110 protein-coding genes and 1 tRNA gene (1 of these 111 cut by a window edge) are annotated in these 113167 nt (G+C 66.9%); 57 read left to right on the forward strand and 54 right to left on the reverse strand.

Going from position 1 to position 113167, the window contains the following annotated elements; genetic code table 11:
* Positions 1-632: 632 nt before the first annotated feature.
* The 5 genes from tig (at position 633) to C5B85_RS10600 (ending at position 5901) form a co-directional block, all read left to right on the forward strand.
* Positions 633-2012, forward strand: a complete 1380-nt coding sequence (tig, locus tag C5B85_RS10580; RefSeq protein WP_104286004.1) for a trigger factor — start codon at positions 633-635, stop codon at positions 2010-2012.
* Between the two features lie 159 nt (positions 2013-2171).
* On the forward strand, positions 2172-2786 hold the full coding sequence (locus C5B85_RS10585; RefSeq protein ID WP_104286005.1) for an ATP-dependent Clp protease proteolytic subunit: 615 nt from the start codon (positions 2172-2174) through the stop codon (positions 2784-2786).
* A 14-nt stretch (positions 2787-2800) separates the two neighbouring features.
* Positions 2801-3472: an ATP-dependent Clp protease proteolytic subunit gene (locus C5B85_RS10590; RefSeq protein ID WP_104286006.1), complete on the forward strand. Its 672-nt coding sequence runs from the start codon at positions 2801-2803 to the stop codon at positions 3470-3472.
* Between the two features lie 126 nt (positions 3473-3598).
* Entirely contained in the window at positions 3599-4876 is a 1278-nt protein-coding gene (gene clpX, locus C5B85_RS10595; protein ID WP_104286007.1) for an ATP-dependent Clp protease ATP-binding subunit ClpX, read from the forward strand.
* Positions 4877-5061: 185 nt separating this feature from the next.
* Positions 5062-5901, forward strand: coding sequence for a 4'-phosphopantetheinyl transferase superfamily protein (locus C5B85_RS10600; protein ID WP_146077928.1), 840 nt, complete (start codon positions 5062-5064; stop codon positions 5899-5901).
* Positions 5902-5920: 19 nt separating this feature from the next.
* On the opposite strand, the gene C5B85_RS10605 is transcribed toward C5B85_RS10600, so the two are convergent.
* Together C5B85_RS10605 and C5B85_RS10610 are read right to left on the reverse strand one after the other, a co-directional pair.
* A complete protein-coding gene (locus C5B85_RS10605; protein ID WP_104286009.1) occupies positions 5921-7279 on the reverse strand; it encodes a M1 family metallopeptidase in 1359 nt (452 codons plus the stop codon).
* Positions 7276-11214 (reverse strand): Pls/PosA family non-ribosomal peptide synthetase, encoded by a 3939-nt coding sequence (locus C5B85_RS10610; RefSeq protein ID WP_104286010.1) that lies wholly within the window; start codon positions 11212-11214, stop codon positions 7276-7278. The genes C5B85_RS10605 and C5B85_RS10610 overlap by 4 nt, the downstream gene beginning before the upstream one ends.
* Positions 11215-11474: 260 nt before the next feature.
* On the opposite strand from C5B85_RS10610, the gene C5B85_RS10615 reads away from it, so the two are divergent.
* The 7 genes from C5B85_RS10615 to C5B85_RS10645 all read left to right on the forward strand — a co-directional run bounded on the left by C5B85_RS10615 (position 11475) and on the right by C5B85_RS10645 (position 21855).
* Positions 11475-12881, forward strand: coding sequence for an HtaA domain-containing protein (locus C5B85_RS10615; RefSeq protein ID WP_104286011.1), 1407 nt, complete (start codon positions 11475-11477; stop codon positions 12879-12881).
* Between the two features lie 145 nt (positions 12882-13026).
* Positions 13027-14478: a hypothetical protein gene (locus C5B85_RS10620; protein ID WP_104286012.1), complete on the forward strand. Its 1452-nt coding sequence runs from the start codon at positions 13027-13029 to the stop codon at positions 14476-14478.
* 58 nt (positions 14479-14536) lie between these two features.
* Positions 14537-15781 carry a hemin ABC transporter substrate-binding protein gene (locus C5B85_RS10625; RefSeq protein ID WP_104286013.1) on the forward strand — a complete coding sequence of 415 codons (1245 nt, stop codon included), beginning with the start codon at positions 14537-14539 and terminating at the stop codon, positions 15779-15781.
* A gap of 14 nt (positions 15782-15795) precedes the next feature.
* Complete coding sequence (locus C5B85_RS10630; protein WP_374953095.1) at positions 15796-16986, forward strand: FecCD family ABC transporter permease; 1191 nt, start codon at positions 15796-15798, stop codon at positions 16984-16986.
* Positions 16983-17852 carry a heme ABC transporter ATP-binding protein gene (locus C5B85_RS10635; RefSeq protein ID WP_104286177.1) on the forward strand — a complete coding sequence of 290 codons (870 nt, stop codon included), beginning with the start codon at positions 16983-16985 and terminating at the stop codon, positions 17850-17852. Before C5B85_RS10630 ends, C5B85_RS10635 begins: the two co-directional genes overlap by 4 nt.
* Complete coding sequence (locus C5B85_RS10640; RefSeq protein WP_104286015.1) at positions 17849-19114, forward strand: hypothetical protein; 1266 nt, start codon at positions 17849-17851, stop codon at positions 19112-19114. The genes C5B85_RS10635 and C5B85_RS10640 overlap by 4 nt, the downstream gene beginning before the upstream one ends.
* Positions 19111-21855 (forward strand): fibronectin type III domain-containing protein, encoded by a 2745-nt coding sequence (locus C5B85_RS10645; protein ID WP_104286016.1) that lies wholly within the window; start codon positions 19111-19113, stop codon positions 21853-21855. The genes C5B85_RS10640 and C5B85_RS10645 overlap by 4 nt, the downstream gene beginning before the upstream one ends.
* 440 nt (positions 21856-22295) lie before the next feature.
* Here C5B85_RS10645 and C5B85_RS10650 read toward each other — a convergent pair whose 3' ends face one another.
* The 3 genes from C5B85_RS10650 to C5B85_RS10660 form a co-directional block, all read right to left on the reverse strand.
* On the reverse strand, positions 22296-22943 hold the full coding sequence (locus C5B85_RS10650; protein ID WP_104286017.1) for a heme oxygenase (biliverdin-producing): 648 nt from the start codon (positions 22941-22943) through the stop codon (positions 22296-22298).
* Positions 22944-23060: 117 nt separating this feature from the next.
* A complete protein-coding gene (locus tag C5B85_RS10655) occupies positions 23061-23990 on the reverse strand; it encodes a patatin-like phospholipase family protein (RefSeq protein ID WP_104286018.1) in 930 nt (309 codons plus the stop codon).
* 196 nt (positions 23991-24186) lie between these two features.
* Positions 24187-24471 carry a hypothetical protein gene (locus C5B85_RS10660; protein ID WP_104286019.1) on the reverse strand — a complete coding sequence of 95 codons (285 nt, stop codon included), beginning with the start codon at positions 24469-24471 and terminating at the stop codon, positions 24187-24189.
* Positions 24472-24523: 52 nt separating this feature from the next.
* On the opposite strand from C5B85_RS10660, the gene C5B85_RS10665 reads away from it, so the two are divergent.
* Positions 24524-25030: a hypothetical protein gene (locus C5B85_RS10665; RefSeq protein WP_146077929.1), complete on the forward strand. Its 507-nt coding sequence runs from the start codon at positions 24524-24526 to the stop codon at positions 25028-25030.
* A 38-nt stretch (positions 25031-25068) separates the two neighbouring features.
* Here C5B85_RS10665 and C5B85_RS10670 read toward each other — a convergent pair whose 3' ends face one another.
* The gene (locus C5B85_RS10670) at positions 25069-25383 is read right to left on the reverse strand and encodes a hypothetical protein (protein ID WP_104286021.1); all 315 of its coding nucleotides are present in this window, start codon (positions 25381-25383) and stop codon (positions 25069-25071) included.
* Between the two features lie 113 nt (positions 25384-25496).
* Positions 25497-25739 carry a hypothetical protein gene (locus C5B85_RS10675; protein WP_104286022.1) on the reverse strand — a complete coding sequence of 81 codons (243 nt, stop codon included), beginning with the start codon at positions 25737-25739 and terminating at the stop codon, positions 25497-25499.
* A gap of 271 nt (positions 25740-26010) precedes the next feature.
* Between C5B85_RS10675 and C5B85_RS10685 the strand changes: the two genes are divergently transcribed.
* Positions 26011-26703, forward strand: a complete 693-nt coding sequence (locus C5B85_RS10685) for a nucleotidyltransferase domain-containing protein (RefSeq protein ID WP_104286024.1) — start codon at positions 26011-26013, stop codon at positions 26701-26703.
* A 13-nt stretch (positions 26704-26716) separates the two neighbouring features.
* On the opposite strand, the gene C5B85_RS10690 is transcribed toward C5B85_RS10685, so the two are convergent.
* The gene (locus C5B85_RS10690) at positions 26717-27064 is read right to left on the reverse strand and encodes a hypothetical protein (RefSeq protein WP_104286025.1); all 348 of its coding nucleotides are present in this window, start codon (positions 27062-27064) and stop codon (positions 26717-26719) included.
* Positions 27065-27266: 202 nt separating this feature from the next.
* Here C5B85_RS10690 and C5B85_RS10695 point away from each other — a divergent pair, with 202 nt between their 5' ends.
* Positions 27267-27962 (forward strand): class I SAM-dependent methyltransferase, encoded by a 696-nt coding sequence (locus C5B85_RS10695; protein ID WP_104286026.1) that lies wholly within the window; start codon positions 27267-27269, stop codon positions 27960-27962.
* Between the two features lie 38 nt (positions 27963-28000).
* On the opposite strand, the gene C5B85_RS10700 is transcribed toward C5B85_RS10695, so the two are convergent.
* The 4 genes from C5B85_RS10700 to C5B85_RS10715 all read right to left on the reverse strand — a co-directional run bounded on the left by C5B85_RS10700 (position 28001) and on the right by C5B85_RS10715 (position 30901).
* A complete protein-coding gene (locus C5B85_RS10700) occupies positions 28001-28852 on the reverse strand; it encodes a phosphotransferase family protein (protein ID WP_104286027.1) in 852 nt (283 codons plus the stop codon).
* Between the two features lie 31 nt (positions 28853-28883).
* Positions 28884-29171 (reverse strand): M3 family metallopeptidase, encoded by a 288-nt coding sequence (locus C5B85_RS10705; protein ID WP_258070723.1) that lies wholly within the window; start codon positions 29169-29171, stop codon positions 28884-28886.
* A gap of 204 nt (positions 29172-29375) precedes the next feature.
* Positions 29376-30689 (reverse strand): tyrosine-type recombinase/integrase, encoded by a 1314-nt coding sequence (locus C5B85_RS10710; protein ID WP_104286029.1) that lies wholly within the window; start codon positions 30687-30689, stop codon positions 29376-29378.
* Entirely contained in the window at positions 30689-30901 is a 213-nt protein-coding gene (locus tag C5B85_RS10715) for a helix-turn-helix domain-containing protein (RefSeq protein ID WP_181064389.1), read from the reverse strand. Before C5B85_RS10715 ends, C5B85_RS10710 begins: the two co-directional genes overlap by 1 nt.
* 116 nt (positions 30902-31017) lie before the next feature.
* Between C5B85_RS10715 and C5B85_RS10720 the strand changes: the two genes are divergently transcribed.
* Together C5B85_RS10720 and C5B85_RS10725 are read left to right on the forward strand one after the other, a co-directional pair.
* Entirely contained in the window at positions 31018-31410 is a 393-nt protein-coding gene (locus C5B85_RS10720) for a hypothetical protein (protein WP_104286031.1), read from the forward strand.
* A gap of 83 nt (positions 31411-31493) precedes the next feature.
* Entirely contained in the window at positions 31494-32879 is a 1386-nt protein-coding gene (locus C5B85_RS10725) for a cytochrome c (RefSeq protein WP_146077930.1), read from the forward strand.
* Positions 32880-32919: 40 nt separating this feature from the next.
* Here C5B85_RS10725 and C5B85_RS10730 read toward each other — a convergent pair whose 3' ends face one another.
* The 4 genes from C5B85_RS10730 to C5B85_RS10745 form a co-directional block, all read right to left on the reverse strand.
* Positions 32920-33273 carry a hypothetical protein gene (locus C5B85_RS10730; RefSeq protein WP_104286033.1) on the reverse strand — a complete coding sequence of 118 codons (354 nt, stop codon included), beginning with the start codon at positions 33271-33273 and terminating at the stop codon, positions 32920-32922.
* Positions 33273-33755, reverse strand: coding sequence for a hypothetical protein (locus C5B85_RS10735; RefSeq protein ID WP_104286034.1), 483 nt, complete (start codon positions 33753-33755; stop codon positions 33273-33275). Before C5B85_RS10735 ends, C5B85_RS10730 begins: the two co-directional genes overlap by 1 nt.
* Positions 33752-34168: a hypothetical protein gene (locus tag C5B85_RS10740; RefSeq protein ID WP_104286035.1), complete on the reverse strand. Its 417-nt coding sequence runs from the start codon at positions 34166-34168 to the stop codon at positions 33752-33754. Before C5B85_RS10740 ends, C5B85_RS10735 begins: the two co-directional genes overlap by 4 nt.
* A 117-nt stretch (positions 34169-34285) precedes the next feature.
* A complete protein-coding gene (locus tag C5B85_RS10745; protein WP_104286036.1) occupies positions 34286-35917 on the reverse strand; it encodes a DNA methyltransferase in 1632 nt (543 codons plus the stop codon).
* A gap of 202 nt (positions 35918-36119) precedes the next feature.
* Here C5B85_RS10745 and C5B85_RS10750 point away from each other — a divergent pair, with 202 nt between their 5' ends.
* Positions 36120-37496 carry a hypothetical protein gene (locus tag C5B85_RS10750; protein ID WP_146077931.1) on the forward strand — a complete coding sequence of 459 codons (1377 nt, stop codon included), beginning with the start codon at positions 36120-36122 and terminating at the stop codon, positions 37494-37496.
* Positions 37497-37731: 235 nt separating this feature from the next.
* Here the strand turns inward: C5B85_RS10750 and C5B85_RS10755 are convergent, their stop codons facing one another.
* Genes C5B85_RS10755 through C5B85_RS19195 form a run of 6 tightly spaced genes read right to left on the reverse strand, consistent with a single transcriptional unit; the run spans position 37732 to position 42678 of the window.
* Positions 37732-38046 carry a glutaredoxin domain-containing protein gene (locus tag C5B85_RS10755; RefSeq protein WP_104286038.1) on the reverse strand — a complete coding sequence of 105 codons (315 nt, stop codon included), beginning with the start codon at positions 38044-38046 and terminating at the stop codon, positions 37732-37734.
* Positions 38047-38078: 32 nt separating this feature from the next.
* The gene (locus C5B85_RS10760) at positions 38079-38528 is read right to left on the reverse strand and encodes a hypothetical protein (protein WP_104286039.1); all 450 of its coding nucleotides are present in this window, start codon (positions 38526-38528) and stop codon (positions 38079-38081) included.
* Positions 38525-38752 (reverse strand): hypothetical protein, encoded by a 228-nt coding sequence (locus tag C5B85_RS10765; RefSeq protein WP_104286040.1) that lies wholly within the window; start codon positions 38750-38752, stop codon positions 38525-38527. The genes C5B85_RS10760 and C5B85_RS10765 overlap by 4 nt, the downstream gene beginning before the upstream one ends.
* A 14-nt stretch (positions 38753-38766) precedes the next feature.
* Positions 38767-41511 (reverse strand): hypothetical protein, encoded by a 2745-nt coding sequence (locus C5B85_RS10770; RefSeq protein ID WP_104286041.1) that lies wholly within the window; start codon positions 41509-41511, stop codon positions 38767-38769.
* Positions 41512-41563: 52 nt separating this feature from the next.
* The gene (locus C5B85_RS10775; RefSeq protein WP_104286042.1) at positions 41564-42520 is read right to left on the reverse strand and encodes a DUF3854 domain-containing protein; all 957 of its coding nucleotides are present in this window, start codon (positions 42518-42520) and stop codon (positions 41564-41566) included.
* Positions 42521-42525: 5 nt separating this feature from the next.
* Positions 42526-42678 carry a hypothetical protein gene (locus tag C5B85_RS19195; protein ID WP_181064390.1) on the reverse strand — a complete coding sequence of 51 codons (153 nt, stop codon included), beginning with the start codon at positions 42676-42678 and terminating at the stop codon, positions 42526-42528.
* A gap of 195 nt (positions 42679-42873) precedes the next feature.
* Here C5B85_RS19195 and C5B85_RS10785 point away from each other — a divergent pair, with 195 nt between their 5' ends.
* From C5B85_RS10785 to C5B85_RS10810, 6 genes are all read left to right on the forward strand, one after another.
* A complete protein-coding gene (locus C5B85_RS10785; protein ID WP_104286044.1) occupies positions 42874-43323 on the forward strand; it encodes a helix-turn-helix domain-containing protein in 450 nt (149 codons plus the stop codon).
* Between the two features lie 592 nt (positions 43324-43915).
* Positions 43916-44275 (forward strand): hypothetical protein, encoded by a 360-nt coding sequence (locus tag C5B85_RS10790; protein WP_104286045.1) that lies wholly within the window; start codon positions 43916-43918, stop codon positions 44273-44275.
* A gap of 4 nt (positions 44276-44279) precedes the next feature.
* Entirely contained in the window at positions 44280-44636 is a 357-nt protein-coding gene (locus tag C5B85_RS10795; RefSeq protein WP_104286046.1) for a hypothetical protein, read from the forward strand.
* 199 nt (positions 44637-44835) lie between these two features.
* A complete protein-coding gene (locus C5B85_RS10800) occupies positions 44836-46092 on the forward strand; it encodes a tyrosine-type recombinase/integrase (RefSeq protein WP_104286047.1) in 1257 nt (418 codons plus the stop codon).
* Positions 46093-46280: 188 nt separating this feature from the next.
* A complete protein-coding gene (locus C5B85_RS10805; RefSeq protein WP_146077932.1) occupies positions 46281-47021 on the forward strand; it encodes a hypothetical protein in 741 nt (246 codons plus the stop codon).
* A 181-nt stretch (positions 47022-47202) separates the two neighbouring features.
* Entirely contained in the window at positions 47203-47616 is a 414-nt protein-coding gene (locus C5B85_RS10810; protein WP_104286049.1) for a hypothetical protein, read from the forward strand.
* Between the two features lie 112 nt (positions 47617-47728).
* On the opposite strand, the gene C5B85_RS10815 is transcribed toward C5B85_RS10810, so the two are convergent.
* The 8 genes from C5B85_RS10815 to C5B85_RS10850 form a co-directional block, all read right to left on the reverse strand.
* The gene (locus C5B85_RS10815; RefSeq protein WP_181064391.1) at positions 47729-48565 is read right to left on the reverse strand and encodes a pentapeptide repeat-containing protein; all 837 of its coding nucleotides are present in this window, start codon (positions 48563-48565) and stop codon (positions 47729-47731) included.
* A gap of 248 nt (positions 48566-48813) precedes the next feature.
* Positions 48814-49683 (reverse strand): hypothetical protein, encoded by an 870-nt coding sequence (locus C5B85_RS10820; protein ID WP_146077934.1) that lies wholly within the window; start codon positions 49681-49683, stop codon positions 48814-48816.
* Positions 49684-49908: 225 nt separating this feature from the next.
* The gene (locus C5B85_RS10825; RefSeq protein ID WP_104286052.1) at positions 49909-51195 is read right to left on the reverse strand and encodes a hypothetical protein; all 1287 of its coding nucleotides are present in this window, start codon (positions 51193-51195) and stop codon (positions 49909-49911) included.
* Between the two features lie 43 nt (positions 51196-51238).
* A complete protein-coding gene (locus tag C5B85_RS10830) occupies positions 51239-51733 on the reverse strand; it encodes a hypothetical protein (RefSeq protein WP_104286053.1) in 495 nt (164 codons plus the stop codon).
* 83 nt (positions 51734-51816) lie between these two features.
* Positions 51817-53130 carry a hypothetical protein gene (locus C5B85_RS10835; RefSeq protein ID WP_104286054.1) on the reverse strand — a complete coding sequence of 438 codons (1314 nt, stop codon included), beginning with the start codon at positions 53128-53130 and terminating at the stop codon, positions 51817-51819.
* Between the two features lie 562 nt (positions 53131-53692).
* Positions 53693-54673 (reverse strand): helix-turn-helix domain-containing protein, encoded by a 981-nt coding sequence (locus tag C5B85_RS10840; protein WP_104286055.1) that lies wholly within the window; start codon positions 54671-54673, stop codon positions 53693-53695.
* A 64-nt stretch (positions 54674-54737) separates the two neighbouring features.
* Positions 54738-55568, reverse strand: coding sequence for a hypothetical protein (locus C5B85_RS10845; protein ID WP_104286056.1), 831 nt, complete (start codon positions 55566-55568; stop codon positions 54738-54740).
* Between the two features lie 71 nt (positions 55569-55639).
* Positions 55640-56035 (reverse strand): hypothetical protein, encoded by a 396-nt coding sequence (locus tag C5B85_RS10850; RefSeq protein ID WP_104286057.1) that lies wholly within the window; start codon positions 56033-56035, stop codon positions 55640-55642.
* A gap of 114 nt (positions 56036-56149) precedes the next feature.
* Between C5B85_RS10850 and C5B85_RS10855 the strand changes: the two genes are divergently transcribed.
* Entirely contained in the window at positions 56150-56713 is a 564-nt protein-coding gene (locus C5B85_RS10855; protein ID WP_104286058.1) for a sigma factor-like helix-turn-helix DNA-binding protein, read from the forward strand.
* A 120-nt stretch (positions 56714-56833) separates the two neighbouring features.
* Here the strand turns inward: C5B85_RS10855 and C5B85_RS10860 are convergent, their stop codons facing one another.
* Positions 56834-57679, reverse strand: a complete 846-nt coding sequence (locus C5B85_RS10860; protein WP_104286059.1) for a GIY-YIG nuclease family protein — start codon at positions 57677-57679, stop codon at positions 56834-56836.
* 94 nt (positions 57680-57773) lie between these two features.
* On the opposite strand from C5B85_RS10860, the gene C5B85_RS10865 reads away from it, so the two are divergent.
* The 8 genes from C5B85_RS10865 to C5B85_RS10900 all read left to right on the forward strand — a co-directional run bounded on the left by C5B85_RS10865 (position 57774) and on the right by C5B85_RS10900 (position 63336).
* Positions 57774-58580, forward strand: coding sequence for a hypothetical protein (locus C5B85_RS10865; protein ID WP_146077935.1), 807 nt, complete (start codon positions 57774-57776; stop codon positions 58578-58580).
* 50 nt (positions 58581-58630) lie between these two features.
* Positions 58631-59386 carry a hypothetical protein gene (locus tag C5B85_RS19200; RefSeq protein WP_181064392.1) on the forward strand — a complete coding sequence of 252 codons (756 nt, stop codon included), beginning with the start codon at positions 58631-58633 and terminating at the stop codon, positions 59384-59386.
* Positions 59386-60030, forward strand: a complete 645-nt coding sequence (locus tag C5B85_RS10875) for a M23 family metallopeptidase (protein WP_181064393.1) — start codon at positions 59386-59388, stop codon at positions 60028-60030. The genes C5B85_RS19200 and C5B85_RS10875 overlap by 1 nt, the downstream gene beginning before the upstream one ends.
* A gap of 66 nt (positions 60031-60096) precedes the next feature.
* The gene (locus tag C5B85_RS10880) at positions 60097-61182 is read left to right on the forward strand and encodes a hypothetical protein (RefSeq protein ID WP_104286063.1); all 1086 of its coding nucleotides are present in this window, start codon (positions 60097-60099) and stop codon (positions 61180-61182) included.
* 44 nt (positions 61183-61226) lie between these two features.
* On the forward strand, positions 61227-61526 hold the full coding sequence (locus tag C5B85_RS10885; protein ID WP_104286064.1) for a hypothetical protein: 300 nt from the start codon (positions 61227-61229) through the stop codon (positions 61524-61526).
* Positions 61527-61677: 151 nt separating this feature from the next.
* Complete coding sequence (locus C5B85_RS10890) at positions 61678-62373, forward strand: hypothetical protein (RefSeq protein ID WP_104286065.1); 696 nt, start codon at positions 61678-61680, stop codon at positions 62371-62373.
* 212 nt (positions 62374-62585) lie between these two features.
* Positions 62586-62858 carry a hypothetical protein gene (locus tag C5B85_RS10895; RefSeq protein ID WP_104286066.1) on the forward strand — a complete coding sequence of 91 codons (273 nt, stop codon included), beginning with the start codon at positions 62586-62588 and terminating at the stop codon, positions 62856-62858.
* Between the two features lie 55 nt (positions 62859-62913).
* The gene (locus C5B85_RS10900; protein ID WP_104286067.1) at positions 62914-63336 is read left to right on the forward strand and encodes a hypothetical protein; all 423 of its coding nucleotides are present in this window, start codon (positions 62914-62916) and stop codon (positions 63334-63336) included.
* Between the two features lie 152 nt (positions 63337-63488).
* Here C5B85_RS10900 and C5B85_RS10905 read toward each other — a convergent pair whose 3' ends face one another.
* The 6 genes from C5B85_RS10905 to C5B85_RS10925 form a co-directional block, all read right to left on the reverse strand.
* Entirely contained in the window at positions 63489-64358 is an 870-nt protein-coding gene (locus C5B85_RS10905; RefSeq protein ID WP_104286068.1) for a L,D-transpeptidase family protein, read from the reverse strand.
* Between the two features lie 78 nt (positions 64359-64436).
* Positions 64437-65576: a hypothetical protein gene (locus C5B85_RS10910; protein ID WP_104286069.1), complete on the reverse strand. Its 1140-nt coding sequence runs from the start codon at positions 65574-65576 to the stop codon at positions 64437-64439.
* Between the two features lie 46 nt (positions 65577-65622).
* Positions 65623-66009 (reverse strand): hypothetical protein, encoded by a 387-nt coding sequence (locus C5B85_RS10915; protein ID WP_104286070.1) that lies wholly within the window; start codon positions 66007-66009, stop codon positions 65623-65625.
* Between the two features lie 17 nt (positions 66010-66026).
* Positions 66027-68327, reverse strand: a complete 2301-nt coding sequence (locus C5B85_RS10920) for an FtsK/SpoIIIE domain-containing protein (protein WP_181064395.1) — start codon at positions 68325-68327, stop codon at positions 66027-66029.
* Positions 68328-68340: 13 nt separating this feature from the next.
* Positions 68341-68667, reverse strand: a complete 327-nt coding sequence (locus C5B85_RS19205; protein ID WP_181064396.1) for a hypothetical protein — start codon at positions 68665-68667, stop codon at positions 68341-68343.
* On the reverse strand, positions 68664-68876 hold the full coding sequence (locus C5B85_RS10925) for a helix-turn-helix domain-containing protein (protein ID WP_104286072.1): 213 nt from the start codon (positions 68874-68876) through the stop codon (positions 68664-68666). Before C5B85_RS10925 ends, C5B85_RS19205 begins: the two co-directional genes overlap by 4 nt.
* A gap of 156 nt (positions 68877-69032) precedes the next feature.
* On the opposite strand from C5B85_RS10925, the gene C5B85_RS10930 reads away from it, so the two are divergent.
* Positions 69033-69533, forward strand: a complete 501-nt coding sequence (locus C5B85_RS10930) for a helix-turn-helix domain-containing protein (RefSeq protein ID WP_181064397.1) — start codon at positions 69033-69035, stop codon at positions 69531-69533.
* Positions 69534-69685: 152 nt separating this feature from the next.
* Here the strand turns inward: C5B85_RS10930 and C5B85_RS10935 are convergent, their stop codons facing one another.
* The 5 genes from C5B85_RS10935 to C5B85_RS10955 all read right to left on the reverse strand — a co-directional run bounded on the left by C5B85_RS10935 (position 69686) and on the right by C5B85_RS10955 (position 77589).
* Positions 69686-71761, reverse strand: a complete 2076-nt coding sequence (locus C5B85_RS10935) for a M3 family metallopeptidase (RefSeq protein ID WP_104286074.1) — start codon at positions 71759-71761, stop codon at positions 69686-69688.
* 98 nt (positions 71762-71859) lie between these two features.
* Positions 71860-72210 (reverse strand): hypothetical protein, encoded by a 351-nt coding sequence (locus C5B85_RS10940; RefSeq protein ID WP_104286075.1) that lies wholly within the window; start codon positions 72208-72210, stop codon positions 71860-71862.
* Positions 72211-72212: 2 nt separating this feature from the next.
* Positions 72213-72740: a hypothetical protein gene (locus tag C5B85_RS10945; protein ID WP_104286076.1), complete on the reverse strand. Its 528-nt coding sequence runs from the start codon at positions 72738-72740 to the stop codon at positions 72213-72215.
* A gap of 67 nt (positions 72741-72807) precedes the next feature.
* Positions 72808-75435: a valine--tRNA ligase gene (gene valS / locus C5B85_RS10950; RefSeq protein WP_104286077.1), complete on the reverse strand. Its 2628-nt coding sequence runs from the start codon at positions 75433-75435 to the stop codon at positions 72808-72810.
* 279 nt (positions 75436-75714) lie between these two features.
* Complete coding sequence (locus C5B85_RS10955) at positions 75715-77589, reverse strand: phosphoenolpyruvate carboxykinase (GTP) (RefSeq protein ID WP_258070729.1); 1875 nt, start codon at positions 77587-77589, stop codon at positions 75715-75717.
* 231 nt (positions 77590-77820) lie between these two features.
* Between C5B85_RS10955 and C5B85_RS10960 the strand changes: the two genes are divergently transcribed.
* Positions 77821-79272: a helix-turn-helix transcriptional regulator gene (locus tag C5B85_RS10960; RefSeq protein ID WP_258070730.1), complete on the forward strand. Its 1452-nt coding sequence runs from the start codon at positions 77821-77823 to the stop codon at positions 79270-79272.
* Here C5B85_RS10960 and C5B85_RS10965 read toward each other — a convergent pair.
* Complete coding sequence (locus tag C5B85_RS10965; RefSeq protein WP_104286080.1) at positions 79269-79790, reverse strand: metallophosphoesterase; 522 nt, start codon at positions 79788-79790, stop codon at positions 79269-79271. The two genes, C5B85_RS10960 and C5B85_RS10965, sit on opposite strands and share 4 nt — an antisense overlap.
* A gap of 106 nt (positions 79791-79896) precedes the next feature.
* Between C5B85_RS10965 and C5B85_RS10970 the strand changes: the two genes are divergently transcribed.
* From C5B85_RS10970 to C5B85_RS10980, 3 genes are read left to right on the forward strand one after another with little or no spacing between them, the layout of a single operon-like run.
* Positions 79897-81126, forward strand: a complete 1230-nt coding sequence (locus C5B85_RS10970; RefSeq protein WP_104286081.1) for a sensor histidine kinase — start codon at positions 79897-79899, stop codon at positions 81124-81126.
* Positions 81114-81842 (forward strand): response regulator transcription factor, encoded by a 729-nt coding sequence (locus tag C5B85_RS10975; protein WP_104286082.1) that lies wholly within the window; start codon positions 81114-81116, stop codon positions 81840-81842. The genes C5B85_RS10970 and C5B85_RS10975 overlap by 13 nt, the downstream gene beginning before the upstream one ends.
* Complete coding sequence (locus tag C5B85_RS10980; protein WP_104286083.1) at positions 81839-82675, forward strand: DUF4097 family beta strand repeat-containing protein; 837 nt, start codon at positions 81839-81841, stop codon at positions 82673-82675. The genes C5B85_RS10975 and C5B85_RS10980 overlap by 4 nt, the downstream gene beginning before the upstream one ends.
* Positions 82676-82718: 43 nt before the next feature.
* On the opposite strand, the gene nikE is transcribed toward C5B85_RS10980, so the two are convergent.
* The 4 genes from nikE to C5B85_RS11000 are packed head-to-tail and all read right to left on the reverse strand — an operon-like array spanning position 82719 to position 87907.
* Positions 82719-84338: an ABC transporter ATP-binding protein gene (gene nikE, locus C5B85_RS10985; RefSeq protein ID WP_104286084.1), complete on the reverse strand. Its 1620-nt coding sequence runs from the start codon at positions 84336-84338 to the stop codon at positions 82719-82721.
* Positions 84335-85219: an ABC transporter permease gene (locus C5B85_RS10990; RefSeq protein ID WP_308471334.1), complete on the reverse strand. Its 885-nt coding sequence runs from the start codon at positions 85217-85219 to the stop codon at positions 84335-84337. The genes nikE and C5B85_RS10990 overlap by 4 nt, the downstream gene beginning before the upstream one ends.
* Positions 85216-86217: an ABC transporter permease gene (locus tag C5B85_RS10995; protein ID WP_181064398.1), complete on the reverse strand. Its 1002-nt coding sequence runs from the start codon at positions 86215-86217 to the stop codon at positions 85216-85218. The genes C5B85_RS10990 and C5B85_RS10995 overlap by 4 nt, the downstream gene beginning before the upstream one ends.
* 40 nt (positions 86218-86257) lie before the next feature.
* On the reverse strand, positions 86258-87907 hold the full coding sequence (locus C5B85_RS11000) for an ABC transporter substrate-binding protein (protein ID WP_104286085.1): 1650 nt from the start codon (positions 87905-87907) through the stop codon (positions 86258-86260).
* A gap of 49 nt (positions 87908-87956) precedes the next feature.
* Here C5B85_RS11000 and C5B85_RS11005 point away from each other — a divergent pair, with 49 nt between their 5' ends.
* On the forward strand, positions 87957-88619 hold the full coding sequence (locus tag C5B85_RS11005; protein WP_104286086.1) for a helix-turn-helix domain-containing protein: 663 nt from the start codon (positions 87957-87959) through the stop codon (positions 88617-88619).
* 66 nt (positions 88620-88685) lie between these two features.
* Here C5B85_RS11005 and C5B85_RS11010 read toward each other — a convergent pair whose 3' ends face one another.
* The gene (locus C5B85_RS11010) at positions 88686-89096 is read right to left on the reverse strand and encodes a VOC family protein (protein WP_104286087.1); all 411 of its coding nucleotides are present in this window, start codon (positions 89094-89096) and stop codon (positions 88686-88688) included.
* A gap of 312 nt (positions 89097-89408) precedes the next feature.
* On the opposite strand from C5B85_RS11010, the gene C5B85_RS11015 reads away from it, so the two are divergent.
* The gene (locus C5B85_RS11015) at positions 89409-90827 is read left to right on the forward strand and encodes an HNH endonuclease signature motif containing protein (RefSeq protein ID WP_181064399.1); all 1419 of its coding nucleotides are present in this window, start codon (positions 89409-89411) and stop codon (positions 90825-90827) included.
* 46 nt (positions 90828-90873) lie between these two features.
* Here the strand turns inward: C5B85_RS11015 and C5B85_RS11020 are convergent, their stop codons facing one another.
* On the reverse strand, positions 90874-91359 hold the full coding sequence (locus C5B85_RS11020) for a hypothetical protein (protein ID WP_104286089.1): 486 nt from the start codon (positions 91357-91359) through the stop codon (positions 90874-90876).
* A gap of 393 nt (positions 91360-91752) precedes the next feature.
* Here C5B85_RS11020 and ileS point away from each other — a divergent pair, with 393 nt between their 5' ends.
* The 16 genes from ileS (at position 91753) to C5B85_RS11100 (ending at position 108591) form a co-directional block, all read left to right on the forward strand.
* Entirely contained in the window at positions 91753-95091 is a 3339-nt protein-coding gene (gene ileS / locus C5B85_RS11025; RefSeq protein ID WP_104286090.1) for an isoleucine--tRNA ligase, read from the forward strand.
* A 239-nt stretch (positions 95092-95330) separates the two neighbouring features.
* Positions 95331-96659, forward strand: coding sequence for a folylpolyglutamate synthase/dihydrofolate synthase family protein (locus C5B85_RS11030; RefSeq protein ID WP_258070743.1), 1329 nt, complete (start codon positions 95331-95333; stop codon positions 96657-96659).
* Positions 96656-97105, forward strand: a complete 450-nt coding sequence (locus tag C5B85_RS11035) for a DUF4233 domain-containing protein (protein ID WP_258070731.1) — start codon at positions 96656-96658, stop codon at positions 97103-97105. The genes C5B85_RS11030 and C5B85_RS11035 overlap by 4 nt, the downstream gene beginning before the upstream one ends.
* 61 nt (positions 97106-97166) lie before the next feature.
* Positions 97167-97589 (forward strand): nucleoside-diphosphate kinase, encoded by a 423-nt coding sequence (gene ndk, locus C5B85_RS11040; RefSeq protein WP_104286092.1) that lies wholly within the window; start codon positions 97167-97169, stop codon positions 97587-97589.
* Positions 97590-97756: 167 nt separating this feature from the next.
* On the forward strand, positions 97757-99022 hold the full coding sequence (locus C5B85_RS11045; RefSeq protein WP_104286093.1) for a M20 family metallopeptidase: 1266 nt from the start codon (positions 97757-97759) through the stop codon (positions 99020-99022).
* A gap of 347 nt (positions 99023-99369) precedes the next feature.
* A complete protein-coding gene (locus C5B85_RS11050) occupies positions 99370-102168 on the forward strand; it encodes an Rne/Rng family ribonuclease (RefSeq protein ID WP_104286094.1) in 2799 nt (932 codons plus the stop codon).
* 222 nt (positions 102169-102390) lie between these two features.
* On the forward strand, positions 102391-102699 hold the full coding sequence (gene rplU / locus C5B85_RS11055) for a 50S ribosomal protein L21 (protein ID WP_104286095.1): 309 nt from the start codon (positions 102391-102393) through the stop codon (positions 102697-102699).
* A gap of 18 nt (positions 102700-102717) precedes the next feature.
* Positions 102718-102972 (forward strand): 50S ribosomal protein L27, encoded by a 255-nt coding sequence (gene rpmA, locus C5B85_RS11060; protein WP_068481308.1) that lies wholly within the window; start codon positions 102718-102720, stop codon positions 102970-102972.
* Between the two features lie 105 nt (positions 102973-103077).
* Positions 103078-104586 carry a GTPase ObgE gene (obgE, locus tag C5B85_RS11065; protein WP_104286096.1) on the forward strand — a complete coding sequence of 503 codons (1509 nt, stop codon included), beginning with the start codon at positions 103078-103080 and terminating at the stop codon, positions 104584-104586.
* A gap of 28 nt (positions 104587-104614) precedes the next feature.
* Positions 104615-104869 (forward strand): hypothetical protein, encoded by a 255-nt coding sequence (locus C5B85_RS11070; protein ID WP_146077937.1) that lies wholly within the window; start codon positions 104615-104617, stop codon positions 104867-104869.
* Positions 104870-104890: 21 nt separating this feature from the next.
* Positions 104891-105520, forward strand: a complete 630-nt coding sequence (nadD, locus tag C5B85_RS11075) for a nicotinate-nucleotide adenylyltransferase (RefSeq protein ID WP_104286098.1) — start codon at positions 104891-104893, stop codon at positions 105518-105520.
* Positions 105517-106236, forward strand: a complete 720-nt coding sequence (locus tag C5B85_RS11080) for a hypothetical protein (RefSeq protein WP_104286099.1) — start codon at positions 105517-105519, stop codon at positions 106234-106236. Before nadD ends, C5B85_RS11080 begins: the two co-directional genes overlap by 4 nt.
* A 70-nt stretch (positions 106237-106306) precedes the next feature.
* On the forward strand, positions 106307-106726 hold the full coding sequence (rsfS, locus tag C5B85_RS11085) for a ribosome silencing factor (RefSeq protein ID WP_104286100.1): 420 nt from the start codon (positions 106307-106309) through the stop codon (positions 106724-106726).
* Between the two features lie 5 nt (positions 106727-106731).
* Complete coding sequence (locus C5B85_RS11090) at positions 106732-107517, forward strand: sulfite exporter TauE/SafE family protein (RefSeq protein WP_104286101.1); 786 nt, start codon at positions 106732-106734, stop codon at positions 107515-107517.
* A 76-nt stretch (positions 107518-107593) separates the two neighbouring features.
* Positions 107594-107669, forward strand: a tRNA-Ala gene (locus tag C5B85_RS11095).
* A gap of 151 nt (positions 107670-107820) precedes the next feature.
* Entirely contained in the window at positions 107821-108591 is a 771-nt protein-coding gene (locus C5B85_RS11100) for a DUF1345 domain-containing protein (protein ID WP_181064400.1), read from the forward strand.
* Between the two features lie 46 nt (positions 108592-108637).
* Here the strand turns inward: C5B85_RS11100 and C5B85_RS11105 are convergent, their stop codons facing one another.
* On the reverse strand, positions 108638-109591 hold the full coding sequence (locus C5B85_RS11105; protein WP_104286103.1) for an NAD(P)-dependent alcohol dehydrogenase: 954 nt from the start codon (positions 109589-109591) through the stop codon (positions 108638-108640).
* A 71-nt stretch (positions 109592-109662) separates the two neighbouring features.
* Here C5B85_RS11105 and C5B85_RS11110 point away from each other — a divergent pair, with 71 nt between their 5' ends.
* Complete coding sequence (locus C5B85_RS11110) at positions 109663-110316, forward strand: TetR/AcrR family transcriptional regulator (protein WP_104286104.1); 654 nt, start codon at positions 109663-109665, stop codon at positions 110314-110316.
* Positions 110317-110322: 6 nt separating this feature from the next.
* Here the strand turns inward: C5B85_RS11110 and C5B85_RS11115 are convergent, their stop codons facing one another.
* From C5B85_RS11115 to C5B85_RS11130, 4 genes are all read right to left on the reverse strand, one after another.
* Positions 110323-110592 carry an acylphosphatase gene (locus tag C5B85_RS11115; RefSeq protein WP_219819396.1) on the reverse strand — a complete coding sequence of 90 codons (270 nt, stop codon included), beginning with the start codon at positions 110590-110592 and terminating at the stop codon, positions 110323-110325.
* 119 nt (positions 110593-110711) lie between these two features.
* The gene (locus tag C5B85_RS11120; protein WP_104286105.1) at positions 110712-111503 is read right to left on the reverse strand and encodes a 4'-phosphopantetheinyl transferase superfamily protein; all 792 of its coding nucleotides are present in this window, start codon (positions 111501-111503) and stop codon (positions 110712-110714) included.
* Entirely contained in the window at positions 111500-112300 is an 801-nt protein-coding gene (locus tag C5B85_RS11125) for an ABC transporter permease (protein ID WP_104286106.1), read from the reverse strand. Before C5B85_RS11125 ends, C5B85_RS11120 begins: the two co-directional genes overlap by 4 nt.
* Positions 112297-113167, reverse strand: the 3' portion of a protein-coding gene (locus C5B85_RS11130; RefSeq protein WP_104286107.1) for an ATP-binding cassette domain-containing protein. Its footprint extends 113 nt past the window's final position; only the last 871 of its 984 coding nucleotides appear in the window; its start codon lies off the right edge, out of view — the gene reads right to left on this strand; it ends in the stop codon at positions 112297-112299. Before C5B85_RS11130 ends, C5B85_RS11125 begins: the two co-directional genes overlap by 4 nt.

The following is a 113167-nucleotide window of genomic DNA, read 5'->3' on the forward strand; positions in this document are numbered from 1 at the left end:
GCCCCTGCCCCCAGCCCCGAAGCGTGAGGGAGATGCACGCTCCCTCGCCGGCGGGGATGCGCCTGGCTGACTTTTCTGAGACTGGCCGCTGCCGGTCTCGCCTGGCCGCGGGCGCCGGCCCCGCCGCATGGCCCTGCGCATATCCATGGATGCCGGCGGCGCTCATCCACTGGCGAGCCGCCCCCCTGCAGATGTGTCAGGGAGATGCACGCTCCTGCGCCGGCGGGGATGCGTCTGGCTAACTTTTCTGAGACTGGCCGCTGCCGGTCTCGCCTGGCCGCGGGCGCCGGCCCCGCCGCATGTCCCTGTGCAAATCCATGGATGCCGGCGGCATTCATCTACTGGCGAGCCGCCCCCCTGCAGATGTGTCATGGAGATGCATGCTCCCTCGCCGGCAGGGATGCGTCTGGCTGACTCTTCGGCGCAGCATCGCGCCGCGCACGTGCCCGTGCATCCACGCCCACAGGAATCCTGATTGCCGGTAGAGTGCTGTCGTTTGTGGGTGCCGTAGGCTGTTCGCAGCCGCATCAGTGCGGCGATACGCCCATCTGGGTGGTGCGCGGCGTGCAGTCGCACCCCGCTCCACGCGCGAATCCGCGCAGTCACCCCACGTATCTCAGGAGATGCCCCACGTGAAGACCTCGGTCGAACAGATCAACCCGACCCGCGTCAAGCTGACGATCAACGTAGAACCGGCTGAACTCAAGCCATACGTCGACTCGGCTTACCGCACCATCGCAGAGCAGATCCAGGTGCCCGGCTTCCGCCGCGGCAAGGTTCCGACGCCGATCATCGACCAGCGTGTCGGTCGCGCCGCCGTCCTCGACCAGGCGATCTCCGATGGCCTCGACGTGTTCTTCAACCAGGCCGTCGCAGAGTCCGACGTGCAGCCGCTCGGCCGCCCGAAGGCAGACGTCATCGAGACGCCCAACGTCGCAGACTTCGCTGGCGACCTCGTCGTCGAGGTCGAGGTCGACTCGCGTCCCTCGATCGAGCTCCCCTCGTACGACGGCATCAAGGTCGAGGTCGAGGCTGCAGTCGTCGACGCGGCTGACGTCGACGAGGAGCTCGAAGAGCTCCGCAAGCGCTTCGGCACGCTCGTCACCGCAGACCGCCCGATCGAGGACGGCGACTTCGTGACGCTCGACCTCATCGCGACGGTCGACGGCGACAAGGTCGACGAAGCAGAGGGCATCTCGTACGAGCTCGGCTCCGGCCAGCTCCTCGAGGGCACCGACGAGGCGCTCCTCACGCTCACCGCAGGCGAGGAGACGACCTTCCGCTCCACGCTGCTCGGGGGCGAGCACGAGGGCAAGGAAGCCGAGATCACCGTGACCGTGCAGTCGGTCAAGGACCGCGAGCTGCCCGAGATCGACGACGAGTTCGCGCAGATCGCGAGCGAGTTCGACACGATCGACGAGCTCCGCGCCGACCTCGAGACCCAGGCCAAGAGCAAGAAGACCTTCGCTCAAGTGGACGCCGCCCGCGAGAAGATCGTCGAACAGCTCCTCGAGCTCGTCGAGATCCCGCTGCCGGAGACGCTCATCAACGACGAGGTCACGCGCCACCTCGAGCAGGAGGGCCTCCAGCCCGACGACGAGCACGGTGTCGAGGTTCGCGCCAACGCCGAGAAGTCCTTCCGCCAGCAGGTGCTCCTCGACGAGGTCATCAAGGCTGAGGGCGTCGAGGTCGAGCAGGACGAGCTCACGCAGTTCCTCATCCAGTCGGCAGCCCAGTACGGCATGGCTCCGCAGGAGTTCATCGGTGTGCTGCAGGAGAACAACCAGCTCCCAGGCATGATCGGCGAGGTCGCACGCTCGAAGGCGATCCTCTTCGTCCTCGACAAGGCTGAGGTCGTTGACACCAACGGCGACGCCGTCGACATCTCCGAGTTCACGGTCGCCGTCCGGCGGGCCAAGGACAAGGCAGCGGCAGCGGAGGCCGAAACGGCCGACGCCGTCGAGACCGAAGAGGTCGCCGCCGACGAGGCCAAGGACGACGAGGCCAAGTAGCCTTCACTCCACTTCGCGAAGCGCCGCCGGCATCATGCCGGCGGCGCTTCGTGCATGCTCAGCGCTTTACCTGGCACCGTGTGCCGTGGGCGAACAGGCCAACGCTGGCCTCGTAGCTCTACTAGATTCGGTGACGACCGTTAGGGAAATGGAGCGACCGTGGCTGATATTCAACTGCCGAACAGCGTCTTCGACAGGCTTTTGAAAGACCGCATCATCTGGCTCGGGTCCGAGGTGCGCGACGAGAACGCGAACGAGATCTGCGCGAAGATCCTGCTGCTTGCTGCAGAGGATCCTGAGCGAGACATCTACCTCTACATCAACTCGCCTGGTGGATCGATCACCGCAGGTATGGCGATCTTCGACACGATGGAGTTCGTGCCGAACGACATCGTCACCGTGGGTATCGGCATGGCGGCCTCAATGGGCCAGCTTCTGCTGACCGCGGGGGCACCAGGCAAGCGATACATCACGCCGAACGCACGCGTCCTGCTGCACCAGCCGCACGGCGGCTTCGGTGGAACCGCGAGCGACATCCAGACCCAGGCGCAGCTCATCCTCGATATGAAGGCACGCCTCGCGTCGATCACGGCCCAGCGCACGGGCAAGAGCCTCGATCAGATCAACGAGGACGGCGACCGCGACCGCTGGTTCAACGCCGACGAGGCGCTGGCATACGGCTTCGTCGACCACATCCGTTCGTCGGCGACCGAGGTCACGGGCGGCGGCGGCACCAAGCGCGACGCCGAGACCACGTCCGAGTCGGCAGAGTAAGGAAGCCAGAGCATATGAACACCCCATTTCTGACCGGCGGCGCAGCAACAGGCGTCCAGAGCCCCTCGTCGCGGTACATCCTGCCGACGTTCGAGGAGCGCACGGCCTACGGCTACAAGCGTCAGGACCCGTACGCGAAGCTCTTCGAGGACCGCATCATCTTCCTCGGCGTGCAGGTGGACGACGCTTCGGCTGACGACATCATGGCCCAGCTCCTCGTGCTCGAAAGCCAGGACCCTGACCGCGACATCACGCTGTACATCAACTCGCCGGGTGGCTCGTTCACGGCCATGACGGCGATCTACGACACGATGCAGTACATCCGTCCGGAGGTCTCCACCGTGTGCCTCGGACAGGCAGCTTCCGCCGCCGCAGTGCTGCTCGCCGCCGGACAGCCGGGTAAGCGCCTGGCTCTGCCGAACGCTCGTGTCCTCATCCACCAGCCCTCGACCGGCGGTGCCGGCCAGGGGCAGGCATCTGACATCGAGATCCAAGCGCAGGAAGTGCTCCGGATGCGCACGTGGCTCGAGGAGGCGCTCTCGCGTCACTCCGGCACGTCGCTCGACAAGGTCAACCGCGACATCGAGCGCGACAAGATCCTGTCGGCGAACGAGGCGCTCGAGTACGGCCTCATCGACCAGGTGCTCACGAGCCGCAAGGGCGCTGAGCCGGTCATCATCGACTAGTTCGATTCGACCGAACTGCGAAACGCAACACCGAGATGGCCGCGACGGGGGAGTCACCCCTGGCGCGGCCATCCGGGCAATGTCGGTGGTTCGGGTTAGTCTTGGCAGACCGCGAAGGAGGTCCTCATGGCACGTATCGGTGAAAGCAGCGAGTTGCTGAAATGCTCGTTCTGCGCCAAGAGCCAGAAGCAGGTCAAGCAGCTCATCGCTGGTCCTGGCGTCTACATCTGCGACGAATGCGTCGAGCTGTGCAACGAGATCATCGAAGAGCGCATGGCCGACTCCGAGACGAGCGAGGTCAAGGACTTCGAGCTTCCGAAGCCGCGCGAGATCTTCGCCTTCTTGGAGGAGTACGTCATCGGGCAGGAGCCCGCGAAGAAGGCGCTCGCCGTCGCGGTCTACAACCATTACAAGCGAGTCCGTGCGCTTGGCCAGATCACTTCGGCTGAAGACCGGGTCGACGAGGTCGAGATCTCGAAGAGCAACATCATGCTCATCGGACCAACGGGATGCGGCAAGACCTATCTCGCGCAGTCGCTCGCGAAGCGACTCAACGTTCCGTTCGCGGTCGCTGACGCAACGGCATTGACCGAGGCGGGCTACGTCGGCGAAGACGTCGAGAACATCCTCCTGAAGCTGCTGCAGGCCGCTGACTTCGATGTGAAGCGCGCCGAGACGGGCATTATCTACATCGACGAGATCGACAAGATCGCGCGCAAGGCGGAGAACCCCTCCATCACGCGCGACGTCTCCGGCGAGGGCGTGCAGCAGGCGCTGCTGAAGATCCTCGAGGGCACGGTCGCCTCGGTCCCGCCGCAGGGTGGGCGCAAGCATCCGCAGCAGGAGTTCATCCAGATCGACACGACGAACGTGCTGTTCATCGTTGCGGGCGCCTTCGCGGGCCTCGAGGAGATCATCTCGCAGCGCTCGGGGAAGAAGGGGATCGGCTTCGGCGCCCCCATCCACTCGAAGAACGACGACCTCGACCTGTACAGCGAGGTCCTCCCGGAAGACCTGCACAAGTTCGGTCTCATCCCGGAATTCATCGGCCGCCTGCCTGTCATCACGACGGTCTCGCCGCTCGACCGTGGTGCGCTCATCGACATCCTCACGCAGCCGCGCAATGCCCTCGTGAAGCAGTACCAGAAGATGTTCGAGCTCGACGGCGTCGAGCTTGTCTTCGACGAGGGAGCGCTCGAGGAGATCGCCGACCTCGCCGTGCTGCGCCAGACGGGTGCTCGTGGTCTTCGCGCCATCCTCGAGGAGACGCTCGGGCCAGTCATGTTCGAGGTGCCGTCGCTCGACGACGCGAGCCGCGTTGAGATCACTCGCGACGTAGTGTTGAAGAACGCCGCGCCGACGATCATCCCGAGGCAGGAGCTGCGCGCCGAGAAGTCGGCGTAGCTCGCCGAGTTCGACCAGAGCTCGACATTGTCGAACGAGTCAGGAAGCCCCGCGTGTGCTCACGCGGGGCTTCTGCAGTTCGGCGGCCGCGCACTGGGGGCTGGGCAGCAGAGCCGAGGGGAACTGATGCGCCGCACGGCGTTGAGAGCGCGTGCCTCGCGCATCCAGCCAGGGAGGCGATGCGCGTGAAGGTCATCGAGCTGCGTATCGACGAGGCGCTCGTCCTGAGTGCCGACTCCGAGGAGTTGAGCGGACGTGAGCGACGGCTGGCGCTCGAAGTGCTCTCCGCCGGTGACCGCGAACGACTCCGTGCGATGAGCGACGCCCGGGCGGACTCCTTCCTCGCGGGCCGCCTGCTCGTTCACGCTGGACTCGCGAGTCTCGCTCCGCGTGTCGGCCTCCCCCCTTCAGGTCTCGGGATGGCTTCCGCGTTTCGGGATGGGTTGCACCCCATCCCGAAGGGCGAAACCCATCCCGACAGTGGGGAGTGCGAGCGCGGGCGGGCGTGGGCTCAAGAGCGCGAGAGGCAGATGCGGTCGCACGACTGCGACCTCGGGCTTGAGCTCCCTTCGGTTGCGGCGCTCGAGGTGGTGTGCGCGCACTGCGGCTCGAGCACGCACGGAAAGCCGAGCATCCCGGGCCGACCGGTGATCGTCAGTATCGCTTACGCGGGAACCGCGGTCTTCGTCGCACTGGCCAGCGCGGTCGACGAGGTCAGTGCGCTCGGCATCGATGCCGAGGAGCTGCGCCAGGAGGCGGCCCCAGGCTCCGTGCGGGCCAGCCACTCGCTCAAAAGCCCGCTGCCGCCTGCTTCGCTGGGCGCTGACGATTCGGCCCTGGACCTCGAGCGATGGACCGCCATCGAGGCGGTCCTCAAGGCCGACGGGCGGGGGCTGCGCGTGGACCCGGGCCAGGTGCGCTTCGAAGGTGAGGAGTTGGCACGCATCGCGGGTGAGGACGCCAGCTACCGCATCCACCGCGCCGTCGTCGACCAGCGCTACCTCGTAGCCGTGGCCACGAGGTAGCGCTGGTCGACGACGGCCGTCAGCGAAGCAGGCGCCTGACCTTCGCCCTCACAGCCGACGGGAGATCCGGCAATGCGAGTTGGTACAGCCACGCATCGAAGAGCTCCTGGAGGGGCGCATCTGGGACAAGAGCGGCGGCATGCTCGAGGAATTCGGCGGTCGACGCCACGGAGGACCGCTTCTTCTGCGTCCAGCTCGTGAGGATCTCGAAGAAGGCCGAGTCGCCGATCGTGAGGCGGAGCGCGTGCAGGGTGAGCGCACCGCGCTTGTAGACGCGGTCGTCGAACATGTCGGCGGCGCCGGGGTCTCCGAGCAGCAGGTCCTGCGGCAGCCTGGAGAGCGAGCGCCAATAGTATCTGGCGAGCTCGTCGGCGCTCTCGGCGCCGCTCGCCTCCGACCAGATCCATTCGGCGTAGCAGGCGAAGCCCTCGTTGAGCCAGATGTGCTGCCAGCCGGCCACGCCGACGCTGTTGCCAAACCACTGGTGCGCGAGCTCGTGCGCGACAAGCCGCTCCTGGCCGCGCGCGCCGTCGATCTGGTTCGCGCCGAAGATGGCCATGCCTTGGGCTTCGAGCGGGATCTCGAGGTCGTCGGCGGTCACGATGACGGCGTAAGTGTCGAAGGGGTACGGGCCGAAGGTCAGCTCGAAGGTGCCCATCATCTTGGCCAGGTCGGCGAGATCGGTGCCGACGCGGCGGGCGAGCGAGGGCGGGTAGTGCAGGTGGCCGCTGACTCCGGCGAGCTGCACATCCTCTCGCTGGTAGCGGCCGATCTGCAGGGTCACGAGATAGGTGGCGGTGGGCGCCGCTTCCTCGTAGACCCACGTCGTCAGTCCTCCCGAGGCGCGCTTCGAGGAGAGCGTGCCGGTCGCGACGACGTCGTAGTTGCTATCGACCGAGACCTGGATGCGGTAGCTCGCCTTGTCGGCCGGGTGGTCGTTACACGGGAACCAGGTCGGCGCGCCGGTGGGCTGTGAGGCGACGATGATGCCGTCTTCGAGTTCTTCCCAGCCGATGGCACCCCAGCGGGAGCGCCGGGGCCGTGGCGCACCCTCGTAGACGACTTCGAGGGTGATGGCGTCGCCTGCCTCGACTCGTCTCGAGAGGGTGACTTTGAGCTTGCGGTCGCTCTGCTTGAAGCGCGCCTGCTTGTCTCCCCGCACGTTGACTTTGCTCGCACGGAGGCCGACGAGGTCGAGCGAGAACGCGTTGAGTGGTACGGCGGTGCGGATGCTGAGGGTCGCGGTGCCTGAAAGGCGATTGTTCTGCATCCGGTATTTGAGAGCGAGGTCGTAGCGCTCGACTCTGATGCTGACGTCGCCGCTCTGCGGCGTGTACGGGTTGCCTGGCAGTGGCTCTGGCGCCGCCGCGCGGATCATGAAACCTTCGACTGGTAGGCGCGCAGCTTGACGGCACGCCATGGGCCGATGGGGTTGCCGCTCCAGCGGCTGCCGACGGGAACCGACTCGCCGCGCATGACGAGGGACGCGGGCCCCACGGTGGCGTGAGCGCCGATCGTGGCGGCGGGGAGGATCACGCTGTGCGGTCCGAGCGTTGCGCCTGCTTCGAGGGTGACGGTGTCCATGCTCATTATTCGATCATGGAATAGGTGAGTCTGGACAACGCAGCCCCGGTTGACGGTGGCCCCGTCGCCGAGAGTGACCAGATCGGCCTCCGGCAGCCAGTACGAATCGCACCACACGCCCTTGCCGATCTTCGCGCCGAGTGAGCGAAGCCACATCGCGAGCGCGGGCGTTCCCGCGGCGCCTCGCGCGAACCAGGGGGCAGCGACCATCTCGACGAACGTGTCGGCGACCTCGGTGCGCCACACGAAGCTCGACCACAGCGGCTGCTCGGAGACGCGGATGCGCCCCACGATGACCCACTTGGCGAGGGTGGAGACGACGGCGGATGCCGCTGCCGCGGCGAGCAGCACGAACCCGGAGAGCACGATGCTCCAGGCGACGCCGACGGCTGTCTCGATGGCCGCGAGGCCGAAGAGGACCCCGAGGCCGAGTCCGCAGGTCACGATGACGGGGACGATGCGGCAGAGCTCCCACAGTGCTCGGGCGACGCGGAGCGCCTGCGGTGGGTTGTAGGTTCGTGAGTCGTCGCCGTCGACAGTGACCCGGCGGAGGCGGACGGGTGGGGAACCGAGCCATGAGGAGCCGGGCTTCGCTTTCGCTGGGGCCGCCGAGAGGACCGCGACGAGGCCGTCGCGGGGGACCGAGTGGCCGGCGGCGGCCATGCCTGAGTTGCCGAGAAATGCTCGCGCTCCGATGCGTGCGCGCTCGATGCGCATCCACCCGTTGTGGAGCTCGTAGGACGCGACCATCGTGTCGTCGGCGAGGAAGGCGCCATCGTCGATCTGCGTCATCGAGGGCAGGAGCAGCACGGTCGAGGCTTCGACGTCGCGGCCGACCTTGGCGCCCAGCATGCGCAGCCAGATGGGCGTGAAGAGGCTCGCGTAGAACGGGAAGAGCATGCTGCGGGCTGCGTCGAGGAGGCGCTCGATGCACCAGGCCTGCCAGGCGACGCGCGAGCGGACGGGATGCGTGCCCTCGGTGAGGCCGATCGAGAGGAGCCGGACGAGCACGACGACGAGGCCCGCGAACGTCACTCCGGCGACGAGAACCGCGGGGGTCAGCCAGGCGAACGCGGCGAGTGCCGCGTCCCCGAGGGAGTCGGCCCCGCGCATCCCGGCCGCCAGGACGACCCCGCCCACGGCGAAGGAGAGGAGCGGGAGGAGTGCGAGCGCAACCGAGGCGACGGCGTAGATGACCGCCCAGCCGAAGGGCTCCGGCGGCCGCTCGGCCGGCCAGTCGCTTGCCCGCACCTTGCCGACGCGCACGGCGGGCGAGCCCGCCCAGCTCTTGCCGGACCGGACCCTGCCGAACACGGCGGAGCCTGGGGCGATCTCTGCGCCCTGCCCGATCTTCGTGCCTGGCGCGAGCGTGCTGCGCGCGCCGACTGTGGCGCCGGCGCCGATGCGGATCCCGCCGATGCGCACGAGGGCGCCGTCGATCCAGTACCCCGTGAGGTCGACTTCCGGCTCGATGGCGGCGCCGTCGCCGAGCTGGAGCATGCCGGTCACGGGAGGGAGGGAGTGCAGGTCGACGTTGTTGCCGACCTTCGCGCCGAGTGCGCGGGCGTAGTAGACGACCCAGGGCGCTCCCGCGAGACCGACGGCATCGATCTGGGTGGCCACCTGCTCGGCGAGCCACAGCCGCATGTGCGTGGATCCGCCCCGCCGGTAGTCACCCGGCTTCACGCGGAAGAGCAGGATGCGTGCGGCGGCGACCGAGATCGCCATCTTCCCGAACGGCGTCACGAAGACGACGAGCATGACGATGATGAGCCAGAGCGGAGCATCCGGGAGCACGTCGAAGCCGGGGAGGAGCTGCAGCAGGGCGCTTGCCGTGAGCAGGTACGTGACCCAGCGTGCGCCGGCCAGGATGTGCAGGGGGAGTCCCGCGACAAGCTGCAGGATGCGGGCTGACAGCGGTGTGGGGCCTGGCGTGCTGAAAGAGGTCGGCAGTTCGTCCTCGTCGTCGAGTGCTTCCGTGATCGACTCGGTCATCGCGCCGAGGCGCGGGTGGTCGTAGACGTCGGCGACGGTGAACTCGGGCACTCGCGATCGCACTCGCGTGACGAGCTGGGCGGCTGAGAGCGAGCCGCCACCGAGGTCGAAGAAGTCGGCGTCCTCGCTGCCGATGGGCAGGCCCAGGACTGCCTGCCACTGCTCGGCGAGCCAGGCGACGTGGCCGTCGAGGTCTCCGGAGATCTCGTCTGCTCCCGGCAGCGGCCAGGGGAGGGCGTTCTTGTCGACCTTGCCTGAGGTGCGGGTCGGCAGGGATTCAACTTCGGCGAGGAGCGGCACAAGCGCCTTCGGCAGCTGCTCGCCGAGCTCGGCGCGGGCGAGCTGGCGCTCGTAGCCTGGGCCCGTCACGATGTAGCCGACGAGGATGGAGACGCCAGCCGAGGTCTTGCGGACGGCGACGGCCGAGCCGGTCACTCCGGTCACGGCCTGCAGCGCGGCCTCGACCTCGCCGAGCTCGATGCGTCGGCCGCCGATCTTGACCTGGTCGTCGGCGCGTCCGAGGAACACGAGTCCCTCGGCCTCGAACTTGACGAGGTCGCCAGAGCGGTAGGCGCGTTCCCAACCGAGGCTCTCCATCGGGGCGTACTTCTCGGCATCTTTGGCGGGGTCGAGGTAGCGGGCGAGGCCCACGCCGCCGATGATGAGCTCGCCGGATTCGCCTTCTGTGACGCGCTTGCCTTCAGCGTCGACGACCGCGAGCTCCCAGCCGTCGAGCGGCAGGCCGATGCGGATGGGCGGGGTGCCGTCGAGCAGCGCGGCGCAGGCCACGACGGTTGCTTCAGTGGGCCCGTACGTGTTCCAGACCTCGCGGCCCTCGCCGACGAGGCGCTGGGTGAGTTCGAGCGGGCAGGCCTCGCCGCCGAAGATGAGAAGCCTCACCTGCTCGATGGTCTCGCTCGGCCAGAGGGCCGCGAGGGTCGGAACGGTCGAGACGATCGAGATCTGGTGGCGCAGCAGCCACGGCCCGAGGTCTTCGCCGGACCTGACCAGCGATCGTGGGGCGGGGACAAGGCAGGCTCCGTAGCGCCAGGCGAGCCACATTTCCTCGCACGAGGCGTCGAAGGCGACGGAGAGGCCGGCGAGCACGCGGTCGCCGGGCCCGATGGGGTCGGCCTGCAGGAAGAGCTTCGCTTCGGCGTCGACAAACGCGGCCGCTGAACGGTGCGAGACGGCAACACCCTTCGGTACGCCCGTCGATCCCGAGGTGAAGATGACCCAGGTGTCATCGTCGAGGTGCGGGCCCGCAAGTTCGTCGAGGCTGTTGCTCTCGGGATGCGGTGCGCCGCCCTCGAAGAGAGGCACGGGCACGCCGGCAGGCTGTTCGCCGACGGCCGCGAGCACGAACTCCCCGTCACCCTGGATGGTGCCGCGTACCTTGGCCTCGCCGAAGACGAGCACGGCCCGCTCGTCGGGGTCGTCGACGTCGACGGGGACGTACGCCGCGCCGGCTGCGATGATCGAGAGGATCGCGATGTACAGCTCGCGGGTGCCGGACACGAGGCGAACGCCCACTTTGTCGCCGCGCTGCACGCCCGCGTCCTGCAGCAGCTTGGCCGTCTGGGCGACGTATGCCGTCAGGTCCTGGTAGCTGAGCGGGGCGTCGCCGTCGTCGATCGCGATGGCGTCGGGATGCGCCGTAGCCGTCGCCGAGAGCACGTCGATGAGTGTGCGGGGCGTGGGGGCGGCCGCGGATCGGTCCAAAGGGGATTGCACGCAGCAACGCTACCGGCCGAAGGTAACGCGGTGGTTGCCGATCGTCTTCGCGCCGCGGGGACGCGTCCGTATTTCACCCCCTGGATTTCGAGGAGTCGTTGTCGAACCTGTCCATCTCCCGTAAGGTAACCCTAGCCTTACTTAGCGTTACCTAACCCGTTCCACCGGGTGGCGCCCCCAACGTGAGGCTTTCGGTACACGGCACTCGCCGCGCATCTGCGCGCGTGTCGGGGAGCCGTGGCTTCTACTCAGGAGAACTCATGACAGCAGTGCAAGAACGGAAGGCCGGCCGGTCATCGGTGCTGGCCCGCGGCGGCGCGACACTCGCCGCGGCAGGCCTCATCGCCGCGGGCCTTGGCCTCGGCGCGGCACCAGCATCGGCCGCTGAAGGCGATGCAAACGTTGAGAACGTCTCGTTCTCGTGGCAGCTCAACGACGAGACCGGTGGCGGCGCCTACTTCGGCGGCTGCAACTTCCTCGTCGCGGGAGCGGCAGGAGACAGCGGCTCCTCGCGTCTCTGGACCGAGGCGGACGACTTCTACAAGGCATCGGAGGGCAACGTGACCATCACGAAGCCGAACGCTGCTGGCGAGCAGATCGCTCCCACCTGGGGCACGAAGTGCCAGACGGCTGCGGGCGGCAACGTCTCGCCGAGCGCCGGCTCGACGACGAACAACCGCGTCAACTTCGCGGCCGGCACGGGAACGGTCAACCCCGCGACCGACACCGGCACCATCTCGTGGGATGGCGACTTCACGATCGTCTTCTACGGCGGTCTGACGTACTGGACGGTCTCCGACCCAGTGCTCAACGTCGTCAACGGAGTCGGAACCCTCGAGGGAACAGCCTCCGGTTATGGCACGTCCATGGAAGACATGACGCAGTGGGTGCCGATCGCCCCTGAGCAGATCGACCTCGCCACGTTCGACGGCGTCGACATCACGGCAACCGGCGTCTCGGTCATCCCCGACTACGCAGGTGTCGAGGTCACGACCGCGGGCACGCCGCAGAACCGCACCGCCGCAAGCTGGGGCTCCTTCCCGCAGTCGCTTGTCGACTTCAACAACAAGACCGGCCAGTCCTCCTACTGGTACTCCTCGGGCGGCGCAGCTGACCCGAAGAAGGTCGCGAAGGGCTTCTCCGCGACCTACGCGGAGATCGTCACGCCCGAGGTTCCCGGCACGCCCGACGGTAACGTCGACGTGACGATCCCCGTCTACGAGGAGCCGCCGGTCGAGCCAGAGCCCGAGACGGGTTCGTTCTCGTGGGCTTGGGCTGACCCGAACGGCGCCAACCTCGGCACCGCGGTGCAGACCGGCGACAACTTCGTCGCGAACGGCTCGATCAGCGACGTCGCGGTGACCGACACGCGTGCCGGTGGCACGGCGTCGTACGGCTGGACGGTCTCCGGACAGTCCACCGACTTCAGCAACGGCACCGACACGATCTCGGCTGCAAACCTCGGCTGGGCTCCCAAGCTCGCTGAGGGTACGAGCCCGAGCGTGACGAAGGGTGCTGCCGTGACCGGTCTCAACACGGCGCAGCAGCTCGCGACGTCGAACGCCGCCGCAAGCGCAACCCTTGGTGCTGACCTGACGCTGACGGTCCCCACCACCACGAAGCAGGGCGCGTACTCCGCGACCCTCACCATCTCGGCGATCTCCTAGGCGCTGAGGAGTGCGCGGGAGCTCACGAGGCTCCCGCGCACTCGCACCTCGCTGCGCGTGCATCCGCTCGCGCAGCACCACCCGGCCTCACCGCACCTCTCGCTCCGCCGCGGCCTTGCCGCGAGGGCCCCACGTTAGGGACCACATGGCTCTCCCCACCCGTCTCCGCACCCGCGCCACAGCATCCGTCGTGCTTACGACCTCGCTGCTGGCGCTGCTGTCGTTTGTCGCGCCGACCGCTGCGCAGGCAGACACGACGCAGCCGCCCGCCTGGAGCATCGACACGGTCGACAGCGACCGAGGAACGGGCCGCCCGAACTTCTCGTACGACGTGAACCCGGGCGACGTCATCGCCGACGCGTTCACCGTCACCAACACGGGCCCGGGCGCGCTCAACCTGACGATCTACGCGGCTGACGCCTTCACGACCGCGACGGGAGCCGTCGACATCCTCGAGAACGGCGAGCCGTCGGTGGATGCGGGCACCTGGGTTGCCCCGGGCGCTGGCTCGATCTCTCTGGAACCGGGAGCGAGCGTCGACGTTCCCTTCACCCTGACGGTGCCGGCGGATGCGACCCCGGGTGACCATTCGGCCGCGATCGTCGCCTCGCTCCTGCCAGGCGACTCCACCGACCAGGTCAAGGTCGAGCGACGCCTCGGCCTGCGCATCGACATGCGCGTGAGCGGGGAGCTCGCGCCCACCGCCGAGATCCGCAGCCTCGCCACGAACTGGGGTGCCTCTGGCGTCAACCCGTTCGGCGGCGGCACGACAACCGTGAGCTACGAGCTCGTGAACACGGGCAACGTGCGGCTCGCGTCGCTCGAGGACCTCCGTCTGAGCGGCATCGGCGGCTCCGCCGGAGTCGCGCTGACCGGCGGCGAGATCCCGGAGCTGCTGCCCGGTTCTGCCGTGACGATCACCCGCGAGGTCACCTCGAGCGCCATCGGCCCGCTTAACGGGGCACTCACGGTGTACCTGCAGCCCGTCGGTGCCTTTACCGATGTGCCGGTCGCCGTGACGGCGGATCTGTCCGCGTTCGCGCTGCCGTGGTCGCTGGTCGTCTTGGTGGTCGTCCTGCTCCTCATCGTCGCCGGCATCGTCTTCTGGGTCTGGCGCCGCCGACGCCCCGACCTCCTCATGGCCGGCTACAGTTCCGAGACCGGCCCAGGCTCCGAACAGCTCGCCCCGCCGCGAGCGGGAGGTGCCGCTCTCGCACTCATCGCCGGTATCGCGCTGGCCCTCGGCGTCGGCCTCACGAGCCCGACGCCAGCGGTCGCGGAGCCGGCTCCGACCTCGTCGTCCGGGATCGTCGAGGTGACGATCCCGGCGCCGACACCCGTGCAGACGACGACGGCCGCGCCGTCGACCAGCGCATCCTCGACGGCGGTCCCCAGCACGGCGCAGACCGCATCCCCGACTTCGAGCTCGGGAGCAGGTAGCGGCTCGAGCACGGGCAACGGCTCCGGCACCGTGGGTGGCGGATCCGGCCTCGCCGCCACCGGCAACGAGACGCTCGCGATCACCCTCGGCCTCGGCGCGCTCGCGCTCATCGTCGGGGTCGTCTTCCTTCTTCACCGCAAGGGGCGCACCGGCTGACCCTGCCCACGCGGCCGACACCCGCAACCGCTTTCTGACCGACCCGACCGAGGACCCCATGCCGTTGCCACGCACGCTCCGCCGCTTCCGCCGCTCGACGATCCGTCGCGCCGGCTGGGCAGCGCTTGCCGTGGTCGTCGTGTCCATGCTGTGGGCCAACGGGTTCCACAACATCGGCACCGCGAACGGAGCGGGAAACGACCAGTGCGTTGCGCAGCCGGTGCAGACCGAACCCGTCGCCCCGGTGCTGCCGTCCGTCACCTCAGCGGAGCTGCCCGACCCGCGCAGCATCACGGGCCCGACCACGGCGTACACGCAGACCGCGGCGATCAACCCCATCACTGACGCAGCGACCGCGGTGCAGCAGCTCCCGTCGACGTTCACGAGCTCGGACGGCGCCGAGACGACCGTGACCGACACGACCCGCATCCTCGCCGTCAACCAGAATGGTGGCCTCGCCGCTGCCGTCATCGGCCTCGGCTTCGGCTGCAACCTCATCGGGCGGGACACCGCGACGGACATCACGAAGCTCATGCCTGGCAACGAGCAGCTCCCGCTCGTGACGCAGAACGGGCACGAGCTCAACGCCGAGTCCATCCTGCAGCTCGCGCCGACGGTGGTCGTGACCGACGCATCCATCGGCCCGTACGACGTGCAGCTGCAGCTGCGCCAGGCCGGGATCCCCGTGGTCATGGTGCCCATCGCTTACGAAGACGGCGTCGAGGGCGTGTCTCCGCAGATCCAGTTCGTGGCCGATGCGCTCGGCGTTCCGGCCCTGGGGGAGAAGCTGTCGCAGCGCACGCAGGCGGAGATCGGAACCACGATCCAGCAGCTCGGCACGATGGCGCCGACCGACCCGGAGAAGAAGCCCCGCGTCGTCTTCCTCTACCTGCGAGGCAGCGTCTACTACTGGTTCGGGGCCGGCTCAGGCGCCGATTCCATCATCCAGAGCATCGGCGCGCGCGACGTCGCGACGGAGGTCGGCTTCGCGGGAATGTCGCCGACCAACGCGGAGGCGCTCGTGCGTGCCGCCCCGGACGTGATCATCGTCATGACTCTCGGCCTCGCCTCCGTCGGCGGCATCGACGAAGCCGTGCAGCTGCCAGGCATCGGGCAGACCCCGGCGGGCGCGAACAAGCGCATCGTCGATATGAGCGACTACGAGGTGATGAGCTTCGGACCCCGATCGGCCTCAGTTCTTGCGGCGCTCGGCACCGCGATCTACGCACCAGACCTCGCCTACGTGCCGGAGGCCGAGCCCGCCGCCGATGCAGCGGACAACGCGGACCAGAGCGGCGAATGATGAGAGATGCAAACGTGACAACGACCACTCCGCCAAGCACCACCCCGAGGCCAGGAACCGGCGCAGAAACGGGTCAGCCGAAGCGACGAACCCTCTTCGACCGCGCCGAGGTGCGAGAACGTCGCCGCCCAGAGCCGGTTGCCGAGCCGACGGATGCACCACCGCGTTCCAAGAAGGCGAGGGCATCGCTGCTCGCGGCGGTCCTCACGATCCTCCTCATCGCTGGCTGCCTCGTCTCAGCGATGATCGGCCAGCTCTATATCCCGCCGCTCGAGGTGCTCGGCTTCCTGCTGAACCAGGTGGGCATCGACTGGCTTCCCGGCCCCAGCCATGAGTTCGGGGCGGCCGCGCTCGCGGAGGTCCGCTTCCCGCGTCTGGTGCTCACGGTCCTCGTCGGCGCGGCGCTCGCCGTCGCGGGCGCGCTCATGCAGGGCATCTTCGGCAACCCGCTTGCCGAGCCGGGCTCGGTCGGCGTCTCCGCAGGGGCGGCCGTCGGGGCGAGCTTCTCGATCCTCTTCAGCCTCACGTTCCTCGGCCCGTTCACGACTCCGACGTTCGCGTTCGTGGCCGGTCTCATCACGACGTTTGTCGTCTATTCGCTGTCGCGCTCCGGCCGGCGCACCGACGTCATCACGCTCATCCTGACCGGTGTCGCGGTCAATGCCGTCTGCGGTGCGCTCATCGCCTTCATCACGTTCAGCGCGCCGACGCAGGCGCGCGAGCAGATCGTGTTCTGGCAGATGGGCAGCATGAACGGCTCCCGCTGGGAGCAGGTCTGGCTCGTGGCACCGCTCATCATCGTCGGGTGCATCCTCGCGATCGGCATCGGCAGGCAGCTCGACCTGCTGTCGCTCGGAGAGAAGGCGGCCCGCCACGTCGGCGTCAACGTCGAGCGGGTGCGCCTGCTTGTCATGATCTACGTCGCCCTGCTCGTCTCGGCGGCCGTCGCGTTCGCCGGCATCATCGCGTTTGTGGGGCTCGTCGTGCCGCACATCATCCGCATGATCATCGGGCCCTCGCACCGTGCGCTCCTGCTCTGCTCGGTGCTCGGCGGCGCCCTGCTGCTCACGATCGCCGATCTCGGAGCCCGCACCCTCGTCGAGTACGCCGACCTCCCCATCGGCATGCTGACGTCGCTCATCGGCGGTCCGTTCTTCTTCTACCTGATCCGGCGCAGCCGGGCGAAGGGCGGTGCGTGGTCGTGATCGGCTCCATCCTCAGGAACCCCATCCGCAAGCCGCGGGCGACCGCCCCGGGCGAGGTGGTCCTGTCCGTGCGCGGCGTGAGCGTCGACTTCGGCGAGCGCACCGTGCTCGAAGGACTCGACCTCGACATCCGCGCCGGAGAGGTGCTCGCCCTCGTCGGTCCGAACGGCGCAGGCAAGTCGACGCTCATCAACGTCATCACGGCCGACGTGGATGCGCGCAGCGGCACCGTCGAGATCGACGGCCTCCCGAGCTACGCCTGGACGAACACCGAGCTCGCCATGCGCCGCGCTGTGCTCCTGCAGCAGGTCGACATCGCCTTCCCGTTCTCGGTCGAAGAGGTCGTCGACATGGGGCGCGCGCCGTGGCAGCAGGTCAGCGAGCGTGATCGCGACGACCTCATCACGGCGGGCGCGATGCGCCGCACCGACATCGACCGCTTCGCCGACCGCCACTACCCGTCGCTCTCGGGCGGCGAGCGCGCCAGGGCCGCGCTCGCCCGCGTCCTCGCGCAGACTGCCTCGGTCATGCTCCTCGACGAACCGACCGCGGCCATGGACCTCAAGCACCAGGAGATGGTGCTCGACCTCGTGCGCAGCTACGCGAGCACCGGATGCGCCGTGGTCATCATCGTGCACAACCTCGACCTCGCGGCCGCCTACGCCGACCGCATCGCACTGCTCAGCCGGGGACGAATCGTCGCCGACGGGCCGCCAGCCGAGGTGCTGACGGCCGAGCTCATCTCGCAGGTCTACGAGCATCCCGTGCACATCCTCGAGGACCCGTTCACGGGCGCCCCGATCGTCGTGCCCAAGCGCACCTCCTCGACTTCACCGACCCCCGCCGCAGAAGGGCAGAACGCATGAACGCCACCACCTCCCGGGCGCACCGCGTCACCCCTGCGCGCTTCGCCGTCTCCCTCGTCGCGGCGGCGGCGCTCGCCCTCGGCGTCGCCGTTGTCGGACTCAGCGCCACGCCCGCGCACGCCGCCGGACAGGTGACGATCTCAGGTCAGCCAACGGCGGATGCGCAGAGCGAGATCCAGGTCTCCGGCTCGGGCTTCCAGTCGGTGCAGGGCGGGTTCGGAGGCATTTACGTGCTGTTCGGCTGGGTCGATGACCCGAGCGGCGGCTCGTGGAAGCCGAGTGCGGGAGGCGTGACCGGTGAGGACTACCGCTACGTCTACGACGACGAGACGAACCCCGTCGGGTACCAGCTGTTCGCCGCGTTCCCGGGCGGGTCCACCTCCTACGCCGCGAACGGCGGCGAGGTCGCGGCCGATGGCACCTGGTCGGGCACGCTGCGCATCCCCGGCGCCGTGTTCCAGACCTACGACCGCAACCAGAATGCGACCTCGGTCGACTGCAACGCCGTGCAGTGCGGGATCATCACGATCGGCGCACACGGCGTGAAGAACACCAACAACGAGTCGTTCACGCCCCTCACCTTCGCGGGCGGTGCGGCGGCCGTCGCGCCGCAGGCAGCCGGAACCGTGCAGCAGACGGAGGCGGACGCCCCCGCGGCGGTTGCAGAGCAGGCGGCACCGGCGGAGGCCGGGCCGGTCGCGACGTCGGCGCCTGTCGGAACCGTGACGCAGAACTCCGCCTCGACGCAGGGGCTCGGTTCCGTCGGCGACGCCCTCGCGTGGCTCGTGGTGCTCGCACCCGTCATGCTGCTTGTTGGCTTCACGGTCGTCGCGCTCGCTGTGGGTATCGGCGCGTACCTCGCAGCGAAGAGCCTCCTGCTCGGCGTCAACCCGGCGGCCCTCGAGAAGGTGCGAGGGCAGCGCGAGCGCAAGGCACTGCAGGAACGTGAGAAGCAGCGCAGGAAGACGGCGTCGGTCAGGCTTGCACAGGAGCAGCGCGAGGCACGCGCCCGCCGCAGGCTCGGTGCGGCCGCCGCGCAGCAGGGCCTCGTGAACCTTCCCGTGGGTCCAGCCCCGCTCGAGAACGACAAGCTCGTCGACTTCTTCGCCATGGATGCTCCGGCCCCGCGCCACCCGAGCCCGCTCGGAGACGCCGGTGCAGGGACGGGGACTGGGGTAGATGCAGCGGCAGTCGCCGACGACCGCGACGCTCCGACGCTCATCCTGTCGAGCGCCGCCGGCCGCCGGGAGGACGCACGGTGACGCACGAAGTGCAGGCCGCGGACGTTCCCCGCGGGCGACGACTGCCCGCTCCGGGAATCGGGACCCGGATACTGGCGGGGATCGGCATCGCCGGGCTCCTCGCGGGCTTCGGCCTGATGGCCGCAGACTCGGCAGAGGCCGCGTCGACACCCGTCGTCGGCGTCGATCTCTCGTGGACCATGAACGACGAGGTCGGTGGCGGCGCCTACTTCGGCGGCTGCAACTTTCTCTCGGCAGGGGCATCCGGCGACAACGGCAAGTCGGCGCTCTGGACCGACGACAGCCTGTACTCAGCGAGCGAGGGCAACGTGTCGATCACGAAGCCCGACGCGGCAGGCAACCAGGTGCCGGTCACGTGGGACTCCAAGTGCCTGGATGCGGGTGGCGGCAAAGTCGGAACGGCCGCCGGATCGACCAGCGCGAACCAGATCAACCTCGCGGACGGCCGCGGGACGGTCGACCTCGAGTCTGGCACAGCCAGCATCTCCTGGGACGGCGCTTTCACCGTCGTCTTCTACGGCGGCATGACCTACTGGTCCGTCGAAGACCTCACACTCGAGCTCACCAACGGCAAGGGCACGCTCAAAGGCACCGCTGGCGGCTACGGCGCCGACATGGACAACCCGTCGAAGTGGCAGCCGCTCACTCCTCGCACTGTGACCCTCGCCACGATCGAGGCGACCCCCGCCGAGCTGAGCACGTCAGGTGCCACGATCACGCCCGACTACCGGCAAGTGGATGCGGGCAGCGTCGGCACCCCACAGACCCGCACCGGTGACTGGGGGTCGTGGCCGCAGGACTTCGTCGCCTTCCACGCCGAGACCGGCCAGTCGAGCTACTGGTACTCGTCGGGTGGTATGGCCGACCCCAAGAAGGTCGCAGCGCCGTTCGAGCTGCGCTTCGATACCTCCCCGTCGGCGACGCCGGCGTACGACCGCGTGCCGCTCGGTTTTGCGGAGGGCCTTCGCGTGGGAATCGCGAACCTCGGTGCAGATGTCGCGGGTGACGCGGTGCTGCTCGCTGGCGACGGCATCGAGCTGCCGCTGCTTGCCGGTGAGCCTGTTCCGATCGTCAACGGAGGTGGGGCCGGCGTCTGGGACGTCTCGGCGCTCCCGCTCGGCACCCACGACTTCAGCCTCGCCGTCCGCAACGGGGAGACGCAGACGCCCATCACGCTGGCGAACGGCCAGCCTTTACGGGTCGATGTCGTAGAGCCACTCGGGGCCGCCGCCCAACCGGGCGTGACGATCGTCGACGCCACAAGCACGTCCTTCGGCGTCAACCTCACCTGGCCAACAGGGGCGGGAGGCCCGCCGACCGCCTACCAGCTGCAGCTCGCGCAGGGCGGCACGCCGATCGGTTCGGTTGTGCAGGCCCCCGCATCCGAGGACGGCTCGGCGACGACAACCGTCTCGGGCGGCTTGGCCGCCGACACCGAGTACACGGTCACCGTGACCCCCTACCTCGCAACTTCCGCCGGTGCATCCGTGACCCAGTCCGTGCGCACGGCGACCGAGACCGCCCCGACGCCTGACCCGACCGCAGAGCCCACAACCCCGCCGACCACCGCCCCGACGACGCCCACCGACGGCGGGAACGCATCCACCGACGGCGCGACCTTCTACTGGGGGCTCAACAAGGAGGCAACAAGCGGCGCTTTCTTCGGCGGCTGCAACTTCCTCTCGGCGGGCAGGGCGGGCGACACCGGCTCTTCGCGCCTCTGGAACGCCGGCGAGTACCGGTCCGCCGATGGCAACGTGACGATCATCAAGCCCAACGGCAACGACTTCCAGCAGGCGAGCTGGGCGACCAAGTGTGTCGACCGCACCGGCACCAACGTCTCCACGAACCGTCTCGGTTCCCACACCGAGTCTCAGGTGCGCATCACGGGCGGCGAGGCCACGCGCGCGGGCTCCGAGTTGAGCGTGCAGTGGCGAGGCAGCTTCACGGTTGCCTTCTACGGGGGGCTCACCTACTGGACCGCGACCGACCCCCTACTCAAGGTCGACGGGAGCGGCAAGGGAACGATCACCGCGACAGCATCCGGCTACGGCGCCTCCATGACGGACTCCTCGAAATGGGTGCAGCTCGCTGACCGCACGATCACGCTGGCCAGCCTCACTGGCGTGGACACGAGCGGCGACGTCATCACGACAACTCCCGACTACATCGGTGTCTCGTACGGCGGCACCGGGCAATCCCAAGGCGTTGTCGGCGGTGACGAGGCCACTGCGACGGGACAGGCGCAGCGCACCGCGTTGAACTCCAGCTACTGGGGCTCGTTCCCCTCGGACTTCATCGACTTCCAGAAGGAGACCGGCCAGTTCTCGTACTGGTTCACCTCCAACGGGGCCCGCGACACGTATAAGCCGGCGATTCCGCTCACAGTCAGCCTCGAGGGCGACTACACGCCATCCCCGGGCAGCTACAGCGCCCCGGCCGCGCCGCCGATCACGCAGAGCAACTCGTCGAGCGGCGCCCGCACCCCGAACGTTGCAGCCCCGGTGCCGACAACTACGGCACCGGCTGCCGGCGTCGCGACGAGCAACGGGGGAGCCGCGCAGTCCGGTGCTGGCCCCGTGGCCGTCGCCAGCGAGGCCTCCGGGCTGCAGCTCGGCGAGATCAGCGCGCCCATGGTGCTCGGCGGGGGAGCTGGCGTGCTCGCCGTCGCCGGCCTCAACTGGTCGATCTCGCTGCTGGTGCGCCGCAAACTGGGCCTCGACCCGACTCTCTTCGGCTAGCCGCCGGGCGGCGCGTGCCCGTGCCCGTGCCCTGGGCACGCGGCCCTGAGCACACAGTTGTGGCGGAATGCTGTTGCCGCGCGCTCCAACCGCACTGCACCACAACTCTCTGGGTTGCGCTCGGGGTTGATGCCGCGAGCTGCCTGTCGGGCCGAGGCGCGGCCGGGCGCATGACTGGGCGCATGGTTGTCGCGCAGGGTTGTCGCAAAGTGCTGTTGTCGGACGGCCCGGCAGCACTTTGCCACAACTTCGTGGCGACTCGCGTTGCCATGGACGCTTCGCGGCGACTCGCGTTGCCACAACTTCGTGGCGACTCGCGTTGCCATGGACGCTTCGCGGTGACTCGCATTGCCATGGACGCTTCGCAGGGCTGGGCGAAGCGAACGGCCCGCATCTGAGTGGATGCGGGCCGTTCCCTTCGCGCTCCTGCGCGGCGGTCCCTAGAAGCGCGCGTCGAGCTCTTCGAAGATGCGCTCGTTGCAGGTGAAGCTGGCGTTCGCCTCGTCGAGGAGGCGGGTGATGGCGGCCTCGTCGAAGGCGAGCTCGTCGAGCTGCGTCCGGTAGACGCGCTTGAACGGCACGATCGCGGGGATCTCGGCGAAGTCGAAGAACGTCGCTTCTTCCGCGGGGAGCCCGTAGGTGCGGTCGAGCATGACGCGCATGGCCTGGCCGCCCGAGAGGTCTCCGAGGTAGCGCGTGTAGTGGTGCGCGAGGTAGCGAGCAGGGTCGGCGGCGGATGCGGTGATGCGGTCCGCGTACTCGCGAGTCGCGGGTAGCTCGCCCGGGAGCGGCTGGGTGAGGCGCGGCGCGAGCGCCTCGAGGTCGGCGGCGATTGATGCCGCACGGTCGAGTTCGACCGCAGGGATCTCGCCCAACTGGCCACCTTCTCGCACCGGCACCGCGGCGTTCTCGAGTGCCTCGTACATGAAGCCGTACTGCTGCAGCAGTGCAGCCCAGGCGTCGACGCCGAGGTTGCCGCCGAGAAGCCGCTCGAGGAACCGGGAACGCTCAGCGCTCTCGTGGGCCTGCGACGTGCGCTCGCGTAGGCGCGCACTGATGGTCGTCGCGGTGTCAGTGACGATGGTCATGGGGGATCCCTTCGGGCGGGAACGGCGCGAGGGGGTCGCGCCGAAAGCTGAATGCTCATAGCTTAGGTCACCCTTACTTCCGCTGGGAATCCTCTTCGGGAAGATTTCACCCTCCCGTTACACCCTGAAGGAGCCGTTCTCTACCGCGAAGCGCTTTCCTCGCGCGAACCCGGCCTCGGCGGCCGCTGGTCGGAGCGCGAGGTTCATGGCGTTTGCGCCGAAGAGGTGGTCGAATTCGTCGCCCGGGTAGATCGTGGCGACTTGGCTGCCGGATGCGCGCAGCTCGGCGAGCTGAGCATCCAACTGCAGACCCCACTCCGGTGGCGTGAAGCTGTTCCCAGAGAAGGGCGCGAGGACCAGCACGCTTTCGAACCCCGCGGCGAGGTCAGCGTTCTCGTTGCGGCGGAAGCCGCCGTCGATCAGCCAGCGGTCGCCAATCCGGTAGGGGAGCCCACTCGAGGTGCTTGCGGCGACGGCGTCGGCGAGGTCGACTCCGCTGTGGCGGTCGAGCACAACGGGCTCGCCAGTTGTGGCGTCGACCGCCGTGAGCAGCACTTCGTGCGACGGCCAGTCGAGAACCGGGAGGCGCGAGGCGACCGTGCTCCGCCAGCGATCCTGCCAGGCGCCGTCAGACGCAGCGAGCCGTTCGAGTGCCGACGCGCCGAGTCGGCGTCGAAGATCGCCCGCGTCCGTGGACTCGGCGATGAGCCAGTGCATCCGCTCGAGATGGTCGACGACGGGCCTATTGGCTGACCCTGCTGCCTGCGCTGGACGTGCGGCTTCGGCGTGGGCGGAGCGCGCGTCTGCGATCCGGATTGCTTCGAGCAGCTCGGCGGGAGTCGCGCCAGTGAGCTGAGCGGCAGCGGTCGCCCCTGCGGAGGTGCCGATGATCCGTTCAGTCGTGGTCAGGTCGACGCCCGAGTCGGCGAGCCCGGCGAGCACGCCGATGAGCCAGGCGTTGCCGGTGGAGCCGCCGCCGCCCAGCACGAGGGCGCGTCGGCCGCGGTTCGTCTCGGGCGAAGAAAGTGAAGAAGAGATTGTGTCCATGGGCGTTGCCTTTCGCAATGTGCGTGGCGGGCGCTCCCTGACGCGATGCTGCTAGTCGCGCGCTCGTGAGTGGCTGGGAGCACCCACTGTGAATCCTGCGTTCATGGGTGTCACCTCCTAGCGTCGAATCACGATGGGCGCAATGCTACGCCTGCCGAGGCCGATCGTGTGGGGCTGCGACGGCCGCGCGGGCATCTCAGGTCTCTGCGGCGCCTTCAATAACGGCGAGCGGGAGGCGGAGCTCCACCGCCAACAGGTCGACAGTCAACCCTTCTGCGACGAGCGCGCGGAGTCCCGCTGCGAGTTCTTCCCGGTGCTGCAGCGGTGGGGCGTGACCTGTTGTTGGGATGAGCCCCTGCAGTTGCGTCAGCCGCGTGCGTTGATCCTCGGTCGGCGTCGCCGGCTCGGGTTCGCCCGGGTCGAACCGGAACTCCCAATTTGGGGCCAAGCCGGCAGGGAACCGGTCGTCGTCGCTCTGCATGGCGCCGACGATACCGGCCGAAGTTCGACGTACGCTCGGTCAGATGGACGCTATGCGTGAACCACTTGAAGCTGCTCTCGATGTGCTCGCTCCTGTCGGCGGCGATCCACTTGCCCGAGTGACGGCGACGCGCGACGCGGCCCGGTGGTTCGAGGAAGTGGCGCTCGTCGAGGCTGTCGAGCGGGCGCGAGCGACCGGATCGACGTGGGCTCAGATCGGCGCATCGCTTGGAGTCACCGGAGCGACGGCGACCACGAGGTTCGGCGGCACCCCTCAGGAGCGTGAAGCCCGCGCCCAGCAGTCGCGCGACCGTGCCGCGCAGCGCAACAGAGTCGCCTCGGAGGCCATCGGTGCGACGCCGCGCGACGAGCTCCCCGGTATTTCGGTCGCCGAAGCGGCGGAGAAACTCGACGTCCAGTTGGGCACGTTGCGCAGGCGCATCCAGGTGGCTCGCGATCGGGACAGCGACGCCTTCCGGGCGGCTATCAAGCTGGTGCAGCTCTCGCCGAAGCGCGAGGTCATGCGAGTGGTCGACCTCCAAGCGGCGGCGCAGATTTAGCCAGCAAGTTCTGCTGCGGTGGCAGCGGAGCGGAGTTCTCAGCCCAGGTACACGCCAGCTTCGAACCGCACATGCTGGATGACGATGACGGCGCTGATTTCGAGGGCAACGACGACCGTGATGATGCCGAGCGACCACCAGACCGATTTATGTGTGCAGGCCGCTGTGATCGCCGCCGCCGCAAGGCTCACGATCCAGACCAGGAAGTGCGCCGCAGCCGAGAAGCCGGTCGTTAGGACGGCTTCCTCGTAATGTCCCTTGGGCACGGTCCAGGTGTCGCTCGAGTTGGCATAGCCGTAGTGGAGCATCTCTCCGACGCTCAGGCCAAGGAATACGCCGATCACGAGCGTCATAACTGCCGTGACGAAGGTTATCCCGGCTGTGATGCTCCAGCCGAGGACGGGGCGCCAGACTGCGCCGCGAGGCGGGCGCGGGGCGGCCCCTTGTGGGGCGGGTGCGAGAGCGCTCAGCGCCACGAGTGCTCGAGAACGGGCCAGGTGACCGGGACGGCGATGACGACTACCGAGAGGAGGAAGAGAATCCCGAACGCGGGGCCGAAGGGACGGGGCCCGCTGCTGGCGACACTGACGGCGGTGCCGATGTACGCGAGCCAGGCGGCACCGAGGACAAGGATCGTTAGGTCAGCGCCGGACTTCGCCTCGCCGTAGTTCAGCGCGGCGGACGAACGCGGGCCGTGGTCGCGCTGCATCGCGGCCCCGTGTACGTCAGCATCTGGTCGATCCCTTGGTCGCGACTGAGCGCAAGGATCCCGAGGACAAACACCCCCAGAACTGCGAGCAGGCCGACATTGCTGTCGGCGCGGGACGAATCCACGATTGCGTCGGCGCTCTGGGGGTCCGCTTTCACCACTGACATCACACGAGCATAGGTCCAGCCTTGAGGGTGAGGTCTGGATGCGCGGAACCGAAACGCAGTCCGTCTGGGCGGCAGACATGTGTGCCAAGTCCTAGGCTCGTGTCATGGAGCCAGCCGAGGTCGCCGCCGCCTTCGTCGCGGAGTGTTTTCCGCGCGCCGAGATCGCCGTCCTGGCAGGCAGCTCGGCTACTGGCCGACGCACCGCGACGAGCGACATCGACCTGCTGCTGATCGGACCGGAAGCTATGTTCGACGACGGGCGCACGAGCCTGGCGGCGAGCATGGCATACGAGCGCGAGGTCATCGAGCTCTTCTCCTACACTGAGGCCGACTTCGCGAGGTGGGTCAGGAGTGATTTGTCCGGTCACCGGCCGGTTCTGCTCAGCATGCTCCAGGAGGGTCTTCCCGTCCGAGGAGGAACTCAGCTCGCGGCACTCCGCGATCACTGGCGACCCATCATCGAAGCGGGCCCGCAGGTGTCTGAGCATGAGCTCGCAACTCGGCGCTACGAGGTGACGGACCTCCTCGACGACTTGCGAGACGCCAGCGACGTCTTGGAGCAGCGCGTGACCGCCGGTCTGCTATTCGACAAGACTGCCGAGCTCATCTTGCTCACCAACGGCCGGTGGCTCGCGACAGGCAAGCACCTGGTGCGGGCCTTGCGCGCGTGGGACCCCGAGCGGGCGGCCGCTCTCGCCGCTCCGTTCCTTGGTCTCGAGTTCCTCACCTTCGCTGATCAGGTTGAAGCGGAGTTACGACTGGTTGGCGGACGACTGCAGGCCGGGTTCATCCGCTAGACCAGAGACGAGCTCACTTCTGGACCTCGTCGACTGCCTCGTGGGCGGGTGGCGCCTCGGCAGCTGCGACGCGTCGGTTGTGGGCGATGAGCACGCAGAGCGCAGGTACGGCGATGGCCACCACTGGGACGACGCCAGCGATCCACGGGGCGATACCAGCGGCTCTCCACAACAGATTGATGCCGCCCATGATCGCGAAGACCATGACAAGGCGGGGGAGGAACCACCACTTCGGCAAACGGGGTGGGTTACCGAGCCATGGGATCTTCTCGTCGGGGTTAGCTCTCGATTGGCGAACGACGTCGACGAGAGACGCCGCTCCGGCGAACACCAGGAGCAGAAGAGCCCAGAAGAGTTCCATGCGCTCCACACGAACATGCCACTCTGGGCGGTGCCTCAGAGAGCACCGCGACCCGTCCTCCGCGTCCTATCGCCGTGCGTCACGGACAGGACCTGCCATGATCGGACTTGCGGCCTTGCACTTCCTGGCCGCTGAGCCTCTGGAGAAGTCTCTGCCGACGGGCCGGGAGCTCGCATCCCCGTGCTCGTGCAGGATGGGACGCATGAGACCCGGCCACTACGACGCGTTCGCCTCCGACTACGCGACCGACAACGAGCGCAACCTTGTGAACAGCTTCTACGAGCGGCCGGCCATGCTCGAGCTTCTCGGAGACGTGCTGGGAGAGCAGGTGCTCGATGCGGGTTGCGGGGCGGGTCCACTGGCGGCGGAGCTCACGTCTCGTGGCGCGACCGTCGCGGGCTTCGACGCGAGCTCGGAAATGATCGCGATCGCTCGGCGCAGGCTCGGCGACGCTGCCGACCTGCAAGTGGCTCAACTTGGGAGACAGCTTCCGTACCCTGACGGATGCTTTGACCGCGTGGCTGCGTCGCTGGTGCTCCACTACCTCGAAGACTGGGGCCCCGCCCTGACCGAGCTCCGCCGCGTGCTGAAGCCCGGCGGACGGTTGGTCGTCTCCGTGCATCACCCGATCATCTACCGCCTGATGTTCCCCGAACGCGACTACTTCGCGACTGGGCAGTGGACCTCGACCTCGACGTTCAACGGAACCGAGGCCGAGCTGACGTACTGGCACCGGCCCCTCCACGCGATGACCGATGCCTTCGCCGAGACTGGCTTCAGCACTGTGACGGTCGCCGAGCCGCCGTTCGCGGCGGATACGCCGACGGAGCTCATCCCGCCGCATCTTGTTGACCGGACAGCGTTCCTGAGCTTCATCTTCTTCGTACTGGAGCGGTAGGCGAGGCGCGATTCAGCGTTCGTCTAGCGAGTGATCGCTCATGAGCTCAACCGCGCATTCGCGCGTTGGACCCCTCGGCGGATTTCCTCCGCCGAGCGTCCTTCGACGAGCGAGAACGCGAGGGGTTGAAGGATATGAGTCGCGGCGATAATCCGGGCGCGGCGCAGTTCGTCGGCGCTCGCGAACGCGGTGACGCTCTCCCAGCCGTGCCAGCTCGCGAGCGAGGCGATGTCGTCCGCAGTGTCGTGCGCGGTCGCGAGGTCCCAGTCCAGGACGCCCGAAACGCGGCCGTCGTGCCAGAGCACGTTGGCCCCCGCGAGATCACCGTGAGTGAGCGCCGGCACCACAACGTCCAGTTGCGCGAGCGCATCGACACGACGGCGAGCCTCGTCTCGGACGCTGGTGAGCAAGAGCGGGATGACGTCTCGGTGCATTCGCTCGTGCCACGAGTCTCCACCCATGAATGCTCGGGGAGCGGCGAGATTGGGCGCGATGCCTGCTATCGGCACGGTCTTGATCGCCTCGAGAAGACCGGCCATTGCAGACGGGTTGCCGCTCCCCGGATCGTGCGGGGAGCCATGAATGCGAGCCTGCACGATCGCCGTCACACCGTTCACCTCAACCGCAGGGCCTAAGGATCGTGGGACAGCGAAAGGGAGCTGGGGCAGTGCATCGATGAGGCGCTGCGCCCGTCGACTCTCGGCCGCCGCCCGACTGGAGCGTGCGACGCGAACGGCCGAGTCGGATGTGAGGAGGACGACATTCGAGGAGCCGTGTTCGACCATGGTCCATGATGTTGGATCCGATTCTCGACCGGCTGCTTCGAGAGCGGCACTCGCGGCGGCGCAGATGGCCGCCGCCGCCTGAGCGGCATAGGCGGTGTCGAACATACCCTCACGCTGCTGTTCTGAGCCCGGCTACCTACTGCAGCCCGCGCCGCTTCAGCAGCGGCTCGATGGGAGCCGGCCCGCCGAGGAGGTCGCTCACGAGCGACATCGCGTCGCGGGAGCCGCCCGGCTCGAGGATGCTCCTGCGGAACTGCTCGCCAGCGGCGCGGAGGCCGCCGTCGAGCTCCGCCTGCTCCGCGAACCAGTCGACCGTGGCCGCGTCGAGCACCTCGCTCCAGATGTAGCCGTAGTAGCCGCGCGTGCGCAGGGTGCGTCGTGGCGCGTCAGCGGAGCCGCGCCCGAATGCTCGCGATCCCTGCAAACAAGGGGAACTCGTAGTACGGCGGGGAGCAGCTCGATAGCTGGGTTCGAGCACGTAGCGCGTCGGTAGCGCGTCAGAGCCCTTCGTAGCGCGTCATCGACGGGTCACAGCTGCTGCGGATTCCACGTCGGACATTCACTTTGAGACAACGAAAGCCCTCCTGCTTAGTAGCAGGAGGGCTTGGTGGTTGGGTCTTTCGTCGAGTCAGTCGCGAGGGCGTTGGTAGAGCGCAGCAGCGAGGCGCTTCTTGCGTTCCGCTAGGGCATCGGCGTAGCGGTTCCGGGTGAAGTCGCTGTCCGTGTGCCCCATGATCTCGGAGACGGCAACGTCGTCCGCTCCGGCGTCCAGCATGTGCGTCGCTGCCGTGTGGCGTGCGGTGTACCGCGTGGGCACGAGGTCGAGTCCGGCCGCAGCGCCGATGCGTTTCCAGAGTGCTCGGTCTGAATCGTGCGGGTGCGCGATGTAGTGGTGATCCGGGTGCGGAAACAGCCAGTTGGTCGGGAGCGTCAACTTCTTGTCTGTGTCGGTTCCAGCGAGACCGGCCTCGACGGAACGATCCAGCCCTTCGCGGAGTGAGGCGACGTAGGCGAGCTGGTCTGGACTCAGCGGGTTCGCTGCCCGGTGCTCGACAAGCGCGGTCAGATGAGTAAGGAGGAGCGACCCCGCCTCCGAGTCGCGGGGGATCGGGATAACCCGGCGACCGGCACGGGTCTTCGGCGCGTCTTGGCGAACCCAAAGCGTCTCGGTGAACGCGTTGCCTGCCAGTCGGACGAGGGTTGCGCGGACGTTCAGCTCGATCCAGTCGGGCGTCACGGCGACATCATCAAGCGTCAGACCCAGCACTTCTGCCGGGCGCAGTCCGTAGTGAAGCGCGATAGCCCAGCGAGCAGCGGCTCTGGAGGAGTATTCCTCGGCAGCTCGCAGCACCTTCTCGACCTCGGGCCTCGTCATCGACTCGATGTGCTGTGAGACGCCACGGCGAACAATCTTGACGGCCGTCGTCGGGTTCGTCTCCAGCCCGAAGGTGCCGGTGCCGAGCGCGTAGGCCGCCGAGTTCCGCGCGATGCTCAGCACCATGTTCTTCGTGTTCAGTTTCGCCATGGTGCCGCGCTTGGTCACGAGCGCGTTGACCCAGGTCGTGATTTCAGCCGTCGTTGTGTCGGCGATGGATTTCCACCACCAGCGCGACTTCGACAAGATGCCCGTCACTAGCTTCCGGTGGCCCTGCACGGTCGTCACGGTGTGCGAACTGGAAGTGATCCAACCCTCGAAAGCCGCATCCCATGTCCGTGCAGCCGCCGCAGCTCGTTCGGTTGTTTCCAGAGCGACTGTTTCCGCTCGCGCGGCAGCTTCCTTCGCTTCCGCCGCCGCCTTGACGTGTGCATCGAGCTTCGTCTGGACCTCGCCTTTGGTCACACCCCGCGCGTGGAGACGCTTTCCGTCGATGGTGATGGAACCGCGAAAGCCCGACTTCTTGTCGCCCTTGATCGACCCGTGGGCGGAACTCTCCCGGGGCACTATCCGGCCTGGGCGATCTCGCGCTGGCGACTAATTTTGAGCAGGTCGTCGCGATGGATGCGCCACCGGGCTTTCGTGCCGGTGCCGATGTCGACAGCAGGAAGCCGACCCGCTTCGATGAGGCGGCGGATCGTTCCGGGGCTGCACGCCACTTCGAGAGCGGCATCCTGAACGGTGATGTACGTGCGATTTCGGGTTGGTTTGGGAGTCATGGTGCCCCTCCTTCCGTGATTTTTACGGGGCATGTGTAGTACGAGGGGTGGTAGAGAAGCCCGGAATTGTCGCCTTGCGGGCAGTATGCGGTGCGATTTACTCGTACAGTGATGTCATGCCATTCGGTGATATCGCCTTCATTCCGCTCCCGATGAAGCGGCTACAGCAGCTCGTGACTGACCTCTACTTCGACAAGGAACAGCGGGCAAGGCGAGCGCGCATCGCAGCCAGGGCTTACGGAGGTGAGTCGAGGGCTGACCACCGTCGCCGGACGAACCCCGCGACTCCATCCCTGGACAAGCTCGCCGCATGCATCGAGCTACGCGCCCTGCTCGACGAGGTCGAGCACCACCACGCGTTGGAAGCTCGGCGGCTCGGCGCATCGTGGGCGCAGCTCGGCCTCGCGTCCGGCCTTGCGCGCTCGTCAGCGAAATCGAGGTACGACCACACGTCAGTCGAGGCGCGTCGGGCGAGCTTCAAGTCGAAGAAGGTCGCTGTCGACAGCTGATCGCAAGTCCCCGGGGAATCGAGCTTGACCGCCGTCCGGCGATACTCGACTGCAAGACCGGGTGAGATGAAGGGGCAGCGATAATGCGTTCACTGGATGATCTTCGGGGAGCGGTGCGATCTCGCGCCGTCAGGGAACAATTCGACGAAGTTATTCGCACCTACTCGTCGGGCGCATACAGAACCGCGACCATTGCGCTCTGGATCACTGTGGTCCAGGACTTGCTCGGGAAGATTCGTGAACTCGCCGATGACGGAGACAAGGCTGCGCTGTCCCTCATCGCTGACATCGACGGCCACCGGAGCAAGGCTGAGGTCAGGAAGTTGCTGGACGTAGAGGGAGGCATCCTGGATCGTGCTCTCTCCGATTTCGAGCTGATCGAACCAGCGGAGCATGAGCAGCTCAACCGTCTTCGCACCGATAGAAACGTGTGCGCGCATCCCTCATTCCAGTCGGACGAGGAGGCATCGCCGAGCATCACGGAAGAACAGGTGCGGGCCTACATGGTGGTGGTCGTGGACAGCGTGTTGTCTCAGCCTCCTATCGTCGGCAAGGCTCTGGTCGAGCGATACATCGACGACACCAAGGGGCAGTCGTGGCCAGACGCGGACCCTGCTCCCTACGTTCGGACGAGGTACTTCTCACGCGCCCGGGTGAAGACCCAGCGTCAAATTCTGCAACTCGCTGTGAAGGCCTCGATAGCGCCACCTGAAGGGGACAACCTTGTCGCCGGACGCAACATTTGCACCCTGCGCGCAGCTTCCGCATTTGACGAGGGAGCTTTGCACGACGCCGTTTCCGAGGTTCTTGCTAAGCAACGAGACACTATGGACGACCACAAACTGCGGCGCATGATCGGCGCAGTTGGCTGGTTGCCGCGAACGTGGGACGTGGTTGGGGGAGATGTGATCGCGAAGTGCTCGACGCTCCTCAAGGCTTCCGACACATCGGCACTCGTGGAGGACAAGGCGTTCGCCTCTGGACCTCCTGCTCATCCCGAACTTGCCAGGCACTACACGGATGCGTTGAAGAGAGTGCCGCTGCCGTCACTAGTTGACATGAGCGGGCGGACTCTGTTCGAGCGCAGGCAATTCATCCCGCTTCTCCTGGCTCAAATCGAGGGGGCGCAGGATTGGGCAACGGGCGGATACGCCATGGGTGGAATCGCGCAGTTGGCGGATCAGCTCACCCCGGAGGAGATGCGCGCCGTCGCTCGCATCTTCATCGAGAACGGCGAAGTTCATTCCTCGTTCTCAACTCCTCTCGCGCTGCTAACCATTGTCCGCAGGACGCGCGATGTGCCCGGGGCTCGTGATGTGTGGACTGACATGGTGGAGAACTACCGCACTTACTTCGAGAAGACCGGTCTGGGTCCGTACCGAACGAGTCTCTATGCAGAGCTGGAGGCCGAACTTGGCGTCGAAGAGACGACGCCAAGGGTGTTCGGCAACGTAGACCAGGACGAGTAGTTCCTGCGTGCAGCGCGGGCGTCCAATTCCGACTCATACGTCAGGGTTCGATCTCCCGTCGCCTGCTGAGCGCCGCCGTCGGTACGCCGCGCCGGACGGTGTCGGCCAGTGCGTCGCGGAGGCGAGGGTCATCGGCCCGCCATCGAGGTGCTGCGCCGGGAGTGCAGACCTCGTAGATCCGGCCGTCGTCGTGGAGCACTAGCCGGTAGCTGCTTGTCTCGGGGTCGAGCACCGCCAGGAGCTGGAGACGAGCTTGCCTGGGCCAGAGAATCTGGATGTCGACGCCCGCGACGAGCGTGGTCGCGATCAGGGCGGCGAGGCCGTCGAGCGGCGGTCTGCTCGCTCTGAGTACGAGCGGCGGGAGCGGGCTGCAACCACAGTCGTCGTCGGTCATCAGAAGCTCCAGCCGGTGAGTGGATCGTCGAATCGCTCGGGCGGCTTGCGCTCTGTTGCAAGGTGGTCGACCTCGCGCGCGCTGCCTTGGATCAGGCGCAAGATTCGCAGGCCGGGCGGGAGGGTTCGAGTCTTGCAAGCTTGGGACAGCAGCTGCGGCAGACGGTCGTCGTCGGCTGCCCAGGCGGGGTCGCCCTCGGGCGTGCGGACGGTCCAGCGGGCCTCGACGAGCTTGGCCTGCCTGGTCGGTGTGATCGCCTCGAACAGCACGCGGAAGCCCGCCTTGATCGGCGAGGCGATGATCTGGTCCTTGCCGGGCTGGCCGAGGATGTTGGTGTTCGGGCCGTCGGCAAAGCAGATGTGGATGACGTGCCGCTCCTCCAGCGCGAAGGCCAGGTCGTCGGCGTCCTGGCCGGGCCAGTAAACGTCGCCGTCGGAGTCCATCGCAAAGCACTCGACATGCTCGTCCGGAGACACCGTCACCTCGGCTCCTCCGCAGAGACAGGCGCGGAGTAGAGGGTGCTGGGGATCGAGGTGAGGCGGCGCAGATAGAGCGGCAGGCTGCCGCTGTCGTGCGCGCGGAGCACCAGCCCAGCCAGCTCTTCACCGACCAGCCACCGCCGCGTGCGCGGGCGCGGCCCGTCGACGCGCCAGCTCCCGGTTGCTGTTCGCATGCTGCCGACGACGATGGTTGTTGCCATGAAGACGAGGTCGGCCTCCGGCTCTCGCGGGTGCGGGATCGCGCGGAGTTCCTCGCCGGTCGGGTAGACGACGTGGGTCGCTTGCTTCTGCTGGAGTGCCTGGAGGACGAGGGGGCGATTCGGGCGCAGAAACGTTGCAGGGCGCACGGGGTTCCCCGCAGCAGAGTCGGTGATCCGGAGAATTGGCTTGTCCACGAGTGCAGTATGCGGGGCGTCGTTTTCGTCTACGGGGCTCCACCAGATCCAGTTAGTTGCGAGTTACGCATGCGCAGGGAGAGTCGACCGGTTGCCTAGTGCTGTCTGGGGAAAGCTCTAGAAGAGAGTTGACGCACCTGAATCGAGAGTGGCTGTGCGGGCCTGCACATACGGCGGCAGAATGGGCGGCATCTCCGGACGTTTGCCCGCGAGCAGCTCAGTGGTTGTGATGATCTGCAATCGGGGGTACTTCTGGCCATTCGCTGGATGCACGAACGTGCCGCCGTGGTTCACGACATCAAGCATCCCTCGGGTGGCTTCATGCTGCACGATGAGCAGGCCCATCTCCGCCTTCTGCGCCGTGACAGTCCCTTCGAGGTCGCGCACCATCGCAGGGTTAAGGTGCTTCCCCCCTTTGACTGAGACGAGCACGCGTCCAAGGTTCTTGACCGTTCCGTCAAGCATGAATCGAGCGACGCCGTCAACTCCGCGATCTCCGACCTGCTTTTCGTTCGGTTGCGCGTTGATCTGGGAGACTGCCCATCGCTCGAAGTCGAAGGGGTTTTGGTCGAACAGGGCCTGCGCGCCGCCAGCGTCGCGCGGAATTCCCGCGATGTCGATGGTGTCGAGTACGTTCTTGCCGTGCGTGTGGACTAGGCGCTTCACGATGAGGTCGATGGCAATGTACGTGATGTCGATGCCGATCCACGGCCGTCCGAGCTGCTGTGCAGCATCCACAGTCGTGCCGCACCCACAAAATGGGTCCAGGACGATGTCGCCAGGCTTGGTGGCCAAACGGAGTATCCGTTCGAGGAGCGCCAGAGGTTTCTGAGTCGGGTAACCGAGACGTTCTGCCGCCTGAGAGTTCAGTGGAGGGATGTCCATCCATACGTCCGCAAAGGGCTTCCCACGAAGTTCGTCGAGATAACGCTTGCGCTGAGGCACGGACCCAGGCTTCGTCTGAACGACGATTCCGTCAGCGATGGCCTGCTCCATGCGGTCACGGCTCCACCTCCAGCGACGAGTGACACCCATGACTTCGTACGTCAGATTGGGCCGAGGATCACTCGGACCCGTGAGATCGGCGAGACGATAACGCCGACCGTCCTCATCGAAGTGCGAATACTTCTTCAGTGTGTTCGCGTCGAGATCGTTTTCGTCGTATGGGGTGAATGCCTCATCCGAGTTCCAAGTCGTCTTGTCCGTCTTCCCGTAGACGAGGATCACGTCATGGTTCGCCGCTAGCTTTCGAGTCTGGTACCCCTTCGAGGTGGTTCGCTGCCAGATCAGTTCGTTTCGGAACGATCGAGGATCGAAGATCGCATCCAACAGAATCTTGAGGTAGTGCGACATTGTGGGGTCACAGTGCAGCCAAAGCGAACCCGTGTCCTTCAAAACGCGGTGGAGTTGGACGAGTCTGGGAGCCATGTTCACCAGATAGGCCAGGGCGTCATTCTCGCCTACGAGGGTCCGAAAGGCTGTCAGAGCCTCGGCGACCCGGACAGGAAGTCCACCGCCGACGTACTCGTCATACTGCTCTCCAGTGGAGTGTGTCCACGCCCAGGTGTCCTCGAACGCCTGAATCTGCGCACCTGCGCTGTGCTCCGATTCGCCGTGACGGGCGAAGATGACGTTGTAGTTGCGCGCGGAGTTGAACGGAGGGTCGAGGTAGACCAGCGCGACCGATGAGTCCGGCAGCGAACGAAGCACATCGAGGTTGTCGCCGTAGTACAGCCGATTCTTCTCCATGCACTGAAACTACCGGCTCCACGCCGTGCCGCTCGACAGGCGCGGGAAGGCTTGAACGACTCAGCGGCGGTGTTGTGCGCTCGGGGTGTCCGTAGATGGATTTCCGACCTGCTTCCGAAACGCTTGGCCCGGTGGCGCATACGTCGACACCACACCTCGGTGCCTACCTCGTGTGGCTGCATCTTTTGGGTATGGTCACACAATGGTTGAGACCGTTCTGAATCCCCGCCCTCATCCGCGCGTGCTCATCTGCGTTTCGGACTCGGCGCTGGCGGGAAGGCTCCAGTTCTTCGACGAATACAACGGGACAGTCGACTATGTCGGCATTCTCACCCTGTCTTACCTGGGCGAGTATGACCTGGTTGTCGTAGACCAGCCTCTCGCATCGTTCGACGTAGTCGAGTGGGATCGCCTGGTCGACGTTGGCCCCAACGTCATCTACCTTCAGCCGACGGACGGTCAGCTCCAAGACTCGTTCGATTACTTGGTGGATGACGAGGACTATGAACCGGACGGATACCTCCATTCGCTTCAGATGGTTCCGGGCAGGGAAGTCAGCATGCCGAGTGGGTTGCCGGACGAGCTGCAACGTCTGGTCAAGTCGGACCTCGCCGGAGCAGTCGATGCTAGGCAGTTCCAGTTCGGGATCCGTTCAGACCCCCGGCCCTCGAATGGCTCGCTGTCCGAAACGGTCCGTCCCTTCTTGATTGGCCCTGATGGGCTGATTCTGGCTGGCGAGTACCAGCGCGCCACCGGCGTGTACGTTTGGGTGCTCCCAGCTGATCTGCCGGACTTCAGGCCATGGATTGACGTTGCTTTCTCTGAGTGGAGCAAACTATCCGCGACCCGATTCCCAGCCAAGCCGAACTGGATCAAGTCGGAGGAATGGCGCACCAGAGACGAAGCGGATGCGGCGGCAGCGATAGTCGCCTTGGACCGCGCGTTCGAGGAGGCGACATTGGTCCACCAGGCCGAACGGGTGGGTCTCCTGGAAAAACTGGCGCATGCGGAACGACTAGGAGCAGGCGGAGAGCGCCGACTCATCTCTGCGCAAGGCAGCGATCTCGAAGATGCAGTCTCGGACGCGCTGCTCGCGCTGGGCTTCACCGTTCGCAACATGGATGAGACGTGGCCGGTGGACGCGCGTCGCGAGGATTTCCGAGTGACTCGGGCGGAGGAGTCGGACTGGCTTGCCATCGTCGAGGTCACCGGAACTACTCGCGGCGTAAAAGACGAGAAAATCAACTCGCTGCGTGACCACGCCGAGGACTATATGGCGGAGGAGAAACCAGATACCCCGCCAAGCAAGTGGTTGGTGGTGAATCGCGAGATCAAGAGAGACCCCAACACGAGGGGCTCATTCGTGCGCGAAGATCGCTTGCGAACGACATCTAAGAATGGGGTACTAATCCTGGACTCCGTGGCGGTTTTCAAGCTTGTGCGGTTCGTCCAGACCAATCCACACCGGTCGAGAGATGTCCGGGACTACCTCCGCTCTTCCACGGGCGGTATCGAGATGCGAACTGCCCAGGCGTGGATCGCTGAGCAGACTCAGATTGAGATTGGAGCCGACGACTAGGGCAGCAGGCTCAGGTCGCACGCTAGGCAGGCGGCGTGTCCAGCAGTGGTGAGGTCCGCCAGATGAAGGCAGCTCGGGCACTTTGGCCAAGAGAGGTACTCGGTGTCGTCTGCGCTGACGATGTTCGTGTTCACGATGTGATTCTGCACGAACGGTGTGCCGGGCGAGGCATCGCTGTACATGTTGTGGATAAGTGCGCCGGGGCCGTGGGAGGCGTGGGACCGGTAGCCGTCGACTATGCGGCGTCGAGTGGTGCAGGCCGGGTCGCTTCGAGCGCGGCGAGACGGCCGGGCTGGAAGCCGCTCCAGTGGTCGACGCTGCCTGTGTCGGGGTGCTCGACGTAAACGACAGGGGCCTGGGCGTAGTCGAGCTTCTTGACGAAGGCGAGGGCTTCGGTGTCGGTGCTCACGTCGACGATCTCGTAGGGGATGCCCGCTCGGTCGAGGGCTCGGTAGGTAGCCTTGCACTGCACGCAGCTCGGCTTGCTGAAGACGGTGACGATGGGGATGCTCGTGTCGGGGATACCGACGGGGGATGGATTGCTGTTCATGCTGCTCTTCCTTCTGTTGGTTGGTGCGGGGTCTAGCGGGCAGGGCCAAGGTCGAAGAACACCGCACGCCGCTCGACCTCGGAGGAGTAGACGGGCTCGTGAGAGGCCGCGAGGGCGACCACCATGCCACCCGGTCGGCTCGCGACCACGGAGTTCAAGTCCGTCTCGGTGATGTCGTCGAGGACGGGGATGCGTTCGACCGGGATGCTTCTCATGGCGGCCATCGTCCAAGACGAGGCATGGACGATGGCTTCGAGGCCGAGTACGTACCGCACGGATTCGAGAACGAGAGTCTTGCCGGTTCCCTGAGCGCCACGCAGGACGATGATCGAGGCGATCTCGCCCGTGCGAAGCCCGCGAAGCAAAGCTTGGAAGCGCTCCGCCTGGTCCTTGTTGAGGCCTGATCGCTTCAGCGCGAGTCTGATCGGGAGCGGCGGGTTCTGCGCAAGACGTGCTCGCTGGGTGGAGGTTGCTGCGGTCATGATGTTTCTTCCTTCTTGTTGGGGTGGCGCGGCCGACGGGCCGCTTTCACGAGTTGAGCCACGCGGGTGAGTCCGATCCCGGCCTGCTTCGCGGCTTCGCGGTAGGACAAGCCGTTCGCGACCGCGCTGACGACAGCGAGATCGCGCTCGCGAACCGAGGCCCGGTAGGAGGCCTCCGCAGAGACGACCGCTTCGGACGCATCGGCGAGGGATGAGATGGACATGGGTTTCCTTTCCTTCAGGCAGTTGGCTGGGCGACAACCACAGGTGGTGCATCGACGGGGCGGATCGCCCTGACAGGCTTAGCGACCGAACCAGCGTCAGGGAGGCTGTCCGCTGGTAGGTCGATACCGACAGCGGCTAGCGGAAAGACCATTCCGCGAGGGCGACCGGTTTCGGCTCCAACGAAGGCCGTGGGCACCTTGGTGCTAACGCCGTCCGGGGTGGCGTTGGCGACTGCGAGTTCGACGAGGCGTGGCGCTGCGTGCTCAGGAGACACGTTGCTGCCCATCAGCTGGAGGAGATTCCGCAGGTGGCCAGCGGAGATCGCGATGTGGCGACCGTCACCGACGATTCGAGCCAGTGGCTTCGCCCGCCCTGGGGGCCGGGGTGCGTCGATCCCGCTTTCGGTGTAGCCGAGCAGGTGAGCAGCGACGGGGAAGCGACTCAACCAAGGTCCGAGTCCCGGTCCCACGTCGATGTAGCCGTTTCCACTGCCGCAGGCCTCGCCGATGGTAGACATGACCTTTGCTGAGAGGGTTGTCTCAGCCATGTCGGCAGCGTCAGATTCGAGCAGACCTTTGAGAATCCGCTGCCACAACGTTTCGTCCAGGCGAGGGCAATCCTCGATGGGCGTCTCGGGGTTCCAGAGGAAGACTTCGAGCGACGCTCGGACGGCGGCGTACTTCGCCATCGCTCGCCCTTCACGGACGATGCTCGCCAGTGCGCGGTCGCGCAGGAACGTGAAGCGTGTGCTCAGAGCGTAGACACCGCCTTCCTGCGACGCGATTGCTGCGTAAGCCGCGATCTGCGTCCAGTAGATGACGGGTGCGATCTCGCCGAATCGGGCGCGGAAGCTATCAAGAGCAGCCTTGGAAACGGTGCTCGATGGCAGGAAGCGCTCCTGCGAATCTTTTTCTGCGTGAACCGGGACATGGATAACTCGGTTGCGGCGCGACTGCTTGAAATTCGCGTATTCACCCGTGATCGCGGCCGTGCCGGTGTAGCGCAGGTCTTTTCGCGCGCCTCCTCCGCTAGCCCCGCGTGCGATTGGCTTGCGACCGAACTGCACGGTAACCAGTGTTTCCACACCGGCGGCGGCGGTCTCCGCCTTATTCGTTCCCCGAGTCGAGACATTCACGTCGGGCTGGTTCAGGTCGTCCGCGATGGCAGGCAGGTGCCCTCTCGCGTTCATACGCGTGAGGACTCCCGGACCGGTTACATCGGAAAGATCGACGGCGATGTGACCCGAGGGAGCCCCTCCGAGCACACACGAAAACGTTTGCGAGAGCAGGTATGTCTTGCCGTTTTCCGTCACGCCACTGAAGAACGCAGCTGGTGTCTCCGGGGTGTATCCGGCGGCAGCCGGTGCAGAGAACATCACGAAGCCCATCAGTGCCGCGACGTGAATCTCGTTGGGAGTGATCTTCAGCAAGGCTTCGAGCAGTTGCGGCTTCGTGGCCAGCACCTCCGCCTTCGAGAACTTGGTCGAGAGGCTCGGCGGCATCATCGGAGCGTCGAGGTCGGGGGGAGTCGCCCGGTAGGACTCGTCGACGATCACCTTCGCGGGGTCCAGCTCGGGGCTCACCATGTAGAGCCCACCGATGGGGGTCGCGAAGTGGAAGCCACCGTCTGGTCGCCGCTGGTAGCCGGTCGTCGCAGACTCGTTCTTGATCGGGGCGAATCGCCCGAGCTGCTGGACGAGGCGAGCGAAGGCCAGCTGGTCGTTCTTGTCGAGGGCTTCGATGTCGAGCCCCTCTTCGGTGCCGAGCGCGACGAGTTCGTCGTGACGACCGAGCTGCTTGGCCGTCAGCTGCGAGGAAAGTGCGCGCCGCTGAACGCCGGACTGTGTGAATACGAGCGCGGCGAGCTTGAGCTTGGTCGTCAACGTCTCAGCGTTGTGCAACGATCCATCAGCGCCTGCGTCAGAACCGCCACGGACGACCTCGGTCGAGTAGGGGATCGTTGAGCCGAGGAAGGTGTCTCCGTATGTCGGGGACACCAGCCAGGCTCCAGAGGGGCGTAGCTCGATCAGCTCCATCTCCCCAGGGCGCTGGACGACAACGATCGGCTCGAACGAGGCCACTCCGTGGTTCGCCTTGACGGCGTCTGCAATGCGGGCTGCGATTCGGTTTCCGGTAGCACCGAGATGCGCATACTCGTCGAGGTCGGCGGCCTTGCGAACCAGTTCGCTGATGCCGAGAAAGTCTTCTGCATCGGCGAGCGCCTCAATTGCATTCCATTCGGCGCTGCCGCTCCCGGCTGCCAGCAGGTAGGTCCGCAACTCGGTCTCAGACGCGAGCATGCCGCCCTTGTGCGCGAGGAGCTGTGCGAGCGAGTAGTCGGTTCCTTCGTTCCAGGGGACCGGAACCACCGAGTCCTCCGCGTCGCGAAGCTTCTTCAGTCCGGCGCCTTCGACCCCCGCGAGGTACGGAAGTCCGTCGGTGTCGTGGCCGAGCCTGCCCAGTTTGATGCGCTCATCGGTGGAGTCCTTCTTGGCGCTGTCTCGCTGCTGCACGACTCGGATGCTGGAGTCCGAGTGGTCGAGGTCAAGGTCGACGTTCGCGCGCTGATTCATGTCCTGGACCAGAACGCCTTCCAGCAGCCAGTCGAGGCGGGCGGTGTCAGGCCTGTCGACTCGGGCGGGGGAAGGGGAACCCTTGCCGAGTGTGCCGTGGCCGCGTAGCTTCTGCGCGTACTTATCGAAGGGAAGAGCGGTCTCGAAGAGGCGCTGCATGGGGGAGAGCGGGGTGGCTGAGGTCATGCTGCCTGTCCTTTCTGTGCTGATGGTGGTGTCGGTGTCGGTGTCGGTGTGCCTACGCGGCAATTCGGCCGATACCGTGCGACGCGGCCAGGTAGTCGTCGATGCCCGATCCGACAGTGTTCTTCGGTACTTGGATCACGCGAACGATGGCCCCGTGGTGACCAACCGCGACTGCGGTGGCTTGAACGGCGCGCGCGACAGCGGAGTTCTCAGTTGCGTCGCCGTCGAAAGCGAGGAAGACGTCCCGGCCTCGGAGAATTTGCGGGCAACGGTCGAGGATCGAGCCCAAGCGAAGAGACACGCAGCCAACGCCCCGACGTTCCGCTGGGATGCTGACGCCGGTGTACGCGATGACACCAACGTGCTCCATTCCCATTGCCGAGAGGATCGCGTCCCTCTTGACGAGTCCTTCGGTCAGAAGGAGTGGCTTGCCGGTGTCGAGCAGAGCCTCGCGGTTCAGAGGGTGGATGTACCCGTCGGGTGCTTGTCCGAGGGGCGAGATGAACTTGCCCTTGATGTTGTCGTTGAACTGAGCGGTGCGGAGGGTTCGGAGCTGGAGTCCGACGCACTCGATGACATCCGCCTTCTCGTCGAGCGTGAATCGCTTGATGCCAAGCGCGCCCGAGTGGCGAACGTCCTCGGGTGTGACGGGGTACCGAGCGTCCTTGGCAGTCGCGAATCCCCAGGTCAGCTCTCGGGCGTTGAACGGCACCCCGTTGTGGCGGGCAACGCCGAGTGGCGAGACAATGCCGTAGTGTCCTGCCGCCACGGACGGTGCGACGGTGCGGCTCGCAAGGTAGAAGGCCGCGCGGCGGAGATCGTCTGCACGGTCGTAGTAGTCAACATCGCGGTTGGTGGTCGCGGCCAGCTTCGCGGCAACGCCCTTGTCGCCGCGTGCTTCGGCTGCGAGGTCGTCGAAGAAGACGGCGGAGACGGCGTCAAGCTTCTCCTCCGACAGGCCGGAAGCGGCGAGGTCGTCGGCGGTCGGGGAAGGAACAGAGTTCGTCATCGCGTTCAACCGATCTTCTCGAACTGGATCGGGTGGCCGAGGTAGCTCTCCACATCCACGCGGATGGCCTTCACGCGAGTTCCCACGAGCCTGGTCCCGATGCCTTTGGCTTCCAGCTCGCCAGACAGCGCCATGTCCATCGCGCGCTGTCGAGACATGTTGAGGACCACGGCCAGCTCGGGGATGGATAGGAGGGCAGGCTTGGGCCTGGGCTTCCGTTTCTCTGGGGTGCGCGTTGGCTTCACCGGCTGCAATGGAATCTCCTCAGTTCGTCCGCTGGTTACTTATGGACTACTATACTACAACAACGTGAGTTGTTGGTGATTCTGGCGGTTTCGGTCTAAGGTCGCCCCATGACGACGAATGCTTTTCCGCGCGGCGAGCGTGAGCCGCTTCCAGCCTCAGTCCCCATCGAAGGCGCTGCTCTCAAGGCACTGCGCGCGTACGAGGGGAGCGCGCAGGCGGACCTGGCTGACCGACTAGGCATCTCTCAGCAGACGGTCGCGGTTTGGGAGCGGAAGGGTGTGCCCTACGCCAATCGTGACCGAGTGCGGAAGCTCCTCGGTGAAGCCGAGCTTGTCTGGGCTCAGCTACGGGCCGACGGTGAGCTGGGCGGAGATCTGTCGCCTGAGCAATTCGCGGCGCAGTTCTACTGGGCTGAGGTGGAGCCAAGGCCGCAGGTCTACCGTGTCCCGGCCTGGCCGTCCGACGAGGCGCAGGCGAAGTTGCTCGCGTCATTTAGCGAGATCGAGCTTCTTGATGAGCTTCGGCGGCGTGCGGATGCCCGCGGCACAACCCTGTAGTCGGTCGACTGCTGGTCAGGCTGGTCAATCGCTGGTCAATCCGTGCAGGTTCCTGAACTCGGATTTGCTGGGGTGACGAAACGCCGCTGGTCAGCGCTGGTCAGCTTTGTTCAGTGCCCTGCACTCGGCGTTGCTGGTGAGGACGGCTATGTGGATCGGATTTGACCAGGAAACGACGAACACATAGGGGTCCTCCACTACTACCCCCCCCCTACCTCCATATACCTGTCTCCCCCCAGTCGTGGGGGGGGGTAGTGACGCGAGACCTCTCTATATATCTATTTCTCTGGTCAAAAAGATAGATAGAAGGGCTTCTTGTCTGTCGAAGTGAGTTCAGGTGCCTGAACGAAATTGACCAGCGCTGACCAGCGGGATCTTGAGACACCATCTAGAACGAGTTCAGGTGGCTGTACGGATTGACCAGCGATTGACCAGTAGAAGGCCGATTTGACCAGCCGGGGGTACTGCGCATAGCTGACCAGGCATACTCAAAGGGATGAGCCAGGGGTGGCTATCGAACGAACCCCCGTCACTAGACGGGGGTTCGTTGCTGCCACCGCATACTCCGGTCACCAACCGACTGGAGACCCGAATGAACGACCAGCCACGCCCCGTCGAAGCCGTGCGCGAGTTCGCACGCACAGGCGACCGCCTCCACCTCGACTGGCTCAGCGCCATCGGCCTGAAGATCGTCCGCCACCGCAGCGGCACCCTCATCTTCGGCACCCTCAACGGAGAGCGGATCAGCGCCACTCGCCTCCAGCTCGTCGTCGGCTCGAACGCCTACCTGACCACCGACGGCCAGCTCATTTTCCAATCCGAACGCGACCCAATCAACGCCGAGACCAAGCTCCGCGAGGCGCTGCAACAGCGCGGCTACGTCGTCACGAACGACCACGACGCCGAGACCATCCACAGGTTCCCCGGCCCTGCCGCTCCTCGGTCGATCTGAGCCGATGTCGTACCCGGGCGCACAGCGACGCAGCAGCCTCCCGCGCCTCGTCGCCTTCACCTCACGTGAACCAGCGGCCAGCCGTCGCCCTGTCGGTCCAGCGTCTGCCCTCCGCCTTCTCCGCGCCGGGTGGCGAATCGCAGCCCAGTGGGCCGACTCGGATGGCAGCCTACGGCTGCTTCTGGCGATTCCGCATCCGCAGACGCAGGACGACATCGAGATGCTTCAGGCAGTGCTCGGCACCGACGAGTCCTTCCTCGAAGCCGAGCAGCGTGCGGAGCTGGTCCCTGGCGGCCGACGAACGGCCGAGCAAGCCATCGCCGAGCTGACCGCTGCCTGTGGAGTCGGCACCTCTGGCTGAACGCTGGTTATGCCGCCTGTAACAGGCAGTCCACGTCCTGCCCAGTTTTCGCGGCGAACGCGCCAGCCACAACGACCCATTCCGGGTCAGCTTCAGCGACTCCGACGGCGGATTCGGGGTCACCACCGCGCACCGAGCGCACACTCCGAGCGGCAGAGAGCCATGTCTCGGGGGAGATAGCAGAGCGAAGGGGGAGCCGATGGCGCGCAGTGCAGCACCGCAGGGCTCCACCCAACCTGCCGACGACGGCACCGGGTGGAGAGGGTCGATCACCCTCGGTGGACAGCGCCACCAGCGCCGGGGTCAGTCAGCCGCCGAGGTAGAGCGCAAGCTCGCCGGGCTCAGGATCGTCACGCAGCTCGACGCCGATCAAGCTGCCGCCGATGCCCTCGCCGAGCTGGCTTGGCAGGCCGCACTCGACAGCTATCTCGCGACTTCATCTCCAACTCCGGCGACGGCAGCGAGCTACCGCAAGATAGCCCGAGCCCACATCGAACACGCACCCTTCTGGTCACGCCCGGTTGCCGCCGCAACACCGGCCGAGATCGAGGCCTACGTCGCGACCCTCTCTCGCCGTGACGGGCACCAAGCCAGCCGAGCCACGCGCGAAGCCGTCCTTAGCCTCCTCCGCAGAGTTGGCGAGCACGCGGCCAACGTCGCCCACTTCGGCGTCAAGCGCAGCCCCGTCGCCGGTATCCGATTACCCGCGCCTCCGGCAGCAGCGCCAACGCCACAGCTCACTCCCGAGCAGGTCGACCAGCTCCTCGAAGCCGCAGGCGCGATCTCGACACGAGCCCGCGTCCGTTGGGGTCTCGCTCTCGAACTCGGCCTCCGCAGCAGCGAAGCCCTCGCCCTGACCGCGTCCGACATCGAGCAGGCAACGAAGACACTCCGGCTCCGAATCGCAGGCACGCTCGTTCGCCTCCCAGCATCGCCGCACCATCCGGCGGCCTGGGTTCGGCGGGAACTCGCGCAGCCCCGCACCTTCCCGATCCCACGCAGCTCCAACCTCGGCCATGCCATCGCGCAGCACCTTGGCGATCTCGCCGACCGTCGAGCCGCGACCACCCTCCCTCCGCGGCTCCTTGTGGAGCGCGCAGACCTTCTCGTCGGTATCGGACGCGGGGCAGCCGAACGCGGAGAAGCCGCCACCTACTCCCTGCCGAGCGACTGGCTCCTGCCTCGCCAGCGACGCCTGGACCTGCCGACCACCGAGGACAGCGACCGGCGCGCTTGGCATCGGCTTCTCACAGCAGTCGACCTCCCTGCGATGCCGAGGCGCGCGGCCCGTCGAGCTGCGGGAGCCCGGCTTCACCGGCTCGGCTGCGACCCTCTCGGCGTCGCCGCCGTTCTCGGCGAAGCCGGGGCAAGGGCGATGGCTCGACACCCAGACGAACTCACCCAGCGATCAGCAGCGGTGCTGCGCCTTGCGCTCCGCACGACAGAAACGAGATGACTATGAAGAGACGAACGTTGGCAGCCGTGGCGGTCGCAGGGATCGCCGCAGCGAGCCTCGCCGGATGCGCAAGTGGCGGAGGGGCTGGTGAGTCACCGACGGCTACGGCCGAGGCGCTGCTGACTGCGCTCGCAGACGGAAACGTGGAGCAGGTGCAGGTGCTGACAGGGATGGAAGCTGGCGACCCGATGCTCGCGCTCCTGCCGCAGGCGACGGAGAAGATCAGCGAGATTGAGGTTCTGACGGCCGACCCAGAGAACTTGGACGAGATCGCTGAGGTGGACCTTGATGTCGCCTACACACTCGGCGGCGAACGTCACGAGGGCAGCGTGCGGGTGAAGAAGGAAGGCGAAGAAGGCTCAGAAAGCTGGATTGCTTCGGCTCCGACGGCCACTGTGCAGACGAAGGCCAAGTCGTCGTTCTCGGTCGGCGACGCCGAACCATCATCGAGTTGGACGCTCCTCCCCGGTGTCTACCCGGTTGCCAGCTCGGCAACTTTCGTCAAGCTCGAATCGGACTCGGTCACTGTCGCAGCAGAAGCGTCCGGAACTGCGCCCGCGATCCCGGTCGTACTCGACGAAGAGGCTTTCCTCCCGGCGGCTCAGGCGGCAGTCGAAGAGGCTTTGGCAACATGCCTGGCAGACTTCGACCCGAACCGGACGACGCCGGAATGCAAGGGCTCTTACGCGGACATTCATCGCAACGGCTCCAGAACCACGGTGACGCTTCAGGGAGAAGTTCCGAAGCTCGCCGTTGCTCTCGCGAGCAAGAACGGCGACCAGCTTCCGACAGTCAACCTCCTCGCTGACGGTCCGGTGACCATGGTGGAGTCTGGGGCGTCGAACGTCACGCGGACGGTTGACTTCGATGTCGCCGTCGTACTGAACGCCGACGGAAGCAGCTTCGCCTCTATCAAAATCACGGACTAATTTCGGCCCGCACCAAACACCTGCACCCCGTCTCGAAACGTCGAGACGGGGTGTTGTGCTGTATGCGCCACTCGCACAGCAATGGCTCACGATCCCCGCAATCACGCCAGCGGCAATGACCCCGCGTACTCCCTGTGTACGCCGGACCACCCGGCACCACCACCACAGGAAGCAGAACACCATGTCCACAACAGCCACCGCTACCAACACTGCCGTGCTCGTCCACACCGCCCTTCGACTCCGAGACCTTGCCCTCTGCGAGGGCGCTGAGCTGGCCCTCCGTGTCGGCGAGGAGGGCCTCGACGGCGACCTCCGCGCCGACCTCCGCGAGGAGCTGGCGATCGCAGGAGCACATGCTCGGGGCCTCGATAGGTTCATCGAGCTGCTTCTCAACAGCGACCTCACGGGAATCCTCGCGGCCCTGATCGAGTCGAGTAGCGAGCGCGGGCTCGGCGACTCCGATGAGGCCGTGCGCGCCGAACTGCTCTGGCAGATGCTCAGCGATTTCGGGGCGTACGTGGTGGAGCACTGGAGCGTGGCAGACCTGGCAATCGCGGTGACCGAGGAAGATTTCCTGGGCGACGCCTACCCGTGAGCCACTGTCGGCTGGGTACACCAATAGGGGACATCCACTGCCGCCCGCACCACGCACCAGCGCCCCGTCTCGAAACGCCGAGACGGGGCGCTGGTGCACCCAGCAGCCCAGCTCAATCGTTGAGAAGATCGACGAAGGCGAGGTGACCGCCCTGGAAGTCGTCGATGTTCCGCTCCGCTTCGGGTGGTTCAAGATAATCCGGCCAGCGCGTTTGCTCCGACCAACCGTGCGCGGACGCAACCTGGTCGGACGTGAGCCCAACCGCATCCTTGAGGTTCGCGTAGTAGAGCTTCGCGCCGGTCAGATTCGCGCCGGTCAGATTCGCTCCCACTAGGTATGCCCCGGACAGATCGGCGTAGTCGAGACCAGCATGAGACAAGTTTGCGTTTCGGAAGTTGGCGCTGCGGAGTTGCGCCGAGTAGAGGCCCGTGCTGGTGAGGGTTGCCCCGTCCAGAATGACTTCCTTGGCGAATAGTTGATTCATGTTTGCGCCTGCGAAGCTCGCACCGCGAAGCCTGAGCCGGAAGAAGTTCACGGAGTCGAGCTCCAATCGTGATTCCGGCTCTTGTCTTCCGGTCACCCGCCCGAGCACCTCTGCCGCTGCTGCCACATCAGCGGGCACGTTCGGTGGCTCCTCGGTGCCTACAGGGCGAGAACCGTGCTCTCGGAGGAATGAGGCCAGGACCGACATCACGGCTTGCTGATCTCGCGCAGAATCCTGCGTGATTCGTTCCAGGGCGTGGATGCCGCCAATACGCACGAAGGCGCTCTCTCGGTCGCTGAGTTGGCGCAAAGCCTCAACATACATGGACGTGACATGCTCATCGCTCTCGCGGTCGGCGCGCGCTTTGGTCACTTCGTCGCGGCTGATAGTGAGGAACAGGGTGATGACCGCCAGGACTCCACCGGCCGCAAGCAAGACACTCTGTCTGGCTGATGCAACGGCCACGAGTCGCTGCGAGTCGGATACCTTGCTGCTCGACGAGATTGTGAGGTCGACGAGAAAGTCCGGGAGAAACAGTATGGCTATCACTGAGACGACCAGGTAGATACCGATGCCAATGACCCAAGGTCTACGCCCGTTTACGGCCCATAGGTTTCGCACGGATCAAGAATAGGGCGACCGACATCGACTCGGATCTGTTCGACGCTCCGACTCAAACTACCGGCGGCCCCGGACACCTTCGCGGTGGCCGCCTATTCCAGCGCTGCTCCGTCGCTGGCGCTCTGTGCCGCCTCTGCTTCCTGTCGCCACCGCTCGGCTTCCATCTCCGCCGCGATTGCTTCGTCCTTGCAAGTGCAGACAAACAGCCGATCGGTGTAGTCGTACTTCGGGTGCCGTTGAGAAGCTTGCCAGTCGAGGAACCTGCGCATGAGGGGCCATGTCGTCACTCGATGCCAAAGACTCGGACGAGCGAGCCACTGTCCAGTCGCCCAGACCGCTAGGGAGGACTCAACTCGACGAACACGCCTGCCGTAGCGACGCTCAGCCCGTTCCAACCGCTTGCGCGACTTTTCGAAGACCCTCCACAGGACCTCGTCGTCCTCGCCGAAACTCTGCCCAGTGACTACGTCCATGCGTCTCTTGAAGTCGTGGACGGCCATTCGCTCGGGATCGTAGATGTAGCGGGCTTCGTGATAATGCCAGAAATCGTGTGCCGCCTTTGCCTCTCCTTGTAGGCGAAAGTGCCAGTTGAGTAACCACTCACGCGCCCAGGCGCTTCGCCGAGGCTGGAGCAGCATCAGGTCAGGCGATTCCTCGACGGCCCAGTTGATGGAGTGCATTTGGTAGTCGTGGGCAACTCTCGTGTGCGGCGGCACGAGGCGCATGAACACCCTTGGTGGACCGTCTGTCGGATACGGCGGATCGCCGATCCCGAACACCGCTTGGAGCTTCGCTTTAGCCCAAGCCTGCCGGGCCTCAAGCGCTTTGTCGCTCCGACTGAAGGTTCGTTGGATGATCGGTCCGAGCACTGCTCCTATGACTCCAGAGAGGGCACCAACCAGCACCACGACCCAGAGAGGGTTTGTGGGCTCTGCACCATCGAGGGCTGTCGCAGCATTCATGGTGGAACGTTACGACGGTCATGTGCTCGTGTGCGAATCTGCATGCCTGGGCGCGGCAAAGCCGACGGGAGGGTCGTGGTTAGGTCGTCAGGGAAATCGGCCAACATCCAAGACCCCCAGCCGCCTCAACACCTCGCGTCTGTCGTCGCCGAGCAACTATCGACGGTTCTTTCTCTGCGATCCAACGCCGAACCGGGAAACGCCGAGACGAGCGCTACTGCTTGCTCAGTAGCGGGTTGCTCGCGCGATCAAGACGCGCTGCGCGACGAAGCGGAGAATGTCAATGTCGTGTTCCAGGGCGGCGGCCTCCGGCCCGGTTGGGAGGAGTACGTCTTCGTAGCCCCCTCCATCCATCTTGGAATGCACGATGCGGCAGCGGATCGCGTAGACCCTGTTTGCGAATTGCTCGCGCACGTCCGATTGCTGGTTGGTGAGCGAGAGCTTCTCAGTCCCGCGAATCTTCTTGTCTTTCGTGAGGGCCTTCAACCGACCTTCATCAGCCGACAGGAATTCGACGAGTTGCTCTTCCCTGACGCACGACTGGATGGTGGCGCGGAGCTGCTGACGCTCGCTCTGTGAGCCGTCACCTGCTCCGGCGAGTGCGAGCAGGCGGGTGATGTCGCGATCTGTAGATGGGTCGAACGCCGGATCGAGGATCGTCGACCGAAGGTCGTGCACAGCACGAGCGCGAGCGAAGTAGCTAAAGAAATACTCGACCGACTGGTAGTACGCGAGGAACTCCAGTGTGGGCAGTTGCCCGCCCTGCCGCCCGTACTGGTACAAGTGCAGGGCCTCGGCCGCGTACTCGTTCCTTGGAAACTCTGGCACCTTGGTGGAGTCCTCGAAGGGCATCACTTCGCGTCGTCGGTAGCGGCGCGGGATGCGAAGCGGTAGGCCGTAGGTCACGTCGAACTCGAACGAGATGCGGTGGATGGTCTCTTCCAGCAGCTCTCTGGCGAGATCGTGAGTCAGCTCATTGGCACCTGTGATGCAGACCATGTTCCCGGCAGGGTGCTCCAAGACTGCGCTGGCGAGTGCGGTCCCCGGGAGGAACTCGACGCCCAGGCCTGACTGATGATCTGTCAGCTCCAAACGCCATGCATTGCGTACCAGACGCGGGAACTCGTGTATCGACAGGTGGTGGTCCAGCTCGCTCGTTTTGAACTCCACTCCGGGCAACGTGCTGAGGCGACGCGACCGCACAGGGTTGTCCACGAACGCCGTTATCGTGCCTGCGATGGGATCGAAGAACGCGGCGAGGTCGTCGATGAGCCGGATGTCCTCGAAATTTTCCTCCAGCAAGTCATCTACGTGATCCTTCGGAACGCGAACTGTTCGTCGGTCACGGTCGCATGGAAAGTCGATGTAGACGCCGACGATCATCTCGCCGTCGCCGTACTCTCGGTCGACGCAGATGTGAACGGGCAGGTCGGCCGCCTGTGCGCGATTCTGGAGAGCCTGAAGTTCTGGAGTGAGCCTGTCCAACTTGGGCAAGTCGAGATGATCCGTCATGCTCCGACGCTAGCAACGACGGCAGCCACCGTGTTGCCACCGCCTACTCGGCCTCGGACAGAAGCCCCAGCGTGAGCACCGCCAACAGGCCACCGAGGATGTCAGCGAGCCCGTCGAACGACTGGTCGACCACGGCCTCAACGCCCCGCGCCTGCCGCCGCTGAGCGACTGCGCCCGCCACGGCTGCGCCGCGTGCGCCGAGCGCGGACGGGGGAGGGGAAGTGGGGTTCTTGCCGCCGTCGCTCGCCGCAAGCCAAAGCAGCGCGTCGGTGGCTTTGTCGCCGAGCGTTGATGCCCAAGTCGGCTCTTGCTGGCCGGTTCCGCGCTGCTCCTCGATGAGCCCGTCGAGGGCCAGTAGGTCGGCTTCCAGTTCGTCGACTTCGGCTTCCTGCGCCAGCACGCTTGCGTCGCAATCGGCCGCGTCGGTCAGGCGAACCATGCGGGCCTGAGCTGCGAGCGCTGCGGCGCTGATTGGCTGCCAGTTTTCGAGTTTCTCGGCAACGTCGAGGGCTTCGGACGCACGCTCCTTAGCGCGCATTCGGCGGGCTTGTCGAGCTGCGCTTTCGACGCTGGTGTCCCGACGCTGACAACGCCTTCCGCCGTGCTTGGAGTCCCTGCACATCAGGCTGCCTGCCTCTCGTTGTCCGGTCCCTCTGAAGCGACTTTCGGAGGTGCGAGTCGCGCGAGAAGTTTCGACGAGATCGTGTCTGCTCGGGCTTCGGAATGCCCTCCGTCGACGAGCGCCGCACGGAGTTGTTTTGCAATCTGCGGAGCGAGCACTGGGCGCACCTTCGGAGGCAGCCGTTGTGAGATGAGCACGAGGAGATTCTTCGACCAGACTGCCAGCTCGGCGGGGTCGGTGGACACAGGCGGAACGAGCTTTCCGGGAGCCTTGATCTTGCCGGGATCGGGGTGCGCGGCACGCAGCACGGAGCGCAGGAGCTTGCCCGCCTCGCGCACCTTCGCGGTGTGCTGCTTGCTTGCCTCGGCGAGGTCGGCGGCAGCCTGCTCGCGAGCCTGCTCGGCTTCGGCTTTGAGGCGTCGGGCTTCGCCGTCGGAGTGCGTGCGGGCGTGCTCTGCGACCTGCTCGGCGGTGATGCCCAGCTCGCGCAGGCGCTTGCGGGCAGAGGCCCGGGCAGAGGGGCTCAGTCCGGCGTCGACATCGGCGATCTGCTCCACTGCCCACAGCCACACAGCCATGCCCAGAGCAGCCTGGCCGTAGTTCATGCCCGGCAGGGTGACCGCGCGAATCAGATCGGCCAGCGGTTCCGCCTGCCCAGAAGCCAAGGCGTGGATGCTCGCCTCCCGTGCCCACTGGTCGCGGGCATCCCCGCTCAGCGTCTTCAGTCGGTAGACATGGGCTCGGCCAGCCCCGGCCGCCCTGCGCACCTTGGTCACCCAGCGCGCGTCTTCGAGGAGCGTGAGCATCCTGCTGCCGGTCGCGCGGCCCATGCCGAGTTCGGTGGCGATCCACGAACCCGTGGCGAGGGAACCAGACCAGCCCTTGTCGGTCGCCGCCTTGATCTCTGCGAGGCCCATCACCGCCAGGGTTGCTTTCGCTTGCGGGTGCTGCCGCGCTGTGACGACGTTGTCCGGTCCCCCAAGAGTGAGACGACCGACAAGACGACGAGCTGCCGATTCGGCCAGCCGCTCCCGCTCGCCAAGACCACCCGCCTGCCCCGAAGGCAGGATGCCTGCGGCGAATGACGAGTGCAGGCGGAGAGCCTTGTTCCAACTGCTCCGCGAGCGAGCCTGCGCAGCAACGGCCGGGACGCCGGACCGGCGGCACGCGTCACGGATGGCGTCGAACGTCTCGTCGGGACGGAGGCGAGCCAGCACAGCGAGGAGGAGGCGCTGACCGTGCACACCCGACGCCGACGGCGTAGTACGCGCGTCTAGCGAGCGGATGACAGCAATGAGGTCAGACACGTCCATAGGACGATGATAGCTGGTGAATCTGAGAGGAGCTATATCAGGCAAGGACGTAGTCCGTAGCCTGATTATAAGCACACTTTTCGGCCTTCTGCCTCGCAGTCGTCCATCAAGTCCATACGGACGTTGTCCTGGCCGCTGGGACTGGCGAGCCAGCGCGGGAGGACGGAGCTTTGCTCCGGCCAGGCGGAGGCGAAGGGGAGAGCAAAGGGCAAGCGTCCGGCTCCGCAGCGGGGCAGGCGCAGCCTGCGGACCGGCGGGGAGTGCAGATGGCAGCGAGTGAAAGCGGAGACAGCCAGGGACCAGCGACCAAGGCCGGTAGCTACCAGCAGAGCTGGAGCTGGCGGGGCGGTACGGAGCGATGCGCGCGACGCGTCGCGTGTTCGTCGTTCGTTCGGCGCGGTGCTGACGCACCGCTACCTCTCTCACTCCTCACTCCTACCGCCATCCTCAACCGGGCTGCGCCCGCACCCACCGCTTGCCGCCCGGCCCGACCTCGCCGCGCATGCAGAACGCCCCGCCGGATTTGATCCCGGCGGGGCGTTGGTTCCTGCGAAGTTGCGGCCTACGCGGCGATGCTCTCCGCCTCGGCAGCGACCCAGCGCTGGAGGCTGCTGCGCGGAACCGCGAGACGCTTGGCCGTGCCCGCGACACTCGCGCCAGCTTGAACGGCGGCCACGGCTTCGGCACGGCGGGCGGCCTGCCCGTCCTCGTCGAGGTCGGCGTAGGCAGTGGTGCCCGAACCGGTCGCGGTCACCGTGCTCACGGCCTTGCGGGCAGGGCTGCTAGGTGCAGGGCGAGCAGGCGCTGCGGACACCGGGCGGGCAGGTGCTGCGGACACCGCCCGGGCAGTCTGCACACCAACCTCGGGCACGTCCTGCTCAATCTGCTCGGTCACCTGCTCAGCGTCGACGGCGGTCGCGGGCACCAACACCTCGGCGGGCTGCTCAGCGCGCCCGGGCACCACCTTCTCGGCGTCGCGCCCGACCCGGCGGGCAGGCCGCTCGGTGTCGTTCGACGGACGCGTGATCGGGGTCTCACGGAGGATGAACGCGCGCGGTTCGGCGGACTGCTCAGGCGCTTCCGTTGGTCCCTGCTCGACGTGCTTCCCGCGCTTCGGTGCGGGCGCAATCGCGAGGTCGAGGATCGCGTGCGTGCTGGCGAAAACCACGCTCGGGAATGCACCGGCAACGACGGCTCCAGCGATGGCAGTCGCGGCCACGGAGTTGGACCCGAGGAGGACGTGCGCGACCTGCGCGGCGACGGAACCGAGAGTGAGAATCGCCAGGCAGCTCCACGCGAAAACCGCGCCCTCTCCGCGCGCTCGGCGCACCACGGCGACGAGGCTGAAAACGAGGATGCCGCCGTCGACGATCACCGGCACGAGCGCCGACATCCAGCCGGGAAGCAAGGCCCACTCGCCGACGGCCATGAGGCCGGGAACGCCTGCCGTGAAGCTGACGATTCCGAGTGCGGCGACGAGCGCGGTAACGGCCACAACGAGGGTGCGGGTATCACCGTGCAAGCGGGTGCTGGTGTTGGACATGGTGCGCCTCCTCGGGCGTCGAAAGTGGGGATGCCGGGGCGACGGTTGCCGCCCTGGCAGGGGACTAGGCCGCGTGTCCGGACGAGCGAAGTCGTGTCATCGCGACCTCACTGCTAGAGCTACCTGGGCGGGTCGCGGCGACCTCGCGCAGTGCGTCCTGCGCCTTGCCGAGCCAGGACGCGACGAGGTCGACCGTGCTGTCGGAGATGGCTGGAACCGTGAACACCTCGCCCTCGAACTTCTCGCCAGCGGTGGTTGAGCGGGAGATGCGGTACTGCGCGACTCCTTCGTCGTCGACCTCGCCGTCGAGCATGGCGGACGAATCCAGAGCGTGGTGGCGCTGGAAGTACGACGCCAGTGTGAGCGCCGTGACGCGCTGGCGAATCAGTGTCGGCATGGGCACATCGCGCTGCTCACCCCGGTCTTCGTCGGCGAGCGCCCAGTGGGCGACCAGTTCGTCGTAGCGGATGGTGACGCTCGTCTCGGCGATGTCGACGGAGAAGGAATCGGGAACGCGGACAGTGATCATTTTGGGAGCCTCCTCGGCTTCGGGGTTTTCGGACAGCGCTGCCGCCTCAATCGCGACTCGCGCGGCTTCGGCGTCGAGCCAGGCATTGGCGACCGCAATGGAAGCTGCGTCTGGGGCAGCGACCTTGAATCGGTCGAGGACGGTTTGACCGCTCGGCGTGAGAGCGAGGTAGTGCCCGGACGATTGCACCTGAACTTCCGTCCGAGGGGTGAACTTGCGGCGTGCGAAGACGCGGGCGGCCGCAAGCATCAGTCCCTCACGAGCGTCGGGGACGCTACCGGTGACCGTCTTCAGAAAGGCGGAGCGAGTGACCTGCGCTTTCCCGCCGCCGACGGACAGGGTGAGGGTGTTTCGGGTGCTTCGCATGTTGGCCCTCCTTGGGCTGTTGATCGTGCGGGGGATGCCGGGGCGGGCGTGACGCCCGCCCCGGCCGGTTGCTACTCCTCGTTGGGCTCTCGCGCGTCGCGGTAGGGCTCCGGGTCGAGCGGGCCGTAGCCGTCCGTGTCCTTATCGGTTAGGCCGCCGTCGAGGTAGCCGAATGCGTCCTCCAGGGAAACCTCGACGGCGGCATCAACTTCCTCGAACGTCGTCGAGTCGGTGATGTCCAAGAGGTCGAGCGCGGAGCGCAACTCGCTCTCATAGATCGCGTACGCCTCCTCGGTAAGCGCGACCAAGAAGCCTTCCCAGTTGTCGTTCTCGCCGTCAAGGTCGAAGGCATCGCTCTCATAGTTCGGCGTGTTCGAGCGGATGAAGTCGTAGTGCCTGGCAGGGTCCGTCGTCGGGCTGCCAACCGCTCGCTCGATCTCGGCGGCGAGGTCGTCGTAGTTGCTCATGTTCGTGTCCTTCTCTGTGGTGTCGCCCGCTGGTCGCGGTGGCGATGAACATAGCGTACCATATAGAACACCGAAATGTCTTCAAAGTCTCTCCCTCATAATGAACGGATGCCCATGTCAGACCCCCTCGCGCATGCCCAGCACGAACTCGCTCGCGCAGTCGCACTCGCACGTGACCTCCCTGAAGGCGACCCCCGCGCCCGGCTTGTTGCGACCGCACAGATGGAAGTTGAGCTGCGCGAGGTTGGCTTGCAGGAGGCTGTCGACGAGGCTCGCGGCTTCGACCCTCCGCTCACCTGGACAGAGATCGCCGAAGCGCTTGGTCTGTCTTCCCCGGGCGCAGCCGCTGCCCGCTTCGGCCCAGGTGCTGCGGCGAACCGAGCGCGCGCCGCCGAGCGCTCTGCTTCCCGTTCGGCCATCGCGGCGGATGTCATTGCCGACCGCCCGAAGCCGGACCTGCCCGGGTGGTCGCTGGCGGAAGCCGCCGAAGAACTCGGTATCACTCTCGCCGCTGCTCGCGTTCGTCTGGCGCGTGCACGGAAAGCCGCGCGCGAATCGTGCACTGAGGCTGAGCTGGAGGCCAGGATCGAGCGCGTCAGTGGCGGCGTCGGTCGGGCTGCCGTGCGCGTGCTCGACCTCGACGTTCTTCGTACTGGCTCACAGCCCACTCACAGTTAGTTACATATAGATTACCTATAGGAAGCCCGGTTTGCCCTGGGCAAGTTTCCTTCTCCAAGAGACTGTGGTGGTCTGGTGGGAAAGGCTCCCGAGATTCGTCTCGGGAGCCTTTCTGTTTGCCTAGCGGAAGAGTCGTCGCATGTGGTTGACCTGCTCCGGAGTGAGGCTCCATCGTCCGCCCTTGCCTGGTCCCTCGTAGTGCAGTCGGAGCCGGGCGCGCAGTCTCTTCTCGTCGATGTCGAGTTCGTCGGCGAGCTGCGCCGGAGTTGTCGGCGTAGGGCGGCCGGTCTGAGGCGTCCGTGGCGGTTCGGGCGCTGGTGCTGCCAGTGCGGGCTTGCTCCGTGGGGACACTGTGCGTGCTGCCATCCATGCGCGAACCTCATCGGCCATGGCTGCGCGCGCTGCTTTGAGTCGCGGGTGCGGGCAGGGGTTGCGTCGGAGGTTCAGCGGGGGAGTCCAGGCGCGGATGATTGCCGTCTCGAATCCCTCCTGTTCCGCCAGTGACAGGGCTACTGGTTTTGCCCACACCGCGATGCTGAGGTGCTGATGCATCCACTCCGTCAGTCGCTCGTCACCGTCGTCAGCCAGGCCGTAGTTCGCTGGGCGCTCTGGCTTGTCCGGATTTCTTGGTACTGCGCGGAGATTGAGTGGCTCGCGCAGCAGGGCGGCGAAGCTACGGCGCACGGTTGAGCTTCCCGTGCGCGTAGAACGTCCGGGCAGGGCTGCGAAGTGGTCGCCGAGTTCTCTCGTGCGCAGGCTGTCCTCGCTCTTGCCGACGTAGAGGGCGCGGCTAACTTTCGCTTCCAGTCCGAGGTCTCGCCAGGCTCGTTCGTCTCCGTAGATCGCATAGAGGCCCGGTGATGCCGGGACATGCGCGGCTGCCTCGGCCACTGGCCAGGTTGACCCGGAGAGGGCTCGGAGTGCGTCGGCTGCGGCGTCCATGCCGCCGACGGTAGCAGTGGCCATGGACAAAACTGCGCTCGTCGTTTTATTTCGCTGTTCTATATGATACATTTAGGACATCGAAACGGGACCGACCCGGACGGAGAGGAATCCAGCCATGACCGCCACATCCCCCAGGAAGTCATTCCGGGACCACCTGCCCAGCATCGGAATCCCGCGCCCGCGACCCATGCGCCGCAGCACCTTCTATGTCCTCTTCTGGGGCGGCCTCGCTATCGCAACTGGCTGCGCATCCCTCGCCGCTTTCACCCACCTCGCGTCCGAGGCCGACGCTGCCGCCTACCGCTCGCCTGGCCCACTCCCCGTCGTCTACGTCGACCAGAACGCTGACCCGGCACCGACTGCCGACGCGCCCGCCCCGGGCGTCGACCCCGCCGCGCTGCCCGACCTGTCGGCGGCCTTCGACGGTGCTGTGGTCGCGGCGGCGGCACCAGCGCCAGTCGCTGAGCCTGCGGCGGTTGCTGACGCCGAGGGCATCACTGTCGAGTACGCGGGGGAGACCGGTGGCGAGGCTGCTGCGCCTGCTGCTCCGGCCGCCACTGGCGGCGGCATCGACTACTACTACACGCTCGACGGATACGCGAGCACGCTTTCGCAGGGCCAGGCCATGATCGACGCCTGCACCGGTGGTGTCACCGAGATGGGTTCGTATGAGGCCACGCCTGGCCTCGATGATGTGTTTGCTCTGCACAGCCACTGCGGCGGCGATGCGATCACCTACGCGCCGAACGGCACCACGGTCGCCATCGGCTCCGAGGTCTACTCGCTCGGCCCAATCGTCGCGAGGCTCTCAGCGTTCGGCAACACGTCGGACGACATCCCGACCGGCTACGACGGCCTCTGGCAGTCCTGCTACAACGGCGCGAGCGACATGGCTTTCCGCTCGCTGACCCTCGTTCGCTAGCCGCTCGCCCCTTCCTCTCCCCATCCTTCTCGACAGAGAGCAGCATTCGCATGTCCGAAACCTTCGCGCCCGCAGTCCGCATCGAGCACCTCGGTGAGACCGGCTACGCCCTCGCCCACTCGCAGTATTGCCCCGCGCTCATCCCGATTTTCAAGGCCCACGGCGGCCGCTGGCAGCGCGACGCGAAGGCCTGGATGATTCCCGCCGCCCGCGTGGAGGTGCTGGAGGCCGCGACCGCGCAGTACCGCTCGGCGCACGCGTCCGGTTGGATCGCCGCCGGGGGCTACGTGCTCCCGCTCGACACCGTGATCCCCGGGGTCTCGGTCGACGAGGACGGCAACTTCTGGCAGATCGTCACTTCCGACAGTCGCCGCTTCTACGACGATCAGGCCGAGGAATGGGTCGAAGACTGGGCTGCCGTAGTGGTGATCGCAACGGCGGAGCAGGCTGCTGATGCAGCCGCCAAGCTCGCGGCTGAACAGGCTGCTCGGGATGCGAGGCAGGCGCGCACGGAGGCCCGCCTGTTCATCGAGGGCACGGCGGCGAAGGAGCGCGTGGACCAGATGCTCTTGCGCGACTTCGGGGCCGTCCAAGCGACATTCGAGCTGCGCAACCTGGGCACCGATCCGAGGCTCGGCGGTCTGAGTGCTCACCTCGACCCCTCGCGCGGCCTCGCATGGATTCGCTCGTGGTCGGCGACGATGGACGAGCGGCCGGACGTGGATGTGGCCCGCGCGATCACACTGACGGACGAAGTGCGCGAAGCCATCGAGGTCGCCGCCGCCGAACCGAAGGAGTGGGGCTGATGCGGGCGCGAGACAGCCTCGCGTCCGCCGTTCTCGGCCTCGCGCTGCTCCTCGCAGCCCCAGCCGCCGCCCTGGCAGCACCACTCGGCGGCGACTCTCCGTCGAACACCGGCACCGTTTCGGTGGCCCAGATCGCCGCAGAGCAGCGCCAGTCCTATCGGACGCCAGCCCTCGCACCCGCCGCCCTCCGCGACGGCGCGGGCGTCTCCGTGACGGTGCGCCCGGCCGTGATGCTGCCGACGAGCGGCCCGATCACCGACGACTTCGGCCCACGCATCAGCCCAACGGCCGGTGCTTCGTCGGACCACCAGGGCATCGACCTGGCCCCAGGCGCGGGCACGCCGATTGTCGCCGCCGCAGACGGGGTTGTGACCGCCATGCAGCCCGTTGACAACGGCGGCCTCGGCGTGCACGTCATCGTCGAGCACCCAGGTCTCGGCGTCCGCACCGTGTACGGCCACGCGCTTACTCGCTCCATCGCTGTCGAGGTTGGGCAGCAGGTGCAGGCGGGAACGCAGATTGCATCTGTTGGCAACACCGGCACCTCGACGGGCGCTCACCTGCACTTCGAGGTTCGCGACCTCGCGACCGGGGCAGCCTCCGACCCGGTGGCGTGGCTGGCCGGTCACGGAGTCGGGCTGTAGCCATTCCTGATCGGTAGCCTGAAGACAGCGCTCACGTTCGGAGTGCGCCGGACAGATGGAGTCAGCATGCCGCCTGTAGTCGAGCCTCCTCCAGAACTTCTTGGGCAGCCACTGGCGGCGTGGGCACTTGCCGTTTCGCTGTGCAGCTTCGCCATCGCGTCAATCGCTCTCGTGTGGCAAATCGTGAAGCACTTCCTCGACGGTGGCCGAGTTCGCGTCTACCTCAACACGGCTGTTTGGCAGCCCGAGTTCATGGTTGCGACGAATCGAAGTGGCCGCTTTGAGTTCAAGAACGATCAAGCGGCGCGCGCGGTCACGCATGGACGTGGCCTGGAACTGGCTCAACTGGTCATCGAAAACCCGGGCAAGGTGCCGGTGACCATTTACTCGCCCGGCTTCCTCATCACCGGTCACGGCAAGAAGGAGCACACCGTTTCGCCGAGGAGCTATGTAACTGGTGACGGGTACGGCCCCGACGCGGCCATCGGAGATTCGGTTGTTCGGCTGGAGCCATACGGGCGGGTGACCTTCTTGCTCGACTACCTGAGCATCCTGCCGCTCGCCTTCGAGGATGACGGGACGGAGCGAGTCTGGCTTCGAGGCCACGTCGGAGTCGCAGGCCGAACGCGACGGCCGCAGAAGTCATCGCGTCGACGCCGTTGGAGGATCGAACGAGACACCTACACCTCGATTGTCGGCAGTCCGGACTTCACCCCTTTCAGTGTGATGTGGCGGGCGATGTACCCCCAGTTGCCTGAGAAGGTGGAGGACGAAGTCGACCGCCACCCGATGCACGGCAAGCCAATCACTCGCGGGATGTTGCGCTACATCCTTGACGAAGCGATGGCCAGGTTTGAGGTCCGTCCCGAACGGGCTCAGCTAGAGACGGCGTTGGAGGAGATCGCCAAGTCAAGGGACGACAAGTTACCGATGCTGCCGCTCATGCTCTACGAGGCATACGACGCCCTCGACCGCATGGACGGACACCTCACCGGCTGGACAGAAGGCCTGGCGTTCGCGCGAAGGGCTGCGCACCCAGACAACGGGGGCTCGGGGCGTGCGACTGAGGCTCCTTCCGTCAGCGGACCAGCATCGACGCCCGATTCCGATAAAGGAGAGGTGGCAGCTCCACCGAACGACTCAACTCCGTAGAAGTGGCTGTCGAGATTGTCGGTGGCCGATGCGACCCTCACGCCATGGCCGCCACCACCACACTCACACGCACACGCACTCTCGACGACGAGGTCACTGTCGAGATGGTCGACGGGCAGCCCGCCGTCTTCTGGTGGCATCGCTTCCCGTACGTGGTCGAGGGCCAGCCGGTGCTGTTCTACCGGCGCAAACCTGGCCGGTGGTGGGCGGGGGAGGTGGCTGTCACCAGACTCGACGACGAGTTCTGGCGTGTCAGCGCCGCGCGCGACGGGGCGAATGACGAGGCGCAGCTTTACGACCTGAAGTTCGATGGGACGCGCTGGTCATTGGTGTTGGCGTGGTGAGCGCGTCACTATGCTTTCGGCGAGTACGCGTTGTTTCTCGAAGCCGGACCAGGAGGCACCATTGTCGAGTTCTAGTTCAGGCCTTGGGCCACTCGGGAAGCTGCGAAGTTGGACCAATGCCCATCCTGGCTGGACGATCTTCTGGGCCATAGTGATCGCTTTCGTAGCACCACTGGTGTTGCTGTTCAGCCTTCCTCTTGGCACAACGATGGGCGAGGGCATCGCTGCCGTTGCAGCCTCAGTCACGCTCATCACCGCCCTCGCCATCGCGGTCAAGGCAGACGAAATTAGCCGTGCGCAGCTCGACTACCAGATCCGCGATGCGGCACGTCTAGGGCTGACTGACCTCACCACGGGGGAGACGGCCGAAGCTCGCGACATAATCGGTTCGCTCATCTACAACACTCTGGCCCGTCAGACCGCCTCACGCGCAGACGTGATCCGAAGCTACTTCCGGCTGATGTGGGCCATAGAGCGCGCAGGTGCTGTGGTCGAAAGCTTGCGAGGGCACAAGGATGTGCAGAAGGAGGCGGTCTCAGCATGGGCATGGCATCTCGACGAGATCGCGTTCAACGTTTGGCTCATTGGGACGACTGAACAGGCGGACCGTCATCTTGGCCTGGACGACCTGGATGCACGACGGAGAGCAAGCGGTGTTATCCAAGCGCTCAGCTCCGTACGGACCGAGTCCGCAGGCGATAACTGGAGCATTGTGAGCAGCGAGGCGAACTGGACTGACGAGGCTGCGGCCAAGCACGCCCTCCTGCGTTGGCAAGAAGAACAGCGCGAACGCCACCCAGCCTCCAAGGCCCTGCGTTTGGGCAGTCGGATGCGGGTACTCGTTTGAGACTGCGTCGAGATCGTCGGTGAAACCGCAGAACCCCGGCACCAATCGGTGCCGGGGTTCTGCGTCCACACGCGGGGCCCATCGAGGGGGCTTACCGTCCCCGCTGCCATCACAAGCTCGCGTACCGCTGCGGCGAGTTATCGCAGCGCTGTCGAATCTCGGAGGCTCGTGTCAGCATGACTTCATCTGATCCACCGACCGAAGGGGCTCCGATGTCCGCCACAGACCTGAGAATCGAGCACGACGCAGGGGTCATGTACCTGCTCAGAAACCGAAGCAACTCCACCATCACAGAGATCGAACTCCTCGAACCGGCGGGAAACTCGCCCTTCAAGAAGCGCCCACAGGGCGTCACTCTGCGCCCGAACGAAGTTCATCCCTTTTCGCTCATCACGGGGCATCAGGGGCGTCTCCGGCAGCTCGACGCCGTTTGGGATGTGCAGCCGACGCCGGTCCCGCTCGACGTACCACCGAAGGCGAACTAACAGCGTGGAAGCCGCTACCTGGATTGCGTCTATCGCGACACTTATCGCAACAGGCGTGGCCGTGTGGAGCGCCGTCGTCGCGAAGAAGGAGCGCAAAGCGAGCGCCAGAAGCGCCGTGGCTAGCGCAGAAAGCGCCGCCAAGTCGCTCGCGGCCCAGCAAGAACTTGCCGACGCGCTGGGCTCCATCGAAGCCATGCAGCGAGCTGACCGGCGTGTTCTATGGCAGATTGAAAATCACGGTGGCGGCATCTACGAGCTGCTGAACATCGGCAAGGTCAACGCAACCAACGTCAAGCTCACCGCCAAGCCGCGAACCGGAGTCAGGCTGAAGGCCTGGCCCGAGACTGACGTGAAGATCGGTCGCGACGGCGGAAGCAAGAAGTTCGTTGTCGACTACCGGGGAACCACCGCCTCGATCACCGTGACGGTCACCTGCGCCGAAGACCCCGACGGCCAGGAGCGAGACCTGACCCGCTGACACGCACAGAACCCCGACACCGATTCGGTGCCGGGGTTCTGTGTTCTGCACGCGGCGGCCTGCCCGGGCGGGCTACCAATCCCGCCGCTGTCCGAAGCCCGCACCGCTGCGGAGAGCTTTCGCAGCGGTGCGGGGCGGGCCGCCGCGTGGGTCTACTCGGTGACCACCACCAGGTCGCCGGGCGCGATGTTCTCCTCCAGGCTGCGGATGCCGTCCCTTGTCGGGATGCGGACGCATCCATTGGAGCCAGCGCCAGCGTCAGCGTCGGGGCTCATGTAATGGAGCCCGACCTCGCCACTGTTCTCGGCGAAGCTACTCCCAGTGTGGAGGCTGGTCAGCAGGATCGGCTCGCCCTGCGTCCACGGCTGTGCCTCCTCATCGCTGTACTCGGAGACGACGTATCCCATGCCCTGCGGCGTCGCGACCTCGCCGCCGAGCACTAGCTGGCCAATGGTCAGTTCGTGCTTGTCGCCCTTTGCCACCCTCAGGCTGGCGTCGCTGAGGTCGACAGTGATCGTGCGGGGCGTTTGCCACTCAGCGACTGGCGCGAGCTGCTCGCTGGGCACCCAGGCCGACGCCGAGCGGATCGAGGTGTCGTCGCTCTGGCTCGGGATCATCACCTCGACAAGACCGCACGAGTGCGTGCCCGTAACCACGGCAGGCACGGCGGTCTCAGGTGCCCACGGCATCGTCGAGGAGAGTTGATAGCCGGTGGCAGAGAACTTCCCGGGGGAGGACTCGACGTAGATGTCGGCCCCCCTCCCGACGATGCTCGCTGTCCGCGCCTGAGTCGGGAGGGCGTCGGTCGCATGCGCGCCAACGATGGTCGTCGAGGTCAGAGCAGGCTGGGAGCCGGTCACGGTGTCAGATACGCACGATGGATCGAGCGGGCCGACTGCTCGGATGGTCGAACCGGCAGTCGTTGTCTCGGTCGGGGCTGGGCCTGCGGGGGCGGACGCGCACCCGGCGAGTGCGAGAGCCGCGAACGCGAGGGCTCCGGCGGCGAGGGTTGTCTTCTTCATGGTCGTGCTCATTTCTGCGAGGTGCTGCGAGGGGGGGGTGGTGCCCCGGGCCGTCGCGTGACGGCCCGGGGCAGGGGATTAGCCGGAGACGACTGGCTTGGCGGCTGCTGGCGCGACCGGAGCCTGCGGTGCCGGGGTCACCGTGACGGTGGTCGGCGTCGGAGTGACCGGCACCTCGGGCGTTGGCGTCGGGGTTGGCTCCACAGGCACCTCCGGGAGGCGCTCGTTCACGGCGGAGACCGTGATGACCTTGTCGTGGCCCTCGCCAGGCGCAATCTCGACGTTCGTGAACACCGACTCGTCCTGCGAAGTCACCGTGCCATCGGCGGCGATCTCCAGAACAGCGCCGATGCCAGCCGGGTCGATGCCATCCTCGGTCGACACCTCGGTGATCGAGTAGCTCCCGTCGCCGCAGCCGAGGGTTTCGAGGTGAGCGTCGCCGCCGGTCGTCGTGACCTGCCAGGCGTCGATCTCGCCGGTCGCCATCAGGTGAGCAGACACCGACTCGGCCGCTGTCTGGGCCGCAGCACCGGTCTCGCTGTTGGTCACCAGTGCTGCGTCGTAGGTCGGCTTGGCCTCGGCGAGCGTCGCCGTAGCCTCGTCCAGCACTACCTGCGCGGCGTCCCTGTCCTCCGTCTGCACGGCCAGGTTCGCTTCGGCATCGGCAGCAGCCTGCGATCCCGGCTCAGCCGCGTCGACTGCCGCCTGTGCGTCATTCACGCGGAGCTGAGCGGCGTCAAGCACTCGCTGGGCGCTCCCGACCGCGCTGTTTGCGGTGTTGAAGCTCTGCGACGCCGCCGAGAGGTCGGTCTGCGCAGTCATCCAGGCGTCGAAGGTCGAGATGCGCACGCTCTCCAGCGCCGGGTCACGCACTTCCTGCCAGCTCGACTCGCTGATCCGGTGCGTCGACCCTGTGCCGGGCGAATAGACAACATCGAAAGTGGCCTCGACTGGGTTGCCGTCCTGGTCGGTCTTTTCGATCTCGATGACCGTCGCACCCGGCCTGACGAATTTCATGCATTCCGGATAGGCGTACACGGTGCCGTCGTCGGCGCGGGGGAGGACCACGGACTCCCACCAGTTGGCCTCAGCGGCCTGGGCGGGAGCGGCGGTGATGCCGAAGCCGGTGCCGACGAGGGCCAGGCCAACGAAGGCGAGCGCGCCGAGGCGTACGGGGCGGCGGGTGCCGCGAGTAGGGGTTGGGGTCGTGCTGTTCATGTGGATTTCCGTTCGTCGGGGTCGTGCGTTGGTAGGGGTTAGGGGTCTAAGCGCGGTTTGAGAACCGCGAGAGGTAGTACAGGTCGAGGTCGGCGAGAGCCGGGTCGTCTGCCCGGACGGCGAGGGTGATGCCCGCCGCCCTGCCACAAATCAGGACCATGTCGAGGTAATGCCAGCTCAGGGCGCTGGTGGGGTTCTTGCGCAGGTACTCGACGAGCACGCTGGCGTCCAGGACGACGCCGACCGTCGGTGGGAACGTCCCGGGCACGTCGCTGCCCTGGTCACGCACCGCGCGGTGGAGGAGCCGAATGGCGTTGATGGCGTTCTCGGGCGTGATCTCGACGAAGGTTGCGCCGGGGATCGAGTTCACCTCCGCGAGGTAGCTGTCGAGGTCGGCCGCGACCGTGTGGTCGAGCTGCGGGTTCGTTGTCATGGTCGTGGTCCTGTCAGTCATTCGAAATCGCTCGGGTTGAAGTCGGAGAAGTCGAGGTCGGACGCCTCTTCGACGATGGAGTCGTCGAACTCGACGCTGTCCTCGATCACCTGGCCGAACTTCGGCTTGGCGGTCGATGCCTTGTCGAGCCAAGGCAGCTCGATGCGAAGGTGCGAAGTGCTCTGGGCGATGCCCGCCACCTCCTCGTCGGGAATCCAGAAGGTGCGAGCGCGCTGCGGAGTTCGGGAGCCCTCGTTCACGACGTAGCAGACGCCGCGTTCTGAAGCCGCGATGCTGTGGGCCGCGCCGCCGAGCTGTCCCATGCCCTTGCCGAGGATCGTGTCCGTCATGTCCACGGTTGTCGTGGCGTAGGAGACGCGTTGCTGGATCATGTCGCGCAGACCGGTCGGGATGACATCCGACTGCGGTTTCTGAGTCGCCGCAATGATGACGATTCCGGAAGCGCGGCCCTTGGCGATGATTCGGCGGATCATTCCCGCTCGTTCCAGCTCCGCCTTCTTCTCCTCCGGCGATGTGCCGACGGAAACGAGGTCCGCCATCTCGTCGATCATGACAACGATGAGCGGCAGCTCGGGAGAGAGCTGAGAGGGGCTGATTTTCTTGAGCCCCTGCGTCCGAAGCCACTCGTAGCGGCGATGCATTTCATCGACCAGGGCCGCGAGAACGGCGCTGGCGTGGTCGTCCTGGGTGGCGATCACGCTGAATCGCGGCTCCCAGAGCGTCAGTTCGACGAGTTTCGGGTCGAGGCCGATGATGGCGACGTTCTCCAGCTTGGCGATGCCCGTCAGGAGAGTGGTCGCGCCACCCGACTTTCCACCACCGGGGATGCCACCCAGCAGCGAGTTCATCTCCAGCAGACCGAGCGTCAGCGTCTTGCCATTGGGGAGCGCTGCAAAGGGGATCGCGGTCAGCGTCGGCTTGGCGTCGGTCGGGTATGGCTGGACGGTAGCGAGCGGGTCGACGCTGCGAGCTACGACGATGGTGCCGTCGAGCGCCGTGCGGTCCTCGACTGCCCAGCGCGTCTTCGCGATTGCCGGGACGAGTTGCTGGATGCGTGCCATCCAGGTCTCCGCGCGCTTCGAGGAGTCCTCGATGGTTGGAACTCGGACAAGAGTGATCTCGGAGAGGGCGTCGCCGTCCAGGTCGTGGTTCGCCGACAGTTCGATCTCCCACGGCTGGCAGCGGGACAGTTCGGCGAGCCGTGCGCGGAGCTGTGCGACTCCCGCGTCGAGCTTCGCGACTACGGCATAGGACTCGTAGGGTGCCCACTCGACGAGGCTCAGACCCTTGGCCTGCGCGTACGCGGCCGCCTGTGGAGCTGCTGCTGGCGAGGTGCCCGGCGCAAGCGACCAGCGGACCGCCATCGGGCGAAGGGCAGTGTCGGGCTCGTCTGCCATGCCGACGATGAGGCCATTCGACTGCGACATGATCTCGCGGGAGGACTCGATCTCCTTCGGCACGGGACCGAGGTCGATGCGGTCCGCCGAGAATCCGACAATCGTCAGCTCAGGAAGAAGCTGTGCAACGCGGCTCTCCAGTTCGTCGCGACCGCGCAGCGCTGCTGCCGCCGGGACCGGGGACAGAACGAAGCTGCCATCGCCGTTCGGCTGGATGACCCCCGCCTCCAGGACGCGCTCTGCCGTCATTCCGAAGAGGCCGCCGACCGCCGCCGCAAGCTGGCTCTGCGAAACCACGACGCGCTGAACGCCATCACGGTGGCGAGCGCCAGCCTCGCGAGCGAAGGCCATGCAGACGATCACGCCGAGTGCGACCGCGCCAACGGCAATCAGCTCCAGCCATCCGGGGAGGCTCCAGTACAGCGCACGCCCCACGTAGAGGAGAACGCCCAGCACAGCGGCGAGCGCGAATGCGCCAAGCGACACCTGCGCGGCCTTGCGCCAGCGCGGGCTGTCAGCCCACATGTCGCGAGCACCTGTGACGAGGTCGGCGACCGGCAGGCCGTACGGCGAGGAGGCCACGCGGGCTGCCGTGAGAACCATCAGGGGAACCACGACGACGAGCGCAATTGGCGTCAGCATGAGCGACGCGAAGACCGCCATCAGGCCGGACAGCCAAATGAAGACTGAGACACCCGTCAGGAACGGCCACCGCATGCGTTCGCCGGTGAACCGACGGTTGTCGACAGCGCTCGGGCGGTATCCGACCAGCGCGCTCAGGCCGAGAATGAAAGGCCAGGTGAGGGCCGCGATGATCGCCTTCGTGAGGAGCCATCCGCCGATGCTCTGGCGGGGGATTCGCGGAGGCGGCGGGGAGAAGTCGAGCTGCTGCTGAGCCATTGGTCTTGTCCTTCTAGTAGGCGCGGCGTGCGCCACGGTCGTCGGGACGGAGGGCCGCCCGGATGTTCTGGAGGGCTGCGGTGGTCGCAGGCTTCGCGTCGAGGTCGAGCGCGTCGATCTCGCGGAGGTCGGTGCCTGTGAGGCGGAGGGGCGTTCCTTCGGCTGCCGGGGTGTCGCAGTAGATGTCGAGGAGAAGATTCTGGACATCGGCGGTAAAGCACCCTCGCCAGTCCACGGCGGCGGCGAGTTCTGCGCGGGCTGCGGGAATCAGATCGCGGTCGATGAGGTCGAGGCGGAGGATCGGTGTCTGCGTGATTCGAGCTGGTGCGGTGACAGTCATGCGTGGTTCTCCTCGGTGCTGTTCACGAAGGCGTCGAGATCGGCCTCGTTGACCCGCCACTGTCCGCCGACGCGGCGGTGTCTGAGGCCCATCTCAGAGAGCAGGCGGCCGCTGGAGATCAGGTTCAGAATCGTGTCCTTGTGGACGTGCAGCCGGGTGGCGACCTCGGAAGCCGGGACCATCCCGTCCGCCTGCGTGTGACCCGACATACTGGAATCCTCCGTGATGCTGTTTGGTATTACGACAAGATTACCACCGAAGGAGGCCGCATGTGCGGAAAACTAGACAAAATCACGGCACAAGCGCCACCAGTTTCCGGACGGTCAGTTAGCTCCCAGACAAGATCGCGGGCTAGGGTCGACTGCATGCCTCCCACCGCCAAGCCCCAGCGACTGTCCGGTGCGCTGCTTCGCGCGGCGAGAGAGCTGCGCGGCTGGTCGCAGCAGCGTGTGGCCGAAGAACTCGGTGCCGGACGCGGGTCTGTAGCTGCGTGGGAGCGCGGCACGGTTGCCGCGCAGTGGCGGACGACCGTCGAGGGTCTGCTCGGCGAGGAGCTGGCTCGCGCTGAGGCTGGCGAGCAACCGCAGCCGATGACGGGTACTGAGTTCCGGGGGCTTCGAGAAGGCGCGGGGCTGTCACGCGAGGAGCTGGCGATTCAGCTCGGCGTCTCCGTCGCGACTTTGTCCGATTGGGAGATCAGCTCGGAGCTGCCACTGGCGCGAGCGGCAGAGGCGCGGCATCTCTTCGCAGCTATGAAGTCGCCAGAGCCCGGTCGAGCAGGCAGCGACGAGCGGACATCGTTGTCCGCGTACACTCTGGCCGAGCTGGCCGAGGAGATCGCTCGACGCGCTCGCGAAGAGTCCTAGCCGGGCTGCGGCGCTTCGGGCTCGGTCGGTCGGATTTAGCCCGAATGGGGATACCTGTCAGCACGTAGCGCGTCGGGTAGCGCGTCACGGAGGGTTTTTGCTCGCATCTGCAAGCAAAGAAAAGGCGGGGCCGGAGCCCCGCCTTTCGCTTACTACAAGCCGCGTCGCTTCAGCAGTGGCTCAATCGGTGCAGGCCCGCCGAGTAGGTCGCTGACCAGGCCTAATGCATCCCGAGAGCCACCCGGTTCGAGGATGGTTCGGCGGAACTTTTCACCCGCTTCGCGAAGGTCTTCCTGCTCCGCGAACCAGTCGACCGTTGCTGCGTCGAGCACCTCGCTCCAGATGTAGCCGTAGTAGCCGGCGCTGTAGCCGCCCGCGAAGATGTGCTGGAAGTAGGGGAGCGTGTACCGGGGCGGCACGGCGGGTAGGTCGAGGCCGTAGCGCTGCAGCACCTGCTGCTCGAACGCTTCGACATCGGTGACTTCGGCGGCTTCTGCCGGAGACAGCGAGTGCCACTCGAGGTCGATGACCGACGCTGCCAGGTACTCGCTGGTGCCGAAGCCCTCGTTGAACGACGCCGAGTCGAGGAGACGCTCGACGAGCTCCTCCGACAGCGGCTCACCCGTCTTGTGGTGCTTCGCGTAGTTGCGCAGCACCTCGGGCCACAGCATCCACATCTCGTTGACCTGGCTCGGGTACTCCACGAAGTCGCGCGGGACGTTCGTGCCGCCGAGGCTGGGGTAGCCGACCAGTGCGAACAGGCCGTGAAGCGCGTGCCCGAACTCGTGGAAGAGCGTCTCCACCTCGTCGAACGTGAGCAGCGTGGGCGATCCCTCCGCCGGCTTCGACACGTTGAGCGTGTTGAGCACAACCGTGGGCTCGCCGAGGAGGCGATTCTGCTGGATCACCGAGTTCATCCACGCACCACCACGCTTCGAGTCGCGCGTGTACAGGTCGAGCGAGAACAGACCGACCTCGGTGCCGTCCTCGTTGCTCACCTCGTACACAACAGCGTCGGCGTGGTGGCCGCGCAGCTCAGGCCGCTGAGTGAAGGTGACGCCGAAGAGGCGGTTCGCGGCGTAGAAGACGCCGTTCTCGAGCACAGCCGTGGACTCGAAGAACGGACGCATCTGCGAGGTGTCGACCGCGTAGTCACGGGCGCGCACTTTCTCGGTGTAGAACGCCCAGTCCCACGGCTCGAGCGCGAAGCTCGGCTCGCCGATCGCGGCCTGTTCGGCGTTGATCGTGGCCTGAAGCACCTCCTGCTCGCGGCGCGCGTTGGCCGCGGCCGGGGCTGAGAGCTGCTCGAGGCGCGCACGGATCGCGGATGCGCTTCCTGCGGTCGACTTCGCAGCGGCGGCCTCCGCGTGGTTCTCGAAGCCGAGGAGACGGGCCCGCTCGGCCCGCACGCGCACCATCTCGAGCGCCGTCGCCCTCGTGTCGTGGTCGCCGCCGCGGCTCCCGCGCGCAGAAGACGCCTCGAAGAGTTTGCGACGGGTCTCGCGGTTCGTGAGCGTCGACAGCAACGGGTGCCCCGTGAAGAGCACCAGCGAGATCAGGAACTTGCCGCTCAGGCCGCGGGCCTCAGCGGCAGCGGATGCGGAAGCTATGGCGCTCTCGTCGAGACCGGCGAGCTCCTCGGCAGAGTCGACGACCAGCGCGAGCGCGTTGCTGTCGGCCTGCAGCTTCTGGTCGAACTGCACCTCGCGCTCCGCCAGGCGACCGTTGAGCTCACGCAGGCGAGCCGACGACGCGTCGTCGAGGCCTGCACCTGCGAGACTCGCGTTGCGGTGCAGCTTCTCGACCAGGAACCGCTGCTCGTCGGTGAGGCCGGCCTCTTCGCGGCCGTCGTACACCGACTGGATGCGCGCGAACAGCGCGCGGTTGAGGGTGATCGAGTCTTCGTGCGCCGTCAGCCGTGGCCCGATCTCGGCCTCGATCGCGTCGATGCCTGGGGTGGCGTCGCCCGAGCTGAGCGTGAAGAAGACGGCGGCGGTGCGCTCGAGGAGCTGGCCGGAGCGCTCGAGTGCCTCGACCGTGTTCGTGAACGTCGGCGCCTCGGTGTTGGCGGTGATCGCCTGGACCTCCGCAAGCTGCTCGGCCATGCCAGCCTCGAACGCGGGAAGGAAGTACTCTTCGCGCACGTCTGCGAACGGCGGCAACTGGAAGGGGAGCGCGCTTGGGGTGGCGAACGGGTTCTCGGCGTCGAGCTGCACGGTCTGGGTCATGCTTCCAACCCTAGGCGCGACCACCGACGCGGCACGCGCATCCACCTTCCGCGCAGAGCGAAAGGCCAGCGCCGTGCAGACGCGGCCGCGCGCGACCGCTAAGCGCGGGGTGCGGGCTCCGGGAAGAGGTCGTCGTCATCCTCGTCTTCGTCGAAGACATCGTGCTCGTGCGCGTCGCCGTCGGCGATGCCGACACCGGCCCCGACCGGCTCGTCGGCGCCGCTCACGTGCACGGAGCCGTCGGCCCGCAGGGCGACCCGCGGGCCGTGCTCGAGCTCAGCCACGGGGCGACCCTCGAGCCACGTCAGCGTCCACCAGAGCTTCGAGAGGTCGTCGACCGTCGAGGCGACCGTCTGCTCCTGGTCGGCGCAGGCCGCAACGAACTGGGGATGCTTCTCGAGCGAGCTCGGCGGGCGTGAGCCGCCGCGCCACCGCTCGCCGATCTGCATGCCTAGCCCTCGCTCTGCTGGCGCGAGTCGACAGTGATCTCGAAGCGCACTTCGTCGCTGCGGCTGCCCATGCGGGCCGATTGCTGCAGGCCGACCTCGTCTTCGGCGTCGACGAGCCACGAGATGGCATCGAAGCCGCGCTTCGCGGCCGCCGCAAACACCGCGCCGAGCAGCTCCTCGTTGACGGCGGCCCGGTTCGAGTCGGCCCCCGAGTACTTAGCCTCGATGTTCAGCACCGTGCGAGCGCCGCGGATGTCGAGCCGTTCGCGGAACAGCACATACCCGCGCGGCTCGCCCTCGACAAACGCGATCATGCCCTCGAGGTTGCCCGTCTTGCTCGCCACGTGACGCCAGACGCCGAGCGCGCGGCCGTCGTTCGAGCTCTCGCCGAGCGCATCCACGTGCTGTGCGAACAGCGGCTGCCAGACGAAGTAGTCGGTCGGACCCATGGCCCGCACCTCGATGCTGGGGCGCGCCGCGGCACGGTCCCGCGTGCGCTTGCGGGGCTTGGCCTTTTCAGGAACTGTCATGCCGGCCCTGACTCCTCTTCTGTCACTGACGTCGCTGCTGCACTCAGACTTGGGGGGAACCCCCAGCCTACGACGACGCCTCGGTCTGCGGGGCAACGAGCAGCTCGATATCCCGCACCTCGAGCGTCTCGGCGACCGCGAAATCGAGCTGCTCGATGCGGCCGACGTGGCGGAGATCCGCGGAAGCGAGGCGAAGCAAGGCCACCGATTCCTCGGGAGCCGCGATGACGGCGCTCGCGACCGGCGTCTTCTGGGAGGCCTTCGCAGCGGTCTTCGCACCACGGATGCTCGTGAGGGCCGTGCTCGTCAGCGCGAGCAGCGAACCGTTCTGGTCTCCGGCAGCAGCGAGGTCAGCGGATGTCGGCCAGGCCGCCGTGTGGAGCTCGGAGTCGTGCCACCACGACCACGACTCAGCGGTCGCGAACGGGATGAACGGGGCGAAGAGGCGCAGCAGCACGTCGATCGCGGAACGCATGGCAGTGACGGCGGAAGCCTGGGCCGCCGCGTCGTCGCCCGCACCGTAGGCGCGCTCCTTCACGAGCTCGAGGTAGTCGTCGCAGAACGTCCAGAAGAACGTCTCGGTGACCTCGAGCGCGCGGGCGTGGTTGTACTCGGAGAACGCCTTCGTGGCCTCACCGACAACTCGATTCAGCTCGGCGAGCATCGAGCGGTCGAGCGGCTCGGTGACCTCGCCCACGTGATCGCCGTAGCCGAGGACCAGCTTCGACGCGTTCAGCACCTTGATCGCGAGGCGACGTCCGATCTTGATCTGGGTCGGGTTCTTTGGGTCGAACGCCGCGTCCGTGCCGAGGCGGCTGGAGGCAGCCCAGTAGCGGACCGCGTCGGATCCGTGCGCCTCGAGCATGTCGGCCGGTGTGACGACGTTGCCCTTCGACTTCGACATCTTCTTGCGGTCTGGGTCGACGATGAAACCAGAGATCGTGGAGTTCGACCAGGGGGCGACGCCGTGCTCGAGCTGTGCGCGCAGCACGGTCGAGAAGAGCCAGGTGCGGATGATGTCCTGGCCCTGCGGGCGAAGGTCGTAGGGGAAGACGAGCCCGAAGAGCTCTTCGTCCGACTCCCAGCCGCCGGCGAGCTGCGGTGTGAGGGAGGAGGTCATCCAGGTGTCCATGACGTCGACTTCGCCTAGGAAGCCGCTGGCCTCGCCGCGCTGCGACTCGGTGTAGCCGTTCGGCACGTCGGAGGATGGGTCGACAGGCAGCTGAGCCGCATCCGGCGTGATGGGCGACTCGAACTGCACTTCGCCGTCCGCGTCGATGGGGTACCAGACGGGGATGGGCACGCCGAAGAAGCGTTGGCGCGAGATGAGCCAGTCGCCCGAGAGACCCTCGACCCAGTTCTCGTAGCGCACGCGCATGAAGTCTGGCCAGAACGCGATCTCGCGGCCGAGCTCGATGAGTCGGGCCTTGAGGGCGGGGTCGGTCGCGCCGTTCTTCACATACCACTGGCGGGTGGAGACGATCTCGAGCGGGCGGTCGCCCTTCTCGAAGAACTTGACAGGGTGCTGGATGGGTTTCGGGTCGCCGACCAGGTCGCCTGAGGCCTGCAGCAGCTCGACGACTGCCTTTTTGGCGCTGAACACGGTCTTCCCGGCGAGCTCGGCGTAGGCCGCCTTGCCTGCCTCGCTCGTGATGGCCTCTGGGGCGTCGGCGATGAGGCGGCCGTCCTTGCCGAGCACGGTGCGGTTGGGGAGCTTCAGCTCACGCCACCAGACCACGTCGGTGACGTCGCCGAACGTGCAGATCATGGCGATTCCGCTTCCCTTGTCCTTCTGGGCGAGCGGATGCGCGAGCACGGGCACCTCGACGCCGAACAGCGGCGTCGTGACGGTCGTGCCGAAGAGCGGCTGGTAGCGCTCGTCGTCGGGATGCGCGACGAGGGCCACGCAGGCAGGCAGGAGCTCGGGGCGGGTCGTCTCGATGAAGATGGGCTCGCCGCCCTCGCGGGCGAATCCGATGCGGTGGTACGCGCCCGGCTGCTCGCGGTCCTCGAGCTCGGCCTGTGCGACGGCGGTGCGGAACGTGATGTCCCACAGCGTGGGGGCCTGATCCTGGTAGGCCTCGCCACGCTCGAGGTTGCGGAGGAACCCGAGCTGGCTCTTGCGGCGCGAGGAGTCGTCGATGGTGCGGTAGCTCTGCGTCCAGTCGACGGAGAGTCCGAGCTGGCGCCAGAGCTCCTCGAAGGCCTTCTCGTCTTCGATCGTGAGCTGCTCGCAGAGCTCGATGAAGTTGCGGCGCGAGATGGGCAGCTGGTCGGCGGCCTTGATGCTCTTGCCGTCGCCACCCTCGTGCGGGGGCGTGAAGTCGGCGACGTAGGGCAGCGACGGGTCGCAGCGCACGCCGTAGTAGTTCTGCACGCGACGCTCGGTGGGGAGACCGTTGTCGTCCCAGCCCATCGGGTAGAAGACGCGCTTGCCGCTCATGCGCTGGAAGCGCGCGACGACGTCGGTGTGCGTGTAGGAGAAGACGTGGCCCACGTGGAGCGAGCCGGAAGCCGTTGGCGGAGGCGTATCGATCGAGTAGATGTCGCCTCGCGTCGCGCCGTCGCGGTCGAAGCGGTAGGTGCCGGAGTTCTCCCAGCGCTCACCCCACTTGACTTCGAGGCCTTCGAGGACGGGCTTGTCTGGAATGCCCTGAGTCGAAGAAGAAGAGGGAACTGAGGGCGAGCTGGACATGCACACTCCGTGTCGATGTTGGCGGCACCGAGTCTGGGGTGCCTGTTGTGAACCCATCTAGGGTAGCCGCTTCCGGGGTGACGCGGGTTGCCGGGCGGGTCGCCTGCGAGGGTGCGGAAAAGCCCCTCAAGGGCGCATCCTCGAGGGGCTCAGCTGCGGGCACAGGGGCTCGAGCCGCCAGCTTTCCAACAGCTGGGAGTTGTGCGCCCCTCCGCGCCACGCGCGCGCGGAGGGGCACATCTTGCGGCGAGTGGTCGGAGTCCCTCCCGCCGCCGTCTGTCAGGCCCCGATGGGGGCCTTGGTCTGAGCGGATGCGGCAGCCGCATCCAATGCACCGTGAACGGCATCGAGCTCCGTGTAGAGGGCCGCTGGCACCTTGTCGCCGATGCTGTCGAAGTACTCGCGCGTCACGCCGACCTCAACGAGCCACGACGCCGGGTCGACCGTGAAGATCTCCTCGAGGGCTGCGGGGTCGAAGCTCTCGAGGCCCGAAATGTCGATGTCGCTCGTCACGGGGAGCTGGCCGATGGGGCTCTCGACCGAGTCGGCGCGGTTCTCGAGCCGGTCGATGATCCACTTGACGGCGCGCACGTTCTCGCCGAAGCCAGGCCAGAGGAACTTGCCGTCCTGGTCCTTGCGGAACCAGTTGACCTGGAAGATGCGCGGGGCCTTGTCGCCCAGGTCGGCACCGATGTTCAGCCAGTGGCCCCAGTAGTCGGCCATGTGGTAACCGGCGAACGGCTGCATGGCGAACGGGTCGCGGCGCAGGATGCCGACGGGTCCCTCAGCCGCGGCTGTCTGCTCGCTCGCGAGCGTCGCGCCGAGGAAGCAGCCGTGCTTCCAATCCTTCGACTCGAAGACGAGCGGCACGTTGCTCGCGCGGCGTCCGCCGAACAGGATGGCGTCGACAGGCACGCCGTCCGGAGCCTCCCAGGCGGGGGACAGGGTCGGGCACTGCGAGGCGCGCACGGTGAAACGGGCGTTGGGATGCGCGGCCTTGGTTCCCGATTCCGGGGTCCAGTCGTTGCCCTGCCAGTCGATGAGGTGAGCAGGCGCCTCGTCGGTCATGCCCTCCCACCACACGTCGCCGTCATCGGTGAGCGCGACGTTCGTGAAGATCGTGTTCGTCTTGATGGTCTCCATCGCGACGGGGTTGGTGTCGTAGCCGGTACCTGGGGCGACGCCGAAGAAGCCGAACTCCGGGTTGATGGCGTTGAGGCGTCCGTCTGCTGCCTTGCGCATCCACACGATGTCGTCGCCGAGCGTCTCGACCTTCCAGCCGTCGAGCTTGGGCTTCATCATCGCGAAGTTCGTCTTGCCGGTCGCCGACGGGAACGCACCCGTGAGCGTGTAGGTCTTGCCCTCGGGGCTCGTGACCTGGATGAGGAGCATGTGCTCGGCCATCCAGCCCTCGTCGTGGCCCATGGCCGAGGCGATGCGCAGCGCGAAGCACTTCTTGCCGAGGAGGGCGTTGCCGCCGTAGCCGGAGCCGAACGAGATGATCTCGCGCGTCTCGGGGAAGTGGGTGATGTACTTCGACTCGTTGTGCGGCCACGCCACGTCCGAGCGGGTCGTGCCATCCTCAGACTCGAGCGGGAAGCCGACGCTGTGCAGCGCCTTGACCCAGTCGCGGCCCGGGGTGAGGTGCTCGAGGGCGCCGTCGCCGGAGCGGGTCATGAGCGCCATCGACAGCACGACGTAGGGGGAGTCGGTGATCTCGACGCCGTACTGCGTGATCGCGCCGCCGAGTGGGCCCATCGCGAACGGCACCACGTACATGGGGCGCCCGCGCATCGCGCCTTCGAAGAGGCCACTCAGCTCGGACTTCATCTCCGCAGGTGCACGCCAGTTGTTCGTCGGGCCGGCATCTTCCTCGTTCTCCGAGCAGATGTAGGTGCGGCTCTCGACGCGGGCGACATCGCCGGCGTCGGAGCGTGCAAGGTAGGAACCCGGGCGAAGCTCTTCGTTGAGCTTGATGAGCGTGCCTGCTTCGACCATCTCAGCGGTGAGAGCGTCGATCTCGGCCTGCGATCCGTCGCACCAGACGATGCGGCTCGGCTTGGTCAGTGCCGCGATCTCGCGCACCCAGTCATTGACTTCCGGGTTCGCGGCCCGCTGCGGGATGTCGAGGTGGTCGTGTGCGTGTTGAGTCATTTCGAAGCTGCTTTCACTGTTCTGCATGTGAGCTATCTCCGGCTCACATACGTACATGGCGTCGTACATCCAGTGTTGACCCGCGCGACGCACGGAAAGATGGAGAATGACCGAGAAAAATGGCAAAATTTCACGCATCAGCAATTCAGATGCCCGGAGGCACCCATGAGCGGACTCGGTCCTTTCCCCGCTGCGCAAAAATCGTCAGCATCCAAAGGGAAAGGTGGCGCAGTGGACTCCCTCCTGCTCGGGCGGCGCATCCGCTTCTTCCGCAAGGAACGCTCGCTCACGCTGGAAGCTCTCGGCGAGAAGACGGGCCTCCTCGCGAGCCAGCTGTCGCTCATCGAGAACGGCAAGCGCGAGCCGAAGCTCTCCGTGCTGCAGCAGCTCGCCGACGCCTTCGACGTCGAGCTCAGCGACATGCTCTCGAACACGCCGCCCGACGACCGTTCACGCCTCGAGATCGAGGTCGAGCGCGCCCAGACCTCGACCGTCTACCGCGAGCTCGGGCTGCCGCGCATCCCTTCAACCAAGTCGCTCTCGGACGAGGTGCTCCGCGCGCTCGCCGGCATGCACAGCGAGATCGTGCGCCGCCAGACCGAGGCGAGCGCGACCCCGGAGGAGGCCCGCCGCGCCAATACGGAGCTGCGCCTCGCGATGCGCGCCCACGACAACTACATGCCTGACCTCGACAAGCTCGCCGACGAGCTGCTGAGTCGGGTCGACCACACTCGCGGCGCTCTCATGCACCACTCGGTCGGCAAGATGGCCGACCACCTCGGCTTCCAGCTCATCTACGTCAACGACCTACCACGCTCGACCCGGTCCATCACCGACCTCGAGAACGGTCGCATCTACCTGCCCCCGGCCTCGATTCCGGGCGGTCACGGGCTGCGAGCGATGGCGTTGCAGGCCATGGCGCACCGCGTGCTCGGGCACCGGCGGCCGGAGGACTACGCCGACTTCCTGCGGCAGCGCCTCGAGATCAACTACTTCGCGGCGGCCTGCCTCATGCCGGAGGCGCGCTCCGTCGCCTTCCTCCGCGACGCGAAGGAACGCCGCGACATGGCCGTCGAGGACTTCAGGGACGCGTTCGGCGTGACCCACGAGGCGGCCGCGCTGCGCATGACGAACCTGCTCACCTCGCACCTCGACATCAAGCTGCACTTCCTGCGCGTCGACAACAAGGGCTCCATCTCGAAGGCTTACGAGAACGACGGGCTCCCGCTCCCGCAGGATGTCACCGGGTCAGTCGAGGGGCAGTTCGTGTGCCGGAAGTTCTCCGCCGTGAGCTCGCTCGCCCGGACCAACCGGACCACGGAGACCTATCAGTACACAGACACCCCGGCCGGCACCTTCTGGTGCTCGACGCAGACGGGGCACGCCGACGCGGGGGAGTTCTCGATCACGATCGGGGTCCCGTTCGACGAGGCCCGCTGGTTCCGCGGCCGCGACACCAAGCAGCGCGCGTCCTCGACCTGCCCGGACGGTGCGTGCTGTCGCACGCCGAGCAGCGACCTCAGCGAACGGTGGGCTTCCAAGGCCTGGCCGAGCGCGCGCGTGCACGCGCACGTTTTCTCGCCGCTGCCAACCGGCGACTTCCCCGGCGTCGACCAGCGTGAGGTGTTCGAGTTCCTCGAACGTCACGACATCGACGCCGACAGGGCGACCGCCGACGCTTAGGCGGGGACCACCTCGCCGGTGCGCGCGTCGCGCAATTCGACTCGCTCGAGCCTGCCCGCATCCACCCGCGCGGTCAGGTAGGTCACCCGTGGCTGACGGCGCCGGTCGGTGGGGGAGCCGGGGTTGAGCAAGCGGAGGCCGTTGGGCGTGGTGGTGTCCCACGGGATGTGGCTGTGGCCGAAGACCAGCACGTCCATGTCGGGAAAGCTCGCGTCCATGCGGCGCTCGCGGCCCGCCTTTTGCCCGGCCTCATGCGTCATCGCGAACCGGAGTCCTTCGAGCTCGACGTCGGCGACCTCCGGCAGGCGGTCTCGCAGCTCCGGCCCGTCGTTGTTGCCCCAGACGCCGACGAGTCGCCGAGCCCGAGCCTCTAGCTCGTCGAGCGAATCGAGATCGACCCAGTCGCCGGCGTGGAAGACCACATCGGCGTCTTCGATCTCGCGCCAGAGCGCTTCGGGGAGCGCCTTCGCGCGCTTCGGGAGGTGGGTGTCTGCGATGAGCACGAGGTCGAGGGCCATGCCCCAATGGTCGCAGGCGAAGGGCGCCAACCTGGGGGAAAACCCCCGCTCAGGTGTGAGGGAGGCTCCGTGTCGCGCCGAGACGCGCGACCATAGCGTTGTGGACATGAAGAACAACGTCAAGCAGCTGAGTCTGACCTCGCTGCACCTCGCCGCGGGCGGCGTCATCGCCCCGATCCTCCTGTCACTCCTGTTCGGCCTTCTCGGCCTCGGCGTCGGACTCCTCTTCGTTCTGGGCGTCGGCGTCTTCTTCCTCGCCGGCCTCGCGTTCGCCTTCCGGGGCATCTCGGCCTTCGAACGCCGCCGGGTTGCGGCCCTCTACAACCGGCCGCTCGACGACTCCGGGATGCGCCGTTCGCGGCGCCGGGACGGGTGGCGGTTCGTGCTCACGCCGCTGGTCCAGTTCGCCGATGGGGCCAATTGGAAGGCCATGCTGCACCTCGTGATCGTCGCCGTTCTCGGCACGCTGACGCTTGGTGCGCTCCAGCTCGGAGTCTCCGGCGTGTTCGCGCTCTTCTCCCCGCTCCACAACCGCGAGACGCTCAACGTGTGGGGCATGGACTTCGCGGTCACTCCTTTCATCGGCGTCCTCATCGGCATCGGGATGCTGCTTGTCGCCATCGCCCTCATCGTCGCCTTCGCCTACGTGCAACGCGCCGCCTCGATCAGCCTTCTCTCTCGCGATCGGGAACAGCAGCTCGAAGAGGAGGTGCGCGACGCGGGTCGCCGCCGCACGGTCGCCGTCCGCGGTGCAGCAACCGAGCGTGACCGCATCGAGCGCGACCTGCACGACAGTGTGCAGCCCCGACTCGTGTCGATCGGGATGACGCTCGGCATGGCCAAGCAGAAGCTCGACTCGGATCCGAGCCGCGCGGCTGAGCTCATCGACGAGGCGCACGCCTCCACGAAGGAAGCCGTCACCGAGCTGCGTCAGCTCGCCCGCGGCTTCCAGCCCGCCGTGCTCACCGACCGCGGCCTGGACGCCGCCCTCTCCGGCCTCGCCGCCCGCTCCCACATCCCCGTGGTGCTCGACGCGCAGCTGCCTGGGCGCTGCTCGAAGGATGCGGAGGCTGCTGTGTACTTCGCGGTCGCCGAGTCGCTCGGCAATGCGGCGAAGCACTCAGGAGCCTCGGAGATCTCAGTGCAGGTGCGCATGCGCGGTTCGATGCTGTGGGCTCGCATCCAGGACGACGGACGGGGCGGCGCGCGTCTCATCCCTGGCGGTGGTCTCGACGGGGTCACCGACCGCATCGAGGCGGCCGGAGGTGGCATCACGATCTCCAGCCCTCCTGAAGGACCGACGACGATCGAGGTGAGCGTGCCATGCGCATCCTGATCTGCGAAGACTCAGCGCTCCTGCGGGAGGGTATCGCCCGCCTGCTCGAGGACGCCGGTCACACGATGGTCGGTATCCTCGCCGACGATGGTCGCCTCGATCGGCTCGTTGCGGAGACCGATCCCGAACTCGTGATCCTCGACGTGCGCCTCCCGCCCGGTTTCACCGACGAGGGGATCCGCGCGGCTCTCCGGCTCAGGGCAAGTGACCCCGGCTTGGCTGTGCTCGTGCTGTCGCAGTACGTCGAGGAGCGCTATGCGTCTGAGCTGATCTCGAGCTCGCGTGGCGGGCTCGGCTACCTGCTCAAGGATCGAGTCGCCGATGTCGAGCAGTTCCTCGCGGGTGTCGACAACGTCGCAGCCGGCGGCACGGTGCTCGACCCGGAAGTCGTCGCCCAGCTCCTGGCCAGGAAAACCAGGGATGCGCGCTTCGAGCGGCTCACGCCCCGCGAGTCCGAGGTGCTTGGGCTCATGGCCGAGGGGCGCTCGAACCACGCGATCGCCGAGGCGCTCCACGTGAGTGCGGGAAGCGTCGAGAAGCACATCTCGGCGGTCTTCCAGAAGCTCGAACTCGACCAGGGCGACGGCGGCAACCGCAGGGTGCTCGCCGTCCTCGCTCACCTCGACGGGCAGGGGCAGACACCCCGCCCGCACACACCGAACTACCTCGATGGACAGGGCCACGCGGCCCGCGCCACGAACGGAGAACTCCGATGACCACGCCAATTCTCGAACCGGAAACGCGCCAAGATGCTCAGGGCGACAGTGCGAAGCGCTTCGGCTGGATCACCATCACTGTTGCCATCGTCGGCGGCATGGTGGTCGCCGGGACGCTGACCAGTGCTGTCTTCAACAACCTCCGAGACGTCATGCGAGCCGAGACGACGATCACGCAGTCCGTGTCCGGTGTCTCGTCGCTGCGCGTCGACGTCGAATCCGTCGGCATGCAGATTCAGTTCGGGGACGTCTCCGAAGCCGAACTGCGTGTCGAGACGCGCGGCTTCAAGCCGGCGAGCGAGTGGCAGCTCGTTGCTGAGGGCGGCGAGCTCTCCGTTGAGCGCGCCAGCGGCAGCCGGGGAGGCGCGGGCTTCGGTGACGAGGAGCTCTCGCTGACGCTCCCGAAGAGCATCGAGGGCGAAGATCTGGACGCGCAGATCACGGTCAGTTCAGGTGCCGCGACCGTCGAGGGCGACTTCGGCGACGTCGTTCTCGAGACGAGTTCCGGCGCGAGCAACTTCGACGGGTCGGCGGCGAACCTCACGGCCACGACCGGGTCCGGCGCCTCCAACATCGACGCCGAGGTTGCGGGCGAGGTCGTCCTTTCGGCCAGCTCTGGCGCGCTCAACGTCGAACTGGGCGACGTGACTCCGAAGAGCACGGAGATCTCGCTCGAGTCCGGCTTCGCGTCGGTCTCGATGCCCGACGGGCCATACAAGGTCGAGAAGAACCTCTCCGAGTCTGGCTCTGCCGATATCAGCGTGCGTCAGTCGGACACAGCGAAGAACACGCTGTCGATCAGCGTCGGATCCGGGTACGTGACCATCGAGTAGTCACTCGCGGCGGTACGGTCGCAACGCCTGGCACCCGGCCAGCTCAGCGCTCCTCGAGGCTCTTGCGGGCCTCGAGGAGTGCGCGGCTGGCCGGGTGCTTCGGCGCGCTGAAGAGCTCGGCGACGGGCGCGGTCTCCACAAGCTCGCCTCCGCTCATGACGGCAACGCGGTCGGAGAGCTGGGCTACGACGGCGAGGTCGTGGGAGATGAACAGGCACGCGAGGCCGAGCTCGTCGACGAGCCGCTGGATGAGCGTCAGCACCTGTGCCTGCACCGTCACGTCAAGCGACGACACCGGTTCGTCGCATAGGAGCACCTCTGGCTGCGGGGCGAGCGCCCTCGCGATGGCCACGCGCTGACGCTGCCCGCCGCTCAGGTGGAGCGGGCGGAGGCCCGCGATGCTGGCGTCCAGTCCGACCTGCTCGAGCGCCGCCTCGATGGCCGCGCGGTTCGCGCGCACTGAGCTCGAGCGGCCCGCAGTCAGCGCATCAGCGAGGATCTCGCCCGTCGTGCGCCGCGGGTCGAAGCTCGACAGCGCATCCTGGGGCACGTAGCCGAGTCGCGGCCGACGTGACCTGCGGCTGCGCTCGGGTGCCGGGCTCCAGGCCTCGCCGAGGAACGTGACGGACCCGGCGTCGGGCCGCTCGAGGCCAAGCGCGATGCGGGCGAGCGTCGATTTGCCTGAGCCGGAGCTGCCGACGATGCCAAGCGTCTCGCCGCGGCCGAGGGAAAACGAAGCCTTGCGCACGGCGTGCACTTGCGCGGCCCCGAAGGCGCGGAAGGTCCGAGACACGGCTCGCACATCGAGGAGTGGCCGAGCGGCCCCTGCCCCGGCAGGGTCGCTGGACGAGTCGGCGGTTGGCTTCGGCTGCGCCGCCAGGAGCTCGCGCGTGATGTCGTGCTGCGGCGCGCGGAAGAGCTGCTCGGTCGGCGCCGTCTCGACGATGAGCCCTTCGCTCATGACGGCAACGCGGTCGGCGAGGCGCTGCACGACGCCGAGGTCGTGCGTGATGAACAGGATCGTCATGCCGTCGGTTTTGAGCGTTTCGAAGAGCGCGATGAGCGCCGCCTGCACCGCCTGGTCGACCGAGCTTGTGGGCTCGTCGGCGATGAGCAGCTCCGGATCGCCCGCCAGCGCTGCCGCGATGAGCACTCGTTGACGCTGGCCGCCCGACAGCTGTCCGCTTCGCCGCCGCGCGATCGAGGCAGGGTGCTCGAGCCCGACGCGCTCGAGCAGCTCGAGCACGCGCTCGCGCCGCGCTTCCCGGCTCAGGTCGCTGTGGAGCCGGAGTGCGTCGTCGACCTCTCGCCACACGGGGCGCAACGGGTCGAGCGCAACAAGCGCATCCTGGTGCACTAGCCCGATGCGGCCACCGCGGATGGAGCGCCACGCCCCGTCGGAGCTCTTCGTCGGCAGCTCATCTCCGTCGAGGCGCAGCACTCCGGCGTCGACTCGCGCTCCGTCACCGCTCAGCCCCAGGAGGGATCGCGCCGTGACCGACTTGCCGGAGCCTGACTCGCCGACGAGCGCGAGGCATTCGCTGCGCCGCACCTCGAAGGAGACCCCGCGCACGGCCTCGAAGTCGCCGAACGAGACCCGCAGCCCATCGACCTCCACGACGGGATGCGCGCTCAGAACCTCGGTCGCTGCGCGCGCGCTCACGACGCCTGCCTCGTGCGCTGCTGCATGATGCGCCCGAGCATCGTCGCCGTGACCGCGGCCCCGACGATCGCGGTGCCGGGGAAGATTGTGAGCCACCAGCTGCCGGTTGGCAGGTAGAGGCGGCCGGCCGAGAGCATCGAGCCCCACTCCGGGCTGGGTGGAGGCTCGCCGAGACCGAGGTAGCTGAGGGCCGCCGCCCACACGATGGCCTGCCCGAGCCCGAGCGTCGCGAGCGAGAAGAGCGGCCAGGCGACGTTCGGCATGAGCGTGCGCGCTAACGTGTGCCAGCGCGAGCGCCCGAGAACGAGGTCGGCCTCGACGTATCCACTCGCCCGCACACGCAGCACCTGGGAGCGGATGAGCCTGGCGTACCCCGGAGCCGTCGAGAGGCCGACGGCGATCGTCGTCGTCACCACCCCGGGGCCAATGAGCACGATGAGCAGGAGCGCGAGAAGGATGCCGGGGAACGCGAAGAAGACCTCGACGATGCGGGTCGTTCCGAAGTCGAGCCACTTCGGCCCCAGGCCGGCGGCGACCCCGAAGACGGCGCCGAGCGTGAGACCGATCACGGTCGCGAGTGCCCCGATGGTGAGCGACGAGGCCGCGCCGTGCACCACCCGCGTGTAGACGCCGCGCCCCGACTCGTCGGTGCCGAACGGATGCTCGGGGCTGGGTGGTGAGAACGCGTCGGCCGGGTTCACGGCGAGCGGGTCGCCAGGAGCCAGGAGCTGGGGGAGCAGCGCCGCGAGCAGGGAGAACGCGGCAACAACGAGCCAGGCCACAAGCGAGACTCGGCGACGAGAGCCGGATGACGTCCGGCCGCCGCGCCGCCCGGACGTGCCCGCGCGCGCGTCCCGGACGGCCGCCGCCTCGAGGCTCACGCGCCGGCCCCGATGGTGTCCTGCGACCCGGCCCGGTCGCGCGCGCGAGGGTCGATGAGCGGCTCGACCAGATCGGTGAGCACCGTCACGAGCATGTAGGCCGCCGCCACGACGATGAGCACGCCGATGACGTACGGCACGTCTCGGGCCCCGACGGCGTAGAGCAGCGACCGGCCGAGTCCCGGCCTCGCGAAGATCGTCTCGACGACCACCGCACCGGAGACCAGCGAGCCGAGCGCCCAGCCGCTGAGGCCCACGGCGGGGATCGCAGCGTGCCGCAGCACGTGCCGCCAGAAGATGCCGCTCCGGCCCTCGCCCCGCGCCCGCGCGGCGAGCACAAACGGCGACTCGAGGGCGTTGAGCATGTGCTCCCGCATGACCTGTCCGAGGTACCCGGCGAGCGGGAGCGCCAGTGTCACGCTCGGCAGGACGAGGCCCGCGAATCCGGGCCCAGACACGGCGACGGGCAGGCCGAGCAAGCCGGCGAAGATCAGCACGAGCACGGCGGCCAGCCAGAAGTGCGGCACGGCGGCGGCGATGACTTCGAGCGTCGAGGCGATGCCCCACGCGAGGCGGCCGCCGCCGGTCGACCACCAGGCGACGGCGAGCGCGATGACCCAGGCGAGGAGCAGCGACAGGCCGGCGAGCGCGAGCGTGCCCGGCAGCTGCTCGCCGATGAGGCCCGCCACGCTCTCACGCTGCGCGTAGCTGAAGCCGAGGTCGCCCGTCGCGGTGCGCCAGAGCTGAGACAGGTACTGGATGAAGAGGGGTTGGTCGAGGCCGTTGTCCGCCCGCGCCTGCGCGACCGCCTCGGCGCTCGCGTTCGAACCCGGCCCGCCGAGGATCGCGAGCACAGGGTCGCCCGGCACGGCGCGGACCGCGAAGAACGTGACGGTGATGACCGCCCACAGCACGAAGACGACGCCGCCGAGACGAAGGAGGATGCGCGGAATCAGCGGCACCAGTCGTGCCGCGCGAGACCGCGCATCCGTCGTCACTCGTCGATTGTCTCGTGTGCCGCGCTTGTCTGTCGTCCCGCTACTCGATGGTGACGTTCACGAGCGAGGGCACGTTGACGTTCGGCTGCAGCCGGAAGCCGTGCACGTTGTCGCCGTACGCGAACTGCACTGTCTGGTCGTAGAGCGGAATGACCGTGCCGCTGTCGATGATGAGCTGCTGGGCTTCCTCGTAGAGCCGCTCTCGCTCGGCGTCGTCGGTCGTGTTGACGGCGGCCTCGAGGGCCTCGTCGAGTGCTGGGAGCGAGAGCCCCGTGTTGTTGGCGTGGTAGCCGCTCGGGGCTGGCGTGATGCTGTCGGTCGAGTAGACGATGCGGAGCACGTCGGCCGAGTTCTTCGAGTAGGGGGCGACGATGGCGTCGAACTCCCACGTGCCGCTGCGCTCGTACCAGGTCGACAGGTCGAGGAGCTCGAGCTGCACGTCGAAGCCGACCTCAGCGCTTGTCGCCTTGATCTGCTCGAGCACCGAGATCTCGGCGGGGATCGACTGGTTCGTGGAGACGGGGAACGCGACTTCGAGGCGCTCGCCGTCCTTGGTGCGCACGCCGTCGGCGTCGCGCTGTGTCCAGCCTGCCTCGTCGAGGAGGGCGGACGCGCGCGCCGCGTCGAACCCGAACGCGTCAGGGTGCGAGGTTGCGAACGGGGTGGCGCTCGAGAGCACCGACGTCGACCGCTCGAGGGTGCCGAAGTAGAGCGACTCCACGGCGGCGTCGATGTCAGCTGAGGCGGCGAAGGCCTCACGCACCTTGGGGTCGTCGAACGGGGCGCGGGTCGTGTTGAGCTCGATGCGCGCTGTCACCCCGGGGCGTGCCCCGATGAGGGTCTCTTCGGTGCCGTTCGACTGGAACTGCGAGAGCGCATCCGGCTGCACCGAGTCGATGATGTCGGCCTGGCCCGACTGCAGCGCGGCGAGGCGGGTGGCCGCGTCTGGAATGAACTTCCACTCGATGCTGTCGACGGCCGCTCCTGGCTGCCCCTCTGCGGAGGCGCCGTCTTCCGGTGCGGTCGTGTGGTTCTGATTGCGGGTCAGTACGACCTGGGACTGCTTCTCCCACGACTCGATCTTGAAGGCGCCCGTGCCGATGGGCGCGAGGCAGTTCGCGTCGGTGCCACGCTCGAGGCCGGTCGGGGACTCGATGGCGAGCCAGGTCTGCGCGAGGGATTCGATGAGTGCGCTGTCCGGCTCACTCAGGTCGAAGCGCACCGTGTGCTCGTCGACGGCGACCGCGTCGGAGACCTTGCCCAGGGCGAGGATCGCTGTCGAGGATGCGGTGTCCGGGTTCCTGATGTGCTCGACGTTGGCGACCACCGCGTCGGCGTTGAAGGGCGTGCCGTCGGTGAAGGTCACGCCTTCTTTGAGCGAGACGGTCCAGCTGAGCTGGTTGTCGGCGGGCTCTGCACCCGTGGCGAGCCACGGCACGATCTCGCCTGCGTCATTTTTGGAGAAGAGCGACTCGAGAAACTGGTTGGCGAGGATCGCCTGAGGCCAGTTGCCGCCGACGTGCGGGTCGAGGCAGGTCGGTTCGGCGTCTCCGGAGGCATATCGGAGGGTTTCTGCTCCATCTGCGGCGCCAGTCTCGCTCGAACACGCGGCGAGTGGCACGATGAGGGCTGCGGAAAGAGCAAGGAGCGCGACGGGCTTCGCCGTGCGGCGGGTGACGGAATCAGACACTCGCAGAGTGTAACTGTATTTATGGACACCATGCAGAAATGAGTCGAAGATGACGGATCACGAGGAACGGGCCGCGCGCCGAGGCCGGCCGTCGGCCTCGAGCCGGGAGACCCTGGAGGAAGCCGCGCTCGAGTTGTTCCTCGAGCAGGGCTACGAGCAGACGAGCGCGAGTGACATCGCCCGCCGCGCGGGGGTTGCGCGCAGTTCGTTCTTCAACTACTTCACCGCGAAGGCCGATGTACTGTGGGTCGGCCTCGACCCGCTCCTGGCCGGCATTCCGTCGGTCCTGGATGCGGCTGCCGCCGATCTCGCAGACGCGGGGCTGAGTGAGCCGGCTGGGCCAGCCGAGGCGGGAGCCGGGGGAGCCGGCCTTGCCGAGCTGCGCCGGGTGCTTCTCGCGATCTCCGAGACTGTCCGGCCCGAGCACATCCCGTGGGCCGCTTCCCTCCGCGAGATGACCGGCACGGGGGACGACCTCGCTGCGACGGGCTCGAAGCGCATGCTTGCCCAGCAGGCGGCGTTGGTTCGCTACCTGGCGCGTACGGAGCCGGGGTTGGATGCGCTGCAGCGGACGGTCTGTGCCGGCGCGATCGTCGCTGCGGTTGTCGCGGCGGGCAGCGTCTGGATCGAGGCGGGTCCGACCCGCGGAAGCCTGGCCGAGCTCGTCGACAAGGCGACGGCGCCGATCCTTGAGGTGTTCGGCCGAGGGTAGCCTGCCGGCAACTGGGAGTACCAGAGGGCTACAAGGTGACCGCGCGACGCACCTGCGTCGCGAGGCTTAGGCGTCGGCGATCTCGCCCGCGTCTGGCTTCATCCAGAACGGAGAGTAGTGGTAGCCGTCGGGGTCATCGAACTGACGCTGGTACATGTTGGGGTAGTCGTCGGTGTCGCCAATGCGACCGCCTGCGGCACGCGCCCGCTCCGTGAGCTCGTCGACCGCCTCGCGGCTGGCGAGGTCGAACGAGACTGTGACCTTGGAGGGCGTCTCCGGTCCGCCGACGAGGTCTTCGACGCCGCCGACGCTCGCGTACATCTCGCGACTGCTGAGCATTATGAATTGACCCTGGCTGATCTCGAAACAGGACACCTGATCGTTGGACATCTCGGCGTTCTGGGCCCAACCGAGGTCCGTGTAGAAGGCGGTCGCCCGTTCGACGCTCTCGACGGGGCAAGCGATGTAGAGGCTCATACGGGCAATCGTACGGAGCGATCCGCTCTGGTGGGTCGTTGCGGCCGCGCGGTGCTCCAGTCGTGAGCTGCCCGATGAGGAGAATTGGAGTGAGATTCGATCTTCTCTTCGATATAAGCCAAACATCTAGCCTGTGTTCGCATATGTCTTCTAGAAGTGGTAGGGTGAAGGTGATCCCGGGGGGAGATCATCTTGGACACGGAGCACGCTGCGATCGGATTCACGCGGTCGACTCGAGAAACTGCCGCGGTCGACGCGCTCATCGCTGCCCCTGGGAACGCGCCCGCTCTGCTGGGGGTAGAGATTCCTGTGGTGATCGCGGAGCTTACGAGCCGTCGGCGAGCGCTTGATGCGGCGCTGGTCGAGGTGGCGGGCGAAATAATTCGTCGTGACGACGAGGGTTCGACTCGAGATGAGCTCGCGCGGAGCGTCGGGTTCGCCAGTCTCGCAGAAATGCTCCAGCAGCTCCTTGGGGTCACCTTCGCTGAAGCGGGGGCGCTAGTTCGCCTCGCGGAGGCTACCCGTGGCCCGATGAGCCTGACCGGTGAGCAGCTCGAGCCGGCACACCCGGCAGTCGCGAAAGCCATCTCAGCTGCGCAGATCTCGCTCGCCCAAGCGTCCGCGATCGTCAAGGGACTGAAGCCAGCGAACGGCCGCGCCGAACGAGCACATCTCGACGCCGCTGAAGCTGAACTCGTCGACTCAGCGCGGGGCGTGAACCCAGAAGATCTAGCTCCGGCAACACCGGAACTTCTTCGAATGCAGGCAGCACAGTGGGTGGCCTTCCTCGACCCCGACGGGGCGGAGCCACTCGCCGAGCGCGCCGCGCGCAAACGGGGATTCTGGCTGCGGGAACGATCCGACGGTACAGTCACCGGCCGATTCGTCGCCACGCCGGAGCAAGGAGACCTGCTGCGGAAGGTGTGCGAAACGCTCACCTCACCCCGCCGAAAGGTCTACTTCGGCGAGGCGGCGCCCGAGGGAGGCGCTGACGCATCCGCCGTCGACGCCGCCGGCCTGATCACCCACCGTGAGGGCGACCCGAACTATCCGCTCGCCTCACGACTCGCGGAGCCCGCGTGCAATGAGGCAGGGCCTGACCCGGCGGGCATCGATTTCTCGCATCCAGACGAGCAGATCGTCGACCCGCGCACGCCCGCACAGCAGCGTATGGACGCCGTCGAGCTGGTCTTCGCCCGATTCGCGGAATCCGCGGACGCTCCGCGCGCGGGCGGAGAGGCGCCCACCGTCGTCATCACCACGACAACTGCGGGTCTGAACGACCAAGCCGAGCGCCCAGCCGACGTGCCGCACCTCGAGCGCACCGGAACGCCGGTGCCGCCGAGCCTGGTCGCGAAGACCCTGTGTGACGGGTTCGTGCAGGTGGCGCTCCTCGGGTCAAACGGGGAACCGCTCAGACTCGGCCGTCGCCAGCGGCTCTACAGTCGCGCGCAGCGCAGAGCGCTCGCGGCCCGCGACGGAGGCTGCATCACACCGGGCTGCTGGAAGCCGTCGGGGATGTGCGAAGCGCACCACACCACGCCGTGGGTGGAAGGCGGCGTCACGAACGTCGACGAAGGAGTGCTCCTGTGCAGCTTCCATCACCACCTGGCACATAAAGACCAGCTCGAAGTCGTGAGAGACCGAGCAGGCAGATGGCGAGTTGTCCGACCGGGCTGGCAATACCGACTCGTCCGGCGCCGGAGTCTGCGCGGGGCGGCCCGTCAGTAGCGCCTCCCGGCGGGCCCAAACCCAACACGCCCGCCGCGTAGCGTGTTCAGCTCGTCTGGAGCTCGCAGTAGGCCGTCAGAGACGACAGCGCCGACTCGACCTCGCCGAGCTGCGTCAGGATGCTCGCGGCAGCGGCGAACCCGCCCTCGCCGTTCGCGAGCTCACCGGCAGTCGTCTGCAGCTCCGTCACCTCAGTCACAAGCGTGTCTACGTGGGTCTTGAGGTCCGGGTCGGTGACGCTCTGCTGCAGCGTCGTGAGGCTCGCGCCGATGGTCGCCAGCGTCGCGACGGCACCCGGGATGTCGCCAGGCACCTGGTCGCCGATGCTCTGGATGCTCGAGTTGATCGAGTCGATCTCCGCCTGCACGTCAGCACACGTGCCGCCGCCATCAGCCGTTGTGCTCTCCGCGGACGCGGCAGCAGTCGGAGACGGAGTCGCGGCCCCGCCGCCACCGAGCGCCGAGCATCCGGTGAGGGCGATCGCGGCGAACGCGCAGATCGCTGCGAGCGTGGGCAGACGGGAGGTGAGCATGGGTGATCCGTTCGTTCTGAGGTGCTCGCCGCGAGGCGAACATCGGCGAAGCGAGAGTACACAGCCTTCTGATGAACCAGACCTGGCAGCAGAGCGCGCCCCGCCCGTTTCACAGGTGTCGACTGGGCGCGTACCATGTTGGCAACACGACTTTGATCCGCCCATCAGCGGGGAGTCCCCGGAAGAACGGCGAGCGCACCTCTCGAGGAGCACACGCCAAGTAGACCCGGGCGGGTGAGCCCGTCACAGCTCGGAACGAGTGGCGAGCGCCAACGGACGCCCTTCCTTCACCGGAAGACAGACCGGGGGAGCGCGCAATCGGGGTGGTACCGCGCCGCACGGCGTCCCTGAAGCAGACCAAGCACATCCACTTACTGCCAGGAGTTCCACCGCATGAGCTACCCGAAGGCCTCGTTCGGACCAGCCGCCGACCCCGCCAGCTCGACCTCAGCCAGCTCGACCGCCGCCAGCTCGACCAGGGACAGCGTCGCCGCCTCTCCGTCGTTCCCGCGCCTCGAAGAGCGTGTCCTCGACTTCTGGCGCGAAGACGGCACCTTCCAGGCGTCCATCGACCAGCGCGAAGGCGCTGAGGAATGGGTGTTCTACGACGGCCCTCCCTTCGCGAACGGCCTCCCGCACTACGGGCACCTCCTCACCGGCTACGCCAAGGACGTCTTCCCCCGCTACTTCACGATGCGCGGCCGCCAGGTGCACCGCCGCTTCGGCTGGGACACGCACGGCCTGCCCGCAGAGCTCGAGGCCATGCGCCAGCTCGGCATCCAGTCGAAGGCCGAGATCGAGGCCATGGGCATCGACACGTTCAACGACGCCGCCCGCGAATCGGTGCTCAAGTACACGCGCGAATGGCAGGAGTACGTGACCCGCCAGGCCCGCTGGGTCGACTTCGAGAACGACTACAAGACGCTCGACATCTCCTACATGGAGTCGGTGCTGTGGGCCTTCAAGAAGCTGTACGACGACGGCCTCGCCTACGAGGGCTTCCGCGTGCTCCCGTACTGCTGGAACGACGAGACGCCGCTCTCCAACCACGAGCTGCGCATGGACGACGACGTCTACCAGATGCGTCAGGACCAGACGGTCACGGTCACGTTCCCCCTCGAGGGGGAGCGGGCGGATGCGCTTGGCCTCGCCGCGGTGAAGGCGCTCGCCTGGACAACGACGCCCTGGACGCTCCCCACCAACCTGGCCCTCGCGGTCGGTCCCGAGATCGACTACGCCGTCGTACCTGCTGGTCCGCTCGGTGCGGCCGATGGAACCGCCGCGGGCGACGGCTCGTTCCTGCTCGCCACGGCGCGCGTCGCGGCCCACGCCAAGGAGCTCGGCTACGAGACCGCGGAGGACGCGAGCGCCGCGACCACGCGCACCATCAAGGGCGCCGAGCTCGCCGGCGTCCGCTACCAGCGCCTCTGGGACTTCTACGCCGACACCGAGACCTACGGCACCCAGCACGCCTGGCAGTTCCTGCTCGGTGACTACGTCACGACCAGCGACGGCACCGGCATCGTGCACCAGGCGCCCGCCTACGGTGAAGACGACAAGGTGCTCAGCGACGCCGCCGGCATCCCGACGATCCTCTCTGTCGACGAGGGCGGAAAGTTCCTCGCCGCCGTCGAGCCCGTCGCGGGCCTCCAGGTCTTCGACGCCAACAAGCCGCTCACGCAGCTCCTCAAAGCTGACGGCCGCCTCTTCAAGCAGGCCAGCTACGAGCACTCCTACCCGCACTGCTGGCGCTGCCGCAAACCCCTCATCTACAAGGCCGTCTCGAGCTGGTTCGTGCGCGTCACGCAGTTCCGCGACGAGCTCGTCGAGCTCAACCAGCAGATCGACTGGGTGCCGGACAACGTCAAGGACGGCCAGTTCGGCAAGTGGCTCGAGGGTGCCCGCGACTGGTCGATCAGCCGCAACCGCTACTGGGGCAGCCCCATCCCCGTGTGGAGGAGCGACGACCCCAACTACCCCCGCATCGACGTGTACGGCTCGCTCGACGACATCGAGCGCGACTTCGGCGTGCGGCCCACCGACCTCCACCGCCCGTACATCGACGAGCTCACGAGGCCGAACCCGGACGACCCGACCGGTGCATCCACCATGCGGCGCATCCCGGACGTGCTCGACGTGTGGTTCGACTCCGGGTCCATGCCGTACGCGCAGGTGCACTACCCGTTCGAGAACCGCGAGTGGTTCGACTCGCACTCACCGGCCGACTTCATCGTCGAGTACATCGGGCAGACGCGCGGCTGGTTCTACGTCATGCACGTGCTGTCGACGGCGCTCTTCCACCGCCCCGCCTTCAAGCGGGTCGTGAGCCACGGCATCGTGCTCGGCAACGACGGCCGCAAGATGTCGAAGAGCCTCCGCAATTACCCGGACGTGCAGGAGGTGTTCGACCGCGACGGCTCCGACGCCATGCGCTGGTTCCTCATGGCGAGCCCCGTGCTGCGCGGCGGCAACCTCGTCGTGACCGAGGAGACGATCCGCGAGGGCGTCCGCCAGTTCCTGCTGCCCCTGTGGTCGACGTACTACTTCTTCACGACCTACGCGAACACGGCCCTCGGCTCGGCGGAGGCAGGTGACGCGTCCAGGGCGTACGAGGCGAAGTTCCGCACCGACTCGAGCGACGTGCTCGATCAGTACATCCTCGCGAAGCTCGGCGTGCTCGTCTCCGAGGTGCAGGCCGACCTCGAGGCGCTCGACTCGACGACCGCGGCCTCGCGCTTGCGTGACTTCGGCGACGTGCTCACCAACTGGTACGTGCGCCGCTCTCGCGACCGCTTCTGGCGAGGCGTGACCGACGAAGCCACGAGCACCGAGGCTTTCGACACGCTCTACACGGTGCTGGAGACGCTCACCCGCGTCGCCGCCCCGCTGACGCCCCTGATCTCCGAGACCGTGTGGCGTGGGCTCACGGGCGGCCGCAGCGTGCATCTCACGGACTGGCCGGACGCCTCGGTCTTCCCGAGCGACCAGACCCTCGTCGACTCGATGGATGCTGTCCGCCGCGTCACGAGCTCGGCCCTGTCGCTGCGCAAGCAGGCGGGGCGACGCGTGCGCCTGCCGCTTGCGAGCCTCACCGTCGTCGCCCCGAACACGGACGCCCTCGAGCCGTTCGCGGGCATCCTGCGTGACGAGCTCAACGTGAAGTCCGTCGAGTTCGAGCAGCTCGTCGACGAGTCCGAGGCCAAGTACGGCATCGACCGTGTCCTGCAGGTCAACGCGCGGGCCGCTGGTCCGCGCCTCGGCAAGCAGGTGCAGCTCGCGATCAAGGCGTCGAAGTCCGGCGACTGGAGCGAGGTCGACGGAATCGTCACGGCAGGCGGTCTGCAGCTCGAGGCCGGTGAGTACGAGGTCAAGCTCGTCACCGCCGGTGAGAGCGAAGACCGTGCCATCACGCTGCTGCCGAGCGGCGGCATCCTCGTGCTCGACACGAACGTGAGCCCCGAACTCGCCGCCGAGGGCCTCGCTCGCGACGTGGTTCGTGCCGTTCAGGATGCGCGTAAGGAGGCTGGACTCGAGGTCTCCGACCGCATCCGCCTCACCCTGCGTGCCGACGACGCGTCGGTCGCAGCCATCGAAGCGCACCGGGAGCTCATCGCGGGCGAGACGCTCGCCGTCGAGTTCCAGGTGACCGGCGGACTCGCTGTCCCCGCTGACGCCGAGGCGAGCGCCGACACGTATGGTGCACTTGAGATCGACGTGGAGGTAGTGGCGTGAGCGAACGCGACCAGCAGGGTTCCGACGACTGGGAGGACCAGTCCGAAGGCTCCGACGAGACCGAGATCACCAGTGAGGCTGGTGACTTCCAACTTGAGCCGAAGGACATCGCCGAGACCTTCATGCCTGCGGTCTCCGACGATGAGGACGAGGTCCTGACGGAGCGCGAGGAAGACGAGCGCCTGCTCCTCGAGGGCACCGACTGGGCCAGCGAGGGCGAGCGAGTCTTCGACGAGCTTATGGAGCGCGTGGGGGAGGCGGCCCCGGAACCGCGCCTGCACGCCACGCGCCGCGCCGTCGAGCTGCTGGGTGACGTGCACACGGCCTACCCCGTCATCCACCTCACCGGCACTAACGGCAAGAGCTCGACAGCGCGCATCATCGAGACGGTCCTGCGCGCCCACGGCCTGCGCACCGGACTCCTGACGAGCCCGCACCTCGAGCGGCTCAACGAGCGCATCGCGGTCGACGGGAGCCCCATCAGCGACGAGCGGCTCGTCGCGAACTGGGAGGACATCACCCCGTTCCTCTCGATCGTGGATGCTGAGCTCGAGGCCGCGGGCGAGCCGCGCCTCACGTTCTTCGAGGCTCTCACGGTGCTTGCCTATGCGTGCTTCGCGGACGCCCCGGTCGACGTCGCCGTCGTCGAGGTCGGGATGGGCGGCGAGTGGGACTCCACGAACGTCGCCGACGGGGAGGTGGCCGTCTTCACTCCCATCGCCCTCGACCACACGCAGCGGCTCGGCCGGACCCTCGACGAGATCGCGCGCACGAAGGCAGGCATCATCAAGCCCGCCGCTCGCGTCGTCACGGCGGAGCAGCATCCAGAAGTGCTCGCCGAGATCGAGCGAGCCGCGGGGATCTCCGAGGCGCAGGTCTTCGCCGAGCCCAAGGACTTTGCTGTCACCGACAACCAGCTGGCCGTCGGCGGGCGCCTTGTGACCGTGCGCGGCATCGCCGGCAAGTACGAAGACCTCCTGCTGCCGCTCGATGGCGAGTACCAGGCCCACAACGCTGCCGTCGCGCTTGCCGCGGTTGAGGCGTTCTTCGGCGCCAACCGCAGCCTGAACGCCGAACTGGTCGAGGCGGCGTTCGGCGAAGTGAAGTCGCCTGGCCGTCTCGAGCGCATCGGCGTCACGCCTCCCATCCTCATTGACGCGGCGCACAACCCGCACGGTGCTGACGCCCTCGCGCGAGCAGTCACGGAGTCCTTCGACTTCTCGAAGGTCGTCGTAGTGCTCGGAGTCCTGGAGGACAAGGACGCGGCAGGCATCGTCAAGGCCCTGCAGCCCATCGCGGAGCGCTTCGTCGTCACCCAGTCCGACTCGGTGCGCGCCATCGACGCCGAGGCTCTCGGCGACATCGTCCGCGATGTCACCGGCGACGAGCCCGAGGTGCTCGAGCGGGCCGAGGACGCGATCGAGCGCGCCCGCGAGATCGCTCTCGACCTCCTGGCTGAAGGCGCGGAGGAGGGCAAGAACGCGGCAGTGCTCATCACGGGCTCCGTCACGCTCATCGGCACGGCCCTCACACTGTCGCGCGACGAAGGCTGGGCGCAGGAGTCGTGAGTTCGCGGAACCGCACCCGAGTGCCTCGCCAGCGCAGCATCCGCGAGGTCATCGGCTCCATCTTCCTCGGCTTCGAGCTCTTCGTCGTCTTCCTCGGCACGCTCCTCGTGTTCGGGATGCGCGTGCTCGAGCCCGTCCCCGCGTTTGTGCTCGGGGCCGCCTTCGCGGCGCTCATCCTCGTCACGATCAGGTTCCTCCGACACGAGTGGGGGATCTGGCTCGGCTGGGCTGTGCAGGTGCTGCTGGTCGCGGCCGGCTTCCTCCACCCCGGTATGTTCGTCGTCGGGGCGCTGTTCCTCGCATCTTGGACGTACTTCATGTGGAAGGGCGGCCAGATCGACCGGCAGCGCGCGCCGATCATCGCCGAGTACAACCGTCGCCTCGCGGCGGGGGAGATCGGCATCGATGGCCAGCCCATCGATCGAACCGACTCGCCGAGCACCTGACCGGGGCTCGCACCACTGACCTGGCCCTCACAGGCACACCACCACGACCAATGGAGGAATCATGGCAACCATCGAAGAGACGCTTGTACTCGTCAAGCCCGACGGAGTCCAGCGCGGGCTGACGGGCGAAGTGCTTCGCCGCATCGAGACGAAGGGCTACTCGCTTGTCGACGTCCGCCTCGTCCACGCCGACCGGGCACTCCTGTCCGAGCACTACGCCGAGCACGAGGGCAAGCCGTTCTATGAGGGACTCCTTGAGTTCATGCAGTCGGGACCGACCGTCGCCATCCGCGTTGCCGGCCACCGAGTCATCGAGGGCTTCCGTTCGCTCGCAGGAACGACTGACCCGACGACGGCCGCGCCGGGCACGATCCGCGGCGACCTCGGCCGCGACTGGGACGCCGGCGTGCTGCTGAACATCGTCCACGGCTCGGACTCGGTGGAGTCCGCCGAACGCGAGCTGGGCATCTGGTTCGCGGCCTGACCGACACGATCACCAGGGAGTGGCGGGGTCGTAGGCTTCGCGGTACGTGGAATCAGGTCTGACACAACGGATCCGGTCTGACGCAAGAGCACAGGTCTGACGCAAGAGCACAGGTCTGACGCAAGAGCACAGGTCCGACACGAGAGCGTCGGGGGACGAGGCACGGGATGAAGGCTGGGAGAGCGTCGTCAGCGACGACACACGGTGAGCGGCTCGACGAGCTGGCAGCGGCGTGGCGCTCCGCGCTTGCTGCAGAGCTGCCGTCCGCCGTCCGCCTGCGCCAGGAGCTGCACTCGGACCCCAGGCTCTCGGGGAATGAGAACGACACCGCCGCCCGTCTCGAGGCCGAGCTCGGCGACCGCGTCGCGATGCACCGCATCGCCGACTCCGGGCGCATCGGGCGTCTCGGCCCGAGCACGGGCGGCGCGGTCGGGGTCAGGGCCGAGCTGGATGCGCTTCCACTGACCGAGCTCACGGCCGTCCCCTTCGCCTCGGCGAATGGCGCCATGCATGCGTGCGGGCACGACGTGCACCAGGCCGCGCTCGTCGCGTTCATCCGCGCGGCCGATCACCTCGATCTCCCCGTCGGACTCGTTCCGATCCTCCAGCCGCGCGAGGAGACCTACCCGTCCGGGGCGCATCAGATCGTCCAAGAGGGCGGCCTCGAGCGCTTCGACGTCCACCATGTCATCGGCGCGCACGTGCACCCGGGCGTCCCTCGCGGTGCCATCGCTATCGGGGGCGGCTACATCAACGCGGCCGCCGATGAGATCGAGATCTCGCTCCAGGGGCGAGGCGGACACGGCGCGTACCCGCACCAGGCGGCAGACCCGGTCGCCGCGATCGCGCAGATCGCGCTCGGCCTGCCGGAGGTCGTCCGTCGCACCATCTCGCCTATGAACCCAGCCGTGATCAGCGTCGGCACGCTGAGCGCGGGCGAGGGGGCCGCGAACGTGCTGCCCTCGAGCGCGCGACTGCTCGCCTCGATGCGCACCACCGCGCCCAAGGATCGCGAACTGCTGTTCGCTGCCGTGCAGCACCTCGCGGTGCGCACCGCGGAGGCCTACGGCACTGAGGCGGTCGTCCACATGCACCAGAACATGCCGGTGCTCATCAACGATGCTCAGCTCGCGTCTGACGCCGACGACTGGCTGGCGCGCCTCGGCGTCGACGGCGCCGAGCCCATGCGGTCTCTCGGCGGCGACGACTTCTCGTACTACTGCGACGAGGTGCCGTCGATCATGTGCTTCGCGGGTGTCGAGACGGCGGGTCTCCCCGGCCCTGACGGCGCCTATGCGCCAACCTTGCATCATCCGCGTTTCCTGCCGACGGAGGACGCGGTCGGGCTCGTCGCCAACGCGTTCCTCGCCGGGTACTGCGCGGCAGCGGAACGCATCCTGGGGATCGCACACCACAGGCGCGCACTTCCTTGAGGTGGGATACACAGTCTTGAGGTCGGAGACACAGCCCTGAGGTCAGGTACATAGCGCTGACGATCGGCCCACAGCCGAATCAGGGCCTGGATGCGACGGCCGTGCGATAATAAGCAGGTCGACCGGGCAGAGTCCCACGGCACCCGAAGTTTTTCAGGCACGAGCCACGAGCAGAGCAACGCTCCATCGCCCGAGCCGTAGGCAAGATCGCCGCAACCGCGGCACACCACGTAGAACATTTCCGCCGAACGGGCGGAGACCATTTTCGGTGAGGATGCTTGACATCTTCATCGCCCGGAGGGGTGGGCGCACGCTTTGCGCCACGCCGGAGTAGGAGCACACCAGAAATGGTGACCACAAACGAATCAGACCAGAACACCAACCAGGAGCCAGGCAACGGCCAGGAGCAGTTCGACGCAGATCAGAGCCAGGAGTCCGCGACTGCGGCCGAGGTGAGCGTCGAAGAGCTGGCACCGGGCGAGCGGGCATTGATCGAACAGGCATCGATCGTGCAGGCAGGGGTCGAGCAGGCAGAGGCCGCGGAAAATGACGGCGAGGCCGAGGAAGCTTCCTCGCCGATCCCAGCCGTCATCTCGTCGACGACGCTCTTCTTCCTTCAGCCGGACCTGCCTCCCGTCTGCGATCGCGCCCCGCGCGACGACCGCGGCCGTGCACGCCGCCAGGACGACGAGCAGTTTGAGCGCCAGGAGCGAGGCGAGCGGTCGGATCGCTACGACCGCCAGGAGCGCAGCGATCGCACCGATCGCAGCGAGCGCTCAGACCGTGGCGAACGTGCTGACCGTGGCGAACGCGCTGACCGCAGCGAGCGTTCAGAGCGCAGTGACCGCGGGGAGCGCTCGCGGGAACCCCGTGACGACCGCCGCCAGGCACCCGCCGAGCGCACGCAGTCGACAACGCGTCGGCGTCAGCCGCGCGAGGAGCAGCCCGCCGAAGAGCCGGTGCTGATCACCGAGCCTCAGAAGATCAAGGGCTCCACCCGTCTCGAGGCGAAGCGCCAGCGCCGCCGCGAGGGCCGCGAGAGCGGTCGCCGCCGTCAGGTCATCACCGAGTCCGAGTTCCTCGCGCGCCGCGAGGCGGTCGACCGCGTGATGCTCGTCCGCGCCAAGGACGACCGTGTGCAGATCGGCGTGCTCGAAGACAAGGTGCTCGTCGAGCACTACGTCGCACGCTCGCAGGAGTCGTCGCTCATCGGCAACGTCTACCTCGGTCGCGTGCAGAACGTGCTCCCGAGCATGGAAGCGGCCTTCATCGACATCGGGCGCGGCCGCAACGCCGTGCTCTACTCGGGTGAGGTCGACTGGGCCGCCGCCGAGGTCGGCGGTAGGTCGCGCCGCATCGAAAACGCGCTCAAGCCGGGTGACCGTGTGCTTGTCCAGGTCACGAAGGACCCGATCGGCCACAAGGGTGCACGTCTCACGAGCCAGGTCTCGCTTCCCGGTCGCTACCTGGTCTACGTGCCTGGCAACTCGATGAACGGCATCTCCCGCAAGCTGCCGGACACGGAGCGCGCGCGCCTCAAGAAGATCCTCAAGGAGACGCTGCCAGCTGGCGTCGGCGTCATCGTTCGCACGGCGGCCGAGGGCGCAACCCAGGACCAGCTTGAGCGCGACGTCAACCGTCTCACCGCACAGTGGGCGGACATCTCCTCGCGCATCGAGGCTGGCCCCGCTCCGGCGCTCCTCCACTCGGAGCCCGACCTGCTCATTAAGATCATCCGCGACGTCTTCAATGAGGACTTCCACAAGATCGTGATCCAGGGCAGCGACGAGCTCGAGACCATCACGACCTACCTTCGCCAGGTCGCTCCCGACCTCGTCGACCGCGTCGAGGCGTTCCAGGGCGGCGACGTCTTCGCCGAGTACCGTGCAACCGAGCACATCGAGAAGGCCCTCGACCGCAAGGTCTGGCTGCCCTCCGGCGGTTCGCTTGTCATCGACCGCACCGAGGCCATGACGGTTGTCGACGTCAATACGGGCAAGTTCGTCGGCTCGGGCGGCAACCTCGAGGAGACGGTCACCAAGAACAACCTCGAGGCTGCCGAAGAGGTCGTCAGGCAGCTGCGCCTGCGCGACATCGGCGGCATCATCGTGGTCGACTTCATCGACATGGTGCTCGAGTCGAACCGTGACCTCGTCATGCGTCGCCTCATCGAGTGCCTCAGCCGCGACCGCACGAAGCACCAGGTCGCAGAGGTTACGAGCCTCGGTCTTGTGCAGATGACGCGCAAGAAGCTTGGCCTCGGACTGCTCGAGACCTTCAGCGAGCCGTGCGAATCGTGCGCGGGCCGCGGTGTCGTCGTCTTCCACGACCCAGTGCTGAAGCACCGTGGGGGAGCGCCGGACAGCAACGCCAACAGCAAGAACGGCCGCAAGGGACGCGGAGGCCAGCAGCGTGAGCAGCAGGCACCCCGTGCCGTCGCGCCGCCGGCTGCCGCGTCCACCCACGGCATCACGGAAGAGGCGCGCGGTGCGCTCTCGAAGATCGCCGCGTCCACGCTCAACGGCCAGAAGCCGGGCGAGCACGCCGAGGAGCTGGCTCCTGCCGCGCAGTCGCAGGCAGGCGCGCACGCGCCCGCCACCGAGGAACGCAGCGGTGACGAGCAGGCCGGTCAGCAGGGGCAGTCCGGTCAGCAGGGAGAGGCGCGTCGATCGCGTCGTGGACGTAGGCGTGCAAAGACGGATGCGCAGGCACCGGCATCGTCGCAGGCACCTGAGGCGGCGAACGGCGAGCAGGCAGCCGGCGACCGCAACGAAGCCCAGCAGTCTGACAACGATGACCGCAGGGCTCGCGCGAGCGAGAACCTCTTCGACTTCGACTCGGCCAAGAGCGCCGAGCCGGCACAGACCAAGCGTGAGGCCGACCCGGCAGCGCTTCGCGAACTCGACTCGCTGCTGGATGCGCTGGTCACCCCTGAGGGTGAGCAGCAGTCGGCAGTGACCGAATCGACCGAGGCACCCGCCGCGGTCGAGGTGACGACACCCGCCGCCGCTCCTGAGAAGCTTCAGGAAGCGCCGATGGCGTCTGCGCCGAAGGTAGCCCAGCCAGTCTCGGCTGAGCCGCCGAAGGGTGCTTCGGGGCGTCCGCGCCGCCGCCGCATCACAACGCCTCCGCTCTCAGCCGAGTAACCTGGCTGAGTAACGCGGCCGGGCGCGTAAGCGCCCACCGGGTTGGCGCGCTTGCGCGCACCGACCCTGCCGGGTAAAGTGGTTCGCTGTTGCACGTTTGCATTCGTGCTGGCATTCCCTCGCCCGGTTGTAGGGCAGAGTCAGCTCGCCGCAGCGAGCAGGGCTTCCAAAGTTTGAACACACAGCGTCCGACCTTGTCGGGCTCGGAGAAAAGGTACTGAAGTGGTATTCGCAGTTGTGCGCGCCGGTGGACGGCAGGAGAAGGTAGAGGTGGGCACTGTGCTCACCACGAACCGTGTTGTTGCCGACAAGAAGGGCAATGTCACGCTTCCAGCTGTGCTGCTCGTCGACGGTGAGACCATCACGAGTGACGCAGAGAAGCTCGCTAAGGTCACCGTGACCGCAGAGGTCCTAGGCGACCTCCGTGGCCCGAAGATCGTCATCCAGAAGTACAAGAACAAGACCGGTTACAAGAAGCGTCAGGGCCACCGTCAGGAGCTCACGCGCATCAAGATCACCGACATCAAGTAAGTCGAGGAGCAGACTTCAATGGCACATAAAAAGGGAGCGAGCTCGACTCGCAACGGCCGTGACTCGAACGCTCAGCGCCTCGGCGTGAAGCGTTTCGCGGGCCAGACCGTCAGCGCGGGCGAGATCCTCGTCCGTCAGCGCGGCACGCACTTCCACCCCGGCGCCCTCGTGGGCCGCGGTGGCGACGACACGCTGTTCGCCCTCTCGGCAGGCATCGTCGAATTCGGTGCAAAGGGCCGCCGCAAGGTGGTCAACATCGTCGCTGGCGAATAACAGCAAGCACAGTCCCTGATTCCAGGGCGGTGTCAGGATGAGGGGCGGGCCACGGTCCGCCCCTCTTCCGTATTTTCACGACTTATCGTTCTACAGGAGCTCCTCATGGCCACCTTCGTCGACCAGGTGACGCTGTATCTGCGCGCTGGAGAGGGTGGCAACGGCTGCGTCTCTGTCAAGCGCGAGAAGTTCAAGCCACTCGCCGGCCCCGACGGCGGTGACGGCGGCAACGGTGGGAACATCACATTCTTCGCCGACCCGCAGGAGACGACGCTGCTGTCGTACCACCACAAGCCTCATCGCTCGAGCGATAAGGGCGGATTCGGCATGGGTGACTGGCGCAACGGCTACACCGGCCAGCCACTCGACCTCCCCGTGCCCGTCGGCACCGTGGTCCGAGACTCGGATGGCGTCGAGCTCGCCGACCTCTCAGAGCCTGGCATGCGCTACATTGCCGCCGAGGGCGGCCAGGGGGGACTCGGCAACGCCTCGCTCTCCAACACGAAGCGCAAGGCTCCCGGCTTCGCCTTGCTCGGGACGCCTGGCGAGGAGCTGCAGGTGCAGCTCGAGCTCAAGATCGTCGCCGACGTCGCCTTCGTTGGCTATCCGTCTGCCGGCAAGTCCAGCCTCATCGCCGCCATGTCCGCGGCGAAGCCGAAGATCGCCGACTACCCGTTCACGACCCTCCACCCGAACCTCGGCGTTGTGCAGGCGGCTCAGTACCGTTACACGGTCGCCGACGTGCCCGGTCTTATCGAGGGCGCAAGCGAGGGCAAAGGGCTCGGGCTCGACTTCCTCAGGCACGTCGAGCGCTGCTCGGCGCTCCTGCACGTTCTTGACTGTGGAACGCTCGACCCGGGCCGCGACCCGATCAGCGACCTCGATGTCATCCTCGATGAGCTCGGCAACTACCCGGTGCCCGAGGGGCAGACCCCTCTGCTCGAGCGGCCCCAGCTCATCGCGCTCAACAAGATCGACCTGCCAGACGGGCGCGAGCTCGCCGACTTTGTCCGGCCAGATCTCGAAGCACGCGGCTACCGCGTGTTCGAGATCTCGACCGTGAGCCACGAGGGCCTCAAGGAGCTCTCGTTTGCGCTTGGCGAGCTCATCGACCGCGACCGGGAGGCGAAGCTCGCCGAGCTCGCAATCAAGCCCCGCATCGTACTTCGCCCGCGCCCGGTCGACGAGAAGGACTTCGAGATCCGCGTCGAGGGTGGGACGCACGGCAACACGTACCGGATCCTGGGCGAGAAGCCGCAGCGCTGGGTTGCCCAGACCGACTTCGCCAACGACGAGGCCATCGGCTACCTGGCCGACCGCCTCAACAAGATCGGCGTCGAGGAGTCCCTCTTCAAGGCGGGCGCCGTCGCGGGTTCCGCCGTCATCATCGGGCCGGGTGCGCAGGGCATCGTCTTCGACTGGGAGCCGACGCTCACGAGCGCCGCAGAGCTGACCGTCTCGCCTCGAGGCACCGACAGTCGCCTCGAGGAGAACAGCCGCACCACGACGCGCGAGCGTCGCGAAGGCTACTACGAGCGCATGGACGGCAAGGCCGCGGCCCGCGCCGAACTGGAGCGCGAGCGCGAGGGTGGCGTGTGGAAGGTCGACGAGTGACCCTTCGAACATGGGTAGGATGGACGGCATGATCGAGCTGATTCCCGCCGTGCTTGCCAACGCTGTGCTAGCTGAAGAAGGGCACCACGTCGTCAACGAGCTCGTGATGCCTCCGATCATGTTCGGGGTCGTCACGCTCGTCGCATTCGTGGCGCTCATCATCGTCACGTACGCCTTCCGGAACACGTGGCACAGCCACCCGGTCGACTCCAAGGTCGTGCCGTACGAGCCGTTCAACCACGCGGGCGTCATCGAGGCCGGCTCGGAGCACTCGAAGCACTAGCGCGAAGAGCCGCGCCACTTTATGCCTGACACCGTCGAGACTTCCCCTGTTCCCGCGCGCCGACGCGTCGGCGTCATGGGTGGCACCTTCGACCCCATCCACCACGGGCACCTCGTTGCGGCGAGCGAGGCTGCCGCACACTTCGAGCTCGACGAGGTGCTGTTCGTGCCGACGGGGAAGCCGTCGCACAAGTCGCACGTCACGCCCGTCGAGCACAGGTACCTCATGACGGTCATCGCGACGGCCTCGAACCCCAGGTTCAAGGTCAGCCGCGTTGACGTCGACCGCGACGGCCCTACGTACACGATCGATACGCTCCGCGACGTGCAGCGCCTCCGGCCAGACGCCGCCCTGTACTTCATCACGGGCGCGGACGCCATCGCGCAGATCCTCGGCTGGAAGAACTCGCTCGAGCTCTTCGAGCTCGCGCAGTTCGTCGCCGTCTCGAGGCCTGGCCACGAGATGCGCACCGACGGCATCCCCGCGGACAAGGTCGCAACCCTCCAGATCCCTGCGCTGGCGATCTCCTCGACTGACATCAGGGAGCGCGCCTACGAGGAGAAGCCGGTCTGGTACCTCGTTCCGGATGGCGTTGTGCAGTACATGGCGAAGCACAGGCTGTACACGGCTGAAGAGATTGATGCGATATGAGTGACGCCCCACTGACTCGTCGCGAACTGCGCGAACTCGAACGTCGCCGCGAGAAGGGTGAGCCGACGCCACTGCCGACGCTCACTCCCACGGTCTCCGTCGACAGGTCCTCAACCGCATCCGGTGTCGCGCTCGAGGCCCCTCTCCAGATCGAGGGGCTGTCTCCCGAAGCGGTGCCGAGCGAGGCGCCAGCCGTGGCTGAAGTCCCCGACGAACCGGAACTGCCAGGAGACTCGTTCAACCGCAGTCCGGCTGCCGTCGAGCAGGAAGCTCAGGAAGACGGGACCAGCGGCGACTACTTCCGTCGTCTTGTCATGGCGAGCCACTCGACCGACGAGACGCCGACAGGCATGATCGTCATGCCCGAGATGAGCTCCCCGGACATCACGGGCGCACTGAGTGGCGCGGGCGATCTCATGATCACCGGCAAGATGCAGGTCTCCCGCGAGCTCTCCAACTTCGGCACGCTCACGGGTGGCCTCGACTCGCCCGAGATCGATCACGACGACGGCGACGACGAGCAGCAGCCCGCCAAGGGTGGCGAGGAGCACACGCCGATCGCGGCAAGTCGAGCGGTCCGTGAACCAGGGATGCCGCTTGCTCCGCGTCGCGGACACGGAGTTCGCCTCTCGATCTGGGCCGTCGTGAGTGGGCTTGCCGTCGCTGTGGCTGGCGTAGTCGCAGTGATCCTGGGTATTGTTCAGGGTTGGTTCTGATCAGCTGGCGGACGCATCGCCTCTCGGACACCACGATGAGCTCCTCAGAGCTCTCAACGAAAGGCACCGAATGACCGCGAGTACGCGAGCAATCGAACTGGCAAACATCGCAGCGAAGGCTGCCGACAAGAGACTCGGCTTCGACATCGTCGGCCTCGACGTCTCGAACAACATGCCGCTCACCGACATCTTCCTGCTCGCCTCCGGCCGCAACGAGCGCATGGTGCTCTCCATCGCCGACGAGATCGAAGACGCCATGCGCGACATCGGCCAGCGCACGCTGCGGCGTGAGGGCCGCCGCGAGGGCCGCTGGGTCCTCCTCGACTTCAACGACATCGTCGTGCACGTCTTCCACGAGGAAGAGCGCACGTTCTACGGACTCGAGCGCCTGTGGAACGACGCCCCCGTCGTCGAGCTCGAGCTCGCAGAAGCAGACGGCGACGCAGAAGCAGACGGCGACGCAGAGTCGGACCAGGCAGACCAGAACTGACCAGTATGACGCCCCGCAGGTCGCTGGGAGGGTGGGCTTGGCTCGTCCTCACCGGCTTGCTGGCGGGCTTCCTGTCCGGGCTCTTCGGCGTCGGAGGGGGCATTCTCATCGTGCCCGCACTGGTGTACCTGGTGCGGCTCGATACACGCCTGGCCGCCGGGACTTCTCTCCTCGCTATCCTGCCCTCCGCGGTAGTCGGCGTCCTGACCTACGCGATCGGCGGCAACGTCGATCTGCTGCTCGCGGCCCTGCTGGCCGTTGGCGCCATCTTCGGCGCACCGATCGGCTCCTGGCTGCTTGAGAAGATTTCGAAGCGAACCCTGCAGTGGTCGTTCATCGCCTTCATCGGCGTGGTCATCGTCTCGCTCTTCCTTGTTGTCCCCTCGCGCGACGCCGCCGTACATATCGACGTGGTCGGGGGAGTGCTGCTCGTCTTCCTGGGGCTGTGCACGGGCGTCCTGTCCGGGTTGCTGGGCATCGGTGGCGGCGTGGTGGTTGTCCCGATGCTGGTTGTGCTCTTCGGCTCGAGCGATCTGCTCGCGAAGGGAAGCTCGCTGCTCATGATGATCCCAACCGCACTGTCTGGCACGATCAGCAACCTCAGGCGGAAGAACGTTGACGTGGGTGCTGGCCTCGCGGTGGGCGGGGCGGCCTGTCTCACGACGAGCCTTGGGGGATTAAGCGCCGCGGCCATCTCGCCGTCGCTCGCCAACATCCTCTTGGCAGCGTTCCTCGTGGTCATCGCCGTGCGCATGGGTGTGGACGCGTGGCCGCGCCGGAGCGCGCAGTAATGACACGCGCTGGCCGCTTCGATTTGGTGCGCCTCAGCTTCTGAGCTATTATTTTCGAGTTCCCGGAAACGGGTGCGGGTCTGTGGCGCAGCTGGTAGCGCACCTGCATGGCATGCAGGGGGTCAGGGGTTCGAATCCCCTCAGATCCACCAACAAGCCCCGGTCAGCTCAAGCTGACCGGGGCTTTGTCGTTGCCGTCCCCGGGTCCGTCTTGTTGCGCGTCTCGGGCGGAGTTGTGGCTGCTCGCGTTCGGTCTTGACGAGCACAAGACTGTCGGCGACTCGATGGGGGAAGATGGGCCGCATGGCGAGACGCATCACGGGCGACACGGCACGCGCGAACTGGAGCGCACTGGCGGCGGTGCCGTTCGCGGCGGCCTTCTACCTGTTCGTGGCGAGGAGGCTCGGCGTCGAGATCGGTGACTACTGGCGCTACCTCGTCAGCATCTTCATCGTCTTCTGGCCGCTGTTCGCTGCCGTCTATCTCGTCTGGACGCATCTCGCCTACCGCAACGCCGACACGGTGCAGCTGCGGGTCGCATCGCGGCGCGAGGCCATCACGAAGCGGCGCTGGTGGCACCGGTGGGTGGGCTACGGGGGAGCAACCGACTGGACAACTGCCGGCGCGATGATCGCCGTCGCCCTGACGATCGCGATCGCGCAGGAGCCGGCCTTTCGTGACCAGACGATTTTCGTGGTGCTGGGCCTCGCGACCGTGGCCGCCTCGTGGGCGCTCATGGTCTACTCGTTTGCACTCGAGTACCTCCGGCTCGACTCAACGCCAGAGATGCGCGGTGAGATCGGCGTTGAAACCGACGCGGCTGCCGAGCTCGAAGCGGAGCCCGCCTCGCCCCGCCGAGGTGAGATCGTCTTCCCCTTCGCCGACGAGCCGCGCTTTGGTGACTATCTGACGCTTGCCGTCCTCATGTCGACGATGGCGGCGACTGCATCTGCCAAGATCACATCACGCCGGGGCTGGCGTATCGCGCGCACGAACGTGGTGCTTGCGTTCGCGTTCAACTCGGTCATTGTCGCCATGATGGTGTCGGTGCTGTTCGGTGGGCTGACGACCTAGACGGGGCACCGTGACACTGCCTCACGATGGCTCTCGAGGGCCTTCGTCAGGCGTTGGGCAGGATGACCAGGTTGCCGATCTTCCGGCCGGAGTCGACGACGGCGTAGGCGTCGCGGATGCTCTCCAAGCCTCCCGCGATGGTCGTCACCGGGTCCAGTGTGCCGGCGGCGGCAAGGCTGAGCAGCTCGGTGGCGTCGGACGTGCGCTCGGGGATGGGCCCGGTGATGACGTTGCCTCGCGCAGTGATGGTGTCGGTGAGCCCGGCGACGGCGAGGATGAGGCGCCCCGTGGGGGAGAGTATGCGTCGACCTGATTTCTTGCTCAGGTTCCCCACGGTGTCGACGACAAGGTCGTACTGCGCAGAGATGTCGTCGATGGAGGTGGTGGCGTAGTCCACGTGCTCGTCGGCGCCGAGGCCGAGCGCGAAGCCCCGGTTGCGGGCGCTGGAAACCGCCGTGACGTGCGCGCCGAGGTGCTTCGCGAGCTGGACGGCGCTCGAGCCAACTGCCCCGGAGGCGCCGTTGATGAGGACGCGCTCGCCCGGTTGGAGGTGGGCGCGCTCGCGCAGGAACTGGAGAGCAGTGCCGCCGCCGAACAGGAGCCCGGCGGCGTCTTCGAACGACACTTTCTCGGGGATGAGCGCGAGCTGGGAGGCTGGGACCCGCGCCAGCTCTGCGTGCCCGCCGAGTTCGCCGCCGATCATGGCCGCGACCCTCACGCCTTGAGGGAAGTCGTGGTCGCTGGTGCCGGTCGACTCGACGGTGCCCGCGACAGCGATCCCGAGCACCTGCTTGCGTGGCCCGCGGATCCCGATGCCGAGGCGTGCGAGTGGCCCGAAGCCGGTAGGGAACCGGCCCCCGCGCATTCGCGCATCCCCGGAGGTGACGGCGGCCGCCTCGACGCGCAGAACAACGTCGCCCTTGCGTGGCATCGGGTTGGGGACCTCGGTGACGATGACGGCCTCTGGGGGTCCGTACCTGGTGACAACTGCGGCTCGCATGAGCTTCCTTACGCCTGTAAGTCTGATGATCTCAGAGTAGCCTTACACATGTAAGCCCGCAAGGAGGACAAATGGCAGACCGTCAACCGCTCAACAGGGAGCGCATCCTGGAGGCTGCAACGCGCGTGGCAGACAAGGGCGGACTCGCGGCGGTCAGCATGCGCAGCGTCGCACGGGAGGCCGGCGTTGAGGCGATGTCGCTCTACCACCACGTCGCCAACAAGCAGGCCGTGCTCGACGCGCTCGCCGGTTGGGCCTTCGAGCGGATCCTGCTCCCGGAAGGCAGCGGAGATTGGCGCGCCGAGATGGAGGCGAGAGCCCGCTCCGCCCGCGACGTCCTTGGAGCGCACCCTTGGGCGCTCGGGCTCCTCGAGTCCCGGAGCAACCCGGCGACCTCGGTGCTCGCGCACCACAACGCGACGCTTGGGTCGCTCAGAGCCGGCGGGCTCTCCGTGCTCCTCGCCTCGCACGCTTACTCGCTTCTCGACGCCTATGTCTTCGGGTTTGTGCTCACCGAGCAGAATCTCCCGTTCGAGGAGGGGCAGGATGCGGGCGACTTCGCTGTTGGGCTCCAACTACCAGCCGACCAGTTCCCGCATCTTGCCGAGCTCATCGACGAGCGGGTGGTCGGCGACGACTACGACTTCGCCGACGAGTTCGAGGTCGGGCTTGAGATGATCCTCGATCAACTCGAGGCGAGGCTCGCCCTCGAGCGGGACGTGTGATCTGGGTCAGCGGACGACGCGGAAGCCCTCCGTGCCCTTCGGCGTGCGCTCAGAGATTCGCGAGGACGTGACCTCGGCGTACTGCGGGCCCTCAGCCATCCAGGCGAGCAGGGCGTCAACCTGGGTCTCCTGACCCTCGAACTCCGCCTCGACGCGGCCATCGTGCAGGTTCCGAACCCAGCCGCTGACGCCGAGGCGCTTCGCCTCCTGCGCTGTGCTGAAGCGGTAGCCGACTCCCTGCACGCTGCCGGCCACGATGACGTTGACTCTCCGCATGGGCACATTCTGCTCTGACGATCGAGAATGCGGGAACATGCCCACCCGTGCTTGCCCCGAATTACAGGGTTTTCCCACCTACGAACTGGTGGTCGTTGCGGGGCAGCGGAGGCAGAGGCTCAGGTCAGGTGGGAAAGCTCGCCCTCGTCATAGCCGGTGTCCGGCAAGCAGCCGAGCTCCGTCAGCAGCTCCGGCATCGTCCAGAGGCGCACGTCCTGTGGGCGGTTCGCGGCGATCGCGGCCCTCGCGCTGCCACGCACCGCGAGCATCCGAACGCTGACAGGCAGTGGGGTCGACCCGCCGGAACCCGCTGAACCTGCAGAACGCGGGAGCGGGGCGCCGTGCACGCGGTGCCAACCGTCATGTTCGGGGTCCGGATGCTCGTCGACGCGGAGCGAGGACGGGTCGGTTCTGAGGCCTCGGCCGGAGACCTTCAACGCTGCTTCCTTGGCGGTCCAGGTGCCGATGCGAGCTGCGATGCCGTCGGATGCACTGCCCGCGGGCATGCCCAGCGCCTCATCCGGGTGCAGGGTGTACGAGTCGAATCCTGGCCACAGCTGACCCGGCACCGTCTCGATATCGACACCGATCGCATCTGCCGGGTCCGCGATCGCGACCAGCACGCGTCCCGCGCTGGTCGAAGAGCTTAAGGCGAGGTCGGCGCTACGCGGCTGCCCGTGCGCTCGAGTGCAGTCCGGGCAGCGACGGGAGATCTCGAGCTCGCTGGCCCGCTCGAGCGGCACGCCACGTCCCCAAGCAGCCACGAGGCGAAGCGCCGCGCGTCCCGCCAGCGTCCGCCGCCGCAGCTCCTCGGTCCGTCGCTCGCTGGCGGCGACACGATCGTCGTCGCTCGCGCACTGGGTCGCGACGTCGAGGACCTCATCGACACCAGCGGCGAGCACGGCGATCATCGGCGGCTGATTCGTCGGTACTGCCACACGGCGATCGGGGCGAAGATCGCGATGATCGCGACGCTGCACAGGAAGGCGTAGAGCACGGCATTCTCGGCCGGCCAGCCTCCGGCGGCGGTGAACCCGCTCGGTGCGGCGTTGCCGAAGAGCTCGCGCACTGCGCTTGCCACCGCGGTCACCGGGTTCCACTCGGCGAACGCGCGGAGCGGGCCGGGCAGCATGTCCGCGGAGACGAACGCGCCGGAGATGAAGCAGACGGGGAACAGCCAGAGGAGGCCAAGGCTCTGCGCGACCTCGACGCTCTTGGCGGTCAGCGCGATCGTCGCGCCGATCCAGGAGGTCGCGAAGGCGAACAGCAGGAGCAGGCCGAACGCGAGGAGCACCTCGAGGGGGCCGGATTCGACGCGCCAGCCGATCGCGAGTCCGCAGGCCAGGATCACGGCGATCGAGATGATGCTCGTCACGAGGTCAGAGCTGGTCCGCCCCAGGATGACGCCCACACGCGACATGGGCAGCGTGCGGAGCCGGTCGATGAGGCCCGACTGGAGGTCCTTCGCGAGGTACACGGCCGTGAACGAGGAGTTGAAGGTCAGCGTCTGGGCGAGGATTCCGCCGATGAGGAACTGCCGGTAGTCGGCCCCGCCGAGCGCCCCGCCGAAGACGAACGCGAGGATGAGCACGAAGATGATGGGCTGCGCGATGCCGGTGACGAGCGCGCCGGGCGTGCGTTGGACGTTGAGGACGTTCCTGCGGGCGACGATGCCGCCGTCTCGGAAGGCCGCGGTGATGGCGCTCATGCGGAGACCGCCTCTCGCTCGTCATGCGCTTGGGAATCGTCGGTGATCTCATCCGGTCGCTGACCCGTGATCTGGAGGAACACCTCGTCGAGCGTGGGCTGGCGCAGAGCCGCCTCGCTGGTGCTGATGCCACCCGATTCGAGGGCCGCGAGCACACTGGAGAGATCGTGGCTGCCGCCGGGCGCCTTGGCCGTGATGCGCATGCCCCGATCGTCGATGGAGGCATCCCGGCTCGTCTTGGCGACGAGCTCGAGGGCGCGTGGCCCATCGGTCGCGCTCTCGAGCACAAGCTCGATTGCTGCCCCGCCTGCACGTGCCTTGAGTTCGGCCGCGGTTCCCTCTGCCACGATCCGACCCGAATCGATGACGGAGATGGCGTCGGCGAGCTGGTCGGCCTCTTCCAGGTACTGCGTGGTCAGGAGCACGGTCGTGCCCGCCGTGGCGAGGGTCTGGATGGCATCCCAGGTGTCGCGCCGCCCGCGGGGGTCGAGGCCGGTGGTCGGCTCGTCGAGGATCACGACGGGCGGCCGGGCGACGATCGCGCCTGCGAGGTCGAGGCGTCGGCGCATGCCGCCCGAATACTCGCCGGCACGCTTCTTCGCCGGCAGGTCGTCCAGCCGGAAGTCACGGAGCAGCTCGTGGGCCCTGGCGCGGGCGTCTCGCCTGCGCATTCCGTACAGCTGGCCGACCATCGTCAGGTTCTCGACTCCGGTCAGCTTCTCGTCGACGGCCGCGTACTGCCCGGAGACTCCGATGCTGCGGCGGACGTCCTGCGCCTCATGCTGCACCGAGTGGCCGGCCACCTCGACGTCTCCCTCATCGGGGTCGAGCAGCGTCGTGACGACGCGCACGGTGGTGGTCTTGCCT

The organism is Pseudoclavibacter sp. AY1F1, assembly GCF_002931075.1.
Lineage (GTDB): Bacteria > Actinomycetota > Actinomycetes > Actinomycetales > Microbacteriaceae > Pseudoclavibacter.

Coding starts and splice junctions, on each gene's coding strand:
- C5B85_RS11020 (WP_104286089.1), bottom strand. CDS start 91,359: ATGCTCACCTCCCGTCTGCCCACGCTCGCAGCGATCTGCGCGTTCGCC.
- C5B85_RS11080 (WP_104286099.1), top strand. CDS start 105,517: ATGAGTGACGCCCCACTGACTCGTCGCGAACTGCGCGAACTCGAACGT.
- C5B85_RS10720 (WP_104286031.1), top strand. CDS start 31,018: ATGCCATTCGGTGATATCGCCTTCATTCCGCTCCCGATGAAGCGGCTA.
- C5B85_RS19205 (WP_181064396.1), bottom strand. CDS start 68,667: ATGACTGTCACCGCACCAGCTCGAATCACGCAGACACCGATCCTCCGC.
- C5B85_RS10860 (WP_104286059.1), bottom strand. CDS start 57,679: ATGGCCACTGCTACCGTCGGCGGCATGGACGCCGCAGCCGACGCACTC.
- C5B85_RS10725 (WP_146077930.1), top strand. CDS start 31,494: ATGCGTTCACTGGATGATCTTCGGGGAGCGGTGCGATCTCGCGCCGTC.
- C5B85_RS10930 (WP_181064397.1), top strand. CDS start 69,033: ATGCCTCCCACCGCCAAGCCCCAGCGACTGTCCGGTGCGCTGCTTCGC.
- C5B85_RS11030 (WP_258070743.1), top strand. CDS start 95,331: ATGGAGCGCGTGGGGGAGGCGGCCCCGGAACCGCGCCTGCACGCCACG.
- C5B85_RS10965 (WP_104286080.1), bottom strand. CDS start 79,790: ATGGCCCTCGACCTCGTGCTCATCGCAGACACCCACCTCCCGAAGCGC.
- C5B85_RS10755 (WP_104286038.1), bottom strand. CDS start 38,046: ATGAACAGCAATCCATCCCCCGTCGGTATCCCCGACACGAGCATCCCC.
- C5B85_RS10745 (WP_104286036.1), bottom strand. CDS start 35,917: ATGGAGAAGAATCGGCTGTACTACGGCGACAACCTCGATGTGCTTCGT.
- C5B85_RS11125 (WP_104286106.1), bottom strand. CDS start 112,300: ATGAGCGCCATCACCGCGGCCTTCCGAGACGGCGGCATCGTCGCCCGC.
- C5B85_RS10800 (WP_104286047.1), top strand. CDS start 44,836: ATGGCGCGCAGTGCAGCACCGCAGGGCTCCACCCAACCTGCCGACGAC.
- C5B85_RS10760 (WP_104286039.1), bottom strand. CDS start 38,528: ATGACCGCAGCAACCTCCACCCAGCGAGCACGTCTTGCGCAGAACCCG.
- C5B85_RS10665 (WP_146077929.1), top strand. CDS start 24,524: ATGCGTGAACCACTTGAAGCTGCTCTCGATGTGCTCGCTCCTGTCGGC.
- C5B85_RS10980 (WP_104286083.1), top strand. CDS start 81,839: ATGACCACGCCAATTCTCGAACCGGAAACGCGCCAAGATGCTCAGGGC.
- C5B85_RS11090 (WP_104286101.1), top strand. CDS start 106,732: ATGACGCCCCGCAGGTCGCTGGGAGGGTGGGCTTGGCTCGTCCTCACC.
- C5B85_RS10830 (WP_104286053.1), bottom strand. CDS start 51,733: ATGCGCGCTAAGGAGCGTGCGTCCGAAGCCCTCGACGTTGCCGAGAAA.
- C5B85_RS10785 (WP_104286044.1), top strand. CDS start 42,874: ATGACGACGAATGCTTTTCCGCGCGGCGAGCGTGAGCCGCTTCCAGCC.
- C5B85_RS10820 (WP_146077934.1), bottom strand. CDS start 49,683: ATGAATGCTGCGACAGCCCTCGATGGTGCAGAGCCCACAAACCCTCTC.
- C5B85_RS11045 (WP_104286093.1), top strand. CDS start 97,757: ATGAAGGCTGGGAGAGCGTCGTCAGCGACGACACACGGTGAGCGGCTC.
- C5B85_RS10810 (WP_104286049.1), top strand. CDS start 47,203: ATGTCCACAACAGCCACCGCTACCAACACTGCCGTGCTCGTCCACACC.
- C5B85_RS10655 (WP_104286018.1), bottom strand. CDS start 23,990: ATGGACACAATCTCTTCTTCACTTTCTTCGCCCGAGACGAACCGCGGC.
- clpX (WP_104286007.1), top strand. CDS start 3,599: ATGGCACGTATCGGTGAAAGCAGCGAGTTGCTGAAATGCTCGTTCTGC.
- C5B85_RS19200 (WP_181064392.1), top strand. CDS start 58,631: ATGTCCGAAACCTTCGCGCCCGCAGTCCGCATCGAGCACCTCGGTGAG.
- C5B85_RS10670 (WP_104286021.1), bottom strand. CDS start 25,383: ATGACGCTCGTGATCGGCGTATTCCTTGGCCTGAGCGTCGGAGAGATG.
- C5B85_RS10805 (WP_146077932.1), top strand. CDS start 46,281: ATGCTCGCGCTCCTGCCGCAGGCGACGGAGAAGATCAGCGAGATTGAG.
- C5B85_RS10675 (WP_104286022.1), bottom strand. CDS start 25,739: ATGCAGCGCGACCACGGCCCGCGTTCGTCCGCCGCGCTGAACTACGGC.
- C5B85_RS10795 (WP_104286046.1), top strand. CDS start 44,280: ATGTCGTACCCGGGCGCACAGCGACGCAGCAGCCTCCCGCGCCTCGTC.
- C5B85_RS10955 (WP_258070729.1), bottom strand. CDS start 77,589: ATGACTCAACACGCACACGACCACCTCGACATCCCGCAGCGGGCCGCG.
- C5B85_RS11105 (WP_104286103.1), bottom strand. CDS start 109,591: ATGCGAGCCGCAGTTGTCACCAGGTACGGACCCCCAGAGGCCGTCATC.
- C5B85_RS10885 (WP_104286064.1), top strand. CDS start 61,227: ATGGCCGCCACCACCACACTCACACGCACACGCACTCTCGACGACGAG.
- C5B85_RS11110 (WP_104286104.1), top strand. CDS start 109,663: ATGGCAGACCGTCAACCGCTCAACAGGGAGCGCATCCTGGAGGCTGCA.
- C5B85_RS11120 (WP_104286105.1), bottom strand. CDS start 111,503: ATGATCGCCGTGCTCGCCGCTGGTGTCGATGAGGTCCTCGACGTCGCG.
- C5B85_RS11115 (WP_219819396.1), bottom strand. CDS start 110,592: ATGCGGAGAGTCAACGTCATCGTGGCCGGCAGCGTGCAGGGAGTCGGC.
- ndk (WP_104286092.1), top strand. CDS start 97,167: ATGGCAACCATCGAAGAGACGCTTGTACTCGTCAAGCCCGACGGAGTC.
- C5B85_RS10895 (WP_104286066.1), top strand. CDS start 62,586: ATGTCCGCCACAGACCTGAGAATCGAGCACGACGCAGGGGTCATGTAC.
- C5B85_RS10910 (WP_104286069.1), bottom strand. CDS start 65,576: ATGAACAGCACGACCCCAACCCCTACTCGCGGCACCCGCCGCCCCGTA.
- C5B85_RS10620 (WP_104286012.1), top strand. CDS start 13,027: ATGGCTCTCCCCACCCGTCTCCGCACCCGCGCCACAGCATCCGTCGTG.
- C5B85_RS10920 (WP_181064395.1), bottom strand. CDS start 68,327: ATGGCTCAGCAGCAGCTCGACTTCTCCCCGCCGCCTCCGCGAATCCCC.
- C5B85_RS10730 (WP_104286033.1), bottom strand. CDS start 33,273: ATGACCGACGACGACTGTGGTTGCAGCCCGCTCCCGCCGCTCGTACTC.
- C5B85_RS10695 (WP_104286026.1), top strand. CDS start 27,267: ATGAGACCCGGCCACTACGACGCGTTCGCCTCCGACTACGCGACCGAC.
- C5B85_RS10975 (WP_104286082.1), top strand. CDS start 81,114: ATGCGCATCCTGATCTGCGAAGACTCAGCGCTCCTGCGGGAGGGTATC.
- C5B85_RS10925 (WP_104286072.1), bottom strand. CDS start 68,876: ATGTCGGGTCACACGCAGGCGGACGGGATGGTCCCGGCTTCCGAGGTC.
- C5B85_RS10590 (WP_104286006.1), top strand. CDS start 2,801: ATGAACACCCCATTTCTGACCGGCGGCGCAGCAACAGGCGTCCAGAGC.
- C5B85_RS10765 (WP_104286040.1), bottom strand. CDS start 38,752: ATGTCCATCTCATCCCTCGCCGATGCGTCCGAAGCGGTCGTCTCTGCG.
- C5B85_RS10875 (WP_181064393.1), top strand. CDS start 59,386: ATGCGGGCGCGAGACAGCCTCGCGTCCGCCGTTCTCGGCCTCGCGCTG.
- C5B85_RS10685 (WP_104286024.1), top strand. CDS start 26,011: ATGGAGCCAGCCGAGGTCGCCGCCGCCTTCGTCGCGGAGTGTTTTCCG.
- C5B85_RS11050 (WP_104286094.1), top strand. CDS start 99,370: ATGGTGACCACAAACGAATCAGACCAGAACACCAACCAGGAGCCAGGC.
- C5B85_RS10940 (WP_104286075.1), bottom strand. CDS start 72,210: ATGCAGATCGGCGAGCGGTGGCGCGGCGGCTCACGCCCGCCGAGCTCG.
- C5B85_RS19195 (WP_181064390.1), bottom strand. CDS start 42,678: ATGTCTCGACAGCGCGCGATGGACATGGCGCTGTCTGGCGAGCTGGAA.
- C5B85_RS11070 (WP_146077937.1), top strand. CDS start 104,615: ATGATCGAGCTGATTCCCGCCGTGCTTGCCAACGCTGTGCTAGCTGAA.
- C5B85_RS10945 (WP_104286076.1), bottom strand. CDS start 72,740: ATGACAGTTCCTGAAAAGGCCAAGCCCCGCAAGCGCACGCGGGACCGT.
- C5B85_RS10625 (WP_104286013.1), top strand. CDS start 14,537: ATGCCGTTGCCACGCACGCTCCGCCGCTTCCGCCGCTCGACGATCCGT.
- nadD (WP_104286098.1), top strand. CDS start 104,891: ATGCCTGACACCGTCGAGACTTCCCCTGTTCCCGCGCGCCGACGCGTC.
- C5B85_RS10880 (WP_104286063.1), top strand. CDS start 60,097: ATGCCGCCTGTAGTCGAGCCTCCTCCAGAACTTCTTGGGCAGCCACTG.
- ileS (WP_104286090.1), top strand. CDS start 91,753: ATGAGCTACCCGAAGGCCTCGTTCGGACCAGCCGCCGACCCCGCCAGC.
- C5B85_RS10970 (WP_104286081.1), top strand. CDS start 79,897: ATGAAGAACAACGTCAAGCAGCTGAGTCTGACCTCGCTGCACCTCGCC.
- C5B85_RS11100 (WP_181064400.1), top strand. CDS start 107,821: ATGGCGAGACGCATCACGGGCGACACGGCACGCGCGAACTGGAGCGCA.
- C5B85_RS10905 (WP_104286068.1), bottom strand. CDS start 64,358: ATGAAGAAGACAACCCTCGCCGCCGGAGCCCTCGCGTTCGCGGCTCTC.
- obgE (WP_104286096.1), top strand. CDS start 103,078: ATGGCCACCTTCGTCGACCAGGTGACGCTGTATCTGCGCGCTGGAGAG.
- C5B85_RS10770 (WP_104286041.1), bottom strand. CDS start 41,511: ATGACCTCAGCCACCCCGCTCTCCCCCATGCAGCGCCTCTTCGAGACC.
- C5B85_RS10915 (WP_104286070.1), bottom strand. CDS start 66,009: ATGACAACGAACCCGCAGCTCGACCACACGGTCGCGGCCGACCTCGAC.
- C5B85_RS10935 (WP_104286074.1), bottom strand. CDS start 71,761: ATGACCCAGACCGTGCAGCTCGACGCCGAGAACCCGTTCGCCACCCCA.
- C5B85_RS10790 (WP_104286045.1), top strand. CDS start 43,916: ATGAACGACCAGCCACGCCCCGTCGAAGCCGTGCGCGAGTTCGCACGC.
- C5B85_RS10615 (WP_104286011.1), top strand. CDS start 11,475: ATGACAGCAGTGCAAGAACGGAAGGCCGGCCGGTCATCGGTGCTGGCC.
- C5B85_RS10690 (WP_104286025.1), bottom strand. CDS start 27,064: ATGGAACTCTTCTGGGCTCTTCTGCTCCTGGTGTTCGCCGGAGCGGCG.
- C5B85_RS10845 (WP_104286056.1), bottom strand. CDS start 55,568: ATGCGAAGCACCCGAAACACCCTCACCCTGTCCGTCGGCGGCGGGAAA.
- C5B85_RS10775 (WP_104286042.1), bottom strand. CDS start 42,520: ATGACGAACTCTGTTCCTTCCCCGACCGCCGACGACCTCGCCGCTTCC.
- valS (WP_104286077.1), bottom strand. CDS start 75,435: ATGTCCAGCTCGCCCTCAGTTCCCTCTTCTTCTTCGACTCAGGGCATT.
- C5B85_RS10715 (WP_181064389.1), bottom strand. CDS start 30,901: ATGACTCCCAAACCAACCCGAAATCGCACGTACATCACCGTTCAGGAT.
- rpmA (WP_068481308.1), top strand. CDS start 102,718: ATGGCACATAAAAAGGGAGCGAGCTCGACTCGCAACGGCCGTGACTCG.
- C5B85_RS10835 (WP_104286054.1), bottom strand. CDS start 53,130: ATGGACGTGTCTGACCTCATTGCTGTCATCCGCTCGCTAGACGCGCGT.
- C5B85_RS11010 (WP_104286087.1), bottom strand. CDS start 89,096: ATGAGCCTCTACATCGCTTGCCCCGTCGAGAGCGTCGAACGGGCGACC.
- C5B85_RS10640 (WP_104286015.1), top strand. CDS start 17,849: ATGAACGCCACCACCTCCCGGGCGCACCGCGTCACCCCTGCGCGCTTC.
- C5B85_RS10650 (WP_104286017.1), bottom strand. CDS start 22,943: ATGACCATCGTCACTGACACCGCGACGACCATCAGTGCGCGCCTACGC.
- C5B85_RS10660 (WP_104286019.1), bottom strand. CDS start 24,471: ATGCAGAGCGACGACGACCGGTTCCCTGCCGGCTTGGCCCCAAATTGG.
- C5B85_RS10605 (WP_104286009.1), bottom strand. CDS start 7,279: ATGATCCGCGCGGCGGCGCCAGAGCCACTGCCAGGCAACCCGTACACG.
- C5B85_RS10825 (WP_104286052.1), bottom strand. CDS start 51,195: ATGACGGATCATCTCGACTTGCCCAAGTTGGACAGGCTCACTCCAGAA.
- C5B85_RS10850 (WP_104286057.1), bottom strand. CDS start 56,035: ATGAGCAACTACGACGACCTCGCCGCCGAGATCGAGCGAGCGGTTGGC.
- rsfS (WP_104286100.1), top strand. CDS start 106,307: ATGACCGCGAGTACGCGAGCAATCGAACTGGCAAACATCGCAGCGAAG.
- C5B85_RS10855 (WP_104286058.1), top strand. CDS start 56,150: ATGTCAGACCCCCTCGCGCATGCCCAGCACGAACTCGCTCGCGCAGTC.
- C5B85_RS10840 (WP_104286055.1), bottom strand. CDS start 54,673: ATGTCCAACACCAGCACCCGCTTGCACGGTGATACCCGCACCCTCGTT.
- C5B85_RS10865 (WP_146077935.1), top strand. CDS start 57,774: ATGACCGCCACATCCCCCAGGAAGTCATTCCGGGACCACCTGCCCAGC.
- C5B85_RS10700 (WP_104286027.1), bottom strand. CDS start 28,852: ATGTTCGACACCGCCTATGCCGCTCAGGCGGCGGCGGCCATCTGCGCC.
- C5B85_RS11005 (WP_104286086.1), top strand. CDS start 87,957: ATGACGGATCACGAGGAACGGGCCGCGCGCCGAGGCCGGCCGTCGGCC.
- C5B85_RS10750 (WP_146077931.1), top strand. CDS start 36,120: ATGGTTGAGACCGTTCTGAATCCCCGCCCTCATCCGCGCGTGCTCATC.